The sequence below is a fragment of the Paenibacillus sp. FSL R7-0272 genome (genome assembly GCF_037969905.1).
GTDB classification, from domain to species: domain Bacteria; phylum Bacillota; class Bacilli; order Paenibacillales; family Paenibacillaceae; genus Paenibacillus; species Paenibacillus polysaccharolyticus.
Window position 1 is genome coordinate 2,535,305 of the sequence record NZ_CP150221.1, and the last position, 115,343, is coordinate 2,650,647.

Consider the following 115,343-nt stretch of genomic DNA (forward strand, 5'->3'; position numbering starts at 1 on the left):
GGTGCATTACATTCGAAATGAACGAAAATTCGATTCCATCGATGCTCTGATTGCTCAGATCCGTGAAGATGCACTGACCGCAGCTCGCTTACTGTCCTAAAAACTTTAATAAAATGGATGTTTACATTTACTTTGTCCGGGCAAGTATGGTATAATGTACTACGTTGTCGAATGAGGCAACATTAACCTTAGCTTGGTTACACGCTCTCACCGGCGGTGACGAGGCTAATGGCGATTATAATGAAGGAGGTGAATAGGATGGCATTGACTCAAGAACGTAAACAACAACTGATCGACGAGCACAAAACTCATGAGTCCGATACTGGATCACCTGAGGTGCAAGTTGCTATCCTTACGGAAAACATCAGAAGTTTGACAGACCACTTGCGTACGCATAAGAAAGACCACCACTCACGTCGTGGACTTTTGAAAATGGTAGGTCAACGTCGTAAGCTTTTGGCTTACGTGAAAAACAAAGATGTTAAACGTTACAGCGCACTGATCGAAAAACTCGGATTGCGTCGTTAATTATCGTACATGTTTTCAAAATCAACCTGGCTGTTATCCGCTTTTCTTTTGTCTAAAAGGACAAGCGGAGCTTACAGCCGGGTTGTTTTGTAGATGAACATGTTGCCATATATTTGTAGCTGAGGGCTCCGCAAGGAGCTTTTGTTTTGCAAGTCAGTCTCCGGCCTGTCCAACTATAGTTAATGAATGCTGGACAAGCAGGAAATACTGTGAATATGCAGAATCCATTGTGATAGGAACGAATTAAAGGAGGGATTTCATGGAACAGCGTGTTGAAATGCAGCTTGGTGGAAGAAAGCTTACGCTTGAAACCGGGCGTTTGGCCAAGCAGGCAAATGCTGCCGTAAAGGTAACATACGGGGATACCGTCGTATTGTGTACCGTGACAGCATCCAGTGAGCCGAAAGATTTGGACTTTTTCCCACTAACGGTGAACTATGAGGAAAGATTGTACGCTGTTGGTAAAATCCCAGGTGGATTTATCAAGCGTGAAGGTAGACCATCCGAGAAAGCAATTCTGGCAAGTCGTCTGACAGACCGTCCGATTCGTCCATTGTTCCCGGAAGGTTTCCGTAACGATGTACAAGTTCTGAATATTGTTATGAGCGTGGATCAGGATTGTGAACCACAAATCGCAGCAATGATTGGTACTTCAGCAGCACTGAGCATTTCCGATGTACCTTTCAGTGGGCCAATTGGCGGTGTGAAGGTGGGCCGTATTGATGGAGAGTTCATCATTAACCCAACAATTGCACAGCTTGAAGTCAGCGAACTTGAACTCGTGGTTGCAGGAACTAGAGATGCGATCATGATGGTTGAAGCCGAAGCGAACGAGTTACCAGAAGAAGTGATGCTTGAAGCAATCATGTTCGGACATGACGAGATCAAAAACATCGTAACGGTGATTGAGCAGCTTGTACAAGTAGCTGGTAAAGAAAAAATGGAAGTGAAACTGCATGCCGTTAATGCAGAAGTGAACAGCAGCGTGCGTGAGTTTGCAAGTGCACGTTTGGTGGAAGCTGTTAAAATTGCTGAGAAACATGCCCGTCAAGATGCGATTGATGTCGTGAATGACGAAACTGTTGCTCATTTTGAAGAGAAATACATTGAATCACCTGAATTGTTAAAAGATGTGAAAGAAGTGCTGCACGATATCGTCAAAGAAGAAGTGCGCCGTCTGATCACTCACGATAAAGTACGTCCGGATGGACGCGGCCTTGCTGAAATTCGTGCAATTGAATGTGATACTTCACTGCTTCCGCGTACACATGGTTCAGGTCTGTTCACACGTGGACAAACGCAAGCACTGAGCATCTGTACACTAGGTGCACTGGGTGACGTTCAAATTCTGGATGGCATCAGTTTGGAAGAAACGAAACGTTTCATGCATCACTATAACTTCCCGCCGTTCAGCGTAGGTGAAGCTCGTCCGCTTCGTGCGCCAGGACGTCGTGAAATCGGACATGGTGCCCTTGGTGAGCGTGCATTGTCTAAGGTTATTCCTTCTGAAACGGACTTCCCATACACGATTCGTTTGGTATCTGAAGTATTGGAATCCAACGGTTCTACGTCCCAAGCAAGTATCTGTGCAAGTACACTTGCCATGATGGACGCAGGTGTACCAATCAAAGCACCGGTAGCTGGTGTGGCGATGGGTCTGATCAAAGACGGAGACCATGTATCTATCCTGAGTGATATTCAAGGTATGGAAGATCATCTGGGCGATATGGACTTCAAAGTAGCAGGAACACCTGAAGGCGTAACAGCGATTCAAATGGATATTAAAATCGATGGAATCGATCGTCAAATCTTGTCCGAAGCGCTAGCTCAAGCCAAAGAGGGACGTATGCACATTTTGGGTAAAATGACCGAAGTGATGAAAACACCTCGTGAGCAATTGTCCCAATATGCGCCTAAAATTACGACTATGCATATCAATCCGGACAAAATCCGTGATGTCATCGGCGCTGGTGGTAAAATCATCAATAAAATCATCGAAGAAACCGGTGTTAAAATTGATATCGAGCAGGATGGACGTGTCTTTATCGCTTCTTCCAATCAGGAGATGAATGATAAAGCCAAAGCGATCATCGAAGGCATTGTACGCGAAGTACTTGTTGGCGAAATCTATGTCGGCAAAGTAAAACGCGTTGAGAAATTCGGTGCATTCGTTGAAGTGTTGCCAAACAAAGAAGGTCTGGTTCACATCTCCCAATTGTCTACTGAGCGTGTAGCGAAAGTAGAAGATGTTGTGGCGATTGGTGATTCTATTACTGTAAAAGTAACCGAGATTGACCCGCAAGGTCGAATCAACTTGTCCCGTAAAGCAGTACTAACAGCAGAAGCTCCTGCGCAATCCTAGGTTGCTGACGTTGGTTTGAATAACATAAGCATGATTGAATGAAGAGACAGAATGTGAATTTCTGGCTCTTTTTTTAACGTTTAAACAAAAATACGTTCCATTCATAAGATTGCAGTTTTTATTCATATTCCTGTCCTTGTCCTCATATGATGGGGACAAAGACGGCAGGAGGATGGAGCTGTGAGAAACCAATCCAAAAAACTGGCGGTTGTTCTTGCGGGTGTGGCGGCGGTCATGCTAATCGGACAAGTGGACAGTGTACGTACATACATTACGGAGATCCGTGATGGTCCGGGAACTCAGAATGCTTTTGACATGTTTAAGGAAGCGACCGGAGAAGAGTCATTGTTATCTGCGATCAAGGATAAGGCAGCTGAAACTCGAATTGCACCGGTGAATGCGAGAGTTGATCGAGTATGGAAAGCGATCCCGGGTTATAACGGCCTGGAGATCGACGTAGAAGCTACGTATCGCAAGGCGCTGGGTGGCACGCTGAATACCAAAATTCCATATGTCTATCGCCAGACCCAGCCGGAAATTCAGTTAAAAGACCTGGGGGCACATCCGATTTATCGAGGCAATGAGAGTAAACCCATGGTTTCTTTTATGATTAATGTCGCTTGGGGCAATGAATTCCTTGTTCCAATGTTGGACACGCTTGACGCGGAGAAGGTGAAGGCTACATTTTTTCTGGATGGAAGTTGGCTGAGCAAAAATGCAGAACTCGCCAAGGAAATTCAGAAGCGTGGACATGAGCTTTCCAACCATGCATATTCACATCCCGACATGAGTCGTTTGAGTGCAGAGCGAGCCCGATTAGAAATTAGCAAAACCCAGGATCTGTTGCAACAAACCCTTGGAGTGGAAAATCGTTGGTTCGCTCCGCCTTCAGGTGATTTTAATCAAAAAACGGTGGATATCGCGGCATCTATGGGGCTAAAAACCGTCTTGTGGACGGTAGATACGGTGGATTGGCGCAAACCCAGCCCAGACTCTGTCATAGCCAAAATTGCCAATAAAACCGAAGCGGGATCATTAATTCTTATGCATCCTACAGCTTCCTCGGCAGGAGCACTGAAAGGTATGATCGATTCCATCCATGCTAAAGGACTGTCGTTAGGAACTGTAAGTGAAACGTTGTCTTCTGAACGGGTGCAAGGCCATACGGTTGAGTGAACGCCGTTTTTTTGTTAATATCAAAAAGTTGGAACCAAATGTCGATTTCAATTTCATCATTATTGAAATCAGGGCAATTATAGAGATGTAGGAGGGCCAACCGTGAAAAAAATTCAGCTGGGCAATGGCCTCAGAGTTGTGATGGAACAAATCCCGACCTGTCGTTCCGTGTCATTTGGAATCTGGGTCAAAACAGGTTCGCGTAATGAGCGAACAGAAAATAACGGGGTATCCCATTTTATTGAACATATGCTTTTTAAGGGGACGGATCGGTTTGATGCGAAGGCGATTGCGGAGCAGTTTGATGCGATCGGCGGTAACGTAAATGCATTTACCTCCAAGGAATATACCTGCTATTACGCAAAAGTGTTGGATGAGCATCTTCCCATTGCGGTGGATGTGTTGTCCGATATGTTCTTTCGCTCCAAAATGGACGACGGTGAACTCGTCAAAGAGAAAAATGTGATTTTGGAAGAAATCTCAATGTACGAGGATACGCCTGACGACATGGTTCACGATTTGATGGCGCTCGCTGCATATGGAGAGCATCCGCTGGCATATCCAATCCTGGGAACTGAAGAACGTCTTAAAGCGATGGATTCCAGTCATTTACGTGCATATATGAAGGAGCATTACACCATCGAGAATACTGTGATCAGTATTGCGGGTAACATTGACGATAGCGTGATTGATCTGATGGAGAAACACTTTGGTGCGTTTGATGTTAACGGTGTAACCGAGGAAGTAAACATTCCGGCTTTTCAAAGCGGTCAGCTCTTCCACAAAAAGAAAACGGAACAGAATCATATCTGTATTTCGTTTCCAGGTTGCAAAATCGGAGACCCGCTACAATTTGCGATGGTTGTTCTTAACAATGCGATTGGCGGCGGTATGAGCTCCAGATTGTTCCAGGAAATCCGTGAAAAGCGCGGGCTCGCTTACTCCGTTTATTCTTATCATAGCTCTCATGCGGACAGCGGACTATTCACGATCTATGCGGGTACAGCGCCGAAACAGACCAAAGAAGTACTGGATCTAACCAAAGAAGTGTTACGTGATCTGGCCGTAAATGGATTATCCGAAGATGAACTGCGTAAAGGCAAGGAGCAGCTGAAAGGCAGTCTGATCCTGAGTCTGGAGAGCACGGGCAGCCGTATGAACCGACTGGGAAAAAATGAATTGATGCTTGGCAGACATCATACGCTTGACGAGATGATTGCCAAGATTGAGCAAGTCACGATGAAAGACATTGACGCTGTGCTTGATCTGATGTTTGCAGAGCCGTTTGCGCTCGCGATGGTAGGAGCATCAGACAAGACGATTGCTGGACTTAGAAGGGATGATTTGGTTGCATTACGTTCAAATAAAGAAATTACCGGGTAACGAAGATATTAAACTGCCGCAAAAGATGTCCGAGCTGGCTGCTGGCTTTGATGTGGTGGCGGCTTTGGAAGAAGAAGTTGTGCTAGAGCCGGGGCAGCGTACATTGATTCCGACTGGTCTTGCGATGGCGATGCCTGCTGGGCTGGAAGCTCAAATTCGTCCACGTAGCGGACTTGCTTTCAAACACGGGATTACTTGCCTGAATACACCCGGAACCATTGATGCGGATTATCGTGGTGAGGTGAAGGTGTTGCTCATTAATTTGGGTCAGGAGCCCTTTACGATTGTGCGTGGGGAACGGATTGCTCAAATCGTGTTTCAGACGGTGCCTGCCATCGAATTGACGGAAGTGGCTGAACTTTCGGAGACCGTGCGGGGCGAAGGCGGATTCGGGCACACAGGTAAATAACAATACCGATTTCTTTTTTACAAATATATAGTTGGATAACTATAATAATATCGTGTATCCCAGCCGTCCTTTACAGGGCGGCTTTTTATGTTGAACAAGGATTTCATTCTTTTATTGTTTCACCCCCCTGTAGGCCACTGCATACGATAAGGCATACATGTGGTGAAAGGAGTGACGTCCCGATGCTGACCGGAGTCCGGATAGTCGTTCTTGGCGGAGATGCAAGGCAACTTGAAGTCATTCAAAAATGCGCCGAGCTCGATGCGACGGTAAGTGTAGTAGGCTTCGATCAACTGGAGCAAGTGATTCCGGGCATTGAGCACCGCGAACTCAAGGATGAAGTATTTGCTTCTGCAGATGTACTGGTACTGCCTGTTGTGAGCTGTGATGATCAAGGAAAAGTGAGCTCTTCGTTTAGTAGTGAACCGATTGTTCTGAAAAAGGAACATATAGCCGCCCTGCCGGAGCATTGCACCGTATTTACTGGTATGGCAAAGCCGTTTTTGCGTGAACTTTGCGAGGAGAATGGCCTTCGGCTTGTGGAAGTGCTTGATCGTGATGATATCGCACTATACAACTCTATTCCGACAGCGGAGGGAGCCATCGCCATTGCAATTAAAGAAACGGATTTTACGATTCACGGGTCTGAATGCATCGTGCTTGGCATCGGTCGAACAGGGTTTACGCTAGCCAAAACATTGCAGGGACTTGGAGCTAATGTACGAGTAGGAATTCGGCGGAATGAGGATGTTGCTAGAGCAACAATCATGGGCTGGAAGCCTTTCATGACAACGGATTTGGCCGCTCAAACCGGGGAAGTTGACTTGCTTTTTAATACGATACCGACTATGATAATCACAGCACAAATCCTGTCCAGAATGCCTCAAAAAGCGGTTATTATTGACCTTGCATCCGCTCCTGGCGGCTGCGATTTCAGATATGCCGACAAACGTGGCATCAAGGCACTGCTCGCACCAGGCCTCCCCGGCATTGTTGCTCCCAAAACGGCTGGCGGCATTATTGCCGACGCGTTAATCCGTTTGCTTTTGGAAGAACAGAACGCACGGGAGGTTAAATCATGAACTGGCAGGGTAAAACGGTAGGTTACGCAATTACGGGGTCTCATTGTACGTTTGAAGAGGTTATGCCAGTCATTAGCCGCTTTGTATCCGAAGGCGCGAATGTCGTTCCGATTATTTCGAACTCGGTACTGACGACGGATACACGTTTCGGTACAGCGCAGAATTGGCAAAAACAATTGAAAGATATAACGGGTAATGATATCATCTCTACAATTGTTGAGGCGGAGCCTTTAGGGCCCTCTAAGCTGCTTGATGTGCTGGTCATTGCTCCATGTACGGGGAATACCACAAGCAAGCTGGCGAACGCGATGACGGATAGTCCGGTGCTTATGGCTGCAAAAGCGCAGATGCGTAATCAGCGTCCGCTTGTGCTGGCGATATCGACGAATGATGGACTTGGTTTGAATGCAGCAAATATAGCTAAATTATTAGTGGCCAAATATGTATATTTTGTACCGTTTGGTCAAGATGATCCAATGAAAAAACCAAACTCGTTAGTTGCCAAAATGGAACTTATCCCGGAGGCTTGCTGGAGTGCACTAGAAGGAAAGCAATTGCAACCGATGATTGTGGAGCGTGCTCCACAGGCTTAAGGATGGCATTAGGGCAATAACGGCAATGCGCTTGGAGAAATGAAGAAGGGTACGAGAGACAAAGAAAATCATGGGGGACGATAGCTGGTCTATACAGCTACCTCTAAACACGTTCCTGTTCATAAGGGCATTCCTGCTTGCATATGATCTTCATGCAGCAAGCAGGAGAGATGTATTTGATATACATGTCATACATGCCGTATACATTGCTGAGATTATCGCATCGGAACGCTCCCAAGGGTTATGCATTTGTTGATTTGACCCGTGTCCAGTCTTCTTGCGTACACAAATGGAGGAATAAAGATGCGTATTATGGTACAAAAATTTGGAGGTACATCGCTCTCTACAGTGCAAGCGAGAGAGCATGTGCTCCGGCATGTTAAACGTGAGCTCGAAGCGGGTTTTAACCTCGTTATTGTGGTTTCAGCTATGGGCCGCCGCGGTGAGCCGTATGCTACGGATACACTTTTGGACTGGGCTGCACAGAACGGAAATGCTCTATCTGCTCGGGAAAAAGATTTACTGCTGTGCTGTGGTGAAATTATTTCTGCAACAACGCTCAGCAGCTTGCTTGAACATGAAGGCATTCCAACTTCAGTGCTGACCGGCGCACAAGCGGGTTTTGTGACGGACGACAATTTCGGGAATGCCCGGATATTGGATGTCCGTCCTGTTCGTGTGCTGGAACAGCTTCAACTTGGTCGTGTTGTCATTGTAACTGGATTCCAGGGACAAACGGAAAAAGGCGATTTTACCACACTCGGACGCGGAGGCAGTGATACATCCGCTACAGCTCTGGGTGCAGCACTACGAGCTGAGATGGTGGACATCTACACGGACGTTAACGGGATATTAACGGCTGACCCTCGGATTGTTGAAGATGCTCGTCCACTAACCGTAGTAAGCTATGCAGAAATCTGTAACATGGCTCATCATGGGGCAAAGGTTATTCATCCGCGTGCCGTCGAGATTGCGATGCAATCGCAAATTCCTGTGCGGGTAAGATCTACTTTTGCCGATACAGAAGGTACGCTTGTTACCCATCCGGAAGGGTTTCAGGATGTACAGACAGGCATTATTGACCGCTATGTAACCGGTATTGCTTATGTGAGCAATGTTACGCAAATTACGGTGGATGTGCCTGGTGGGACGGATCGACTGCAATTAAAAGTTTTCAAAACGATGGCTGAAAATTCAATTAGCGTTGATTTTATTAATGTTACCCCCTCGGGAGTCGTCTATACCGTATTTGATAGTGATTCAGAGAAGGCTATACGCGTATTGCAGGAGATCGGTCTAAAGCCTCAAAGTCTGTCCGGCTGTGCCAAAGTATCTGTTATTGGCGGAGGAATTAACGGTGTGCCTGGAATTATGGCCCGCATTGTGGAGTCACTGACGCTCGCAGACATTCAGATTTTGCAATCAGCGGATTCCAACACGACGATCTGGGTGCTTGTCAAAAAAGAAGATATGGTTCAGGCCTTGAGGGCACTTCATACCTCATTCGAACTTCACTTGTAACTCACCCATGTTAGCGGACCCAGACTTGTTTTGAGGGAGGAATCGAATTGGACTTTGGAAGATTGATTACAGCAATGGTCACTCCGTTCAATGCACAAGGAGAGATACATTGGGAGGAAACGGCACGTCTCATCGATTATCTGATCGTTGATCAAAAGTCGGAGACTCTCGTGATTTCTGGTACAACAGGGGAGTCGCCAACACTTAGTGATACAGAGAAAGTTCAATTATTCGAATTTGCAGTGAAACATGCGGCTGGAAGGTGCAAGATTATAGCCGGGACGGGTAGCTACAATACAGCGCATTCTATCCATCTGACAGAGGAAGCTGAACGTGTCGGGGTAGACGGGGTATTATTAGTTGTACCGTACTACAACAAACCTAGCCAAGAAGGTATGTTTAGACATTTTGAAGCGATTGCTGCTGCAACGACGTTGCCAGTGATGCTGTACAATGTACCTGGACGTACTGTCGCAAACCTGTCTGCCGCAACCACATTGCGACTGGCACAAATCCCGAATATTGTGGCGACGAAGGAATGTGCATCCATGGAGCAGGTGACTTTAATAGCAGCGGGTGCGCCTGACCATTTCAGAGTCTATACAGGGGATGACGCAGCAGGTCTGCCTGCTATTGCAGTCGGTGCTCACGGTATTGTTAGCGTGGCGAGTCATGTCGTAGGTGCGGAGATGAAAAATATGATCGATGCCTTTTATGGCGGCGACCCTCTACAGGCGAGACGCATTCATCAGAAGCTCTTCCCGCTCTTCAAAGGGCTGTTTGAGTGCCCACAGCCTTTGCCTAATCCGGTAGCGGTAAAATATGCATTAACTTTACGTGGACTGAACGTAGGTTCAGTACGTCTGCCTTTGATTCCGCCTACTACGGAGGAGCAGGATTACATTAAAAATCTGCTTCAATTGTAAATAAAAGTTGGATTCTTTAGACGTTTATTAATGATAAGCATGAGCGCTTTGTTTAACGAAAGAACCGCACCTCTCAAGTTGAGGCAGCGGTTCTTTTTTTGACGAGCGATGTAAGGTTTCTTTTTTTGCAGGAAGGGAAACCTACAGGTTAACGAGAGAGTGACTTGTTTTTTCTGTTTTTAATCATGTATAATGATGTCAAGTGACTGGGTGCGGTATTTTTTTGAAATTGAAAGCGACATCGTTTCGTTGGTGTGGCTTTGCGGTGAAAAAGGAAGGAACGGCTAAGAGGGGAAATTCGGATCCAACCTGTTGGTGATGGGGTATAACTTCGAAGAACTTCTTCCAGATATCGTGAATAAAGGTGTTCTTTTGCATTCATCCCTAATTCTTAGGGGTGTGATGTTTGAACTACTTTTCTTAACTTACAATAAATAATAAGGTACGACGTCCAACTACCATAGGAGGTTCAGATTCATTTGTCTAAGAAAAATAATAATAACGAGAAGCTGATGATTTTTGCATTGGGCGGCGTAGGCGAGATTGGTAAAAATATGTATGTTATCCAATACGCGAACGACATTGTAGTCGTAGACGCTGGTCTTAAATTCCCTGAAGAAGATATGCTTGGTATTGATATTGTCATCCCTGACATTTCGTACTTGACTGAGAACCGTGATAAAGTACGCGGCATTATTTTAACTCACGGACATGAGGATCACATCGGCGGTTTGCCATATGTCCTCAAACACTTGAATGTTCCTGTTTACGGAACAAGACTTACACTTGGTCTTGTCGAGAACAAACTGAAAGAAGCTAATTTGCTTGGTGAGACGAAACGTATCCTCATCAACGCAGATTCAGAGCTCGAACTGGGAACAACGCTGAAAGCATCATTCTTTGCTACTAACCATAGTATTCCGGATTCCGTCGGGGTATGTGTAGAAACGCCGGAAGGCGCAGTTGTTCACACGGGAGACTTTAAATTTGATCATACGCCAGTGAATGGTCAGTATGCAGATCTTCAACGTATGGCACAGATCGGAACCAACGGCGTACTTGCGTTGCTCTCTGACAGTACCAATGCGGAGAAACCTGGATTCACTCCATCTGAGAAAAACGTAGGCATTGTGCTGGAAGATATTTTCCGCAAAGCTAGCCAACGTGTCGTTGTCGCAACGTTTGCTTCCAACGTGCACCGTATTCAACAGGTTATCAATGCAGCAGAGGTTACTGGACGAAAAGTTGCAGTGATCGGACGTAGCATGGTAAATGTGGTGGGGATTGCTTCGGATTTAGGTTATCTGGAAATTCCAGACGGAATGATCATTGAGCCGGAAGAAGTTGGCAAAATGGCTGCAGATCGTGTAGTTATCCTTTGCACAGGTAGCCAAGGTGAGCCAATGTCCGCATTGACACGTATGGCGCGTTCTACGCATCGTAAAGTGGACATCCTTCCTGGAGATACTGTTATCATTGCGGCAACACCAGTACCAGGAAACGAAAAGTATGTAGGCCGTACAATTGACGAACTGTTCCGTTTGGGAGCTAACGTACATTACAGCGGTGCTAACAGTGGCGTTCACGTATCTGGTCACGGAAGTCAGGAAGAATTGAAGCTTATGCTCAACCTGATGAAACCGAAATACTTCCTGCCAATTCACGGTGAATTCCGGATGCAACGTCGTCACGCGGTTCTCGCTGAATCTGTAGGCATCGACCCGGACAATATTTTCATTACGGATATCGGTGAAGTTGTCGAGATTCAAGGCGGAGCTGCACGTAAAGCAGGTAAAGTAACTGCAGGTAACGTGTTGATTGATGGTCTGGGTGTAGGTGATGTTGGTAACATCGTATTGCGTGATCGTAAGTTGCTGTCGCAGGATGGTATTCTGGTTGTCGTGGTAACACTCAGCAAGCAGGATGGTAAAATCGTCTCTGGTCCGGATATTATCTCCCGCGGATTCGTGTATGTACGTGAATCAGAAGGACTGCTGGATGAGGCTAATCGCATTGTAAGCAGTACTTTGCAGAAGCTGATGAGTGAAAATGTAAACGAGTGGGCATCACTTAAAACAAATGTTAAAGATGCTTTGGGACGTTTCCTGTATGAGCAAACGCGTCGTAGACCGATGATTTTGCCAATCATTATGGAAGTTTAAAATAAGTTTAATGAAAAACATATAATCAGGCACACAGTCGCCCCTTCTCTACGAGTAATATTGGACGGTTCCTCGTAGAGAAGGGGCTTTTTTGTGTTTTTAAAAGGGAGTATGAGAGGGGAGCAAAAATTTCAAAGACGGATTGATGGAAATGTTTGTTCAGGGAAAGTATAAGGTCGTTGACAGATTCCCCATACTAAGGAAAAGACAACAATTATATTTTTCAGGAGAAGGAGACAGCATTTTATGAATGAGCAGATGAATAACAACAAACGAATGCCAAAATCCAATCAGTCGGAGGCCGAAGCTCCAGATATTCCGGTGCAGGAGGAGAAGCAACTTTCTCCAGTCACAGAATCCATTCAGCAGTTCGGGCAAACACAGTCACCAGCCAGTGAATCTAATATTTTCTGTATGACCATTATCGGTCAGGTAGAGGGACATTTGATTTTACCCCCACAGAACAAAACAACCAAGTATGAGCATATTATCCCGCAGCTGGTAGCGGCAGAACAAAATCCGAAGATTGAAGGCATTTTGATTATTCTCAATACGGTAGGTGGCGATGTGGAGGCTGGACTTGCTATTGCTGAGATGATTGCCTCTTTGAGCAAACCAACGGTGACCGTTGTCATTGGAGGAGGGCATAGTATTGGTGTACCTATTGCAGTTGCTTCCACGTACTCGCTTATTGCGGGAAGTGCCACAATGACGATTCACCCGATACGTATGAACGGACTTGTCATAGGTGTACCCCAGACGTTTGAATACATGGAGAAGATGCAGGAACGTGTTGTACGGTTTGTAACTTCGCACTCTAACATTTCCGAAGACATGTTCAAAGAATTGATGTTCAAGACAGGAGAATTGAATCGGGATATTGGAACAGCGGTAGGAAGTGCGGACGCAGTGAAGTACGGTTTGATGGATGCTGTTGGTGGTATTGGTCAAGCCATTGCACAATTGAACAAGCTTATGGGAGATAAAAGACAGTCGATGCAGGCGGGAGGATACACGCAATGACAATGTATACTGTGATGCCTCCAGAGCAACTATGGTCAGGCATGTGGACAGAGGCGGGGGATACGAAAGAGATTCGAATGAATGGTTTATTAATGCAGGTCAGACCGGTAAACGACACCGAGGCTGTTATTGTGCGTTTACTTGACTGCCCACTTGAAGCGTATCTGGACCCGTCCAATCTGCCGGGCGCAACCGTTCCGCTTTCGGGTAACACAAGTCCAACATAACGCGACGAATTCAGACAAATGGTGCAGAAAAAGAACATATGTACGGAATATATTTGTATGGTATAATATTCTTCTGGGGGTGACCTGATTTTGGCCAGAAGAAAAAAGAGGAAAAAAAAGGGTGCCGGATTTAGTGGCGTCTTAAAATATGAAATTTATGGCATTGTGCTAATCACGCTGGCAGTTATAGCACTATCGGGTGAAGCTACAGTGGGACGCTCGCTTTCCAAGATGTTTGGACTGATGCTTGGCAAGTTTTATTTTGCGATTCCGCTTGTGGGCATATATTACGGTTTGATGGTGATGATTCATCGGAAGTGGCCGAGTGGCTGGACTACACGCAAGACTGGTTTGGTACTGCTCGTCTTTGCGTTAACCTTGATGAGCACCATATCCGCCATGCATCAGAAGCTGCTTCCGGTTGACGCACTTGAACCAGGTGCGGTGCTGACCCAGGTACATAATGATATGCAAATTGAACTATTGACACCTGCTGCCTCTGGAGAACGGGATTCCATGCTGGGTAAGGATATTAGCGGCGGGTATCTTGGTGCAGGACAGTTTGCTTTATTTTTGTGGTTATTTGGCAGTCTAGGCGCAAGATTGATCATGATCGTCATGTTTGTGATTAGCTTTATGCTTGTTACGGGATTGTCCTATGTTGATTTGATACGCATATTCCGAACAAAGATTTGGGATGCTGGCAGCTCGATGTACAAAAAGCTGGAATCCAGACCAGCAAAACGTTCCGCTTCCAGTGTGGCGGGGATTAAGAAAAACAACGCACGTAAACTCGCAACTGTACCCGTTGATGATGAGGAAGAGGATGACGAATATGATTCTCCCGACTCCCAAGAAGGACAGCTGCCCAAACGTAAGGCACCGATATTCTTCCAGTTGTTTGGAAAATGGGGGGCGGATCGTCAGTCGTCGACGAAGCAGGCTGATGAATCATCGCAAACAGATGTGCTTGAATCGGAACAGGTCGTTTATCGTGCTGGGCAGGAGTTGCCAACCGAGGCATGGTCTGGGGAGCCTGAGTCACTTGTGATCAAAGGTTCTGTTGTAGCAGCTGTTGGTGCAACAGCATCAGTAACGCAGACCAAGGCTGATTCGGCACCGATCATTCGTGACTTCTTTGAACATGTCAGATCAGATGGCTCTGACAAAGATGATGATCTGGATGATGCATATCCGTTCCCGGACGATCTGAATCATAACGACAGCACTCTGGATCAGGTAGACAAAGCGGATATTAAATTTACAGATGAACTGGTAGAAGCTGAGTGGACTGGTGCGCATGACGCAACAGACAAGCTTCAAGCCGATCTTGAGCAAGAGATAACGGATGGAGCAGACGGACCGAGTGAAACGCTGAACTCAGGAACGGAGCAGGATGGTGTGACAGGAGAGAATGCTCAACCGGTCGTACCGCCACCACCACCGCCGAAGCCATACAAGCTTCCTTCATTCCGTCTTTTGTCCAAGCCTAATAATAATGGAAAAGGCGCCGACCAGAAGGATTATATGCAGACAGCACGCAAGCTGGAAGCGACGCTAGAAAGTTTCGGTGTACGTGCCAAAGTTCTGGAGGTTGTCCGAGGTCCAGCGGTCACAAGGTATGAAATTCAGCCAGATATCGGGGTTAAGGTTAGCCGGATCGTCAGTCTTACCGATGATATCGCTCTAGCTCTGGCTGCGAAGGATATTCGGATGGAGGCACCAATTCCAGGTAAATCGGCAATTGGCATTGAAGTTCCGAATGGCGAGGTATCCGTTGTGACCATGCGTGAAGTGATGGAAACAGCCACGTTCCAGGATGCTGAATCCAAAGTAACGATCGCATTTGGACGTGATATATCAGGTCAGACGATCATTGGCAACTTGGCTCGTATGCCCCACTTGTTAGTGGCTGGTGCTACCGGATCAGGAAAGTCGGTATGTATCAACGGCATTATTACCAGCATTTTGTATAAAGCAAAGCCGGATGAGGTCAAGTTTCTAATGGTTGACCCCAAAATGGTTGAGTTGAATGTTTATAACGGAATTCCGCATCTGATGGCACCCGTTGTGACCGATCCGAAAAGAGCGTCGCTTGCGCTCAAAAAGATCGTAGTCGAGATGGAGAAAAGGTATGAGTTGTTCTCCAAATCAGGTACACGTAACGTTGAGGGATATAACAATCTGATGAAAGATAATCCGGCGGCGGTACTGCCTTACATTGTGGTTATTGTGGACGAGCTCGCTGATTTGATGATGGTAGCTGCTGGAGATGTAGAGGATGCGATTGCGCGTCTTGCGCAGATGGCTCGTGCAGCCGGCATTCACCTGATCATTGCGACGCAGCGTCCTTCCGTTGATGTTATTACAGGGGTAATCAAAGCCAATATTCCTTCACGGATTGCATTTGGCGTATCCTCACAAGTCGATTCACGGACGATCCTGGATATGGGCGGAGCGGAGAAACTGTTAGGTCGGGGCGATATGCTGTTCATGCCAATGGGTGCTTCCAAGCCAATTCGTGTTCAGGGTGCGTTTATGAGCGATGAGGAAGTTGAAAATATTGTGAATTATGTCCGAGGTCAAGGTGAAGCGCAGTATGATGAATCCCTTGTACCTGAGGTAGATGATTCCAATCAAGCAACGGAAGAAGTACAGGATGAGCTATACGAACAGGCTGTACAGATCATTCTGGAAGCGAAGCAGGCTTCGGTGTCACTCTTACAACGTCGAATGCGGGTAGGTTATACGCGTGCAGCGCGTTTGATTGACTCGATGGAAGCCAGAGGTGTGATTGGGCCATATGAAGGCAGCAAACCGCGCGAAGTCCTTGTTTCGCTGGAACAGTATCAACAGAACAAAATAAGCTCATAGCGAAGCATTAGAAAACCTTCAACCGTTATGGTTGAAGGTTTTTTGCTGTTTCACAGCTTTTGAGGTTTTGCCATTTGCTCCAGAGTTCGGATCGTTTGGTGCATAGGAAACAACACTGCTTGTCATAATAACGGTAGCGATTCTGTTAAATCCCACAAGAGAAAGGTAGAGCATAGTCTATGCGAAAAATGAACCTATGGCTTTTCACTGCTATTTTGCTGATAACCGCGCTTGGAATCCGTTATTTGCTTCCTGAGCATACAGCACCTCAAAGTGCTGCTCAGAACAACCCTCCAGTAGAGGAAAAAGCAGTGCCGACCTTCAGTAACAATACCGTGAAATATGGCAGTTACGGTCAGGATGTCTACGAGCTTCAGGGACGATTGAAGTATCTCGGTTTTTACAATGGCAAAATCGATAGTAATTTCGGCAGTAGCACGCTAAAATCAGTGAAATGGTTTCAATCTGAATTTGGCATGAAGGCAGATGGCGTGGTTGGAGCCAAAACGAAGCTAAAGCTGTATAACGCCAGCACCAAATGGTCCCCTACCGAGCCTCCTTTGCACAAAGAAGGAGCATCTGGCGGAGACACAGGCGGAGGTGGAGAACCTTCAAGTAATGAGAAGGACAATATGGGTTCTGCCAATGCGCTCGGACTCTCCGAGAACGAGCTTAAAATTATGGCGAATGCCGTATATGGCGAAGCGCGAGGAGAACCGTTTGAAGGTCAGGTAGCCGTAGCCGCTGTTATTCTGAATCGCGTAAACTCAACAAGTTTTCCATCTACGCCTTCTGGGGTCATCTTTCAACCGGGAGCCTTTACAGCCGTAGCAGATGGACAGATTTATCTGGAGCCCAATGCACAGGCGAAAAAAGCTGTAGAACAGGCATTGAACGGGTGGGACCCTTCCGGTGGATGTTTGTATTATTTTAACCCGAAGACAGCCACATCCAAATGGATATGGACTCGTCCGCAGGTGAAAACGATTGGGCAGCATATATTCTGCATGTAATCGGGCGGGAAGCAACCAGAAGGCATGACTTCGGTTGCTTCTTGGCTTTTGGATGGTTTAAAATGGTGGTTACGTTTAAGCTTGAGGAAATGTTATCTAAATGACGCCGTAAAGGGGTTTTGACATTTGAATACCGTAGCATTTGAACGAGGTAGCCGTAAACAGCTACGTATCCATGTGCTTCCAACCAAACGTTTCAAGACGTTCGCTATCTCACTGTATGCTGGAGTTCCGCTACGCGAGGACACCGTTACTCCCGTGGCACTGACACCGTTTGTTTTAAGAAGAGGGACGGAGTCGTATCCGGAAACAACGCAGTTTCGAGAGCAATTGGAGCACTTGTATGGAGCAGGATTTGGTTTTGACGTCTATAAACGCGGTGATTATCAGATTGTGCAGTTTCGTATGGACACCATTAATGATTCGTTTGTCGGAGGTGGGGAGCAGCAACTTCTGGATCGTTCGTTTGCGTTTCTTGGAGAAGTATTGACCAAGCCCGCGAGGGAAAATGGACACTTCAAAACGTCGTATGTACAGGCAGAACGCGAGACGGTTCGTAAAAAGCTGGAGTCGATTGTGAACGATAAAATGCGTTATGCAGCTGAACGGTGTATCGAAGAAATGTGCAAGCATGAACCTTACCGGCTTCATCCCTTGGGTGAACGAAAAGCACTGCCAGCCATTGAACCTCCTGAATTAACAGCTACTTATGAAAACTGGCTAAAAGAAGCCAGTATGGACTTGTATGTGGTCGGGGATACAACTCTGGAAGAAGTGGAGGAACTGGTAGAGCGTCATTTTAACCTTGAACGCAAGACTTCCTCTGACTATCAGGCTCAGAAGTCGGTGCGTGGGGATGAGGAGCCAAATACGGTCATTGAACGGCTGAACATTGGGCAGGGCAAGCTGAACCTGGGGCTTCGCACTTCCATTACCTATGCAGACGATAAATACGCATCAGCGCTAATGTATAACGGTATTCTGGGTGGATACCCGCATTCGAAGCTGTTTGTCAATGTTCGTGAAAAAGAAAGCCTCGCCTATTATGCTTCTTCCAGATACGACGGGCACAAAGGCATTGCTACTGTTCAATCCGGGATTGAAATTCCCAATTATGAAAAAGCAGTGACCATCATCAAGCAGCAACTTGAGGAAATGAAACTTGGCCATATCACAGATCTGGAGATGTCCCAGACGAAAGCGATGATCCGTAATCTGTTAAAAGAAATGCAGGATGCTGCTTTTGAGATGATTGCTTACGATTTTAACCGTCAGTTGTCTGGTAAGGAAAGAACGTCTGAAGAGCTACTTGCACAAATCGAGCAGATTACCAAGCAGGATGTTCGTGAGGCCGCAGAGCAGTTCCGTCTGGATACGATTTATTTCTTGCGGGACGAGAAGGAGGAATAGTCGTGGAGAGCATTCGGTATGAACATTTGCAGGAGACATTATATTACGAAGTAATGGCGAGTGGACTGCATGTCTATGTTTTGCCTAAACCGGGTTTTCAGAAAACATATGCCACCTTTGCGACCAAATACGGGTCAGTGGACAATCACTTTCAGGTGGAAGGGCAAGCCGAGGTAAAGGTGCCCGACGGTATTGCTCATTTTCTGGAACACAAAATGTTTGAGGAGCCAACGGGTGATATTTTTGCAACATTTGCTTCTCACGGTGCTTCTGCGAACGCTTTCACAAGTTTTGATCAGACCGTTTATTTGTTTTCGGCAACCGAAAATATGAACGAAAATATACAAACATTAGTTGATTTTGTGCAAAATCCGTACTTTACTGATCAGAACGTCAATAAGGAAAAAGGCATCATCGAACAAGAAATTAATATGTATGCCGATAATCCGGACTGGCGTGTTTATTTCGGGTTGATTGAAGCAATGTATCAAAAACATCCGGTGCATATTGATATTGCGGGCACGGTCCAATCCATTAACACGATCACCAAAGAAACGTTGTATACGTGTTATAACACATTTTATCACCCAAGTAACATGCTCTTGTTTGTTGTCGGCGGTGTTGATCCTGAGCAGGTCATTAGCATGGTTCGTTCCAATCAGGAGCAGAAAAATTTCGAGCCGCAGGGCCCGATTTACCGTTTCTTTGAACCAGAGCCAGAGCAGGTGGGGGAGGCCAGACGAGAGGTCAAATTATCCGTTTCTCTGCCGAAATGTTTGTTTGGATTCAAAGAAACGGATGTTGGACTTACAGGAGAGCCACTTTTGCGCCGGGACACGACCTCGCAGCTGATGATGGATCTGTTGTTTGGTTCCAGCACACGTCTGTTTCAGAAGCTTTATGATGAAGATCTGATCTCGGATAGTTTTGGACATGACTATATCAGTTCACCACAATATGCCTTCTCTGCAGTCGGTGGGGATACGAAAGACCCGGATCAATTGTTGAAACGGATACGCCAAGAAGTCGAAGCGATTATGCAAAAAGGATTCGATGCTTCCGATTTTGAACGTGCGCGCAAAAAGAAAATTGGCGGTTATTTGCGCATGCTCAATTCACCAGAAAACATTGCGAATGAATTCACACGGCAGCATTTCCGTGGCGGTGATTTTTTCAATATGATTTCATTGTATGAAACGATTACACTTCAAGATGTGAATCAAAGATTGAAAGAGCATATTCGTTGGGATCAGCTCGCTGTATCACTCGTTGTTAGTCCTTAACCATGGAGAGGGAAAGGGACAGCGATCGAAGGGTTCACCAGATTGAGAGTGAAAGTTATGGGGGGAACACATTGTGAAAGCTATAGGGGAAATGACTGTTCTGGTTACCGGGGCAAGCGGAGGCATAGGAGCTGCAATTGCAGAGCGGTTTGCCAGTGTAGGTATGAATGTTGTGTTGCACTACATGAAATCGCATGAAGCAGCCAATGAAGCGGCAAGACGTTGTATGGAGCGAGGAAATGGACGTATCATGACGGTTTCAGCTGATCTTCGCAGCAGGGAACAGATTCAGCGTATGCGGGAAAAATTGGCTGCTCACGAGTTGTTGCCGGATATTCTTGTGAATAACGCTGGTATATCTCACTATGGTTTGCTAGCGGATGTGACAGAGGAAATATGGGATGAAGTGATGGCAATTAATCTGAAAGGTACTTTTCTATGTACACAAGAGATGATGCCACATATGATCTCCCAAAGATACGGTAGAATTATTAATGTGTCATCCATATGGGGGCTATCTGGTGCATCTTGTGAGGTGTTGTATTCCACAACCAAGGGCGGGGTAAATGCCTTCACGAAGGCACTTGCTAAAGAGCTTGCTCCCTCCGGCGTTACGGTGAATGCCGTTGCTCCAGGGGCTGTTCAGACCACGATGTTAGACCATCTGGATCAGAGTGAGTTGAAGATGTTGGAAGAGGAGATTCCTGCGGGGCGACTGGCGCAGCCGGACGAAATTTCGTCACTGGTTTATTTTCTCGCGCTACCTGAGTCGGGATATATCAATGGACAGATTATCAGTCCGAATGGGGGCTGGCTGACTTAATGCCGTGTTCAAGTTGCAAGTCAGTGGATTGTGAACTTACAGCTTGATTTTAATTTTAAATGCTCGTATATAAAATGTCCCGAAAGCACATATTACAACTGTTGATTTTAAATCTCATGCGTCAGCCAAGGAGGATTTATCATGTCAACAGACAAAACAGTGGTTTCTAACTTCGACACATGGAAGAAGTTCCTGGGTGATCGCGTACTGCAAGCTGAGAGGATGGGGATGAGTGAAGAAACCATCAACAAACTGGCATACGAGATCGGCGACTTTCTGGATGAGAAAGTTGACCCGGCGAACCATTCCAACCGAGCATTGAAGGAACTATGGGATGTCGGCGATGCGGATGAGCGTCGTACGATTGCGTGCCTGATGGTCAAATTGGCCAAACAAAACGCATAAGACTAGAGATGAAGAGCTCCCGCAAGGGGGCTTTTCTCTAATGATTACAAACGGATTACAGAGCTGTTCTTGTAATTCATTTTCATTTTATATATCATTAACGTGACCCATTTTTAGAAGATGACCCGAAATAGCGTCCAATGGACACGTTCGGATGTTGTCGAATAATGTGGAATAATGCATTACGGGGTGTATACATGGAAACTAAACAATGGTATATGGAATATAAAATACATAAGAACAGACCTGGTCTTTTGGGGGATATCGCCTCCATGCTAGGGATGCTTGAAGTCAATATATTGACCATCAACGGTGTTGAAGGCAAAACACGGGGCATGTTGCTCGAGTCAGATGATGACGAAAAGATTCGTCTGCTGGGAGAGATGCTTGGTAAAGTCAACAGCATTACGGTATCTGCATTGCGTCAACCTAAATTGGTGGATATTCTGGCTGTACGTCACGGTAGGTACATTGACCGGGATTCAGATGATCGCAAGACATTTCGTTTTACTCGGGACGAACTTGGGTTACTCGTTGATTTTTTGGGTGAAGTATTTAAAAGAGAAGGCAATCAGGTCATCGGCTTGCGGGGTATGCCGCGAGTTGGTAAAACAGAGTCAATCATCGCAGGCAGTGTATGTGCCATGAAGCGTTGGACTTTTGTATCTTCTACCCTTCTTCGCCAAACGATACGTAGCCAGATGTCAGAAGACGAGTTAAACCCGAATAATGTATTTATTATCGATGGGATTGTCAGTACGATTCGCTCCAGTGAGCGGCACTATAATCTTTTGCAGGATATCATGTCGATGCCTAGTACGAAAGTGATTGAGCATCCGGATATTTTTGTGCAGGAATCCGAATATGATTATAATGATTTTGATATTATTATTGAATTGCGTAATAATCCTAACGAAGAAATTATTTATGATACGTTTACGGCAAGCTATACCGACGAACTGTAAAGCTCCGTACGGAATCATGGAATAGATCAGCAACAACTGAAGAGTTAAACATAAGGAGGAGATGGCATGTCTGAACTGGGTCAGCAGTTAAGAGAGGCCCGGCTGCAAAAAGGGATGAGTCTCGACGATGTACAGGAAATGACAAAAATTCGCAAGAGGTATTTGGAGGCTATAGAAGCAGGGGATTATAAAGTGTTACCCGGCAGCTTCTATGTGCGTGCATTTATAAAAACCTATGCGGAAACGGTGGGACTTAATGCCGATGAGCTGCTGGAAGGACACAAAAAGGACGTACCTGCGGAAACGGCGGAAGCAACGATGGAGCCGGTAATCCAGAAGCGCTCCAGCCGGCCGGCGGAGCGGAGCAACCGCTGGATGTCTGTTGCTCTGATGTGGACTTTCCCTATTCTGATTATCGTGCTCTTGTATCTGTATATGGCAAACAACAAGGGCGATGACACCAATCCACAAGGGCTGGATGATACAAAGATTACGGACAGTCAAAAACCTGCTAATGACAAACCTGATCAACCATCCGATAACGGGCAAACTGCAACTCCGCCTGCAACCGATTCGGGATCGAATGATGCCGGTAAAGGTGATGCTGGCGGAAACGGCGGCGGTAATGAAACGAATGGTCAGACCGACGGAGAAAATAAAGGTCAAACCGATGGACAAACCGATGGACAAACGGATGGCCAAACAGGTGAGACCCCAGAGGGAACACCACCAACCACACCTGGTTCTGTTACTGTTTCTGAAGATGGAAAATCAGGCAATATTACAAACTTCAAAGTTAGCGGAAGCACGGGTCAGCCTGTAACCGTGACGATCAAGGCGACAGGTCATAGTTGGCTTGAAGTGTATAAAGGTGAGAATTCAAGCGGTGAGAAACTCGAGTATGGCAATACTGCTGACGGTGACACGTTCACATTTACATTGGACAGCGCTGGCATGTACATTAAATCCGGTTATGCGGCGGCAACAACAATTGATGTTGGCGGTCAAGTCGTAACGGACGGCAAAGCAACCAACCGCATTCGTCTTAAACTGGATACAGATAGCGCGGCTACTTCCACGGGAACTGAAGGCATGACAGGCACAACGACCAGTGGTTCCTCGGAAGGCGGAAGCTCCAGCAGCGAATAACCTGGCTAACTGCAGGGGACAATAATCTTGTCTTCAATTGCAGTTAACTTATGGTGAAGTGAGGTGGAAGGCCGTGACAGTCAGCTGGATCGTAACCGGTTTAGGGATCATTGTCAGCCTCCTGGGTTATTACCTGACTCCAAATGCCTGGGGTTACGGAATATTGGGCTTTGGACTTGCGCATATCGTGCTCGGTGTGCTCGATATGTTCAGACAGCCTAACCGTAGCCGGTATTAAGGTAGCTCGACCAGCAAGCATTTTTGGTGACCGAATGGTACTCCAAAAATGCTTTTTTCTATGAGTAAACATGACTAAAATTAGACTTTTGCTTGAAGTTTACTCTATAATGTTACAGAACATATGATTAATTGAAAGGGTGACTTGGTTTGAGTTCAGAAAATTCATTTGATATTGTGTCCAAAATGGACTTGCAAGAATTGACCAATGCCGTTACGCAAACGGAAAAAGAAATTGGTGCTCGTTATGATTTCAAGGGCAGTAAAAGTAGCTTGAAACTGGATAAGGATGCTCTTACGATTGTGTCTGATGATGAGACCAAATTAAAAGCGGTTATTGAAGTTTTACAATCCAAAATGGCAAAGCGTGGGCTTCCGCTGAAAAATATGGATTACGGGAAAGTGGAGCCAGCTTCTTCCGGTACTGTTCGCCAGCGTTTGAATTTCAAGCAGGGCATTGATCAAGATGTGGCTAAAAAAATCAATATCCTCATCCGTGATTCCAAACTGAAGGTGAAGAGTCAGATTCAGGGAGACCAGCTTCGGGTGACAGGTAAGAGCAAAAATGATCTGCAAGCCGTTATGCAACTTCTTAATGGAGCTAACTTGCCACTGGATCTGCAATATACTAATTTTAAATAAAATTCTTGTACAGAAATGTCTTTTTGACACTGTATTGGTACGTATATTATACTGAATGTGCATTGCTGGCAGTCATGCATCAAGTCCAGTCTTCATCGTTAGCTGACTTTGTGAAAAGCAGTACACTTCTGGAAGTCACCGGAGCGTTTAAAAGCAGTTTTGCGTTTGAGCGGTAGACTTTATTTTTTGCGTTTCTACATAGGCTTTTATGTAAATATAAGTCGACGTTTCAATCGTTCATTTCTTGCTTCAGATGATGAATACGGAATGTAAGATGATTGTTTGAAGTAATGGAGGATACAAAGGGAGGGCGTCTTGTGAATTTACCCAACCGGATTACGCTTGCACGAATTTGCTTAATCCCTTTTTTGATGGTGTTTCTGCTCGTGGATTTTCCGTTTTATCCAGAGCCGTTACATCTCGGGAGCTTTACGCTTCCGTATAATCAGTTAATTGCTGCTTTTATTTTTATCGTTGCTGCAAGCACGGATGGAATAGACGGCTATCTTGCAAGGAAAAACAATATGGTCACCAATCTGGGCAAACTGCTTGATCCTCTGGCAGACAAGCTTCTGGTTACCGCTGTTTTGATTTCATTGGTTCAAATGGGTAAGCTGGATTCATGGATTGCAGTCGTTATTATCAGCCGTGAATTTGCCGTGACCGGCCTACGTCAGATTGCCTTGTTGGACGGTTCGGTTGTAGCTGCGAGTGCTTGGGGTAAACTGAAAACAGTAGTACAGATTGTAGCCATTGTTTTGCTACTGCTGAACAATTTCCCCTTCTCATACACGGGTATTCATGTCGATGAAATTGCGGTATATGTAGCGGCTTTGATCACCATCTGGTCTGGAATTGACTACTTTATCAAAAACAAAAACTTGCTTCATTTATCAAAAGCGTAATGATTTAAGCTGAATCGGGTAATGATGAAAGACTCATTGGGTCAAAGGGCAATAGGAACTCATCCTATTGCCCTTTGACTACTCCACATATGTACAGGAGGAAGCCAAAATGAAGGCAGAGATTATTGCAGTTGGGACAGAGTTACTACTGGGACAGATCGTAAATACCAATGCCAGATACCTTTCCCGTGAACTTGCTGCAATGGGGATTGACGTATATTTTCAAACGGTAGTTGGCGATAATCAGAATCGGCTTAGTGAAGCGATACGCATCGCGCAGGGCCGTGCAGACATTATTTTATTTTCTGGAGGCATCGGTCCAACGCAGGATGATTTGACTAAAGACGCACTGGCTGCAGTGTTGAATCGGAAGTTGCATATTGACCGTATGGCTATGGATAAAATTGAAGGTTTCTTCCGCGATCGGAATGTGGAAATGACGGAAAATAATCGGCGCCAAGCCATTGTGCTTGAGGGTGGAACCCCTCTGGCGAATGAAACCGGACTTGCTGCCGGAAACGCGATTGCGGATAACGATAAATATTATGTTGTTATGCCTGGGCCACCTAAAGAATTGATTCCAATGTTCGAGCAGGAGGTCAAACCTTGGTTGCTTCAGCATGCTCTTACAGAAGAAATGCCGATTTATTCACGAATGTTGAAATTCGCAGGCATTGGAGAATCTGCTCTGGAGGACCGTTTGCTTGACTTGATTGACGGACAGACAGACCCTACGATTGCTCCTTACGCGAGTGAGGGAGAAGTAACCGTACGTGTTTCTACCAAGGCTCCGAGCGAAGGAGAAGCCAAGCTAAAGCTGGATGCGATGGAAGTGCAGATTCGTGAGCGTTTATCTGAACATCTCTACGCTAACGAGGATGTGCCTATAGAGTACACGATTGTTACAATGATGTCTGATATGGGGCTGACTCTGAGCGCGGCTGAAAGCTGCACAGGAGGGCTTGTGATGCAGAGCTTAACTTCGGTGCCTGGAAGTGCCTCGATGTTAAAAGGTGGCATTGTATGCTACTCTAATGAGATCAAAGAAAAGCTGTTAAATGTGCCTCACAGTTACCTGGAGGGTGAAGATGCACCAGGTGCCGTTAGCCCAGAGGTGGCAAAAGTGCTTGCAGAGCAGATCCGTATGATCGGGGATGCTGATTTTGGATTGGCGATTACCGGAGTAGCCGGTCCGGGATATTCGGAACGTAAACCACCAGGCCTCGTGTTTATCGCTTTGGCTGAGCGTGGGAAGGATACGGAGATTCATGAACTCCGGATTAACGGTAACCGGGAAACGGTTCGCATTCGCTCGGCAAAGGCCATTCTGTATCGGTTATGGCAAAAGTTAGTCGCTATTGATTGATGATTACGCAGGCAGATTGCATTTGCATAATTGAGGAAGTATAATGATTGTAGACGGAAGAACCGTAAAATGTGGCTTTACAGCCTTGTTTACGGTTCTTTTTCTGTTTTTTCATCGATTTCTATGAGGAAGAGGCGCCTCGGCCTGAACAAAAAAACGAATGTATGTTCGAAAAAAAGCTTGGCAAACGAGTTAAAACAAGGTATCATTATATTATAAACAGTAAAGGGTGTGAGTTTATTGTCAGACCGTCGTGCCGCGCTTGATATGGCGCTCCGTCAAATAGAGAAGCAATTTGGTAAAGGTTCCATCATGAAATTGGGTGAGTCAACTCATATGAATGTGGAAATAATTCCCAGCGGATCTTTGGCTTTGGATATTGCATTAGGAACAGGCGGCTTGCCGAAAGGCCGTATTGTTGAAATATATGGACCTGAATCTTCAGGTAAAACAACTGTGGCATTGCATGCCATTGCTGAAGTCCAACGTGTAGGTGGACAAGCTGCGTTTATCGATGCTGAGCATGCGCTTGATCCGAATTATGCAAGCAAACTGGGCGTTAACATTGATGAATTGCTCTTGTCACAACCGGATACAGGTGAGCAAGGATTGGAAATCGCCGAGGCTCTTGTACGCAGTGGTGCAGTAGACATCATTGTTATTGACTCGGTAGCAGCGCTTGTACCAAAAGCGGAGATTGAAGGAGAGATGGGAGATTCTCACGTTGGTCTGCAGGCTCGTTTGATGTCTCAGGCACTCCGTAAATTGTCCGGTGCAATCAGTAAGTCTAAAACGATTGCCATCTTCATCAACCAGCTTCGTGAAAAAGTTGGTGTTATGTTTGGTAACCCGGAAACGACACCAGGTGGCCGCGCATTAAAGTTCTATTCCACGGTTCGTCTAGATGTACGCCGTATTGAGAGTATCAAATCGGGAAATGACATTACAGGTAACCGTACCCGTATTAAAGTTGTTAAAAATAAAGTGGCACCTCCGTTCAAACAAGCGGAAGTTGACATTATGTATGGTGAAGGTATTTCCAAAGAGGGAAGTATCATCGATATCGGTACAGAGCTGGATATCGTCAACAAAAGCGGTGCTTGGTATTCGTATGAAGGTGAACGTTTAGGGCAAGGCCGTGAGAACGCGAAGCAGTTTATGAAAGAACATAAAGAAATTGCTGATGTGATTGAGCAGAAAATTCGTGAAGCCAGCAATTTGACAACGGCTGTTCCTGCTCCATCGAGTGAAGAGCAAGAAAAAGAAGCGGCTGAAGAACAGGAATTATTCGAAATTAATGAGTAATCTTTCTCTACAGGGGAAGGCACTTTGTATTCTGACGTCCTAAAACCTGTAATAAGCGGGTGCTAATGCTTATGAAGCTAAATAGGATTGTTTCTCGCCAGCTAACAGCCTCTGTCCATTCCGGACAGGGGCTGTTAGCATCTATGCCATCTGTAACCTAAACAAAGGGGAGCGTGAAGATCATAGTGAAATATCGCCAAAAGGAGCAAGAATATAATGTGCATGATGATGACGAAGAATTGCAAGAAGCAGCAGAATTAAATGGGTTCTCCCAATTTCCAGACGATGAAGAACTTATCATCACCAGAGTAGAGCGGACGAAGAGTCGTGAAGCACGCTACCGGATTTCATTTGGTCACTATTCGCTTACGGTTCTGGAAGATGTGATGATTAAGTACAGGATGACACGTGGCAACATTTTTATGAAGAAAGATCTGGAGGAAATCATTATTGCGGATGAACGCCAGAGGACGTACGTGCAATCGTTACGTTTTTTGGAGTTTAAGCAGCGGACACGTCATGAATTGCGGCAAAAGTTAAAGCAAAAGGAGTTCGCGGCACCGATTATTGAAGAGGTCCTCGATCGGCTGGAGCAAGAAAAGCTTGTCGATGATGACCTGTTTGCCAAGGAATGGACAAGACAGCGTATGGAGGGACAGCGGAAGGGAAAACTGTGGATAAGGCAAGAATTGCGTCAAAAAGGAATTACAAATGAACTTATTGCGGAGGTACTGGATGATGTTAGTGCAGATGCAGAATTCGACACGGCATTAACAGCTGGCCGTAAGAAGTGGAAACAAGTTCGAGGAGACGTGCAGGAGAAGAAACGTAAAACGTTCCCGTACTTGATGCGACGCGGTTTTAGCATGGATCTGGTGCGCCGAGTCATGAATCGTTTAATGGAAGAGGATGGGGCAGAAGATGCCAAAGAGGATGAAGCATTGTTATGGGACTAGACGAGGAGACTAACAATACTGCATTCTCTTGACAATTTCTTTCGTCAAATACTAAAATGGACATGAGTCTGTAAGAAATGGACAACCCTTTTTCCTTCCAAAAAAGCGGTTTCGGTTTCTTCAGATTTAGTCCATTCCTGATTATGGGTTCACTGGAAACAGTGGATAGTACATGTAATCATGTACATGTGAAATGAAAATCGGCGGGGGATCGCCGTGAGTATTCGTTATTCCCAAACATATGTAAGGCATGAAAACAGAAAAGTTGACCCAAGGAGTGCCTTGGAGGAACCAACGAGGAGGTGAACAGTATGGATATTGCTATCACGATCATTCTCGTTGTGGCCGCGCTCGTTATTGGGTTCGGAGTCGGATATTTTATTCGCAAATCTCTTGCAGAGGCTAAAATCTCTAGTGCGGAACAAGCTGCCGTACAAATCGTGGAGAACGCGAAAAAAGAGGCAGAGGCACTGAAGAAAGAAACGGTGCTGGAAGCGAAGGATGAGATTCATCGCATTCGCGCCGAAGCTGAAAAGGACACTCGTGAACGTCGGAACGAAATTCAACGACAAGAGAGACGATTGTTGCAAAAAGAAGAGTCGCTGGATAAAAAATTGGAATCACTCGAACGTAAAGAAGAGCAAGTGGCTAACAAAGAGAAACGTATCGATGAAACACAGCAACAGATCGAAATGATCTACAAAAACCAGGTGACGGAGCTTGAACGAATCTCCAATCTCACGATGGAAGACGCACGCAGTATCATACTGTCCAACGTAGAACAGGAAGTTCGTCATGAGACGGCTCAAATGATCAAGGACATTGAACAGCAAGCGAAGGAAGAAGCGGACAAAAAGTCCCGCGAGATCATTACACTCGCCATCCAACGTTGTGCGGCTGACCATGTAGCGGAGACAACGGTATCCGTTGTAACGCTGCCTAATGAAGAAATGAAAGGCCGGATTATCGGTCGTGAAGGACGTAACATCCGTGCGCTTGAAACCCTTACCGGGATTGACCTCATTATCGATGATACGCCAGAAGCTGTTATTCTGTCGGGCTTTGACCCGATTCGCCGTGAGATCGCCCGGACGGCACTGGAAAAACTGGTGGCGGATGGACGGATTCACCCGGCACGTATTGAAGAAATGGTGGAGAAATCACGTAAAGAAGTGGATGAGCGTATCCGTGAATACGGTGAACAAGCTACCTTTGAAGTGGGCGTGCATGGTCTGCACCCAGATCTCATCAAAATTCTGGGCCGCCTGAAGTTCCGCACAAGTTACGGTCAGAACGTCCTGAAACATTCGATGGAAGTTGCTTATTTGGCAGGACTAATGGCTGGAGAACTTGGAGAAGACGTAACTTTGGCAAGACGTGCAGGTTTGTTGCATGACATCGGTAAAGCGCTGGATCACGAAGTGGAAGGATCACACGTTGAAATTGGCGTGGAGCTGGCGAAGAAATACAAGGAACACCCAGTGGTTATCAACAGTATCGCTTCCCATCACGGGGACTGCGAAGCAACTTCAGTTATTGCGATGCTGGTGGGTGCAGCTGATGCGCTGTCCGCAGCTCGTCCAGGTGCACGCCGCGAAACATTGGAGACATACATCAAACGACTAGAGAAGCTGGAAGAAATCTCGGAATCTTTCGAAGGTGTCGAGAAATCGTACGCCATCCAGGCTGGACGCGAAGTTCGCGTCATGGTGCAGCCTGAGAAGATCGATGATGCTGAAGCTTTCCGCCTCGCTCGTGACATCACGAAGATGATCGAGAATGAACTTGATTATCCAGGTCATATCAAAGTCACCGTGATCCGGGAAACCCGGGCGGTTGAATACGCAAAATAGAGTATTTTGGAAAAGTGGCCGCTTCAGTGGGCCACTTTTCCTGTTGATAAGCCATGTAGGAATTGAGGAGGCAACAAATCATGAAAGTTTTGTTTATTGGGGACATCGTAGGAAACGTAGGGCGCAAAGCGCTTAAGGAGAACTTACCATACCTGAAATCGAAATATAAACCCCATGTGATCATTGTCAATGGTGAGAATGCTGCAGCAGGACGCGGCATTACAGGTGCAATTGCCAATGAGTTTTTTAACTGGGGCGTGCATGGCATTACGCTTGGCAACCATACTTGGGACAATAAGGATATTTTTGATTTTATAGATGATGAACCACGTATGATCAGACCAGCGAACTTTCCACCAGGTACACCTGGACGTGGGTATACCGTAGTTAAGGGGGAAGGGAAAGAACTTGCGATCGTGAACCTGCAAGGCAGAACCTTCTTGCCTGCGATTGATTGCCCGTTTCGCGCAGCGGATGAGATTGTGGACGAGCTACGGAGAGACTATAAATGTATTCTTGTGGATATGCACGCGGAAGCAACGTCTGAGAAGATTGCGATGGGCTGGCATCTCGATGGACGCGCATCCTTCGTTGTAGGTACGCATACGCATGTACAAAGCAACGACGAACGTATTTTGCCTGGAGGTACGGCATATTTGACAGATGCGGGTATGGTAGGACCGCGTGACGGCATTCTGGGCATGGAGCGTGATGCGGTGCTACGTAAATTTTACACCCAGCTTCCAGTGAGATTTGTCGTAGATGACGGCAAATGGCATTTTCATGGCGTAATCGTGGATATTGACGAAGAAACTGGTGCGGCTACGCGGATTGAGAAAATACGTTTAATGGAAGATGAGTGGCGCATGGAATAAGGGTATTGTCCCATTTTGCCCGGAAACCCTGCTAAAAAGAAGGAATTTTTTTTCCTCCCGCGAATAACATCTAGTAAGTGGAAACAAACTTTCAACATTCCCAGGGAGGTACTTACCATGGATGTATTAAAAGTTTCAGCAAAGTCCAATCCTAACTCTGTAGCCGGCGCTCTTGCAGGAGTTCTTCGTGAACGTGGAAATGCTGAACTGCAGGCAATTGGAGCAGGAGCACTGAACCAAGCCATTAAAGCGGTAGCGATTGCCCGGGGATTTGTAGCACCAAGCGGAGTTGACCTGATTTGTATTCCAGCTTTTACAGACATTGTGATTGACGGTGAGGACCGAACGGCCATTAAGCTGATTGTGGAGCCCAGATAATACATGAGTTGAACGTACGCATGAGCCTGTTTACGAATAAAGTAGACAGGTTTTTTTGCGTTATTTTACAAAAGAATCGAGCGAAAATGGGTAATTATACTTTATGGGGAGGGTGGGCTATGTCGAGAACAGGCCAGCGTATCGCTGATTTTCATTGTGATGCATTGAGTAAACTGCTGATGAAACCTGAACTTTCTTTTGAGAAGGCTTCCGAACTGGATGTCAATCTGGAACGCATGCAAGAAGGTGGTGTTCAGCTGCAGGCATTAGCGATTTATTTACCCGAAGTGCTGGGCAGAGGCAAGTTTGAACATGTGATGGGACAGCTGGAGTTGTACCGCAAAAAGGTAGAGCATAGCGCACAGCGCTCTGGAGGGGTCAAGACACTGCTTTGGCGTGAACAGGTAGCAAACTTGCGAACGAAAGTGGAAACCGCTCCATGGGGCCTAATCACATTGGAGGGTGTCGATGGGCTGGAAGGAAACTTGTTTTATCTGGAATTGTGTTTTCAGATGGGGGTACGCGTCGTTGGTCTTACATGGAATCATGCGAATTGGGCTGCGGACGGCATTATGGAAAAGCGGGGGGCGGGTCTGACAGAGAAAGGCAAGGAACTGGTGCGTCTCTGTAATCAGATGGGGATGCTCTTGGATGTGTCTCATTTATCGGAAAAGGGGTTCTGGGAACTGGCCGATCTGAGCGAACGTCCTTTCATAGCCTCGCATTCTAACAGCTATAACGTATGTCCGCATATACGTAACTTGAAGGATGACCAGATTCAGGCCATAGTTGCGAGAGATGGACGTGTTGGCCTGACGTTTGTACCCTGGTTTGTCAAAGAAGCGGATGAAGTGCGAATAGAGGACTTGCTACCACACATCGAACAGATCTGTTCGCTAGGCGGGGCTCATCATCTGATGATGGGATCAGATTTTGACGGGATCTCAACCAAAATTCAGGATTTGGAGCATGCTGGATGTTATCCAAAGCTGACAGAAATACTGTTGAAGCATTATGACGAAGCACTAGTGCATGGTTGGTTATGGGGGAATGCAATACGTTATCTCGGGGAACACTTGCCAGAGGGTGGACTAGTGCATGCAAGTAAAAGAAAGAGGATGTAATAAATCTCACTTTTTTCAAAATAAGAGTCCCAAAATGGAAATGAATTAGCGAAAATAAGTGTATTTCATGAATTTTCATCAGTTTGTTTTCATTTCACAGTAAAAAGGAGTATAATACCACTTGGATTGTTAAGAGCCTGTCTAAAGGCCATAGATAAACAAGGAGTGAATTTACGATGAGTAAAACAGTACCTGTGGGCGTATCCGCCCGTCACATTCATGTATCCCAAGAGCACGTTGACATTTTGTTCGGCAAAGGTTATGAACTGACTGAATTTAAACCTTTGTCCCAGCCCGGACAATACGCTGCCAATGAAACCGTAGCGGTCATTGGTTCCAAAGGACAGTTTGATAAAGTGCGTATCCTCGGACCTGTTCGTCCAGAAACACAATTGGAAATCTCCATGACGGATTCTTTTGCGATCGGTGTAAAAGCACCTGTGCGTGAATCTGGTAGCATCGAAGGTACACCTGGAATCACAATCAAAGGTCCAGCTGGCGAAGTAACGATTGACAAAGGTGTTATCGTTGCGGCTCGTCACATCCACTTCCATACGTCCGATGCAGCAAAATGGGGCATTGAAGACAAACAAATGTTGAAAGTTCGCTTGGGTGGGGATCGTGGTCTGGTACTTGAAAATGTACTGGCTCGTGTATCTGATTCCTTTGCACTGGATATGCACATCGATACAGATGAAGCTAATGCAGCAGGCGCTCGCAATGGCGACACTGCTGAAATCATTGACTAATGATTTCACACGGTCTATAGCGTTGCAGTACAACGAAAAGGCCGGATATAAGTAAAAATGACCTGAGTACACTGGCAGAGGCGGTTCATCTTGAACTGTGCGTCAATGTGCTCAGGTTTTTTTGTGCAAGGCAGATCAGGACGGTAGAATGGAGTGAGCAGGACCATGTTTGCTTGTGGAACTACAGCCCAATTCATGTTATAATTTGCTGTAATGCTCTTTTGAAGCATGAGGAACCAAATGGTTGAATTTTGTGATGAAAAGAACGCTTTTTATGAATAGAGGCTGTAAGGAGTGACCGAAGGAAATGGCTAAAGACTCAAAAAAGGATTACTCCCAATATTTTGATTTCTCCGATGCCAAAGTAATTTCGCAAGATGAATTCAGCAAAAAGATTAGAATTCGCGGACGCGAGATTAATATCAAAGCGGAACCGAACCATCGCCAGGAGAAACAAAGGGGCAAGGAAGACATTCAGGTACTGTATGAGACGGCTGTTCCCGAAGAGTTGAAAACGATCGGAAAGGGCAAGCATTATATCGTATACACCTATGGATGTCAGATGAATGAACACGACTCCGAGACGATCAAAGGTTTGCTGGAGACGATGGGGTATCAAGCTACGGAAGATCGAAAAGCAGCGGATATCATTTTGCTTAACACGTGTGCGATTCGTGAAAATGCAGAAGACAAAGTATTTGGTGAACTGGGCCATCTGAAAACACTGAAGCTGGAAAACCCAGGCTTATTGCTTGGCGTTTGCGGGTGTATGTCTCAAGAAGAAGGTGTTGTTAACCGGATCATGCAGAAGCATGGTTTTGTCGACATGATCTTTGGTACCCACAATGTACACCGTCTGCCGCACCTGATTCAGGAAGCGCTCTTTAGCAAAGAGATGGTTGTGGAAGTGTGGTCCAAGGAAGGCGACATTATTGAGAACCTGCCGAAGAAAAGGGAAGGCATGCGCGGCTGGGTAAACATTATGTATGGTTGCGACAAGTTCTGTACATATTGCATCGTGCCGTTTACCCGGGGGAAAGAACGTAGTCGTCGTCCAGAGGACGTTATTGCAGAAGTAAGAGAACTGGCTAGACAGGGATTCAAGGAAATTACATTGCTAGGTCAGAATGTGAATGCGTATGGTAAGGATTTTACGGATCTGAAATACACCTTTGGTGACTTGATGGACGATATTCGTAAAATAGATATTCCACGCGTGCGTTTTACAACGAGCCATCCGCGTGACTTTGATGATCACTTGATCGAGGTGCTTGCCAAAGGTGGTAATCTGGTGGAGCACATCCACTTACCGGTGCAATCAGGCAGCACGGAAGTACTCAAACGTATGAGTCGTAAATATACGCGGGAACACTATTTGAATCTGGCGGCGAAGATCAAAACGGCCATTCCAGACGTCGTTCTGACGACGGATTTCATTGTCGGATTCCCTGGTGAAACGGACGAGCAGTTTGAGGATACACTCTCTCTGGTTCGTGAAGTTGGTTATGATTTTGCCTATACGTACATCTACTCTCCACGCGAAGGTACACCTGCAGCAGTGATGGAAGATAATGTGCCGATGGAAGTGAAAAAAGAACGTTTGAAACGCCTGAACGAAACGGTAAACGAGTACAGCCAGCGTAGCAACGAGCAGCAACGTGGCAAGATTGTTGAGGTACTTGTCGAAGGCGAGAGTAAACGTAATTCAACTGTTCTGGCTGGACGAACACGCAGTAACAAGCTGGTGCATTTTGAAGGCTCTAAGGAGCTGATTGGTACCTTTGTACAAGTGGAAATTACCGATCCGATGACGTTTTATATTCGCGGCAACTTGCTTACCGAGCCGGTAGCTGCGAATCAATAGCGGAGGGGAAGGAATCGATTCTGTAGAAGCGAAGCGTTCGCCTTTATCGCCGGATTTTCCCCTTGGAGAAGGGGATCGAAAAAAAATCCGGAGATAACAGCGATCGAAAGAACGATCCGAACCCGAAGTGGCCACCCAAGCCTTACTATTACAAAAAAACTCACCTAACAAGATGAGATTTACAGGTTCAATATAAGATTTGGACATTGGCTTGAGGTAGCGGAGGGGTAGGAATCGATTCTGTAGAAGCGAAGCGTTCGCCTTTATCGCCGGATTTTCCCCTTGGAGAAGGGGATCGAAAAAAAATCCGGAGATAACAGCGATCGAAAGAACGATCCGAACCCGAAGCGGCCACCCGAGCCTTACTATTACAAAAACTCACCTAACAAGATGAGATTTTCAGGTTCAATATAAGATTTGGACATTGGCTTGAGGTAGCGGAGGGGTAGGAATCGATTCTGTAGAAGCGAAGCGTTCGCCTTTATCGCCGGATTTTCTCCTTGGAGAAGGGGGCGAAAAAAATCCGGAGATAACAGCGATCGAAAGAACGATCCGTACCCGTAGCGTCCACCCAAGCCTTAGTACAAACACTGATGTTTAACCGCAGTCTCATCTTATATCATCTCATACGAATGGAGCGATCACAGTGGCGCAGGAAGAAGAAGTGCAGTACAACCATTACGGAATGCCAACCTACGATACGCGCAATTTGATCATACGCGACGACATTATGGGAAAGGCCAAAGAACTGGCAGATATGCTCGGAACGAGCGAAGAAGTAAGGCAGTTTCAACAGGCAGAAGCCAAAATCCGAGATCATGAGCGCATTCAGCAATTGATCGCAACGATTAAGAAAAAACAAAAAGAAATCGTTGCTTTCGAAAGCTTCAACAACAGTGCCATGGTTAGCAAAATTGAACAGGAAATTGATGACTTGCAAAACGAACTGGACAGCATTCCGCTAGTAACCGAATTCCAGCAGAGTCAAAGTGACATCAATTATCTGCTTCAACTAGTCATCTCGGTGATTCGGGATACAGTATCCGAGAAAGTCAATGTCGAAGCTGGAACGGATTCACCTCCGACCAGCTGCGGTTAAATGAACGGAAGGGTGCGGACGCAGTCCGCGCCTTTTTTGACATCATAGAGAGCGATGAACTCAGAATGAAGCAACAAAAAAGACATCTAGAGTGAGTTAAACAACGTATGGAATAGAAGGAGAAATGAAACATGAGTATTTTGGACAAAATGGTGGAAGACGGCGATGGCCGATTCTGGGGATTTCTCGGGTGCCGGTACATCAAGGGCAACAAACAAGAAGTCCAAATTGCGCTGACCGCAGGAGAGAATCATACCAACTCGATGGGCATAATTCATGGTGGTGTGTTGACCTCATTGATGGATCAGGCGATGGGTATGGTCGCGACAGCTGCCATGGAGGTGGATAGTTGTGTCACGACTAACCTTAATGTACATTTTCTGGCGCCGATGAGTCAGGGCGAATTAATTGTAACGTCAACCGTGTTGCATCAAGCTGGGCGTAGCATCACGACCCAATCTGAGGTTCGCGATTCCTCAGGAACGCTGGGATGTATGGCTACAGCGACGTTCCGTGTGGCGAAATCGAGAGCCTGATAACGGAAACTGGAATCCACAGTTGACAAAAATTATTATTATGTCATAATGAGATTATCAAAATGAATATAGTCGGTGGTGCCCATGAGCGAAAACAACAAACACGTTAACACTGAATCAGCAAACGATGAACTGGAAGCACGTAATTATAGTTCCAAAAAATATCGTACCCCCGACGGGGTTCCTGCAGATATCGTCATGTTCACCTTGACGAAGCGGGAGCGCAAAACGGTAACGAAAACCCTCCCGATTCGGGAGTTGAAGGTTATGTTAATTAAACGCAAGGGCTGGCCTTTTGCCGGAAGATGGGCATTGCCTGGTGGATTTTGCCAAGAAAATGAGTCCATTTACGGTGCGGCGAAGCGCGAACTGATGGAGGAGACCGGTGTAGACGGCGGACATCTCGAATATCTAAACGTTTATAGTCAGCCCGGACGTGATCCCAGAGGTTGGATTATCTCTCATGCCTTCTTTGCACTTGTAGAGGAATGGATGCTTGAACACAGGCAGGCAGCAGATGATGCGGAAGATGTAGGGTTGTTTACGATCCAGGAGGCACTGGAAGAACTGGAACTCGCCTTTGATCACAGAACGATCATCGAAGATGCATACAGACGAATTCAGCAACAGATGCTGGAGACAACGATTGCGAGACAGTTTCTGCCGCGTGATTTTACGTTAAGTGAATTATATCAGGTCATCCAGAGTGTTGTACCCGATTTCGAAGAGCCTAATTTTATTCGTAAAATAACATCTACACGCAGCCGTAAAGGGATTGTCGAGGAAGTGCGTGACGATGAGGGCAATCTGGTCAGCTCCAATCAGTACTCCCAGCGTCCGGCACAGCTGTATCGATTCACTGAACTAGTGCCGCGTTTATCGATCTATACGTAAAAAGCGTGTGATTCATTCAACCATATTCAAACCAAGGGAGTGTGGACGATGAAAGCATTGATTGTTATTGATTTTACACAAGATTTTGTTACGGGAGCATTGCCTGTGGGTCAGCCGGCCGTAGAGATTCAGGAAACGGTAGCGGCGATTACCAAGGCGTATCTCGATAATAAAGATGAAGTGATTATGGCAGTAGATTTACATGAAAAAAATGACCCTTATCATCCGGAAACCGTACTTTTCCCGCCTCATAACATCCGTGATACTGAGGGAAGACAGCTATATGGTCGTCTTGCCGAAGTAATGGAGAAGCATGCGAATGAAATTCGGTGGATGGATAAAACGAGATATAGCGCGTTCTGCGGAACAGACCTGGAACTGAAGCTGCGCGAACGAGGCATAACGGATATTGCGTTAATCGGGGTATGTACAGATATATGTGTATTACATACCGCTGTGGATGCCTATAACAAAGGATTCCATATTACGATCTATGAGGACGCTGTAGCCAGTTTTAACCCTGCAGGGCATGAATGGGCACTTGGGCACTTTCGTTCCAGCATGGGGGCACAGGTGGTTAAGGCAAGTGAAACGATTTTGGACTGATTCGCCACCGAACATTGCGGTGTAATCAGCTTTAAGCTCGTATTTTCAGGAATGATCTGAGAAACGAGCGGAAGTCAGAGAGGATGAGACAAATGCAGACAACAAGCCTGGCTTTACATACGGATAAATATCAGATCAACATGATGTATGCGCACTGGGTGAATGGTACACACAAACGGAAGGCGGTATTTGAAGCCTACTTCCGTAAGCTTCCTTTTGGCAACGGTTATGCCGTATTTGCCGGATTGGAGCGCATTGTGAATTATATTAGCCAGCTACGTTTCACCATGGAAGATATCAAGTTTTTATCCAAACAACCAGAGAATTATGATCCGGTCTTTCTGGAGGAATTGCTTCAGTTCTCTTTCCAGGGAACGATTCATTCCATGAAGGAGGGTGCAATTGTTTTTCCTGACGAACCGCTCATTCGGGTTGAAGGCTGTATTCTGGAAACGCAGTTGGTGGAAACGGCCATACTTAACTTCATGAATTATCAGACACTGATTGCAACGAAAGCATCTCGTATTAAGCAGGTGGCACAGCAAGATACATTGCTTGAGTTCGGAACACGCCGTGCACAAGAAGCAGATGCCGCAATTTGGGGGGCTCGTGCTTCATATGTAGCCGGTTTCCATGCGACATCCAATATGCTGGCTGGTGAACAGTTTGGCATTCCGACAGCAGGCACACACGCACATTCCTGGGTGCAGAGCTTTATGACGGAACAGGAGGCATTTGATGCGTATGCAAGAGTGCTACCGGATCAGGTGACGCTTCTCGTGGATACGTTTGATACGCTGAATAGCGGCGTGCCTCATGCGATCAAAACAGCCAAGTGGCTGGAGAGTCAAGGCAAAAAGATGAATGCTATTCGTCTGGATAGCGGCGACCTTGCCTATCTTTCGATTCAGGCCCGTCAGATGTTGGATGAAGCCGGACTGGACTATGTGAAAATCGTAGCTTCGAATGATCTCGATGAAAATACGATCTTTAACTTGAAAGCTCAAGGTGCACGGATCGACACATGGGGTGTCGGTACACAGTTGATTACAGCATCAGATCAGCCTTCTTTGGGTGGAGTCTACAAGCTGGTAGAGCGTGAGGTTAACGGTGAAATGTTGCCAACGCTTAAAATATCGGCCAATCCCGAGAAGGTGTCTACACCGGGTAAAAAAGAAGTCTTCCGCATCATTGATCCGAAGCATGGCAAAGCGATCGCGGATTATATCTGCTATCCAGATGAGGAGCAGCCGCTTCAGGGAGGACCGCTCAAGCTGTTCAACCCGCTACATCCTTATCTGAAAAAAACGGTGACCCGTTATGAAGCAGTTAACATGCTGGAGCCGATTTTTGTGAATGGACGTAAAGTGTATAACCTGCCTACGCTCGATGAAATACGCACGTATCATAAGGAGCAGTTGAACCTTTTCTGGCCGGAGTACCAACGGAAGCTGAACCCGGAGATTTACCGCGTGAACATCAGCCCGGCCGCATGGAATATGAAGCAAAAGTTGATTGCTGAGCATGTGAAATCAACGGAAGAGTAATATTTTATAGCTGTATGTTAGAATCTTGAAGGCATAACCGGTAGGTATTACTGGCTTATGCCTTTTTGATGTAATGAACCGGTGATGGTTTTTAATTAACATGTGTGCAGTTTCATAGAAGTGTGCTGAAGGAAGATATACACTCTCTGAATAAGCAATAATTGTGAAGCGACTTTGGTATAGCCATCTCATGCATTTGCATCACCTATTCCAAGGTTTGTCCCGAGTAATACCCTATCATTATTTCTCGGGAAAGCGCAGGAAACGCCAAATGCCGCCACATTTCGAAAGTTACTTCGTCATTAGGGGGGGGCTTAGAAGAACAGTTGAACAGGATTGAAAACCAACACTGTTTCAAACCGATGTCAGCAGGGGATGAAAGGTAGAGGAGGGCTGGCTGATGAGATATATGTTTGGACTAGTATGGGTTGCATTTATAGCTTATGCACTGTTTATGGCGCCGGGGAACTCCCCCGCGAATGATCCAATATTCAAAGAATTACTCACATTGCAGAGCAGGGAGCCATGGCTACTGACGGTGTTCTCATGGTTGGGCATTTTTCCGGCTGTGTATGCATGTATTCTACTTCGAAAATCAATGACAGCATCGAAGAGGCAGCGGATGCCAGCATGGCCGTTTGTCTTGTTTTCTTTTGGGCTTGGAGCATTTGCATTATTGCCCTATTTTGCGTTGATTTCACCATCCCCAACAGACGTACATGATCCGGATTCATCTGTTAAACAGTCGAAACGAGGTGTCTCGCGAGTGGCCTCGCATAAGCTGACCCATCTGATCCTGTTGTTGCTTACACTAGGGTCGGCACTTTATGCGTTGATCGAAGGCAATTCCGAACGCTTCGTGGACGCATTTTATCAATCCTCGTTTGTACATATCATGACGATTGATTTCATAGTACTGACGTTACTGTCTACGTATGCTATCTATCGCGATGCCAGAGTGAACGGAAGAACAACAAACTGGGCCTGGGCAGGATTACTGCCGCTTGCAGGACCATTATTATATCTGCTTTTGGAACGAAAATAAGGAGATGAGACCGATGAAAGAACAATTTCAGGCTTATGTGATACGTAAGGATGATCAGAAAGGGGTTACAGCCAAACTTGAGCAGTTGAAAAAAGAAGACCTTCCTAATGGGGATGTGACCGTACAGGTACACTATTCCAGTGTGAATTATAAGGACGGATTAGCATCTCTTGAAAAAGGAGGCGTCATACGGAATTATCCCATGGTACCTGGAATCGATATGGCCGGGACGGTAGATGAATCTGTGAGTGGACGTTTTGCACCTGGGGATCGGGTCATTAGTACGGGATTTGAACCCGGGGTCTCCCATTACGGGGGATATAGTGAATATGCTTGTCTTCGTAGTGAGTGGTTAGTGCCTCTCCCGCAAGGGCTGAGTGAAAAAGAAGCGATGGCTATTGGAACGGCAGGGTTTACTGCTGGACTCTCGGTAGACGCCTTGTTACAAGCGGGGGTAACGCCGGAAATGGGAAAAATACTAGTTACCGGCGCTACGGGGGGCGTTGGCAGTATGGCGATAGCTATCCTTGCGAAGCTTGGTTTTGAAGTGACGGCAAGCACAGGTAAAAAGCAGCAAGAAGAGGAACTGCTTCGCAATTTGGGGGCTTCCGAAGTCATTTCACGTGAAGAAGCGGATGCCCCAATCAAGGGAGCCATGGGCAAACAGCAATGGGCGGGCATCGTTGATCCAACTGCGGGGCCAGCACTGGCGGAGCGCTTGAAACAGGTACAATATGGTGGAGCTGTTGCTGTATCCGGGTTAACGGGGGGCAACGGATTTGAATCAACTGTTTTTCCATTTATTTTGCGTGGCATCCAGTTGATTGGTATTGATTCAGTGTATTGTCCCATGGAACGTCGAGAGCGCATCTGGAACAAGCTGGGCAGTGAATGGAAGCCAGATCGTGCACTTGCGCTGGGGGTTCAGGAGATTACGCTAGATCAGTTGCCGCATACAATAGAGAACATACTACAGGGCGGTGCAGTTGGGCGTACCGTTGTACGTGTCTCCTCTGAATCATGCTAACTTGGAATAAAATGTGTATCTCCTAGACATGCTAATCCTACCTGAGAGAGTCACAGGTACCGTGACTCATGGAAAGGAAGGATAGACATGCTGTTAAAGGAGAAAAATCCGAACCTGATGGGGCGGAATGTAAAACGATTTTTGATGTTAAGTGGCTTGGTAATCCTGAGTCTAATATCTCTCGCAGCTTGCACATCTTCATCTATTGAGCAGGAACGTAAGCTCTATACAAGGGAAGCAACAACGGAAGGGAATTTCAGAGCCAAGCAACAAGGTCACGGCTTAAACGGTACGTTAGCAAGAGAAATGACAACCGGTTTTGCTGCCAAACATATTAAGCTGATGAACAATATGTTCGAGGATGATGCTGATGGTGGCATGTCATATATGTATTTATTGAATGGTAGTGCAAGACATATCGTGAAAGTACACATTTATCGTGATGCGAAAATCCGTGCAGCAAGAATGGAAGAAATGTATGGGGAACCTAAAGAAAATGCCGTTCTCGAGAATGTAATGGGCAGAACGACGATTCGTAGCAAAGGGCATGTATCGTTGGTTTATACGGCTTCCGGCGGAGAGAAGGATGTGTATGCACAGGACGTCCTGCAAGTATTTGAAGATGTGCTGCAACAAAAAAAAGAGTAGTGACTTACAAACTGTCCAAGTGGAAAAACAAACCCGTCTGATGATTCAGACGGGTTTATATATTTCGCGCATGACATGGCGCAGTTCAGGCAAAATAATGCGTTCCATGGCAAGTTTAACGGCCCCGCGAGAGCCTGGCATTGAAAATACAGCTGTACGTCCGATAGTTCCGGCAACTGCCCGACTGAGAATAGCTGCTGAACCAATATCTTCGGTATAACTTAAGTAACGGAAGATTTCACCAAAACCGGGCAGTTCTTTGTCCAGAAGGGAAGATACAGCCTCGTATGTAGTATCTCTTGGAGCAATACCGGTACCTCCGCTTAACAGTACGGCTTCGATATCATCCCGTACAACAGCGTCTTGCAGAATCGTCTGAATCCGTTCTGTCTCGTCAGGTGTAATGATATACTCCACAACCTGATAGCCAGCTTGGTGCAACAACTCATGCATAAGTTGACCGCTCGTATCGGTTTCTTTGGTACGTGTGTCCGAAACGGTAACAACCATACAGGCCACCGTTTGTGGTGCTTCCTGACGGTGCTGTTCAACTGAATTGGTCATTGAAATCCTCCTCAAATAAACATGTCCTCATAGCATAGACTATTCATGTTAATCAGGCAATGAAGTTTTCTTCAACAGAACAGGCGTATTGCACAACAATTGAAGGATAGTGTACACTCGCTTAATAGAGTCAGACTAAGGATAGAGATGGGCAGAAAGGTGTGTAAATAATGAGTATCATCAATGAACAAAAACCAAGTATTCCTGTATATATTTTGTCCGGTTTTTTGGGCAGCGGTAAAACGACATTGCTTGTAAAGCTCATAGAACACTGGAAACAGCAACAACTGCGCCCAGCCGTGGTGATGAATGAACTGGGTGAAGTGAATCTGGATGGTCAGATCGTAGATGAGGAAGTGCCCATGACAGAAATGTTGGGCGGATGCATCTGTTGTACTGTACGAGGAGATCTCGGGCTGCAGCTGGCAGACCTCGTTCAAGAAGAGTCACCTGATGTTATTGTTATTGAGGCAACGGGCGCAGCGAATCCGATGGAAATTTTGGATGCGGTGACGGAAACATCTCTTTATATGCGTTTGGAGCTGAAAAGTTTGATCACCGTAGTGGATGCGGCTCATCTGTCAGGCCTGTATCAGGAGCAAAAAGGAAAAACCTTTAAATTAATGCAAGAACAAATTCGTTGTGCTTCGGTGTTGCTCTTGAATAAAACCGACCGAGTTCAAGAACAGCAACTGCAGGACTTGGAAGAGCTTTTGAATAAATGGAATGGCTTTGCCCCCGTGATTCCAACGGTCAAATGTGAAGTGTCTATGGAGCAATTGCTTCATAGTGGTGCCGACGTTCACATTCATCAATCCAATATAGCAGGCGATGCATCGAAAAATGCAGGAGAGACTCATGTGCATACAGATGCTTGCCGTACTCATGGATGCAATCATGGACATGATCACACGGATCAACGTGACAGCAACCATTCAAGCGACCATGGCGAGCATTCTGTCAAGCCACATACATCACATGAACATGTTATGGTATACACACATTATTTCAGTCAACCTGTGAATAGCGAAGCATTCGAACAATTTGTGGCTAGCTTGCCGCGTGACGTATATCGGGCAAAGGGAATCCTTTCGTTTAGCGATACCGCAAGCCGCTTCTGGTTCCAGTATGCCTATCGTGAATCAGATTACATGAAGATCACACCTCAAGGAGATGTGCCGAATGTAGCTGTCTTTATCGGCGAGCATTTTGATCAAACTGCCATCCGTGAACAATTACTGGAATTGGAAGCGGTAAAACAACACTAGGATAATGGTTCAAAGTTCCTCCCTGGTGGGTATTAAGAAGCATAGCAAACTTTGCCTGGGAGGTAACTTTAAATGACACAACAACAATACCAACAATGTATCGATGCTTGCCTGGAGTGTATGAATGCTTGCAACGTATGTTACATATCGAGTCTGAAAGAATATGATTTAGCGATGCTTCGTGACTGTATTCGTATGAACCGGGAATGTGCTGATATCTGTGCATTTGCAGCGCAAGCCATGACACGTGGAAGTGATTTCATCGGTGAAATCTGTGAATTGTGTGTCAAAGCATGTGAAGCCTGTGCAGCGGAATGTGGTAAACATGCACATGATCATTGTCAGGCCTGCGCTGAAGCTTGCCGTAGATGTGCTGAAGCTTGCCGTTTAATGTCTGCGGTTGCTTAAACTATCTATGTAATCATTTTAAAATAACAGGGTTGCTAATCCATACCAGGATATGTATAATGATCTGAAATGATCGAAACAGCAATATCCGTGATCGGGAGAGTAGCCCAGATTCAGGCCATGACAGCGAGCCGGGACAGGTGTAAGCCGGTATGTGATGAACTGTGTGAAGCGCACCCGTGAGATGGTTATCCGAAGCCATGTATAGGCTCCATTTGGAGTTCGTTGTATATGGATTTGAGGGTAATCCGGCATGCAACCGTTATTTGCACCGAGCGGATCGGTTACACCTTCTTGCAGCATGCTGCAATACAGGTTACCGTTCACTTAGAGTGGTACCGCGGGAACTGTTAACACAGCTCTCGTCTCTTATTTGAAGAGACGAGAGCTTTTTTGCGTTTATTTTAAGGCATATATCATGCAGAGAAGGAGTGTTAGATGTGTTATTGAAGCAGGCTGCAACCCAGATTGCCCCGTTAACCGGGCTCACACCAGAAGAAGTATTGAGATTATTGGAAGTCCCGCCGCAGGAGGAGATGGGGGATGCTGCATTTCCCTGTTTTACGTTAGCCAAGTCGCTAAGAAAGGCACCGGTCGTTATTGCTGGAGAAATTGCCGTTGCATTACAGACCGAGGGTATGGATGCTACAGCAGCAGGTCCTTATGTGAACATTCGTTTTGACCGGAATGTCTTGGCGCCCCAATTGCTCGAAGAAGTGGGTAGCGAGACATTTGGTAAACTGCAGCTCGGGCAAGGAGCGCGTGTTGTCATTGATATGTCCTCACCTAACATCGCGAAACCTTTTGGCATTGGGCATTTGCGTTCCACTGTCATTGGTGCAGCATTGTATCGTTTATATAACGAAGCGGGTTATACCTCGATAAGTGTGAATCACCTAGGGGACTGGGGGACGCAGTTTGGTAAGCAAATCACGGCATATAAGCGGTGGGGAAACGAAGAGATGTTACAAGCAGATCCAATTCGTAATTCTCTTGAACTATATGTTCGTTTTCATGATGAAGCAGAGAAAGATCCATCTCTGGAGACCGAAGCACGGGAATGGTTCCGTAAGCTGGAGCAGGGGGATGAAGAAGCGAAGCGTCTATGGACTTACTTCGTAAACGTGAGTATGCAGGAGTTTAACCGGATGTATGAACGCTTGAATGTGGATTTTGACCGTACGCTCGGTGAGAGCTTTTATAATGACAAGATGGGTGCAGTTGTGGAGGAACTTCGAGGCAAAGGACTGCTGGAGGAAAGTGACGGTGCGCTCGTTGTTCGGCTGGATGAAGAGAATATGCCACCATGTCTGATCATTAAAAAAGATGGAACGACGATCTACCCAACCCGGGATTTAGCAACAGCAATCTATCGTCATGATGTGATGCAGGCAGATAAGTTGTTGTACGTCGTTGGTGGAGAGCAGAGCCTTCACTTCCGTCAAGTATTTACGGTATTGTCCAAGATGGAGTATGACTGGGCAGATCATTGTGAGCATATTCCGTTTGGTCTGATGCGTTTCGAGGGACGGAAGATGTCCACACGCCGGGGGAAGGTTGTTTTTTTACAGGAAGTACTGGATGAAGCTGTCGCTCGTGCCTTGCAAATTATTCAGGAAAAAAATCCGAATCTGGAGCAGGCTGAACAGGTAGCCGAAGCCGTTGGTGTAGGGGCGATTATCTTTGGTGATCTGCGCAACAATCGCATGAATAACATTGATTTTTCGCTGGAGGATGCGGTAAGTTTTGAAGGAGAGACTGGCCCTTATGTGCAATATACTCATGCCCGAATTCAAAGTGTGCTTGCCAAAGCCGCTAATGTGTCACGTGATGAACAGGAAATGGATTCGGACACGGATCAGATGAATAACCCTCCTGTAGCAATTGTCGGCGATACCTCTTGGGCGTTGCTGAAATTGCTGAGTGACTATCCGTCTTATCTGGAAAAAGCTGTGCTTCGCAACGAACCATCCGTGATTGCTAAATACACGATAGACGTTGCTCAAGCCTTTAATCGGTTTTATCATGCTGAACGAATTGCGGATGCACCGTCAGGTGTCAAGGCTTTTCGGGTGAAACTGGCCGAGCACACCGCGAAACGTCTGGCGTACAACTTGTCTTTATTGGGCGTAGGCGCTCCCGAGCAGATGTGATCTAAGTTGAGATTACGAAAACAGGAGGGAATCGGAAGTTATGCGCTGGCTTTTCCGGCAACTTGAATGTTGTTTGCAGTTTCGTTACGATAGAGACATAATAAACAGCCAAGGTGCACGGATAGAAAGGAGCGCTCGCATATGCATAACACGGATTTCCAGAATGATTTCATGCTGGACAGCGAACACTCCAAGGAATTGTTTGCCTATTACGGCTTGGCCGTATATTATGGACAGGCGCTGGAACAGCAACTGGTTAATCTTATTTTGTTAACTAAAATGTCACAAGGCAAGGTAGTAACTGAAGAGGAACTGGAGGAGCTCTACGAACGGAAAATGAGTAGTTCACTGGGGCAACTTATTCATGAGGCACGGCATCATTTTACGTTTTCCGAAGAAGAAATAAGCAGTCTGAATGAATTATGGCAGCAACGAAATCGGATTGTGCATCATTATTTCAAAGAGCGCATTCATGAAACCTTCAGTCCGGAAGGTCGGACACGTATGATTAAGGAATTACAAGATTTTAAAGAACGTGCACAGGAACTGGAGCTCGTACTCCAGCAATATATAGGTGCCTGGATGGCAGCATTGGGACTAAAGGATGAGTCTGCGGCAGCATGGGTTGCTCTGGAACGAATGCATGCGGCGAGATTTCAGGAACGTGGGCCAGATGAGGAATCATGAGATCAGAGCTGGAGTACGCAAATCCCGTTCCTTGTCCGGGAAATAATGATGTATATGGGATATACAGTTAGAGGCTGGACTTAGAGGGCGAACTTAAAAGTGAAGAAACGGTCTTATATTCTAAGGTGAAGATATTGCCATAGAGGAATAATAAAACCCGTTCTGCCAGTAACCAGAAGGTTGCTGTACAGAACGGGTTTTATGTGTTGGTTTAATACTTGCCGGATGTCCTTGTTCACGAAATATGTTCTGCTAAATGATAGCGAAAGAGAAGAAAGTTACACATTTCCTCCGGCGAGTGATGGCGAAGATGTACTAAAAGCATCAGCTGAACGAGTCGAGCCATCGGCGATGGCTTCGCCTTGAGCCCCTTGTTGCAATTGATACATCTGATAGTACCGGCCTTTCAGCTCCATCAACTCATCATGCGCACCTTGCTCTACAATTTTTCCGCGATGCAGCACGAGAATCTGATCTGCAGAGCGAATGGTTGACAGACGATGGGCGATGATGAAAGTAGTACGTCCTTTTTTGAGGACTTCCAGCGCGTTCTGGATCAAAGCTTCCGTCTCTGTATCAATGTTGGCGGTGGCTTCGTCCAGAATCAGGATCGCGGGATCGAAGGCGAGTGCGCGTGCAAAAGAAATCAACTGCCGCTGGCCGGCAGACAGTGTGCTCCCTTTCTCAACTACCGGCTCGTCAAAGCCTTGCGGCAGATGCGCCAGAATACGTTCTGCACCTACATCACGCAGTGCCTGTTCAATGCGTGCCCGGGAGATCTTTTCATCACCCAGACTGACATTGGAAGCAATCGTGCCTGTGAAGAGATAAGGGTCTTGCAGTACGATCCCCATATGTTCCCGAATCCACTGCTTCGGCAATTCCTTAACGTTCTGTCCGTCAATCGTGATTTTGCCTTTTTGCGGATCATAGAACCGGAACAGCAAGTTAATGATCGAACTTTTACCGGAACCGGTGTGACCCACGAGTGCCACGGTCTGACCTTGCGAAGCTTTGAACGAGATATTGTTCAGCACATAATCTTTTTTATAAGCGAACGACACATCGTCAAAGACGACATTACCTTTGTACCTCGGCATCGAGCCGTCTGTAACGGGTTCTCCTTTTTCATCCATCAGCTCAAATACGCGGCCGGCAGAGACAAGAGAGGAGTCAAGGTTCGCAAGCTGGTTCACCATACCGATGATCGGCTGGAACAACCGCCCGAGAACATCAACAAAGGCATACAGTACACCCAGTGAAATAATACTTGTACCTGTGATCGCACCTGCTCCAAAGTACCACAGAACTACGGCAAAGGCGATATTCCGCAACACATTCACCAGGTTATGAGAGGTAAAGGCATTCAGATTGAGCATTTTGTTCTGATGTTTCATATAGTCTTCATTCAGTTCTTCGAATTCCTGGCGAGTTTGCTTCTGGCGACGGAACACACGAATGATGGACATGCCCTGAATGGACTCGTTAATGATTGCATTAATCTCACTCAGTCGCGAGCGAATGATTGTATTGTATCGGGTGGCGAATTTGCGATAGAGCACAATCCATGCAATGAGCATCGGTACAACGAATAGTGAAATCAGACCCAGACGTACATCGAGCAAGAACAGGGCGATATAAACTCCTGTTATCGTAATAATGCCTGAGAAAAAGTTGGACAGTACCGCCACAAACAGATCTTTTACGGCTTCGGTATCATTAGTGACCCGGGAAACGACCTTACCTGCGGGCAGGTTATCAAAAAAGTTCACGGGCAACCGCTGAATGTGCGCATACACATCGTTCCGCAGCCGTTGAATGACCTTGTTGGCAGAGGATTGCAGCCAGAAGGTTTTACCAAACTCCATAATAACCGAAATGACAAGGAAGATCAGATAATACACAATTAATTGATAGATGCTTGGCATCTCGGGTTTGTAAAAGGCAAATAGTTCACCGGCAGACAGCGGCACAGCCGCGTATTGCCCAGTAACTTCACCTGCGCGAGTTATGGTTAAGGTTCCGTTGGCATAGGAACGATCGCCGTCAGGAGCATTGACCGGCTCGCCGACGAAATAAAAGCTTTTGCCGGCTTGCAGTACGCGTACCTCGGTTCCTTTGGTTTCGTCTGGTGCAAACAAACCTTCACGTTTATAATTTTTCCCTTGATAAACGGCGGCTTCTTCCGAAGCTGCCGTCTCATAAAATGGCTGCTCAATGGCGAGCAGGTGATTATCAATCATGGATTTGGCGATAAAGGGTCCGGCGAGTTCAGCCGCAACTCCAATCGTCAGCATGATTAAGGCAGCGATGAATGTGCCTTTGGCTTTCAAGGCGTAATCCAGCAACCTTTTACCTGTATTGGACTTCAAATGAGTTACCTCCTACGTGGACAGATTGGACTCGACCTGTTGCCGTTCATATTGTTCACGGTACCAGCCATTCTTGGCGAGTAGTTCCTGATGAGTGCCTTCTTCCGTAATTTTACCGTGCTCCAGCACGATGATCCGATCTGCGTGTTCGATAGCTGACAAGCGATGTGTCGAGATCAGTGTTGTTTTGCCAGCGCGTTTGTTGCGAATATTTTCAATGATTTTAGCTTCTGTGCGAGCGTCAACAGCAGACAGGGCATCGTCAAGAATAAGGATATCCGGATCAGCGATAAAAGCCCGAGCCAGAGATACCCGTTGTTTCTGTCCACCAGACAAAGCGATACCTTTTTCACCTACAAGTGTATCGAGACCGTCAGACAACGTTCCGAGATCGCCGTCAAAAGCAGCGGTACGAATCGCTTCCATAATGACATCATCAGACGCGTTTGGCTTACCAAATTGAATGTTCTGACGAACGGATTTGGAGAACAATACTTGTTCCTGTGGTACGTATCCGATCCAGCTGTGCAGATCATCCTTCGCAATATCCTCGATGGAATGTCCTGAAATGCTGAGCGTACCTGATCCAGCAGGGTATTCGTGCAGCAATTGTTTGAGCAGGGTGGATTTACCACTTCCCGTGCGTCCTACCACGCCAAGTGTCTGTCCGCGTTGAATAGTAACATTGATATGACTGAGGTTATCCACGGTAGAGGTTGGATAGCGGAATGTCACATCTTTCATGACGATCTCATCCGGCTGCGTAATATGAACAGGATGTTCTTTGTCCTGAACAGCAGGCTCTACGGATAACGTTTCGTTCACCCGATCCAAAGAAGCACTGCCCCGTTGCATGAGGTTAATTAGTTCACCGATGGCAAACATCGGCCAGATCATCATCCCCAGGTACATGTTGAACGATACGAGGTCTCCCAGGGTGATTTCATTGTGGAATACAAGATAAATGCCGTAGGCCAATGCAATGACGTAACTCAGACCTACGAATAGTCGAATGGTTGGTTCGAATAAAGCATCCATCCGGGCAACCGCTAAGTTTTTGCGATATACATCTTCCGTGACATCAGCAAATCGTTTCTCGTCCAGACGTTCCTGAACGTACGCGCGTACAACACGGATGCCTGCAATGGACTCTAACACCTGATCGTTCATATCACCAAAGGCATCCTGTGCCAACGTATAACGTTGATGCACTGCTTTACCATAGATCATCATAGCGATGGCGATAAAAGGCAGGGGCAGAATTGCAGCCAAGGTCAGCTTCCAGCTGACGAGGAACCCCATGGCGAACAGTACAGTTAAGAGAAATGCTGTGGAGTCTGTTAACGTGAGCATACCGAAACCTGCGGTTGTAGCAATAGAACGAAGGTCATTGGTGGCGCGAGCCATGAGATCTCCGGTTCTGTTTTTTTCGAAAAAGGGTGGTGTCATTCGCAGCAAGTGATCCATGAAGCGGGAGCGTAGCAACCGTTCTACGAGATTGGCTCCGCCGAATAATTTGTGCATCCATATGTACGTAATCAGATAGATAATAATGACCGTCCCAAGAATAAGTGCGATGTAAAACGTTAATGAGGTGCTTGTGATAGAGCCGCGTACGATCTCGTCGATGGCGTTCCCCAGAAGGCGCGGAGGCAGCAATTCAGCAATCCCCACAAGAATGAGCAAAATGACACCAACCAGGTATCTTTTGCGTTCTAGCCTGAAGAACCAGGCCAGGTTTTTAAGTACAGAGAACAAGTGTTATCCCTTCCTTTCGATGTGCAAGAAGTGCAAAGTTTCGTTCAAAATGACAGCTAAAGCTTGGTAAGGCTCATTCAAGCGCAGTTCAATCCAATAAAAGCCCACAAAAAAAGACACACCGCACGCAGGCGGTATGTCTTATATCTTCATACGGCAGCATGACTCCAAGAGCAGAGCCGCCGCCGTACATAAGGTATTGTGAGCGAGCTTGACAGGGGTCTGATAAACAAGAGACACCTGAAGCGCTGTCTTATGAACGGAAAAGTGATTTCGGGGATACTCCGGTATTTAATTGTGTGTGAATGTGAACCAACTTATGTGTGTTAAACACCGTAATCACCCTTTCTTGTTAATGGAAATAAATGCAATGTAGACCTCGTATGTTTGCATCTTACCACCCGTTTTTACAATCTGTCAAACATTTTTCACAAGATCGTATGCCTGTGTATGATTTGCAGGGTTTGTGTTCAAGCCGCTCTAGCGATATGATGTAACATATATATACAAAAGGAGCTGACATCATATGAGTACCATACATGTATCCGACCAAGCTGCCCGCTGGTACAAAGAAGAATTGAATTTGAATGAAGGAGACAGCATTCGCTTTTTTGCTCGTTACAGCTCTGGCGGTGGTCTTCATCCGGGATTTTCTTTGGGAATCGCCGTTGAAAAACCGAGACATCCTGCGGATCAAACGGAAGTTTCCGGCATTCAATTTTTTATGGAAGATCACGATTACTGGTATCTGAAAGGGCATCAGTTGTATGTAGATGTTGTAGAGGATGGTCAGGATATTGAATATCGTTATACCGAAGTGTAATAAAACATTAGTCCATAAATGGAACGCGAGCACCGTCTTTTTTTAAAAGGAGGGATGAGGAGTGGATCTGCCGACACGGGATATTGGGCAATATATTGCGAAACGTGCAAATATTGTAGTCAAAGCAGCCATAATGGCTGCGAATGATCAAGGTGAGCTACTGCTCATCCAGCATGCCGAACAAGGGCATTGGCGAATACCTGTTGGAGAGATGCGCCCTGGAGAGACGATTGAAGGGGCAGCACTTCGTGAACTTTGGGAAGAAACCGGTTGGACAACGGAGTCGATGAGCTTTGAATCATTATACTCTGGACCGGAATTGCGACAAGTGCATGCGAACGGGGATGAGGAGTATTATGTTATCGCCTTGTTTAAGGCTCGAATTATTCTTGATCATCTTGTGGAAGCGCGAGTAAACAGCGATGCGGGATTAAAGTTTTTTGATCCGAATGCACTTCCGCCGATGAACAGTATTAGCCAAACGCTACTGGAACAGTCTGGCTTAAAGTAATACGTGCCACTAAAAGTACATGAACTCGAAAAAGACCTCGACTGCCACTATACAGTGAAAGTTGAGGTCTTTTGCATTTTTTCGTATATGTGTTCTCGGGATTATACCTGATCCAGCGGCTCATCATCCATTGCAAAATCAAAATCATCAATATCGAACACCTGCACAGGTGATTCGGACTCAATGATACGGGCGATTAACTCCACTTGATCGGTCAGGATTGGAATGCCCAGACGCTGAGAAGTGAGAATCAGTTCCGTCTCTATCGGATCAAAATATTCTCCATATTGTGCGGTATCCATGGCGTTAACAATCGTAATGGAGGCTTGATCACCAAATAGAATGGCGGGGCTTTTTGCCCATGGTACCGCCAGGGCGCGCTCAATCTTTTTCTTATTTAACGGCTCCTCAAAGTAGGAGATTAATTCATTGATCTTGGTTTTAACATGCTGATCATCTGTAGCATTATCCATCATGGGGTCAGCACTGCTCTGAAATTCATATAGTTCAAGGATGGTGGTGTAAGGAACGATATATTCCACAGGCGCCGGCGGCGCAAGCAATTGACCGTAAATAGCCACCATCACGGCTTCGGTAACAAAGGGACGTGACATGGTTCCTGAATCCTCCTGAGGACGATAAACGTCGTGAAGTGCTGAATGAGTTCATCTGACAAGGTGAGAAAGATGCCCATTCCCTGTTGCAAAATTCATGTATCGGTTTGCATGAATAGAAGTATAGCACAGAGCGGTGGGAAATACAGCCAGTTTGCAAAAGCATACACGATTACCGTACCGTACGGTTCAGGATTTACCTAAAAGCAGGGACAGGATGCCCGCTGCAATCAAAGGCCCGACAGGTACACCTTTGAACAAGGCAACGCCAAGAACTGTACCGATCAAGAGGCCTGCCACAACTGTTGGCTGTGTGCTCATCAGCGATGCGCCGCGACCGCCCAGATAAGCCACAAGCAAACCAACGCCAATAGCGAGAAGTGACTTCCAGTGCAGAAACGATTCACCTATGGTCTGCAAGCTCATTTTACCGCTGGCGAGAGGAGCCATGACACCGATTGTCAGAATAATAATACCCAGTGTGAGCCCGTATTTTTCTAGCCAGGGAAAGGCTTGATTGACATTGAGTACACGAAGCAGTAACAGGAATACCATCGCTACAGTTACAGGTGTGTTACTGCTGATGATGCCAAGTGCTGCGAACACGAGCAACAGGAGAGAGGTCATATCCATGGATTTCATTGCTCCTCAGACTGAGCATGATTTTTGCTGCCACGATGTTCTGAATTGTCAATGGTATGTTCTGTTTTGCTAATGATATGTTCAGCAATGTACCGTCCATGCCAGCGGCCTGACTCAATGAATACTTCATTGGCATTGCGCCCCGAAGCGATAACACCGCCCACATAAACGCCTGGTACACTACTTTCCATCGTTTGTGGATCGTACAGTGGCTTATCCATATCCTCAGACATCTCTGCTCCAATGGAAGCAAGCAATTGGCGGTCAGGTCGAAAGCCGGTCATGGCGAGCACGAAGTCGTTCTCAAGCTCGCTTTCTGAACCATCTGTATGCACAATTCGAATGGAATCATCCAGGATTTCATTGACACGGGAACCAAGATGAAGCGTAATGCGGTTTTTCTGTACCATACTTTCAAATAACGGGCGAACCCAAGGTTTAATATGCTCGGACAGACCTGTACCGCGGTATACCATATCAATATGAGCGCCAACCCGGACAAGCTCCATGGCGGCGTCAACCGCTGAGTTACTTCCACCAATGATAGCCACGCGTGTATTGGTATATGGGTGTGCCTCGCGGAAGTAATGCGTGACTTTATCCTTGTCTTCACCTGGAATGCCGAGGTAATTCGGGTGATCGAAATAGCCGGTAGCCACAACGACATGCCGCCCTTGATGTACGATGGTTTCTCCACGCCGATTAACCGTATGTACCTCGAAGGTGCCGTCTTCCTTACGCTGGATCTCACGGGCTTCCTCATAATTATGAATACGCAGGCCGAAATGTTCGGCTACTTTGCGATAATAGGCAAGTGCTTCATAACGAAACGGCTTGTCATTGGCCGAACTGAACGGCACGTTCCCGATCTCCAGCAACTCCGCCGTACTGAAAAATTGCATGTGAGTTGGGTAGAGATAGATGGATTGTACGATATTGTGTTTCTCAATAATGACAGCGGACAATCCTACCCGCTCGCATTCAATGGCAGCGGACAGACCGCATGGGCCTCCGCCAATAATAATGACATCTTCCATGTTCTTAATCCTCCTTCATTACAAGCAATATAATCCTACCGTAAATAACACTTCAATGCCAGTTCTACCAGGCAACACAATGTGATGAAAAATCAAAAAATAAATTGAATTGACTTCCAGATAAATAAAGACTAGTATAAAATTAGATACTCATCTAATTAAATGTGAGGTGTATGTTGATGCAGCTTGAGAAAATTGTGGCCTATCACAAAGCCTTGGCTGATCCTACCCGCCTTCGGATGCTTTTGCTGCTTTCCGAAGGAGAACTGCATGGTCAAGCGCTGGCGGAGCGCCTTAACTTGTCTCAGCCGACGGTGACTCATCATGCTGCCAAGCTGAGAGAAGCTGCGCTTATTCAAGAGCGACGGGAGAAAAATACGGTTTATTTTACCCTGAACCCTTCGTTCATTCGCGAACATGCCCAGGCTTCAGTTGATTTTATTTTCAAAAGAAAGGAGCAGTCTGATATGACAGATGTGAACGAAACACTGAAAGCGTCTATCATGAGAAACTTTTTTTCCAAGGATGGCCGGCTTCGCCAAATTCCTGCGCAGTACAAGAAAAAGCTGGTTGTGCTTGAATATCTGGTGGAACAATTAGAGTCTGGACGCAAGTACAGCGAGAAAGAAATCAACACGTTTATTCAGGAATATCATGAGGATTTTGCAACCCTTCGCCGGGAGTTTATCATGCATCAGTTCATGTACCGCGAAGACGGAGTGTATGAACTAAACCCTCGAGAAATGTGGACGAGATGGGATCAAGTGAAATAAAGAGAGAATAGCTACAAAAAACAATGGGCTTGACAAATGCACAACAGACTGTGTAACATGATGGCATATTCTACAAGGGAGGCGATGTTCATGACAAATCTAACGGCAGTATACGTGGAGTTGAATAGGAACAGCGTCTCCGGAACGGATCAAGGTACATCGATTTTGCTATAGCTGGATAGAAGTATCCAACTTTGGCGAGCGATGATAAGACCTTCATACAAAGTCACGGGTGACGTACCCGTGGCTTTTTTGTGTGCTGATATGGGGAGTTCCAGGGCTGGGATAACGGACGGAGTACAGGATGACCGTTATTCAACATGCTGTGGAGGCAACCTCATATTCGTATAACTATGGATTGCCGCGGGTGTGAACAACCTCGTGGTTTTTTTGTTTGGATCTGTAATCGGAGATGCAGGATGGTGTCGTGAAAAAAATGAATTTAAACACACTTCAACTGAATCATAAAAATCTGGGAGGAATTTTTATTTTAAATCAACGTATGGAAAATAAGGGCATCGAGAATTATGGCTGGTCTGCGGCATGGGAGAAACGATGGTCTGAGGAACAGTTGGGCTTGGAATCCAAACGGCCTGCCCGAATTATTGCAGATCATGGACATATGCAGCGTCTGATCACAGCGGATGGAGAATGTTGGGGTAAAGTGTCAGGAAAACTCCGTCATGACAGCTTGGAGACAGGGCTTGCACCTGCTGTTGGCGATTGGGTAGCTGTGGCAGGAGAACAGGGCGAGGAAGTGATTATTCATCATGTATTGCCACGTCAGAGTCGTGTATCCAGACAAGCCGCTGGCCCGGTAACGAAAGAACAATTGATTGCAGCGAACGTAGACGCCCTTCTGATCGTTGCGGCGCTTAATCATGATTTTAACCTCAGAAGACTTGAAAGATATGTGTTAATGGCTTGGAACGGGGGAGTAAGACCGGTTATTGTCCTGACTAAAAGTGATCTGTGTGATGATGTGCAGGGACGAATCCGTGAAGTGGAGGGTATTGCACCAGGCGTGGAGGTACTGGCAATTTCGGCAATCGAAGGACAAGGGAAGGAAATGCTGGAAACCTATCTGAAACCAGGTGCAACTGTAGCGCTCACAGGTTCCTCCGGAAGTGGTAAGTCCACACTGGTCAACTGGATGATGGGCAAGGATGTTCAGATTACACAATCCGTGCGTGAAGGGGACAGCCGTGGCAGACATACAACGACACATCGGGAGATGTTTGTATTACCACAGGGAGCTGTCTTGATCGATACGCCGGGCATGCGTGAACTTCATCTCTGGGACGAAGGAGAAGAAGGTCTTTCACAGGCATTTGGAGAGATTGAAGAGCTGTCTGGCGCGTGCAGATTTATGGATTGCAGTCATACGAAGGAAGAGGGCTGTGCAGTTAAAGAGGCCATTGCAAACGGTGAGCTGGATGAGAAGAGGCTGAATAACTTCCTCAAGATGCAGAAAGAAATGCAGTATCAGCGGCGCAAGGAGGAGGTGGCTTCGCGCAAAAGGACAGCTTCAAGCAAACCGGTAAAAACACGCAAAGCCAAGCATGCCCATCGGGCCAAAGATTGGGAACAGGACTGATATGAGGCGGGGCATCCGTATTTGTCTTGCATAGGATAAGGCAGGAGGGATGTCGTGATGCCGAATTACAGAATCATCGTGGACTTGTCCGACCATATGTTATATCTGCTAGATGGAGATCAAGTTGTGAAAGGTTATCCGGTAGCCACAGGTAAAATGCTGACCAGCACTCCAAGCGGAGAGTTCACCATTGTCAACAAACAAGAGAATCCTGGAGGGCCTTTCGGTGTACTCTGGATGGGCTTGTCCAAACCCCATTATGGTATTCATGGAACCAACGAACCATCGTCGATTGGCAAGTCCGTATCACATGGCTGCATTCGGATGTACAATTCAGACGTGCTGGATTTGTCCTCAAAGGTATCCGTGGGAACCCGAGTTACGATCCGGCCATAGGCCGGATATTCTTTTTTGAAAAGGGGGCGAAGCTATGCATATCAGGTTAGCACGTGAAGGGGATGCGAGGGGGATCGCATACGTACATACAGAGAGCTGGAAAACGACATACCGCGGAATTGTGCCAGATCACGTTTTGCATCTTTTGACTACAGAATCACGATTAGTTCAGTGGGAGCAGCAGTTACGCGCTAGCGAAAATGATCAGATTTTGATCGTCGCGGAGGATGAAGAGGGGGAAATTGTCGGTTTTGCCTGTGGAGGTAAGGAACGCGAAGGTAAATTACCCTATGATGGCGAGCTGTACGCCATTTATCTGCTCCAGTCTCATCAAAATTCTGGAATAGGCAGACAACTTGTGAAGCAGGTGGTTCAGCACCTCCAGACATGCAAGATTGATAATATGATGATTTGGGCTTTGGAGCAAAACCCGGCGTGTCGTTTTTACGAAAAAATGGGTGGTATACCTGTTCATACACAGTCGATTCGTATCGGGGATGAAGATCTGGAGGAAGTCGCGTATGGCTGGCCTGATCTAGCTTCTTTTGAGGCATAGTGCACACGTTGCTTTATTCATTTTGTGACAAAGCCCGATCCGCTTTCAGGTTGCATTATCCGTTTGCCTAACTTCGAACAAGGTTAATGAATGAGACATCGTTTTTTTTATGTACATTCTAATCTGAAGATCGGAGGCTTGTGTAATGACTTTAGTAGATAACCAACATAAATCGGCGACATGGACTAAACAGTTCATTTCAGGTAAATGGGTGGAAGGCTCAGGCGAGAAAACGATTGAAAACATGAATCCGTATACGGGTGAAGTGATCGCGACCTGGCGTTCTTCCAGTCCAGAGGATATAGATCAGGCTTATAAGTCTGCGCAAAAGAGTTCGGTGGAATGGAAAGCAACGTTGCCTTCCGTTAAGGAAGGGGTGCTTCGTAAGGTCTCATCTTTAATGGAAGAACGAAAAGATGAGATTATACAGCTACTCATTACGGAATCCGGTAGCACACGCATCAAAGCTGAAGCAGAATTTGCCGCAGCGAAACGTATTGTGGATGAATCGGCTTCATTTCCTTTTCGAATGAAAGGCGAACTGCTTCCGTCCAATACGCCGGGCAAAGAAAATCGGGTAGTCCGTGAGCCCAAAGGGGTTATCGGCGTTATTGGACCATGGAATTTTCCGCTACATCTATGTTTGCGTTCCGTCGCACCCGCAATCGCACTCGGCAACGGTGTGGTGATTAAACCCGCTTCGGATACACCGATTACAGCAGGATGGCTGATTGCGGATCTGTTTGAACAAGCGGGTCTGCCAGAGGGGGTATTAAATGTAGTCGCCGGAAGTGGCAGCGAGATTGGGGATTATTTTGTCACACATCCCATTCCTAAAGTCATTTCATTTACGGGTTCTACAGAAGTGGGTAGGGGCATTGGTAAACTCGCCGGTGAGCATCTCAAAGAAACTGCACTGGAACTCGGCGGCAACAATGCGATGATCGTTCTGGATGATGCGGATGTTGAGCATGCGGCTCAGGCTGCTGTATTCGGAAAGTTCCTGCATCAGGGTCAGATTTGCATGGCGCTAAACCGTATTATCGTACACGAAGATATTTACGATCGGTTTGTTCAATCCTTTGTTAACAAAACGAAAAATATACATGCCGGTGATCCGGCTGAAGAGAAAACACTGGTAGGTCCCCTAATCCGAAAGAAAGAAGTGGAACGGCTTCTAGAGCTCGTACAGCAGGCTAAAGAGGAAGGCGCGCAATTAGTGCTTGGCGGAACACATCAGGAAAGTGTGCTTATGCCAACCGTGCTTGCAGATGTCCAACGCGAGCAGGAGATTGTACAGCAGGAGCTGTTCGGACCAGTAGCTATCATTATGAAAGCTACAGATGAGCAGGATGCTATTGGGCTGGCTAATGATACTCCTTATGGTCTGAGTGGCTCTGTATTTACGGCCAATCTGGAGCGGGGGTACCGGGTGGCAGGGCAGATTGAATCGGGTATGGTACATGTCAACGATCAATCGGTGAATGATGAAGCACATGTCATGTTTGGCGGAGAGAAATCGTCCGGCATAGGTCGTTTTGGCGGAGACTGGGCGATTGATAAATTCACACGTACACGCTGGATCAGTCTACAACATCAATTTCGGGAGTATCCGGGCGTGAACTAAGTCGAATATGCATGAATAGAGAGAGGCAGTCCGTGGTTTATCCGAGTCGGTTCGCGATGAAGCGACAGGAGGTGCATGAAGCCCGTCTGAGCGATATTGGGACGGGCTTTTGCATCATTTTACAACGGGTGCAAATAACACTCTCAATTGAATGAAAAAGCTGTTTGGGCAACTTCTGATCTGGTTATTTATGGATACACGGAACGAAGTACTCCGTAAAAATCATGGCAAAGGGGCTTGGAACTTATGTCCATTGACCGCTTTATTTTAAGGAAAATAAATACCTGTCAGGAAGAACATACACGAGAAAATTTGGTTAGACTGTTTGTCATTCGAATACGAAAAGCTGAGTTTGCAGAAGAACATGATGCGGCTTACGTGTTGGAAAAGCTGAAATAAGAGGGTGCGGATATGCCCAAAACCACGTCAAAAAGGAAGCTTGTCCTTTATAGGGAAGCTTCCTTTTTCATGGTAACGCATAAACGAAGGTTACTGGACTCTTCTTCAATATAACGATAGAGCAAGAGAGTCATTTTCACTGCGGCTGTGAAGAATAGCTTCGCCGCCAACAATTTCAATACTAATCAAAGAGTGCAGACATTTTTGCAAAGCGCGTTTACCATTACTGATCTTATGCTCAAGAGCACTGCTAAGCAATCTTAATGTTTTTTGCACAGGTTGTTTGTTTTCTTGATTAAAATATACAGGGATTGATTTGTCTTGAAAAGTTATTAGAGTTCTCACTTGAAATCACCTCACGAGAGTTATTTCATACAGGTAATATTAAATACCAATGCTTAAAATTACCTTAAAATCAGCTTATGAAAACATAAAGGTGGATAAAGTTTGAAAAGTGTTCACAATTCAATTGTGGACGAAGGAATAAAAGTCCCGAATCCCTTCTTTCTTTTTCTATTAAATGGAAATCAAAGCGATAGTTTCGCATCGTTGCAATTTTTTTACCAAACAATGACACAAAAGTTCTGAGTCAAATGGACGATATTTTAATATAAACGTGGGTCATATGTAACAAAATTACAGCGAATACGTTGCAAACAAGGGTTTTATATAAGAAAATAGGATGGAATACCGTTTCACTCGCATTTTTTTGATTTAATCTGACATTAGGACAATTTACATATGAGACCTTGGGAGGGCTTCACATGATTCTAACCGTGTATTCCGGCCGGGAGGAAGGCGAATGGTTCGACATTGAGGTTCCGGATGAATGCACCATTGAACACCTGAAGACGTTGCTCGGTGTACGAATATTCGGACAGGCGCCGGGGGATGGCATTCAGTATATTTTGGAAGCTAAATTTCCTGAGGGACTATGGTTTACCCCCCAGAACGCCCAGCAGCTAATGGAGACGGGGCTACGTCAGGGAAGCTGTGTGCGTGTACAGCGGGCTTTTTCAACGACTTCTGAAGAGGCACCCATCTACGGGAGACGCTCATTATTTCAGCAGGAGAGCAACGAATGACGCTCTGTGGCGTATCATTCATTAATTGAACGACTAAAAGGAGGTCTTTTCTTCGTGAATGTGTTATATCAGCGTTCTCCGAGAATGACACCGGTTTTGAAGGAAGAGAGCCTCGAAATTCTCAGGCCGCCTGCAGAACCGAACAAACCTACATTTTCCATGATTTCAATTGTGGTTCCCGTGATGATGACGATGGTCAGCATCGGTTTCTACGTGTACATTAATATGACTGGCAAAATGAATAACAGCAATTATATGATGTTTCAAATGATGACGGTTATGATGATGCTTACATCGTACACCATTCCGTTCTTTGTATATCTCAGCAATAAAAAATCATATCGCAAAAAGATCGAGGAACGTAAAGCGATGTATCTTGCACAGCTGGATAAGCATCGTGAAGAATTGAAGGAAGCACAGGCGGAGCAAGTGAAGAGCCTGCATGAAATCCATGGTGATCCATCCGTTTGTCTGCAAATTGTCAAGAACCGAAACAGCTCGCTTTGGGAGCGTTCCCCGGAAGATGACGATTTTTTACAGGTACGTATCGGTACAGGAGAGATTCCGTTTCGCATCAAACTTCAGGTACCGCGTATCGATGGATATGAAAAGGATGAGTTGATTGAGGCCGCACATGGGCTCGCTGCGGAATTTCAGACCGTGCCCGATGCCACGATAACCCTGCCTCTATTCGAATCCAAGGTCATGGGTCTGGTCGGGGATCGGGAAGAAGTGATGGCTTCGCTACGTGTTATCGTCTCACAGCTTACGGTGAGGCACTCACCGGATGAACTGAAACTTGCTGCATTTTATGAAGAAAAGGATACCAAGGAGTGGGAATGGCTCCGCTGGTTGCCTCATATTTGGGATGAGGATCAAGGACAGCGATATATGGCCGACAGGCACAGCAGTGCGCATCAATTGGCGGACAGCTTGTTTTCCGTGTTGAACCGCCGCCGTAATAACAAGGAAGATCGCTACAAAAAAGCGGTGCAAACTCCTTGTTATGTTATCATTCTGTCGGATACGCAACTGATCGAAGAAGAACCTCTACTTCCATTACTGCTAGAGGCTGCGCAAGAGATTGATGTATGCACGATTGTGCTGGCGAACCGCAAACAATCCCTGCCTATGCACTGCCAGTTAATTATGGAGGCTTCCAAAGGCAAAGGAGTGTACATCAAAAAGACGGAAGATGCGGATGTCGTCTCGCAGATATATAAACCGGATGTGATCTCCAAGGAGACGGCAGAGGCGTTATCCCGTTATATGTCACCGATTCGTCTGAAGCGTTCCTCCGCTTCGGAGATCCCGCAAGTGTTGCCACTATTCGATATGCTCAGCACTTCACGTGTGGAGGATCTGGATGTTGTCTCCCGCTGGGGGCAAACCAGATATCCGGACACACTGCCTGTACCTATGGGGGTAAGAGCTGGTGGTAAAAAAATAGCTATTAATCTGCACGATAAAATCGAGCGGCAAGGGCATGGTCCCCATGGTTTGATTGCGGGTACAACAGGCTCAGGTAAAAGTGAGGTTATTCAGTCTATTGTTGCTTCGCTGGCAGCCGAGTTCCATCCACATGATCTTGCTTTCATGCTGATCGACTATAAGGGCGGAGGTATGTCTAATACCTTTGTCGATCTACCGCATGTTGTAGGTACCATTACGAATCTGGATGGTAATCTTATTGAACGTGCCAATGTTTCTCTTCGCGCTGAACTGGTGAGAAGACAGAAGATTTTAAATGATGCGGGCAACCTGCAACATATTGATGAGTACTACAAAATTTTGCGTTCAAGACACGAACAACCACTGCCGCATCTTGTAATAATCATAGATGAGTTTGCTCAACTGAAACGTGACCAGCCGGAATTTATGGATGAGTTGATCAGTATTGCGGCGATCGGCCGGACACTGGGTGTTCACTTAATTCTCGCAACCCAAAAACCTGCGGGAGTCGTGGATGATAAAATTTGGAGTAACTCTCGTTTCCGTATCTGTCTTCGTGTTCAGAGCGAGGGAGACAGCAGAGATATGATAAAAATTCCGAATGCTGCATGGATTACGAAGCCTGGCCGAGGTTATTTTCAGGTCGGCAGTGACGAAGTCTTTGAAGAAATGCAATTTGCCTGGAGCGGTGCACCTTATAATCAGCAGGAGGATTCAACAACGGTACTGCCTGTAATGGAAGTACGCCTGAACGGCAAACGTGAACCACTGCTGACAGGAGAGCGAAGAGCTGTTCTCAAGGGAGAGGATGTGCCGAAACAGCTGCAAGTGTTCATTGATTATGTGGCAAAGGCTGCTACAGAAGCCGGCATAGAACGTTTGCCTGGACCTTGGTTGCCTCCGCTGCCAGAGATACTCGAACTGGACGGTCTTCACGACTGGAAGCAGAAGGAGAAAAGAGAATCTCTGCTTGATGATGGGGCGAGTGGTCTCAAATCTTTGGTGGGTATGCTGGATGATCTTCCGAATCAGCGTCAGTTGCCGCTGGCATTGCCTGTGGATCAAGGACACCTTGTCGTATACGGCATGCCTGGACTTGGCAAAACGACTTTTGTTCAAACGTTATTGATGTCTCTTGCCCGTACGGAGCGCACAGAGCCGTGGAACGGATACATTATTGATATGGGACGTATGATGAAAGACTTCGCTGGGCTTCCGCAGATCGGTGGCGTGATGATGGCCGAGGAGGAAGACAGGATCAAGCGTTTGTTCCGTTACATTCTGAAAATCTCGGCGCAGCGCAAAGATATGATCTCGGAGGCTGGGGTTAAAACGATTTCTGCTTATCGTCGTACGGCTCATGCTACAGTTCCACAGATTATTGTGGTTATTGACGGATATATGTCTTTCCGTAATGCTTACCCGGATGAGAATGAATCGCTCGAGACCATTTTGCGAGAAGGCGGAAGTTTAGGTATTACCTTTGTGCTGACCGCGAATCGGGTCACTGATATTTTCGAAAAATTCAGAAGTAATATTCAAAATGCTGTTTCATTTGAGCTTTCTGATCCAAGTGATTATTATTATGCTGTAGGGCGGCCTTCCAAGGCGCCAAGCCAGCTGCCTCCTGGCCGAGGTCTAGTGAAGGGACAAGTCCCACCACTGATGTTCCAGGCTGCTCTGCCATCTTCAGGAGCGGACGAGGGTGAACGATCTGCCGCTTTACGCAGAGCAATTACGGAGATTCGTCAAGGCTGGACGGGTGAGGAAACGCCACAAATTGCGCCATTACCGGAAGAAATTAAGCTTAAAGATTTGCTTATTCGTACAGGTTCCTTCGGCAATGTAGGGGGAACTTCAACGGTAAATGTACCTGTAGGTCTGCTAACGGATGATTTGGAGCCGTTTGAACTTAACCTGCGTGAAGGGCCGCACTTTATGGTGACCAGTCCGATGGAAGGTGGTAAAACGACTTTCTTGCAAACCTGGATGTTATCACTGGCCTACCATGCTTCACCTGAGGATGTGCAAATATACACGGTAGATATGAGGTATGGGTCAGGTGGATTAGGTGAAATCAGCAGTTTGCCCCATGTCCGTGGACACGTATCGAGGGAAGAATTGCTTGCGCCTGTCATTCAGGAGTTGTACGATGAAGTTCTAAAACGTGGTGAAATTACCGGAGGACCCGAAATCGTACTTGTCGTGGATGATGCGGACACCTTGTCCAAACAGCTCACCGATTTTAATATCAAAGATCAACTCGGTGTTATTGTTCGTCAGGGCAGAGACAGAGGCATTCATGTGATTCTCTCAGGCGTTCCGGCGGATTTTCCGACGTTCGGTTCGGATTGGGTAAGTGATGTAAAAGCATCCCAAAGCGGATTGCTGTTCGGGACTTTGGACCCTAATGATCTCTCGTTCTTCCGTATACCTTATTCGGAATCCGGGGGTACCGCAGGTGGGCTGAAGGTACTGCCACCGGGTCAAGGTTATTATATAAAACGCAAATATTCCAGGGTTAAAGGTGCAGTTCCATGCGATAGCAGCTGGAAAATGAATAATTGGATTTCAGAAATTCGTGACCGATGGCATGTTGTAGTTTGAGGGGAGGTGGCTCATAATGTTGACGGTTCATGATTCTAAGCAAAAGGTAGTCACGTTACAGATTAAGGAACTATTTTTCCTGGCTGGTATTCTCGGTTCAGATCGATTGCTCGGCGTGGAAGACCCTTTCCGAGGTTATATGGCAGAAGATATTGCCATGGAATGGGAGCGTGTCAAAACCTCTTTGCTAGACAAAGGCTACTTGATTCAGGATCAAGATACCAATGAGCTGATCATGACACCAACCGTTTTTTCCAGAGTAGCCATTGCCGGATTATCCGACAGAGCGTGCTGGCTCCGTTATACGATTGACGGGAAGTCGCAGGAAAGTTATATACACTGCACGGATGAACGGGTCGTTGAAGTAGCCCGCGCTACGGATGTCCCCGATTCGTTCCGTCTAAGTGACTTGGGTAATGTTCGTGAAGCCATTGATGTTCTGATTGAACGGATGAGGTGGAGCGGCCATTCTCCAGTGGATAAACCGGCACTGATGTGTTCCAAGAAAAAGTTTTATGATGTCATGAACGGATTGAAGGGGTATGAAGTACAAACCGTGGCTGATGAGCTCTCACAGGAAACGAATGATCCTGAAGGTTCACTGGCATTAGCACGTTGTCTGGTAGGCAAGCAATCTGACGGAGAGCTCAGATTGCTTGTATGGGGACAGGAGGGCTGGCAGTCACAATCGGCGGCATTTACCGCGAGTGCAGCCTCCAACTGGTTATTCCGAATGAGCACGGCGGCTTCGGATGACTGGCTCGTTGCAGCGCTCACAACAAAAGAACAGTTTCACGAAATGCTGCTGGACTGGCTTAAACAGCCTGCAGGGGAAGAGGAAAGGTGATGGTAAATGCGCATTCGTGTGGAACCGGATGTGCTTCGGGCACTGAGCAGGCAGATTCAGTATGCAGCGGAGCAAATACAGCAAAAAATGACAGTGTTGGATCAGGCGATACATTCGCTGGATTGGGATATCGAGTCCCGTGCAGCGGTGATGAGCGAATGGAATCGTAGTAAACGGCAGGGTGAGGAAGCCCTTCGTCGTTTGATGGACTTAAGTGTACAGCTCGGGCGCAAGGCATTGTTATTCCAACAAGCAGACATGGAATATCGTTCCGTGCTGAGTCATGTCAATGTGGCCTATGGCAATGCGGTCAATATGCTGAATGTTCTTCAGAGTAGCCGCAGTGGCGATATCCTGCCTGCGCATGCTGCTGATGTAGCTGTTGTATCCGACCCGCTTTCCGCTATGGCGGCTGTGTATCGGATACAGGATAGTGCTCCACCTGATGGTTCTCCGGCAACCCTTGTTCAGGCTACACAGCCTGAGCCTGTTTCATGGAGATTCAGAGACCCTTCTTTTCGAGAAAGAAGAGGAACTGAACCTGTAGTTTCATAGCGGCCTACCAAATGTAGTACAACTGCACGTTAAATAAATTGTAAATAGTCTGTTAGTTGAAGTTTCATATGCTAAAAATGGGGTAAATAGGATTAGGTCCTTCGGCTTTTGTCCGAATGATCCTTGTATAGTACAATTTGAACAAACAAATTTAATTGCACACATCAAGGAGGAATTTAACAATGGCAGGACGTATTTTAGTTACCCCAGAACAACTGGATCAGGTTTCAAACCAATTCAAACAAAGTGGAGAACAAAGTCAACAAATCGTATCTTCATTGACTCAATCCATCACAAGCATGGAAGGACAATGGGAAGGTATGACGAAGCAACGTTTCTTCCAAGAGTTCCAGGAAGCTAGCAAACAAATGCAATCCTTCGTTCAAACGTTGAATAGCATTAGTGTAGAACTTTCAGCAATCGCGACTAAATTCCGCACAGCAGACCAATCCCGTTAATTTGCTCTTACATAGGTCCAGACGATTTGATTATATGCATCGTCCTGGTCATATGCGGGCATCAAGTTAAAGATTGCAAGATTACGGCAAAAACCGGGTGGATTACACCCGGTTTTTGCCGCAACTATGACACAAAAAACAGAGAGAGGGATGAGCATGTCTTTTCAACCGAATCCCGGCGATGAAGTGGTGATTAATGATATTGCCTATACGATTGGTCAGCATCCGGCTGCGCCGGGGCTTGCTTATGCCCAAGCGGGAAGACAAGGTATAGTTTATCAATTGATTCCCCGGACGGGTACCATTCATGGGGCCAAAGCACTAAAAGTATTTTTTCCAAAATTCCGTATCCCGGCAATGGTCTATCAGTCTGAGCATATGGAGCCATATAGTGAACTGCCAGGCTTGCGGGTGTGCAAGCGTGAAGTGCTCACTCCGGAAAGAAACGGAGCGCTTATTGGAGAACATCCCGATCTGTTATATGCAGTACTGATGCCATGGGTACAGGGTCTGACCTGGTTCGATGTGATCAGTGATCAAAAGCAGCTGACAGCGGAGGAAAGTCTGCAGCTGGCTAGAGCACTTGCAGGTACAGGTTCTGCAATGGAGCAACGTGGACTCGCACATTGTGATATGTCTGCTCCAAATGTAATGATTCCGTTTTTTTCCGAAGTGCAGAACTCGGCCCTGACTTCTGCAGTTGAACTGGTTGATGTGGAGCAGATGTACGGCTCCAAGATGGATCGACCAGATGCATTGCTTGCTGGTTCACCTGGTTACGCAGCCCATCGAACGGTGCACAGCGGCTTGTGGAGTTCTTATGCAGATCGATTTGCCGGAGCTGTTATTATCGCCGAGATGTTATGCTGGTCCGACCCCGCCATAGTAGAGAAAGCTTGGGGAGAGAGTTATTTTGATCAACATGAGATGCAGACTTCGAGCGAGCGTTATTTCGCGATGCGCGGTTCCCTTGAGAATCGCTGGGGCTCCAAATTATCAGATCTGTTTATCCGGGCATGGGAAAGTCATGATCTGAGCAGTTGTCCAACGTTTGGGGAATGGTACATTGCCCTTGCGTCTGTGGACACCGAGCAGGCTGAAGCCTTTCTGGCTGCTCTGGAAGCGCCGCAAGAGGATGTAACAGAATCTTCAGAAACTGATGTGGTCGCCACGCCAAAAGACTCTGAAACATCAACGAGTGTGAAACAAGATGCTAAAGCTGGAGATACATCGAATTCAAAACAATCTCCGGACCAGGAGGCCGTTGTAAACCGGCTGTTTTTACAAGCTAGAGCGCTGGAGGATGAAGACAAACCAGCAGCGGCCCTTGAGGTTTATCGGTCACTGTATCACTTCATTCCGGATAACAGTGCGATGCAGCTGGAAGTAGAGGCCGCGATCAAGGAACTGGATGCCAAAATCAACTCAAACACGGAGAGTACTGAGCCGGTAGTGATTCCATTCTACCGTTCCAGAAAATTCATGATCTCCTCGGCAGTGCTCATTGTACTGCTTGCCGGGGGTGTACCCACAGTTAAAATCCTTGCCGATCAGGCCGAGGTTAAACAGCAGGAGGCTGCTCGTATAGCCGCAGCAAAAGCGGCAGAAGATGCGGAAGCCGCCAAACTCAAACAGGCAGAAGCCGAAAAGCAAAAGGCTGCAGAAGCGGCAAAGCAGGAAGCTGATGCAAAGAAAAAGCTTGCTGAGGCTAAACAAAAGGAAGCGGAAACGAAGAAACAAGAGGAAGAACGTAAAGCCTTGCAGGCTAAATACGAGAAGCAGGCTAAATATGAAGCTTATCTGGCGAAGCAGGAGCAACAGAAAAAAGAAGCAGCACGTAAGGCACTGCAAGCAAAATACGACCAGCAAGCGAAGTATGAAGCTTATATAGCGTGGAAAAAAGAAAATGACGCCAGAATTGCAAAGGAGAAGGCTGCTGCCGAAGCCAAACGTAAGCAAGAGTTGGCTCAGAAAGAAGCTCTTAAGAAAAGACGGGCTCAAAATGTCGTGACACTGATTGCAAGCTATAACAAGGCGTACAATGCACAAATAGGAAGAAAAACGGACAGCGCTCTTTCGTATGCTCGCGATTTCAAAAACCTATATAATACGGACGCTTCGTATTTTAAAGGTGTAGGTAAAGTGGCGGCACGGATGAGTGCGATCAACAAATTTTTGAGTAATTCCAAGTACTCACTGCCAGACTTATAAATCTATATTAAATAATAGAGGTGACACACTCTAGATGAACTACACAATTCAAGCATCGCAACGTACACCTGCACTTATTATTTATTTAATTGATATTAGCGCCTCCATGAATATGGTTCTGGACAATCGTCGCCGGATTGACATCGTTTATGATGCTTTGTCTTTGGCGATCCGGCAGATGGTATTTCGTTCAACCAAAGGAAATCGGCTGACGCCGCGGTACCGAATTGCTATTTTGGCCTACAGTGACGATGTATATGATGTATTAAACGGGATTAAAGGAATCGATGAGGTTGCGGCTGTAGGTTCTTTGCCTGATTTGACGCCTCGACGTTTCTCGGACTCCGCAAAAGCATTTTTGCAGGCAGAGAAAATTTTGCAAGCAGAAATACCTAACATGCAGGACTGCCCTGCACCACTCGTATGTCATATGACCGATGGTGTTGCGACTGGAGAAGACCCGGAGCCGATCGCCAAGCGCATTATGGGCATGAGTGTGCCGGATGGCAATGTTTTGGTTGAAAATATATTTATAAGTGATCATCTGCTGGAAGCTCCGATTGCAGAGCCTAGACGCTGGAAGGGGATCTCACCAGAGACAAACCTGCAAGACGAGCATGGGGAGAAGTTGCGTAATATGTCATCCGTGCTGCCTGAAAGCTATCGCGAAATGTTGGTGGAGGCAGATTATTTGCTAGCACCAGGCGCACTCATGATGTTGCCTGGTACTTGTGCAGAACTGGTATCCATTGGATTCCAGATGTCTGCTGCAACACCTGTAAGATAGGAGGGGAATCATGCGAGCAATGCGTATGGCAACATTGTCTGCCAGTGATCGAGGGGGACATGCGAAGCAGCAACAGGATAATTTTCGCTATGTAAGCATTCAGACTGGGGAACAGCCGTTAACTCGTTACCAAGGCAAGCTGAAATGCAGATACGGATATGGACGTGCAGCCGAAACCGTGAACCAGGGTGACGCAGGGCAAGACTTTGTTGCGATTCGCATGCAAGGTAATGTCTGTCATTTTGTATTGTGTGATGGAGTTGGCATGAGTTATCTGGGTGATTTTGCTGCGCGTTTTCTCGGTAGTGCGCTACTGGAATGGCTGGAAACGACGTCATCATTAACCGCTGAAGGGGTCGAACAGTTTCTGCAAAGTCTAACGGGTTCCGCATCTGAACAGTTAGAACAACTACAGCCCTTGGATACCTCGCCTCTTCTGCTACGGGAGGTATTGATGGAAAAGCGAAGCCAAGGAAGTCAGGCCATGTATGTATGCGGACGCATTGAACTCACATCTGGAAGACGGAAGAGCCGAGTATGGCTGGCATGGCAAGGAGATTCCAGAATCCGGCTCTGGCGTAATGGACAGGAGCAGTCGGAACAATTCCAAACACATTGCAAGACCAATGAGCGTTGGTCTACACGAGAAGGCTCCATAGGGGGGAGACCCCATGTTTTCGAAATGAAAGGTGCAGGAAGTGAATCATTTCGCCTTCAACTGTATACAGACGGACTGAATGATCTCGATGCCATTGGTACATACATCCCGGATGAGCATATTCAAGTGTTGCTGGATGCCGCCCATACCGGCGGACTTGAGGATGATGCCGCTTTCATTGAACTGGAGTGGTGAACACGCCCTGTAACGAGGATCGTTTTCTGAGATAGATCTACGTGTGGCTGGTGCAGATCGTCAGTGTATGTAACTGCCTGAAAAATGAAAAAAGTTACGAGTGTTGATTTAAAAGCTGCTCGTTTTGGGTAATCTTGTGAAGAATTGATTGAAATAAAATCAGATTAAATCTTTACATAATTTCCAAGACGAAGGAGTGGTTGGGCTATGACACAACACAGCAGCAGATCACCATTTCAAGGTAAGGTGGCTATCATTACAGGAGCTGGCTCGGGAATCGGCAAGGCCACGGCACTCAAGCTGGCGAATGAAGGGGCGCATGTAGCGTTGTTCGATCTGGTGAATGATCGGATTTCAAAGACAGAAGCGGAGATTAATGCGAACCATGAAGGGGCTGCACGAGCATTCGATGTGGACATTTCCGATCCGGCGCGGGTTGAAAAGGCTGTACTGGAAACGGTGGAATTGTTTGGAGGACTGGATATCGTTTTTGCTAATGCGGGCATTAACGGGGTGTCTGCTCCAATCGAAGAAATTCAGGTACAGGACTGGCAACAGATTATTACGACGAACCTGAACGGCACATTTTTCACCGTAAAATATGCTCTCCCACATCTGAAAAAACGCGGAGGCGGTAGCATTATTATTACGAGCTCGATCAATGGGAATCAGCGTTTCTCCAGTTTCGGTATGTCGGCGTACAGTACGTCAAAGGCAGGACAGGTTGCTTTTGCCAAGATGGCGGCTTTGGAGCTGGCGAAATTCAAGATCAGAGTCAACGTAATCTGTCCAGGTGCGATTGCTACCAATATTGATCAAAGTACGATCAAAACAGATGACCTTCAGGACATTATCATCCCGATGGAATTCCCGGAAGGACAGCAGCCACTCGCGGATGGACCAGGACAGCCCGAGCACGTTGCGGATCTGGTTAGCTTCCTCGCTTCCGGCGCATCCAAACATATTACTGGAGCCGAGATTGTGATCGATGGTGCGGAGTCTCTGCTGAGCTGATCAGGTAAACGATGGGGAAGTAACTGGATAAGACAGTAACCGTTATTCGTAGATGATTAGCCCACAAGCTGAATGTTAGATAATTGAATGAGTTTGGGTAATATCCATAAGTTATGGATGTCATATAGTCGTTCCTTCGGGACGGCTTTTTTTGTTATAATGCTAACATTCGAATACTGAGCTTATAGAATGATATCGAAACGGTAAGATATGCATTAGGAGCGATGATATGTACACTGATTTACCAATACAAGCGATTATTCCGGAGGTACAGCAGCTGTTCCGTGACCAGGATACGGGTGTTTTGATTGCTGAACCGGGGGCCGGAAAAACAACGGTTGTGCCGCTGGCGATGCTTGAACAGCCTTGGCTGGATGGCAAAAAAATCATTATGCTGGAGCCGCGGAGACTCGCTGCTCGTTCAGCCGCGTCGAGAATGGCAGCAACGCTGGGTGAAAAGGCAGGACAAACGGTCGGATACCGCGTACGAATGGATACCCGGGTAAGCCCGGCTACACGAATCGAAGTGGTCACTGAGGGTGTATTAACACGTATGCTACAGCAGGATCAGGGACTTGAAGATACGGCAATGATCATTTTTGACGAGTTTCATGAACGACATCTTCACGGGGATCTGGGGCTCGCTTTGGCGCTGGAATCGCGGGCCATGTTGCGTCCGGATCTGAAGCTGCTGGTCATGTCGGCAACGCTTGACCCGGAACCGGTCTGTCGTATGCTGGGCGAAGATACACAAGTTGTGCATTGTAAAGGCCGTACGTTTCCGGTGGAAACGAAATATGCCGGGAAACCTGCTGCAGTTGAAATCGAGAGCTGGACGGCTCGTACCATTATTCGGGCATTGAGTGAAGAACAAGGGGACGTTTTGGTTTTTCTTCCCGGAGCGAGAGAGATTCATCGTACGGAAAGGGAACTGTTGCAAGCATCTCTTCCTCCGCAGGTCCTTGTACATACGCTGTATGGCAGTATGTCTGCCGAGAAGCAGGATGAAGCAATCCGGCCTGCGGCGGGTGGCTGGCGCAAGGTTGTGCTGTCCACTTCCATTGCGGAGTCGAGTCTGACTCTTCCGGGTGTAAAAGTGGTCGTGGATGCAGGACTCAGCCGGGCGTCGGCTTTCTCGCCAAGAACAGGCATGAGCCGGCTTGTCACACAGCCGGTCTCCAAGGCGTCCGCTGACCAGCGACGCGGACGTGCGGGGCGTATTGCCCCGGGGGTGTGTTACCGGCTATGGAGCGAGGAGGCTCATAGCGCGTTGCCTGAAGCAACACGCCCGGAGATCACCTCCGCGGATCTTGCGCCGCTGGCGCTGGAGCTTGCCGCGTGGGGGGTCCAGTCCCCAGCTGAGCTTAGCTGGCTGGACACCCCGCCTGATGCGGCTTACGCTCAGGCACAGGCGCTGCTGCGCCAGCTGGGCGGCCTGGACGACGCAGGCCGCCTCACGCCCTTTGGGCGGCGGATGAACACGCTTGGCGTTCATCCGCGGCTGGCCAGCATGTTGCTCCGCGCGGCGGAGCTTGGGCTGGCCAGCTACGCCAGCACGCTGGCGGCGCTGCTGCAGGAGCCGGCAGGCCTCCGCAGCAGCAGCGGAAGTGCTGGCGGCGCGGGCACGGACTTGCGCCCGCGCGTAGAAGCGCTGCTGGCCGCAGGCAGCAGCGGGGGGCCGCCAGCGGCGGCGGCTGGCGCAGACGGCGCTGCCGTGCGGCGCATGTTGCAGGAGAGCCGCCAGCTATGCTCGGCGCTCGGCAACGCGGCGGCCGATCCGGTGCGGCCGGATGAGGACAGCTGCGGGTTGCTGCTGTCCTTTGCGTATCCGGACCGGATCGGGCAGCGCCGCGAGGATGGCCGCTATCTGCTGAGCAGCGGCCGTGGGGTACGGCTCGCGGGGGCAGAGTCGCTGAGCCGTTCCGCCTATCTGGTCGCAGCCGAGGCCGACGACCAGGGGGCAGATGCGCGTATCTTGCTGGCTGCGCCAGTGCAGGAGCAGGCGATGCTGCGTGCCGCGCAGCATCTATTGCACGAGGAGGTGCTGGTGGCTTGGGATCGCACGACTAGAAGTGTGCGGGCACATAAGCGGCAGCGCATCGGAGCAATAATGATCAAGGAAAGCATGATTGCACAGCCACCGGAAGATCAGGTGCTGGAAGCACTATTGTCGGGGATACGACTGGAAGGGTTGGACATCCTGCCGTGGAGTAAAACATCGCGCCAACTTGCGGAGCGCATGCGTTTTCTGCATCTGCACATGCCAGACTGGCCTGATCTGATCGAGAATCATCTGACGGATGAGCTGCAGGAACAGCTTGCACCATATCTGGCAGGAATGCGGTCGGCCGCTGATCTGAAGAAACTGTCCATGCATGATGTACTTTTAGGCGGACTTAGCTGGGCGCAGCGGCAGCAGCTGGATGAAGAGGCGCCTACCCACATTCAGGTTCCGAGTGGTTCCCGGATTCCCGTGGATTACAGCAATCCGGAAGATCCGATCCTGGCTGTTCGATTACAAGAGATGTTTGGACAGCAAGAGACCCCTCACATCGGGGGCGGTCGCGTTCCGGTCACGTTGCATCTGTTATCTCCCGCGCAACGCCCTGTACAGGTTACAAGAGATTTGGCGAACTTCTGGCGTGAGACTTATTTTGAAGTGAAGAAAGATTTAAAAGGGCGATATCCGAAACATTACTGGCCGGATAATCCGCTTGAAGCGATCGCAACGAATCGTGCGAAACCGCGAACAACCTGATAATCAGGTTGTTCATAATCTACAGAAGTCAAACTGAACATGTCTATACCTACAGTCTGATGACAGAATAACCCTACGGAACGCTGTATTTTCGCTTTGTCTTGTATGCCCTCTTGCAAATCCAGTAGGCCCGGAGAAATATATGCGTCAGACGGAATCCGCAGTATCGCTGTTTTTCAATTTTTCTCTGAACGATCTCGTCATTTTTTGGGCTCTGCGGGATTCGGCCTTTTGGCTCAAATTAGTATTCATCCATATGATCAATGGCCTAAAAACGTTTGAAAGAGAGAATGACGGGTAATAACATAGCGAACCACTCAAATCCATGAGGAGGTATTCACTATGAAGAAGAAAATCGTAGGTGTGTTTAATACAGAGCGTGAGGCATCCGATGCTATTGAAAGTTTGAAAGCCGAAGGATTTACATCTGACGAGATATCTGTCGTAACGCAGGACAGAGATGAGCTGAAGGCTATTCGGGAAGAGACAGGCACAAAAGCGCCAGAGGGTGTAGCAGCAGGTGCAGCCACAGGTGGTGTGCTTGGAGGTGTAGCAGGTTTGCTTGCTGGCATTGGTGCACTGGCTATTCCGGGGATCGGCCCGATTCTGGCTGCAGGACCTATTGCCGCAGCATTTACAGGTGCAGCTGTAGGTGCAGGAGCCGGAGGATTGGTTGGTGGGCTTGTAGGACTGGGTATTCCAGAAGAGGATGCGAGACAATATGAGGAGTATGTGCAGCATGGTAAAATTTTGTTGCTCGTAGACTCATCGGATCGGGATAGCGCGGTATACGATGTGTTTAACCTTAACCGTCAGACTCATTCCAACATCGATCCTGTGCATGGTGAGGATGTGAATACTACTGATGCCCGTCCAGATCTTGATATGGAAGAACGCCGGATGGAAGCGCAGACCAAAGCTGCTCGTTTCGGCAACAACACCTTTTTGTAAAGACTGAACGCCACAGAACACATGCGGGCTCATTTGGGTTAGAGACTTGAAATAGCAATGATGCATGTGAACGATAAAACAGACTGAAGCCGGTCTCCGCTGAGGAGAGCGGTTTTTGTCCTCATAGGGGATTCGGCTATGTCAGGCAGGGAATAACAATACATACAGCAACACCGCAAGCGCGAGGCCAATCACAAGCAACAGGAGACTGAGAAAGGTGATAAGTCCGGTAGTGGCTTGGAAGGTCTGCTCATTAATCTGTGTGCGTTTACGGTGGTAAGCAATGGCTGAACAACCAATGACGGCAATGCCGCCAAAGAGAGAAGTGATTCCCGTGATGATGGCAGCAAGATGGGCAATGCGGTCATAGGTGGTTGAATGAAAACCGAAACCGGCGGCAAGGAAACCGATCCCGGCCATTGCAATGCCTGTGCGCACCCAGGCGAGAAATGTACGTTCGTTAGCCAAGTGTTGTTGAACCGTTTTGGATTCAGGGATTCTGGATGATTTGTCAGACATTCGTTTTACATACCTCCAATGGATGTTTATCGTTTTTTATTTGATATTGCAAGAATTAAGAAAGGTAGGTTGAGTGATTTGCCTCGCAAAGAACGAATTACTGAAATCGAAACATTACGAGGCCTGGCCTTTGCAGCGGTTGTACTACAGCATTCAATTGCTCATTATTCGTTGGTTCCGCAGGCTGGACTTCAGGATGGCGTCGTGCTGGCCTTGCTACTGATGTTAGCGAAGTTTGCTGTGCCACTTTTTATATTTATAACCGGGATGGTGCTGTTCTACAATACAGGTGATAAGCTCCATTACGGCCAGTTTATGCGAAAAAGAGTCATGGATGTCATCTTGCCCTATGTGGTCTGGTCTCTCATTTATTTTATACTTGCCCCGCGTAACTGGGCAACATTCGGCTGGCAGGACATTCCGGACCTCGCTCTGAAGCTCGTGACGGGTAAGACGGCTTCACATTTCTGGTACATCATTATGCTCATTCAGTTTTACGTGTTTTTCCCGTTGTTTCTGCGTGGTATTCGGTACGTGGTTCATCGTTACCAAGCCAAGGGGCGAATGCTCGCACTGCTGGGTTCAGGCGTCTTATTTCTGGTTCTATCCGATCAATTAAGGAATATTGCCGGATGGATGGAGCGGATGCAAATCCCCGTGCTGACAGATGCTTTTACAACCTATGCAGACCGTAATTTCATCTATTTCTTTTTTTATTTTGTACTTGGTGCTGCGGCAGGACTTTCGGTACAGCGCTGGAAAGAATGGATTAATCGGTTGCGCTGGGTCTACTGGTTGGTGTTTATAATCTTGGGTCTACGGTTTATGTATCTATTAATGCTGGAGTTTCAGAAACCCGAAGGAATTCAAATCCGTTTTTATACCGTCAGCCTGATCAGGCCGGATATGATTTTGTTCCTGATTGCTTCCATCATGGTCATGTACCAATTAGCCAGTAAGCTTCATCACCATCGCGTTCTTTACTGGCTGGGATGGATTGGCGGTATGTCGTATGGAGGATATCTGATGCACATGCTGGTGCTGCGTTACAGTTACATTCCAGACGAATGGTTGTACGTGGCGTGGGGCTGGAATCCTGCGATACGCACGATTGTCACTTGGATTGTAGCACTGACCGCATCTTGTGTGCTGACCTGGCTGATCTCGCGTTTTAAATGGGGAAAATGGATCGTAGGCGTTGTACCGAAACACACCCAAGCCAATAAAACACCTGTTCCGGTCCAAAAATGATTATTTCATCATATGAAAAATTCACAATAATAAAAGCTGTGCTTTCTTACATCAGCCCTCCTATATCCAATCTCTTGATCCTGCTTACTCTCCATAACAACACGTTACAAGAGTGGAATCAGGATCAAGATGGCAGGATCAGAACATATGTTTTATAATGAGAGATAGACAGGTTCTGACAGGAGGGAAAGCGCATGGCTTTTATGATTGCACAGCGGGCATTTATCAAAGTTTATCTGATCACGATGGTGGAGCAACATAGAGGTTATGGTTACGAGATGCTGGAAGCGATGAAGCAGGAATTCAAAGATTACGGATATGTACCACCCCAAAGTGAAGTATATCGGGCATTACATGAGCTGGTGCAACAGGGCATCTTTTATCGAACCAAAAAATTAAAGGGAAACGACCCCAAAGTTGATTTCCAGGAAATTGTTCTTTATCACTTCACTGATGATGGGGCGGCCAAAGCAGAGTTGTACAAGAAACAGGTGAAAGCCGATCTGGATCGTTGTCTTGGCATTTTGCACAAGGCAGAAGCGGATAATTACGGTACGAAAGGAAGATGAGCATGAACAGACCTCTGCAGTGGGGTGTACTGGGTACTTCAACGATTGCCAAAAATGCTATTATTCCTGCAATTCAGCAGTCTGAGCGTGGTGAAGTACTGGCGATTGCCAGCCGCTCCAAAGAAAAGGCTGAAGCTCTGGCCGAAGAGATGGACATTGTCAGATCCTATGGCAGTTATGAGGAACTTATTGCTGATCCGGATATCCAGGCCGTCTATATCCCGTTGCCAAATCATCTGCATCGAGAGTGGACGATTAAAGCTGCCGAGGCAGGAAAGCATGTGCTTTGTGAAAAACCTGCCGCGCTGAATGCCAAAGAATCCATAGAGATGATTAAGACATGTGAACGTCATGGGGTGTTGTTCTCAGAAGCTATCATGTATCGATATCATCCGAAGCACAGACGGGTGCAGGAGATTATCGAGAGTGGCGAGATTGGAACGGTCAGAGCGATTCATGGTAATTTTACATGTAATACCGCAGATGACAAAGATAATGTGAGATTCAAGAAACATATGGGTGGCGGTTCTATTTTTGACCTCGGTGTATATCCCATTTCTGCTGCCCGGATGTATCTGGGACAAGAGCCGGAGGCCGTTACGGTTCATGCCTTATTTTCAGAGGAACATGATGGTGTGGATATGATGGCTTCAGGTCTGATTGAGTTTCCTAACGCAGTGGCTCTGACCTTTGATTGCGGCATGTGGGCGTCAGGACGGGCTGAGATGGAGATTCTCGGGACGGAAGGACGTATTGAGCTGCCTAAAGTGTTCGGCTGGGAGAATAGCGATATTCCGCCTCAGATCATCATTCATACGGATTCCGTCAGCCGGGAGGAACGAGTGTCGGTATCCAACTCCTATGTGCTTCAGGTCGAAACATTTGCAACGGCAGCTCTTGAGGGAGAGGCGCTACCTTTCGGTCCGGACAACACCATTTTGAACATGCGTGTGATTGATGCCTGTTTGGAATCCGCGCGCAAGCGTCAGCGGGTGCTGGTGGAACGTAGTCCGATTTAAACAACTGCTACAGCTGTAGTGCAATGACCTCCGGACTTTAACCTTTAGGCTGTAAATTTTAAAATCAGGGATGATACAGGACTCCATCGATGACGATGAGAGTCTTTTTTGTGTGGTTATGCAAGGGCCATTCAGGATGGAGAGTTAAGCCTAATATTTGTTTAGATATTCAACGTTAAAAACATCCTTAAGGAACAACGTTAAAAATACTTTCACGTTTGTATTGATTTTTGCATAAACTTCGTTAAAATAATATTAACATGAAAAATATTTTAACGTTGAGGAGTGGAACAGTGATGAACGAGGGTGCTGTGGCGGGGAAACAAGGTTTGGGAGAATTAATTCGAATCAGGCCATATATGCAATTTATGTTGAGTAAGATGGTGTCCCGCTTTGGGGATTCCATCGATTCGATTGCATATAGCTGGATGGTGTATATTTTAACCGGCTCCAAGGTACTGATGGGCACACTTCTAGCCGTTAACTTTTTACCGAATATTCTGTTTGGGCTGTTCGCCGGGGCATTGGTGGATCGATTATCTCCGAAAAAAGTCATCGTCATGACGAATACCGGACGCGGAGTGATGGTTGGACTTACAGCACTTTTATTCGCCCTGGGGCAACTTGAAGTGTGGCATTTATTTGTATTCACGGTTCTAAACTCCTTGCTGGAATGTTTCACGTCACCTGCCGAGGTGTCCAGTGTTCCCAGGTTATTGCCTCAGTCCATGTTGCTTTCTGGTAACGCGATGACCTCTTCAGCGACTCGATTGGCTGAACTGGCGGGGCTAGCCGCGGCAGGCGCTTTAATTGCAACTGTGGGTATCGCGTGGACTATCTGGATTGACGCCGCGTTGTTTGCACTAAGCGCAATCTTGATGAGCCGGGTGGACTATCCAGAATGGATGTCACCACGAGCAGTGTCATCTGGCGCCAAGAGTCTGATCTCCGAGATGGCGGAAGCTTTTCATTTTCTACGTAAACATGCCTTGTTATTTGTCTCTTCCGTGTTATTCGCTTGGGTTAACTTCTGCCTGATGCCATTTAATGTGCTACGTACACCTTACGTGATGGAAACACTGCAAGCAGGTGCTTGGGGATTAAGTCTGCTTAGTGGGCTTTTAGTTGGAGGGATCGTGCTTGGGGGTCTGTGGATGTCACAACAAGGGACGCGTTACCGTAAAAGCGTGCTGGTTATCTCCGGCATTGTTATGCTTGGTTGCGGATACGCCATGACTGCACTTCCGGCTTATATGACGTCATTCCAGCTTCCAACGGCAGGTGTGTTCTGTCTGCTTATGGGTTTAGGTATACCGCTTGCTACAACGCCGCTCGTTTCATATCTGATGGAAGTAACCCCAGGTCATATGCTCGGAAGAGTGTCTGCGCTGCAAAGTATGCTGGTCCTAAGTGTTTCACCACTCGGTAGCCTTCTGTCCGGTGTTCTGGCCGATTGGTTTTCAATGCCGATCCTGTTCATTGTATTTGGCTTATTACTGGGGTTGTCTGCGATATTACTTCTTACCAGCAAAAGTTTTCGGCGGGAGATGTAAGTGTACGTCCTTTTGACCGAAGTCCTGTCTGAACGGTATAATATAGGGAACGAAGGGCAGGCAGGTACCCCGGAAATGAGGACTCGGATATGCAGCAACATAAAGTGCTCTCAACAATTGAAGAGATCAAAATATATTCTGATCCATACCGGATACAGATTATGAATATGTTTAACCGCCAGGGCAGACCTTCCACCGTGAAGGAAATTGCAGATCTGATGGGAGAAGTGCCTGCGAAGGTGCATTATCATGTGAAAAAACTGGAGAAAATCGGTCTTCTAACCATGGTATCCACTCGGGAAATCAACGGCATTATCGCAAAATATTACGAGCCCTTCTCGGGTGAAATCCACCTTCGTCACAAGGATGAAGAGGATGAAAATTCGCCGCTGAAGCAGGTTTTTCGCTCCGAAACGCTAAAGTTGCTGAACGAAATGTTCGAACAGAGCCGCCAGCGTTTTATGAATCATGCAGAGCATGATCGTCAGGAGAAACGTTTTATCTCAGACATGACGCTCTACGCTACGGCGGATGAAGTAGAAGAGCTATATCAGCAGATTGTGGAGCTGTGCAAACCGTATTTAACCAAGGATGAACAGAAATCAGACCATCAGGTTTTTCAGCTGTTCACGGCGCTGTCCAAAGAGGCACAGGTTGCGTCGCATTCTGATTCTGGAATTAAGAAGAAAAAGGCAGTTTCGGCTGGGCAAAAAAAAGAAAAAGAAAAAGAGTCTGCTTCCAATGCATCTACAAAGGCACCCTCAAAGGCATCGAAAACATCCGAAACATCAAGTACGGCGAAAAAATCGAAACCTGCTGCCAAACGGAAAGCCTCAGAACCTAAGGCCTTTGATTCTACAGATGAATAGCTGATCAAGATCGAAATGAAATATGATAGTTCTTTCTAGTGTAAGGCGCAGGACGAACCAAATGTAGACGTATGATAGTCGATTCATTCATTTTAGGAAGAGAGAACAATCGGGTAGCATGGAGTTACAGCAAAAAAGCCGCCAATGGCGGCTTTTTATTATCATAATGCGATAGGGCTGATTCCATCCGAGTCGATGTTACTTTACATGTTCTCGTCGTAATCCTTCACCTCTCGTTTGGCGGCCATCGCGGGGGAATTGGATGTACCATAGTCCTCTACGGCTTCCCATGCTTCTGCATGGTCAAACTTGCCCGCGTTACGCTGTCTCACTTCCCCGGCACCACTCGGTGGCATCGTCATGACCTCCTCCTCAACAGGACGATCATTACTTACGTCCCGGTTCGGAGTATCATCGATGCAATACGCGGTATAAGGTATAGCTTGCAAACGTTCAAAAGGGATCTCTTTGCCACATGTAACACAGGTTCCATATGTACCCTCATTCATACGTTCGAGGGCTTCATTGACCTGATTAAACTCTTCGGTTAGTGTATCGTCGATTGCGAGGTCACGACTGCGTTCAAACGTTTCTGTTCCCGCATCTGCCGGGTGATTATCGTAAGAGGAGAGTTCGCCTGTAGAATCTTTTAACGACTCTGCTGGTGCGCCATCCTCCATACTGGATTCAAAATGACGTTGCAGATCCTCACGCTGCTCCAGCAGGGCTTGCTGCAATTCTTTACGTTGATCTTGGGTTAATGTACTCATAAGGACATGCTCCTTTCCCGCTTGAGGGGGTGTAGTGACTTCTTACCCGAAAAGCAAGTGAGGCAATCATTTTGCACGGGAGAGGGCGGTTTCGTTTTATATCTGATGCATTATGTGTTATAAAAAATAGAGAGAGAAATTGCCGTGTGTTCTTTTCGAATGAATGGAACCGCTGCTCGGCTATAATGGAGGGTTGTCAAGATGGATGAACATATGAAACGAAGATTGGACAAACAGAGACAATTGTTCAAACAACTGGGTGTACAGCTGGATGCTTTATCAATTCATGAGAAACAGTTCAATTATAAACTTCGTGGTTATGACCCGGACGAGGTAGATGCGTACCTGGATCTGGTGATTAAGGATTACGAGCGCTTTTATGCGAATATTGCGGATTTAATGGATAAATGGCAGGAACAACAGTTGACCATTCGTGACCTCAAAAATTCGGTCAAACCTGTCGAAGACCCGAATAAGATTGATCGCAAACAACTGGATGACATCGTGAAGCAACTGGAGTATACTGTGCGACAACTCAAAGTCAGAGCACGTCCTGAAAAGGATCTGTTTATGGAATAAGGCTGGAACATCCGGGATTATATTAAAAAAGGTGGTTAATCATGAGTACTCATTTTTCGGTCAGTGTGCATTGTTTGTTGTTACTGTCTCTCAGCGCGCCTGAACGAATCACGTCTGCTGAAATTGCGGGCAGCGTAAATACCAATCCTGTCGTTGTCAGACGTATACTGGGAGGGCTGAAAAAGGCAGGATTAGTCAATTCTTCACCAGGCACTCGAGGGTTTTATTTGGCAAAGCCAGCGAGTGAAATTACACTTGCCATGGTTTATGAGGCAGCCAAGGATGAAGGACCATTGTTCCCGATTCATGGCAATTGTAATCCCAATTGTGAAGTAGGCCTTCAAATCGATGGACTGCTGACCAATCTGTATCAGATTGCTGAATCTAAAGTGGAGCAGTTCTTTGCAACGATCACGCTTGAAGATATGGAGCGTACCAGTACCGAGCGGATCCAGGCTTCACAATTAGAGGCGAACCAGAAGTCGAACTAAGGGAAGGCGGTAATCACATGAGAATCATTGTTATCTCCGACACGCATCTACCAAAAAAAGCAAAAACGTTACCAGCACCATTGGTTGACGCATTGACTAGTGCAGATCTCATTCTCCATGCAGGGGACTGGTCAGACTGGAGTGTGTATGAATTGCTAAGCCATTACGCTCCGGTCGAAGGTGTAGCTGGTAACACGGACCCATCCGAGATTGGAGAGAAGCTGGGATTCTCGCGAATTGTTGAAGCGGAAGGATTACGGCTTGGACTTGTGCATGGTCATCGTGGATCAAACGGAACAGAGCAGAACGCCATTCAGACCTTTGCTGGAGAGCAACTGGATGCGGTAGTCTATGGACATTCCCATATTCCGGTGATGCATACCGTAGATGGTTTACTTGTATTTAATCCGGGTTCACCCACGGACCGCCGGTTTCAGAAGCGATTTTCGTTTGGAATCATGACGGCAGAAGATGGGAAATTGCAGGCCGAGCATGTTTTTTTTGATCGTGAATAGATCGTGTTTTTGTGGACAAGTTGGCTTGGCTAACGATAGAACAACATTCTATATAAAAGGTGTCTCTGAACAGAAGTCATTTCTGATTTAGAGACGCTTTTTTTTGTTTTTGGAAGATGATTTTGGCTTGAAACGTTATCTCTGAATGGGGAATATGTGCGGTTTGTTATCTGTCATTCATCTGTTTACGTTATGCTCTATGGCGGTGATCGAGAGAGTGATACAATGCGTTTACGACACAAAATGAATGCGTTTACATAAAGGGGAGGTTCAAGAACATGAAACTGTCCATATTCACTGTTGCTGTCCCTGACCTGGATGCTAACGAGCTGGCTTCCGCAGCGGCGGCAGCGGGCATCGCTGGAATCGAGTGGAGATATCGCGGCATACCGGAGGATGCGTCGGCTGAACAACCTTCGTTCTGGCGGAACAATCGTTGCTCCATCGATCCGGACAGATGGCAGGAACAAGTTCCTGTTTTTCGGGAAGCAGCTGAAGCTCATGACAGAAAGTCTATCGCTCTTGTGCCATATCTCAATTGTGGAGACATGGTTGCAACCGAGCAAGCATTCCAGGCCGCATCTACACTTGGCGCTTCGATGATGCGTGTGGGTGTTCCGGGTTATGACCGGAGTACAGCTTATCCCGAGTTATACGGGAAGGCCGTTCGTTATCTAAACGAAGTTCAGGATATAGCGAAACAGTATAACGTTAAGGCTGTTATTGAAACGCATCATCAAACGATTGCGCCAACGGCTTCTCTAGCCTATCGTCTTGTACAATCTCTTGACCCGGAGCATGTCGGGGTACTCTATGATCCGGGCAACATGGTGCATGAAGGGTATGAAAACCATCGCATGGGACTTGAACTGCTTGGTCCGTATCTCGCCCATGTGCATGTGAAAAATGCAGGGTGGTACAAGAAGGAAGTCGCGAATATATCTGATCAGAAGGCGTTGACTCCGAGAAGTGACTCTGAACAATCGCTAAGCACGTTGTGGGAATGCCACTGGGCTCCGCTGACGGAAGGTATGGTGGACTGGGTGCAGATGGTACGTGATCTGAGAGCAGTTGGCTATGACGGTTATTATGGCATCGAAGATTTTAGCGGAACTTTGGATTCCAGAGCGATGTTACAGCATTTTGCAGACGTTTTTGCTGAAATTGAGCGTCGCGTAAACGAGGAGGAGCAAGCATGAGTATCGTTCGAGTAGCGGTCATTGGAATTGGAAATATGGGGGCATCACATGCCAGAACATTGGTGGCTGGAGAAGTACCGGGTGCAGAATTAGTAGCTGTATGTGATGTGAGAAAAGAGATGGAGAGCTGGGTAACGAGTAACCTTCCGTCTACCGTAACGTATTGGCAGGATGCTGAGCAGATGATGTCTTCGGGAACAATTGATGCCGTCATTGTTGCCACGCCACACTACGATCATCCCGAACAAGCGATCCAGGCATTCCGGCATGGCCTGCATGTGATGATCGAAAAACCAGCAGGTGTGTATACAAAACAGGTACGGGAGATGAACGAAGCTGCTGCGGCAAGCGGTAAAGTGTTCTCCATCATGTACAATCAGCGGACCAATCCGCTGTACATTAAGCTGCGTGACCTGATTGCCTCAGGTGAGCTTGGTGAGGTGCGGCGTACCAACTGGATTATTACGAACTGGTATCGTTCTCAGAGTTACTATGATTCCGGCGGCTGGCGTGCAACATGGGCAGGCGAAGGAGGCGGTGTGTTGATTAACCAAGACCCGCATCAGCTGGACTTGTGGCAATGGACGATTGGCATGATGCCTGTTCGTATGCGTGCCTTCTGCGCCTTCGGTAAATACCGGAACATTGAAGTGGAAGATGACGTGACCGCTTATGTCGAATATGAAAATGGAGCGACGGGGGTGTTTGTAACCACCACGGGTGAAGCACCAGGAACGAACCGCTTTGAGGTTAGCGGCGACCGCGGTAAAATCGTCATCGAAGACGGACAACTCACCTTCTGGCGCTTGCGCGAATCGGAGCCAGAGTTCAATCAACGTTTTACCGGCGGATTCGGACAGCCGGAATGCTGGAAATGCGACGTGCCGATTACAGGCATTGAGACAGGTCATCCAGGGTTAATCCGCAACTGGGTTGATGCGATTCGCACAGGTGCCCCGCTGATCGCTCCTGGGCAGGATGGCATTCACGGCTTAACGTTATCCAACGCGATGCTGCTGTCCACTTGGACGGATAACTGGGTTGATCTGCCGATCAATGAAGACTTGTTCTATGAGCACTTGCAGGAACGGATTGCCAATTCAACAACGAAGAAAGACAAAGCATATGCGGGCGGTCAGCCCGCCGATCTGAGTCAGACCTTTAAATGATGATGTAGATAAGTTCAACTGAGGATTTACACGGAACACTCCGATGACCTCTGAACCTCAAACTTGATCTATATGTGTTTTTGAATATAACTTTTAAAAAGGATGGGATAACATGGCTAAAGACGGAATGTTCTATGCACCCAAAAGTGTGACAAAAGAAGTTGTGTGTCAACCGGGAGAGTTCACAATCGCAGCTGTAGCATTAGATCACGGACATATCTATGGTATGGTTGGCGGTTTGCTGGATGCTGGAGCTACGCTCAAATGGGTATATGACCCGGACCCGGCGAAGGTGGAGGCATTCCGTAAACAATTCCCTCAGGCACAGGTCGCCACATCCGAAGCGGAAGTACTCGCGGATGAAGAGGTATTACTGGTAGCAAGCGCAGCTATAACATCAGATCGCGCACCACTCGGCATGAGAGTGATGGCGGCTGGCAAAGATTATTTTACGGACAAAGCCCCATTCACCACGATGGAGCAATTAGACTTGGCGCGTGAAGAAGTGAAGCGTACGGGCAAAAAATACATGGTGTATTACAGTGAACGCTTGCACGTGGAAAGTGCCATCTATGCGGGACAGCTCATTGAACAAGGAGCCATCGGCAAAGTAGTTCAAGTTATGGGTACAGGACCACACCGCTTGAACGCGGGCGGAAGACCAGATTGGTTCTTCAACCATCAGCAATACGGCGGCATTCTCTGTGACATTGGTAGTCACCAGATTGAACAGTTCTTGACCTTTGCGTCGTGCAGTGATGCACAGGTAGCATTCAGTCGGGTCAACAATTTCAATCACCCACAGTTCCCTGAACTGGAGGATTTCGGTGAAGCTTCCCTGATCGGTGATAACGGAGCATCCGGCTACTTCCGCGTAGACTGGTTCACACCGGACGGCCTCGGCACTTGGGGCGATGGCCGTACCGTTATTCTCGGTACAGACGGTTACATCGAGCTGCGCAAGTACATCGACATTGCACGCGAGCCGGAAGGGGATCAGGTGTATCTGGTTAACCATGAGGGTGAGTTCAGATACAACGTCAAAGGCAAAGTCGGTTATCCATTTTTCGGTCAGCTCATCCGCGATTGTCTGGATCGTACCGAGACTGCTATGACACAGGAGCATGCATTCAAGGCAGCAGAGCTGTGCCTGATCGCCCAACATAAAGCCATGAGCGAACGCGTAGTGTGGAGTGTCGGTGGCAAGTAAGGTTTAGGAGTTGGGAGTAAGATTTTAGGTATGAGGCAGTAAGCCTTTAATATAAGTCAGAGCAGTCCCATTGTAACTGTAGGTATGCTTGTTAGTTCGTACTAACAAACGACGCGCGGTTGAGGGACTGCTTTTCTCTATTGACGACTTCGCAGATGGAACAAATTGGGTTATATTAGATGTAGTACGCATATGAGTTTGAAATGAGAGGTATATACGAAGTTCGTAGATATATCGGACTTAGCTAAATGTCTGGGACACTGTGAATGCAATAACACTTCTATAAACTCAACAATCGTAAAAAACACAATTATATGCAATTCGAAGTGGTTGATCTCCTCGTATAACAATATATTAATACATCAACACCTTCGGCCCTCAGTTCGCGAGGAGTAGTAGCAAGGGAGTGGAATCAGCGGCCACATCCTCATCGATTAACCGCTTCGCGGTCGGTTGCTGGCGTTGATTTAAGTAGGTGCGTAGTCGTGAATACAAAAACGTTATACTACAGAATCAAATGAAAAGAGAGCCGTTTGGCTCTCAATTAGAATTTATATTTAATTCATTATGTAATTGAAGAGCATCTTTAAAACCTTGCAAGTAGATTTCACGTTCTAGGATTGTTTGAACTGAGAGGTCTGCATCATCGTAAAGAAATAGAGTTTTATGCATATCTTGAGGTAGAAGTTCATGTAACTGTTTGAAGTAAAGATTTCGATCAGATGAGAATTGATTATAAATAGTGTTGTTCTTGAGAAGGTCGCTATATAAGGCTTCAATCCGATTACGTATCAACGAATCAAGTAAGACTTCTAAGGAATTGTACATAAATGATCACCTTTCGTCATGTTTTATTTTGCAAACAAAAGTTTAACTTATTAAATATTATTTTATCATAACGAAATAAATAGTCAAGACATATAAAAGATATTTTTGATTAATAAAATATATTTTCATATAATTAAAGAAAAATTTAATTCAGATATGAAGGAGTACCAGATGATAAGTTATAAACCATTTCAAAAATTATTGATTGACAGGGAGATTAAGAAACAAGATTTATTGAAAATGACGGGGATTTCTTCGGCAACGATGGCAAAGCTGAACACGAATGAGTATGTATCTTTAGAAGTCATTGATAAGTTATGTACGGCATTGGAATGCCAGCCTGGAGATCTTTTGGAACATCTAACAGACCAATGAAAGAATAGAATATAAGAGGATGTTGGTTAACTCGAAGATGTGATTCCGTCGTATAACATAATATTCAAGCAGCGGCTCCAATGGAGCCTTGGTCTGCTGGATGAATTTTGTGGAAGCATTTCAGCAGACACATCCAACTTCGTTGGACGTCGTGAATACAGGAACGTTATCTGAAATCAAATTAAAGGAGAAATAAAATGGGAAAAAAATTAACTATATTTCTTGTGGACGGTTCGGAAACAGGACCTCGAACAATCGAAATCGGTAATTGGTCAGGAAAGGCTGTATATTCTCAACGTTCTTCTTTACCCAAAATTATAGAGCGCTCTGAATTTGATAGACCAGGAGTATATATTTTAAAGTCCTTACCAAACAGTGAAAACTATAATGAACGCATATACATAGGGGAAGCAGAGAATCTCAAAAAAAGATTAAAACAACATTTAGCGGATTCAGATAAGGACTTCATTGAGATTGTAGCTTTTATAAGCAAAGACGAAATGCTCACTAAGTCTCATATAAAGTATTTAGAATCTCGAATTATCTCTTTATCTAAAGAAGCAAAAACAGCCGAGATTGATAATTCGGTTCAGCCTGAACTATCAACTCTCCCGGAAGCTGATATTTCGGATATGGAGTATTTTCTAGAACAAATGAAATTAATTTTTCCAGTAGTTAATTTTATGTTCTTGGTTCCTTCTACCCTCAAACAATCAAGTGAGACTGTAATTGCTCCAGTACAAGTCAATAGCGATATTGTATACACGCTTAAAAGTAAAAGAGCTTCTGCTAAATTGATTGAAACTGAAAAGGGCTATGTAGTTCTGTCTGGATCTCAAAGTTGTAAACAAACGTCAAGTTCAATCTCTGAAGGATGGATCAAGCAGAGAAATAAGTTGATAGAAACCGGAGTCCTAATCGATAGTGGAGAATTTTATATATTCAAAGAGAATGCGATTTTTTCTAGTATTAGTGCAGCGACTGCTGTAGTCCTAGGACGTCAAGCAGCTGGACCAGTAGAGTGGGTAGATGCTAACGGAAGGACATTTAAGCAGAACCAAGAAAAGAAATTTGAAAGCGAAAACAGTGAAGGTTAATTTGACATCTCATAACAATATACTCACGCTGCGGGCATACGCCCTTGATCCGGCATTCGCCGGACACCCGACATGTGTCGGGTCGTGAATACAGGAAGGTTATAAGAAATTGGCGCAAGATATTAAGAACCGGGGTGATACCTATGAAGTTCATATTGATATTTGGCCCACAGGCCGTTGGAAAGATGACGGTTGGTCATGAATTAACGAAAATAACGGAATTGAAATTGTTTCACAATCACATGTCGATCGAGCTATTTCATCCCTTTTTTGGTTTTGGTAGTGAAACTTGGAGGTTATCAAGTATCGTAAGAAGAGAGCTTTTTGAATCGTTCGCAAGCAGCAACCAGTATGGACTTATTTTTACTTACCTTTGGGGGTTTGATCTTCAGAAGGACTGGGAATTCGTCAAGCAAACATGTAACTTGTTTGAATCGAAAGGGGCAGAAATTTATTTTGTTGAATTAGAGTCAGATATAGAAGAACGATTAAAACGAAATAAAACGGCGTTTAGACTTGATCAAAAACCAACAAAAAGAAATATTGAATATTCTGAAATGGACTTAATCAAAACGATGGAAGAACATCGACTCAATTCTAAAGAGGGAGAAATTACTAGAGAGAACTATTTGAGAATCAATAATACAAATTTAAGTGCAGATGAAGTCGCAAGATTAATTAAAGATGAATTTAATTTATAGTACGTGTGAGTAATTCAAGAAGACAGCAACATCCGATAACATAATATTCACGCTGTGGACATTCGTTCTTGGTCCGGCGTTGCTAGACACCCAGCATGCGCTGGGTCGTGAATACGGGAACGTTATACAAAACCTGTGCAAGTGATAATACAAGAAATTTTGGCTAGTGGGGGATTAGAAATGAATAAAATGGTTGAGTATGGTTTTTTATGTGGCAGTAAGGATGAAAAGGTGCTTATGAGTGCTCTTTACAGTTTTTTAGAACCATTAAATAGAACTTTCTCAAAAACGAGGAACAAAAGCTTGTTAGATTCGAGGCTTCCATATGTTTATAAATATTATTATTGGAATTTGAACAAAGAAAAACAAGTATATATAGAAGTTTATCCCAACAAAGATTTAGAAGGGAAATATAAGTTTTCGAACGAGGACGTTGGCTGGATACTCTTTGCTAATATTATAGATCAAACACCACCTTACCATGTAACAATCGAAGAGCAAGAAAGGTATCTCCATGATATTTTAGCCTCATCGAATTTTGAGTATTTAAAGTTATATGAGTACAAAAATGGTGAGGAGAGATTGTAAAGGAATGAATATTTAATGATTTTAGTTTTGGAAGGCGGCGGATATGAAGGAGCTGATTTTAGTCAAGGAGTTAGGCAGCCTGTCGATAATAAACAGGTACAGATATTTCTCGAACTCAAAAATCAAAAATTTAATCCAGAGGTGATTAGAGATAAAGAATGTTACTTAGAGGTGAATATTGAGGGTGTGAGAAATAGCCTGAATAGAATTCTAAAGATTTATACAGAAAGAGCAAGCAAGGAAGAACAAGATATAATTATATGCCAAGCAATGAATGAAGTTTTTGAAGGATATGAAGGTGCCTATATCACTAAAGAACATATTCAAAAATTGTCTTCAAAATAGCAGAAGATTTTGTGAATTGGAAATATAGAATTGACACGGAATTATCTATTGATTTAGAAAAATGAGTTTCTAGATCAACTGAAAGTAATAGGAAGGCGAATAAACAATAAAGAACCCCAAGCCGCTTATTCAGAGAAGAATGAATCTTCGTATAATATAATATTTACGCTGTGGGCATGCGCCCTTGAATCGGCATTCGCCGGACACCCAGCGTTCGCTGGGTCGTTAATGCACAAACATTATCTGAAATCTGCAATTAGGAAAAGTACAAACTAGGAATAATACAAACATTGAAAGGAGGAATACCTATGAAGTCAAGATTGATACTGATAGATGGAATGCCGGGCTCCGGTAAGTCAACGATTGGGAAAGTAATAGGTTCAAAGTTGAATAAAATGAATATTCAAAATAGATTTTATCACGAATTGGAAGAGAACCACCCATTGCGAATATACGATAAGACGTTTACTTCCTTTACTATTCAAGATGAAGCGGAGTGGTTTACTACAAAAGTTGAACAGCTATTCACTGATTTTGTCAATGAAAGAGTCGGGCGAGACGAAGTTACAATTATGGAAAGTTACGTTTTTCAGAATACGCTTGGTTTTGCCTTTAATATGCAAATGGACAAACAAAGAATATTAGATTTGACCAAGAAAGTACAACTTATTTTAAGTCGTCTCGACCCGATCCTCATTTATTTTTATCAAACTCATGTAGAACAACATTGGAAATGGATATGTAGTGTTCGTGGACCTGAGTTCACACAAGATCGTTGTGGACTTTACACGGATAATGATTTTATTGAAGCGGGACATTTTTGGACGAAAAACCAAGATTTCATTTTCAATATCGTTCAAGAATGGGAGATACCAAAACTGATCATAAAAAACGAAAAGTACAATTGGGAAGACAATGAGAATAAAGTGAATCATTTTTTGGAGGGATTTGAAGAAGACACTGACATCCGATAATTTAAGCAGACAACCCCGGAGTACATGAATACAGGAATGTTTAACTAAAATCGATAGGAAGAGGAATGAAAATGGATAACCAAATAACAATCAGGCACCTTTCAAATCATGAAGAAGTATCTTTATTAAATTTTGAATTTTCAAAAAGATATCCATGGTACACCTCGAATGACTATTTCTATAAGTGCTTGGAAGAAAATATAGAAGGCAAGAGAGTGACTTTAATGGCCTACTATGGAGATACATTGGCTGGGTGTTGCCACTTAATGTTTACTTCGGATTATCCGTATTTTAAAACAGGTAATATCCCAGAAATAAATGACTTGAATGTTTTTCCAGAGTTCAGGAGGAAGGGGATCGCAAGTACAATGTTCGATGAACTCGAAAGAATAGCATCCAAGAGATCCAGATTCATTGGCTTAGGAGTAGGGCTCTATAAAGATTACGGTAATGCTCAAATGATGTACAACAAACGCGGGTATTACATGGATGGTCAAGGAATCGTCTATAACAATATTGAAGCAAAACCCGGAGAGCAAGTGATGGTAGACGATGATCTGCTGATGTATCTAATTAAACCATTGGATAATGAGCTGTGAATGTAGATTAAAGAAGTGTCGAGATCAATTAACATTCTATTCAAGCTTTGGGCATACGCTGAGGCCGTGAGTACAGGAACGTTAAGTGAAATCACCAAAAGGAGTGAGCTTTTGATTCTGGAGTACTTAAAAAAGTATGCTAAAAAAGCATATGGAGAAGTTCATTCGATAACGACTTCCCCCGGTTTTTTATTTGCTAATGATCCCAAGTTAAGAGAGAAAGAACTCTATCATAACTACTTCTACATCCATGGATTTAACCGATTGATTAAGCATAATCGAATATCATCAGAGAAATTAATCGAAACCTTTTCTTATCTAGAGGAAGAGATTGAGCAGTATCTTAAAACGTATTATAAGAGTAAAGACTTTATTTTGTATTTGAAAGCGGATTCCTTAGTACCTGCATTTACAGTGACATTGCTTTCTTATTATGAAGACGAGGGTTTGAAGGAAAGTTGCTCCTTGCCTGAACTAATTGATTGGTATAAAGAAAATGCTTGTTTTGATGGATTGAAAATCATAGAGAATGAAACAAGTGAAGACCATCTAGAAGTACAGTCTGAAGATATCTTTCCTGTTGTCGCAAAGACATATATAAAGATCATAAGGACCTAGTCGGGTCGTGAATACGGTAAGGTTATGTGAAATAGACTCAGAATTTATATGATATGGGGGATTGTCATGAAAATTGTTTTTAAAAATTTTGACGATTCGTATTATGAACAAGTTTGTGATTTTTTGATTGAACTATCAAAAAACGATCGTAAACATATCAATTGGAATTGGGCAAGGTGGGAATGGATGTTTTTTCATCCTGAATTTAATCGTGACTTAAAAAATAAAATTGGTTTATGGTATCATTCTGATGAGTTAGTAGCTATAGCAACGTATGACCATTATTTCGGTGAAGCTTTTTTTGCTACTAAACAGGGATTTGAAGAGTTAGAAAAAGATATATTAGAATATGCTATTGCTACTTTCAGTAATGAAAGTGGCCTTGGGATTGCGGTGAATGATAAAGATATCCATACTGTAGATTTACTGCGTAGTTATCATTTTGTTACGCATGATCAGACGGAAAACATACTTGAGCTTGCACTAGAGAATGTTAGCCTTGAAGGTACAATTTCTGAAGGCATAACCCTAAAAAACATTGATATAAAGAATGACTTATATAAACTTCATCATATGTTATGGCAAGCATTTGATAACGAAGGGCCTGTACCCGTTGATGAAGTTACGATGAATAAGCAAAAAGAAATGTTATCCGCAACCCATTTGAACCCGCTTCTACATGTTGTGGCTGAAAATAAATATGGGGAATATGTTGCATACTGTGGCTTATGGTATAGTCCGAAAACAGATTATGTTTATGTTGAACCTGTATGTACGGTTCCTGAGTATCGTCATAAAGGTCTAGGCCAAGCAGTGGTTATGGAAGCTTTAAAAAGAGGCCGTTCCTTAGGTGCTAAAAAAGCATATGTTATTTCTGATAGTCATTTTTATAAGTCATTAGGATTTCAGCAACATTCACATTATACATTCTATTGGCAAAACATCTGATATTTCGATCATCGTTAAGTGATAGTTGTTGAGTCGCTGTCGATCCATAGTCCGAGTTGAAGCATAGATGAGGTTTCAAAGAAGCTTATTCAGTAGCAGGGAAGCATATTCGGTCGGACAACCTTGCACTGTTTAATCGCGGATCTCTCTATTCACTTAAGGCAGTGAAAATTCGTGAATACAGGAACAAAATAAAGAAATATAACTGGTGAATAGGAGGTAATAAAATGGGATTTCCAACACATATCGTATCAGCGGGTGGAATAGTAGAGGATGGAAACGGAAATATACTTTTGGTAAAAGCTCATGATGATGGATGGGTATATCCTGGTGGGATTACTGAAGTTGGGGAAAATCTAATTGATGGTGTGATCCGTGAAATCAAGGAGGAAAGTGGAATTGATGTTACAGTAAGCCATTTAGTTAACATTGTATCAAGCACGGGAATACATAAGTGGTATGACGGAGTAACTGATGTTCCAACGAAGGTTATGTTTGATTTTGTATGTAAAGTTGAGGGAGGAGAGTTAAGTACTTCTGAAGAAACAAGTGATTGCCGCTGGGTTGCAAAGGACAAGGTTCTGGATTTTATTACTCTCCCAGCCATTCGAACTCGTTACGAAGCTTATTTAAATTTTAGTGACTCGGTGAATTATATTGAGTATATTACTCCGACCACGACAGAATGTAATGTAAAAGTTCAAAGGTATTTATAATTTTTATTAAGGAGGATAAATGAATACAGAACTTAGAGACACAATGCAGAATACAATTGACCGTTTCGTATCGCCTAATGCAGAAATATTGAGTATTAAAGATCAGGATCTTGCTTACGGCACCTCAGCTGTAGAACTTAAAAGACATGAAATATTACTTAGAAATGATACTCGTGATTGGAGTATTAATCTTATTTCAAAGAGAGCGTCACTCATTGAAAGGCGTACATTAAATTATCTAAATGATCAATCAGCAAATGTTCCATTTAGTTTTACATTAAATATGACAAGTAACAGCCGAGAATATCTTTGCATGCAGGATGTAGATTATGAAACGGATTACAATAATTTAGATATCGAACTGCTTCAAAAAAATGAACAAGCTGCTCTGGCAGATATACATGCGTTCAACTTTGAAAAATATTATAAATTGCAATGGCTTCCATTGCTTGATTCAAGATATATTAAATCAATACTGAACGAGAAATGGGGACCGACTTGGAATAATGCAAAATCAGATCCGGATTTTATAAGTCATTTTGGTGATCTTATTCCAGAGATTGATAAGGTTGCAGAGCATATAGTTAAGGACATGGATAAAGTTCTCAGAGATGAAAGCTCCCATACCCTTGTACATAACGATCTACACCCCGGCAATACATTAGTTCACAAAAACCGAAATGTATATTTCATTGATTGGGAAGAAGCACATTATGGTTCCTTATACATTGATGTAGCGCTTAGGTATAGAGAGTTTTCTCAAGCCGAGAACTATAGAATGTTGATGAATTCGAGAGGATTAAATCTATCGGCGGGTAAATTTAAACTGAATTATACAATTACGTCCAGATACTTGGGATTACGATATATGTCATGGTTTTTATCCACGTGGAAAGATGATAAGAGATGGCTGGACGAATTAAACAAGTATATAAATATGACTGTATCCTAGATAAGATATGAAACTACTTTAGTGATGGAATATAACGTAATATTTATGTTACGCACATTCGCCCTTGGTCTGGTATGTACACGAAGGTGATTTAGGCATTAAGAACAGAGAGGCATTTGCAAGAAAGGACGTTTATGTGCCTTACAGCAGTGAAGGCGATGTGAAGTACGAACATCATCTATATGTCTGCAATAGAGAAAGTGAGGAACTACAAAGACATAGGTGAATTCAGAGACAATCGCAAAGCCTATACTGAAGGAAAAAAAATTTGATACGAGGATAATGAAAGAGTACAAAGATGTTTTGTAACGTATTTCAGGTTATACATATCAGATAAATCCTTATTAAGGGCGGGGATTCCAATGAGTAGCGTGTTACTGACCTCTGGTGGGTTTAATACGGAAGATATTAAAAATCAATTTCTGGATTTTATTGATAGAGATATTTCTCAATTAAAGGTCACTATTATTACAACAGGATCCCCTATGAAAGAAAAAAATAGATATGCACAAAGGGCAATGCAAGATTTCGAAGACATGGGGTTTCAGCATAAGGTGTAACCGACAAGCTTATCTTTCCTCACTATGATCGAGAGGACATATTTAGAGATAGTACGAATAGAACGATTGAAGAGAGAATCTTAGAATTTGAATCTAATGAGAGTTGTAAAGTGAAAAGGCTTAGAGATGATGAATATATTTCGATTGTAAAGAATCAAACACAGTAGAAGTCGTAAATGCTGAAGCCCTTAAGCCAGAAGGCTAAGTAAATACGTAGATGTTAGACGAGATCGTGATATAGAAAGGAAGAGATTTGATGGAAAAGCGTCTTAAAGAACTATTTACTAAGGAAGTACTTCATGAAGCAGCTCAAAAGTTTAATATTATTCAATCCAGTCTTAAAGACTTGCAAGGGTTTCAGAACTTTGTTTATTTTGGGAAGTCAAATGATGAAAGTATTGTCCTTCGGATAACACATAAATCTCATCGAACCGAAGAAGAGATTTTATCTGAAATTGATTTTATAAATCACTTGTCTTCTCATCATGTATCTGTTTCCAAAGCTATAACATCTATTCATGGGAAATTTGTAGAGGAAATCAGTGATGGGGAATTTTATGCAACATCTTTTGAGTTTTCTAGTGGAAGAAAGGCTAAAATCGCTGAAGAGAGCGATCTGTTCTATCAAAGAATCGGTAGTTATGCAGGAAGAGTACATAGTCTTTCAAAGACGTCAAATCTGATACATAATTTAAATAGGAGACAATGGCATGAAAAAGAGTTTTTGATCCATATGAAAGATTATTTACCTGCAGAACTTTCTTATGTAATGGAAAAGTACGAAATTTTGAAGAGAAAGCTTAGTCAGCTTCCAAAGAATACGGATTCGTATGGAATGATTCATGGGGATTTAAATCATGGGAATTACTTAAATGTAGACGACGAAGTTGTATTTATTGATTTTGATGAAGCCGAATACAGCTGGTTTGTGAGTGATATTGCTATCCCGTTATTCTATGAAATTCCAATCCCTTGGGTAGTCGATGGAAAGCAAAGGTTAGAGATAACCAAGAGGTATTATTATAATTTTATGGATGGTTATGTTAAAGAAAATACAATAGATCATACATGGTTAAAATTAATCCCTGATTTTATTAATCTTAGACAGTTTGGCGTAGTTTCCGCGATTTATAGAAGTTATAATTTTGATAACTATAACAACTGGAGTGATTGGGACAAGGAAGCGTTGAAATTCTATCTGAATAATATCGAGCATGATATCCCGTATATTGATATGGATTTTAGCAGGTAGTTTAATGTGGCATGGACTAAGCTTGTATTATAAATGCAGGACGTTTACTGAAGAAATCAACACTTAGAATGAATGAAGAGAAGAGGATCAAATGATGAGCTATAAATCCATTTTAATAGATCAAATATCGGCATGTTATAACGATAAAAGCTGGTTTATTCCGCTGGAGGACATACTGAAAGATGTAACAATGGAAGAAGCATTGACTGAGGATGATAATAAACAAACCATTTGGTCCATCGTGAATCACCTTATTTATTGGAATGAAAAATGGCTTGAGCGTTATAAGGCTGGAGAATTTGTATTAAATCATGGAATCAACAATGATGAAACTTTTGTTTTGAATGAAGATCAATTGAATGATGCTGGCTGGAAGGAAACATTAAATAGACTTGAGCATGTTTTTATCAGTTGGAGAGTAGTTTTAGAAGAAACAGATGAATCTAAACTTACGAAGCAACTTCCAGAATATTTTAATGCTCCTTGGTGGGGAGTTGTTTCTAATCTAAGTATTCATAGTGCATATCATATTGGACAAATTATGTTATTAAAGAAACAAATTCGAGCTAGATAATAGTTTAGTCAGTTCGGAGGGAATAGAGAACGATTTCAAATAAGGAGTTGATTATTTTGGACATCGAATCAGCTATATCTCTCGCGTTACAAGCTCATAAAGGGCAGTTTGATAAAGGTGGGCACCCGTATATTTTACATCCGTTAGCTGTTATGCACAGAGTGGAAAGCATAGAAGAGAAGATCGTGGCTGTTCTCCATGATGTCATTGAAGATTCAGAAGTCACAATTGAAGAGTTAAGAGGTTTGGGATTTTCGGAAGAAATTTTAACAGCCATTCAGTTGTTGACGAGATCTACAGAGGATAGTTACGAAGAATTTATTGATAAGACGATAATGAATCGAACTGCAAGAAATGTAAAAATCGCTGATATTAAAGAGAATATGAATATATCAAGAATAAAGAATCCGACGGAGGAAGACTATAATAGACTTGAGAAATATAGAAAGGCGTTGGAAAGATTAGAGCGTGAATAACATGTGAAAGAAACTAAAAAGAGGTACGTTATGTCCCAGACGATGACAATTCCTAGAATACAGATAAAATTCCAAAGTGCTGTGTGGACAGCAGTAGTCTTAAGACAGAAGGATATAAATATCAAAGTAAAAGAAGAGCTGGGTCATCTACTGTTAGTAGATGCTAAGGACTGTCCTGAAATGTTTTTATTAGCCAGTTTATTTCAGCACGCCATGCATACTCACGACATTATTTATTTTGCGAGAGAAGATGATTCAAGTTGTGATCTCTTGGTATTTAACGGTGCGATAACTCCAATAAATCAAAAAGATTTAAAAAATCTAAAAACAGTGATAAAGCATACACAGCCAGGAACTTATACAATTCCGTTGATAGATTCTCACGATGAATCAATGTGGAAGACTTGGCAACATTGGAAATACGATGAACAATTGAGAGTTATGGCGAACAAAGATTTAGCCATCATTAATGCATCTCAGCTGGGATACGAACTATTGATTCATCAATGTGCATACTTAGCAAGCTCGTATTCAGGGCATTCACATTTTGATCAGTATTCAACCAAGAAATCTATAGAACTGATTATACGTAATATGAAGCGAAATAATTAAATGAGGTATGTTATATGAGTGAACCAGTGTAGTTTTTTTTATAATGATGATCTTATAGGAGTGTGGTCATCTGAAGCGTTTTTCTATGATGCATTTGAAGATACACAGTTAGAATTTCATGCGGATGGCACGGGATGTCATGCCTATTTAAGACCTCATGGTCAAGAGATTACCTTATTCCGATGGACGTTAATTAAGGATCGGATTGAATTCGAGGAATATTTCAAGGTATCCATTGAAGTGAGTGAGGTTACGGGCGAAACAATTTACTCCACAGATCGATTTGAACATAAATATTCAGCAAGGTTCTTTAAAGCGAAGGGATTAAATGTAGCTAATGAAGAGATTAATGTGATCGTATTTTATTCCCCTTTGATTGAAGGGATCAATTCACAATCATTTGGAAAGATTTCAAAAGCATTGGATAGATCACTTATTGATGCAGCGATGAGATATGAGCAGGACATCTAATAGATCATGAAAGCTGGGCTGCTCAGAGTAATCTGTACAAATACTCAATGATTGGAGTCCAGGATGAGTAAATTAATTCCTATATTGATAGGTGTCCTTCTACTTATAACAGGTTGCAGTACTACACATAAGATCCATACCGATTCAACCAAAGAATTAACAAAAGAGCTGAAGGAAATTTTTCCGTCGATTGAAAAAGTCCATTTTACGTTTACCCGTCCGAATCTCTCTTGCAGAATAGACATGAGCGAAGAACCGAGTAAAGAAGAACTGGAAGCAATTCTTACAGTAATCAAGAGATTTATTACAGTGGATAACATGAATGAGATTGCTCGTAGCGTTAAATGGGGACTGGAAATATCCAAAATTTATCTTGATATGAATACGGATGAGGATACGAAAACCATTGAACATGCTTATTATGCGAGATATTTCAAAACATCCAACGCTAGCGACTATTCTGAAACAAACATTGAGGGTTATAGAATTTGGTATGAAATAAATGAGAAATAGTGGCGACTGTACCTATTAAATTCTCAGATTAGCAATTAAACGCTACCCTAACCATTGAGAGTCTTATAAAGAATAGGAGTGCAATGAGTTGATTACTTTTAAGGGAGTTTTAGAACGTGTTACTTTCAAAACGTTTGGCACTATAATGGATCAATAGTTCTTTTAGAATGAAATAGCCCAGTCACTGGACTATTTTTTATTATTTATGGATTCAAAAATGGAACAAGTTGGGTTATATTAATTACAGTTGGGATTAGGAGGGAGAAAATTAGTATAAAAAATGTGACATTTTTAGCTCGAATTCAATTTTACATGAGTATAAGGAGAGAAAATGAAGAAAAATATTGGAATCATTGTATTAACGGTTGGTCTGATTATAAGTTTGTTTTATAACTTTCAATTGAAAGGATATAAGGAATTTCAAGAGAGAGATTACAATCTAAAATTAAATCACGGTTTTCAAATTGGAATAAAAGAATCCATTAACAATCTGGATGTTATCATAAAAACGTTGAAGGATGAATCTCCAAAGGAACAGGTTATTCAATCATTAGCAGAATTATTAGTTTCATTAAAAGTAGGCGAAGAAGCCTTTACCTTTCTAAATACGGATTTTCAGGAAGATGGACAAGCATCAAGTTACCTTATTTATAATACCTTCAGAGATTTTTATGTATATGCAAAAGTAGAATTAATGGGTGACATCGCTTCAAATCGGCTCTCACTTGATCCAGATTCCAGGAATCAATTGGCTAATGATATAGGTATTCTCAAAAAGGATCTGGAGTATATAGATAGTCAATTCAACGAGGAGGTTCTGAAAGATCAGAGCCCTAAGTGGATTGAGGATAAATGGAAAGAGTTAGTTACAGAGCTTCTAAACCAACATCCTGATTTCAAATTATATGAGAGAATGAAAATGAAATATAATTTGTAAACTGAGGAGCGAATGAATGGCATTTTGTATTGATTTTAAATTAATTTGTGTCAATGACGGTACTGCAACGTATGCTTACGGAGACTGCTCTGAGAATCTTGAAGGCCGGTTTGAATTAAATATAGAACGCCTGCTCACAGGCGAAATGAGCATGGATACAGATATGAGAGAAGTTGTTAAGGTAACCAAGCCGTGTTTAAGTGATGGAGAACATCAACATAAAGCAAACCGGGCATTCAGTAAGATCTATAAACATTATAAAGTTACGGCTTCGTATCTAAAAGAAGGAGGGTACTATGCCTGATTTTACTATATAAGATGGAGTCATTGAAGCTAGCCGTTAGGATCATGGCTGCTTCTTTTTTTATTTTTCCACTTCGCAAATGGAACATTGTGGGTTATATTGGATATGATTTGATCCTGAAGTAAATGATTGGAGCGGTGTTAAATATGGACTTAGATGAAAAGATACGTTTTCCGATTGGACACTTTGAGCCCCGATTTGAATTTACTGATGAGAATCGAAAACACATATTGGATCAAATTCCCGAGATTGCAAAGACCTTGAGGGAGATCACACAAGATCTTAATGATGAGCAACTTCGTACTCCTTATCTTACAGGCGGCTGGACGATCATCCAGATTGTACACCATCTTGCAGACAATGATATGAACGCGTACATAAGGTTCAAAAGAGCATTAACTGAAGAGGAACCACTAGCAAGCTCGTATCGCGAGGATTTATGGGCAGCGTTACAGGAGTATAAAGATTTGCCAATGGAAGATTCAATCATGTTGCTTGAAATACTGCACAAACGATTTCTCACACTACTACGTGGTTTACAACCTGAGCAATTCAAGCGGAAGCTTCGAACAGAGGTATTAGGTACCATTTCGCTGGATGTTGCCATTCAACGATTGGTCTGGCATGGACAGCATCATATTGCTCAGATTAAATCTTTAAAAAGTGTCACAAAAATAGGAGTGTTTAACCAAGAAGAAATTTACCCTTATTGTCCCATGAAAATAAGAGTCATTGAAGTTGGGGGAGTAAGCAAACCGCAGCTTAAAGATAAATTACAGCAGTGTTCAATTCGAATGAATGAATACGGAAATAAACTGTTTGATGATGAGAAATTTGTCATTTCTCCCACCAAGAGGCGGCTAGAGACGGTCGAGTTATCAGTTAGAAATCTAGGATTTTTGGATGGAGCTACGGCCTTACAACTCTTTCAAATGGCGGATACTCTTGGTTTGCAGTTATGTCCTATTGATTTGGGTCCCTTTCTTAGAACTCAGTATTTGGATCAACCTGAGACATGTACATCAAGCACTGAAAAAGGAAACCAAGCACCATCAGGTTCTATTACAATAGCTTCTAAACCTCTTACTGAGGATGATTATTTTCCAAAAGGCTTTTATCTCAGAAATATAGAAGAACAGTTGTGGTTAAGAGGTTACATTGCGGATGATCTGCATGTGTGGAACCCTCATGACCGTTTTATCTTTTGCAGAACTTGACTGTGTTTGATAGGAGACTTGCATATGTACCATTACCGAAAGGGGCAAACGAAAGATCTTACCCACATTATTGAACTCTCTATACTTTGGCAGAAAGAATACATTACAGTAGGCTATGAGAATGTGGCCTGGACCCCAGAAAAATTAGAAAAGAAGCTGAATGATTACTTTTATATTGTGGAGTTACAGGGTGTGGTTATCGGTTATGCCTTCGGAGAGATTAGGTGTGGAAACGCAGAGCCGGTCATTCCTCAAGCTGATGGTTATTTGGAAATTCATGAAGTGTATATCCATCCTGAACATAGGAGTAAAGGGGTCGGCAAAGAACTTGTTAGGTGTTTAATCGAGAAGGCAAGTGAGCACCAGATTGAGAGGACTCTGGTTGGATCGTCCAATCGAAAATGGAAAGATACGGCGTCATTTTATGAAGAATTGGGTTTCCATATGTGGTATATCCAAATGTATAAGTAGGTGAGGACAACATGATCCCAACAATTTACGTAATTTCAGGACCCGCTGGGGTAGGAAAATCGACAACATCGCAACAGCTTGTTAAGACATTGAGCAAAAGTGCGTATATTTCGGGAGACGCTATCAGTCATATTCCAGTGAATGGACGAGGTAAACCATGGTTATGCAAAGACACGTTTGATCTGACATGGAAAAATATATTGAGCTTAACCCGGAATCTGTTAGAACAGAATTATGATATTGTCATTGACTACGTTACTTTCCCTTCAGAAATAGAATGGCTTGTGCAGCAGTTAACGGATTTTCAATTCAGGATCGTCTATGTTGTCTTGTTGGTAGATCGAAGTACCTTGATCGCCAGGGATCAATTGAGACCCTCAGAAGCACAGATGGGTGAGCGCAGTTTGGATTTACTAGAGGAATTTGAAACATGCTCAGAATTAAAAGAACAATATAAACTCTATACGCAGCTGTACAGGCGAGAACAAGTATCTGAAATTGTTGAGGAGTTACGAAACAATCTGAGGTTTATCTGGAAAGGAGGTCACTCGAGTTGAAGGCACTACCCAAAATTTTTTCGTTCATTCTCATTATTGTTGGAATCAGTATAGTGACACTTACCAAAACGATTGAACAGGTCATACCAAAATTGGGATATGCCGCGTTTCAGTCCGCAGGAGCAGGAAGTTACAGCCCGATTAACTATGAGATGAATTTGGACTTGAACTACTTGGTGGGAGGCATCTGCATCTTGGTGGGAGCAATGTACTTCATTCGTCACATCGCTTTCTTTCAACATTCGATCACCGAAATGAAAAAGAGAAACAAAGAGTTTGAGGATAAATATAAATAATATCGGGTAATTGTACGCTGAAGTTAATTATATTAATTTTCAGGTGGGTGATCGGTATGGATGATCAAAATCTCTTGGATTTTTATTTACATATGAGGGAGAAGGAAGCCTATCAGTGGAATCTCTCGCCTGCGAGTTTGTATTTGGAATTGGAAACCAGAGACTTTCTAGCAAAATACTTTGACGTGTTCAGTGGCATGAATACGCTTAACGTTGGCATTGGAGTAGGAGAATGGGACGATTATATCGGTTACTTGTTGAACGGTGCGGGTTGTTTAACAAGTATTGATATTAACAAGGATATATGTGAAATATTCAAATACCGACAAAAAAAGGAGGGCCATCCCAATGCTTCTACTGTTATATGTGAGGACTTCTTAGCATGCGAATTGCCTCAAACTTATGATCTGGTCACCATGATTGGCTCTGCTCTTCAAGAGACCGGCAAATACCGCAAAGGTTTGCAGAAAATATCAGAGGTGTTAAAACCGGATGCTCAATTCATGTATATGGATTTTAATAGATACCACAAAAAAGAAAATCTATTCGAACTCTTAAATCAATTGAAGTTTGAGCTAATACATATCGAAGAATATAATCGATTTTCAAATGTCAGTTTTTATTGCATGAAGATCAAAAAGGCGGGGGTTTTATGAATCGAACTCTCATGATGTTAGGCATTGATAGTGGATGCCCTTTGGAATGCGTATTGGTTCATGCTGTAAAATATTTATAAATTCTTATTTTAGCAAAGGGAGATATCATAATGGATAGAGGCAAAATTATTTTTTTGAATGGTGTAACGAGTTCGGGGAAAACGTCTATAGTCGAGGCGATGCAGTCATATGACGATCCGTTCTTTTATGTTGTGGCGAACGATTTATTTGAGAATACAATCGGAGATAAACATCTACAGACCGATTACTGGAAATACCTAAGCGAAGCCATCATCATGATGTATCACACAGCAAAGGTATTCTCAGACCATGGCAAGCATGTGCTGATCGATGGGATTTTGGTGGAGAGACCGGAGCTTGCACCGCATTATGAACAAGTGAAAAAGATATTTGAAGGATATCCACTAGAGATTGTGGAGCTACATTGCCCTCTCGATATCTGTCGTCAGCGTAACCTTGAACGGGGAGACCGCAGAGAAGACCAGTCTGAAGAGCAACATCGTATGATGGCGTCCGACATTCAGTATACGTACTCGGTTGATACGAGTCAGCATACACCTGAAGAATGCGCCGAGATGATTACCAACACGTTATTCAAAAGTGAATAAGGTTTCTTCTGTGGCATGAAACGAGGAGAATAAAAATGAAGCTGGGACGTCTAAAGCAAGATGGTCCAGCTTCTTGACTATTTCAGCACAATAGCAGGAAGAAGGAGCAAACAGATATGCAGTTTGGGAAACATAAAGAGCACTCAAATCAAGAAAGAATACTTCTTCAATTCATAACTTTGCGCTGGGAGAAGGAAGTGAGAGGGGCCCCTTTTTCCACTGCACGAAATGATATGGAGAAAGCCTTCCGTTTATCGGATACGCTGTTCAGTTACGACACGTCCTATGGTCTGCCTTACCACCGAATGCTCATTTTGCAGAACAAGAACGGTTTTGAGAAGATTCAAGATAGAAGTGTCATTCTGAAACCTACTGCAAAGAATTTCAAATTGGGTTGTGTTTTGATTGATAGTAAGGAGCCCGAATCTGAAACTTCCGAATATGATGTAACCTTCACCTACTTCCCAGAGTGTGGGAAACCAATCCGATATGACAAGCGATATCAGCCTTTGACAGAGCGGGCATTTGGATTGACTTCAAACGAATATGGAAGAGTGGTGTACAACGGAAGGCATATCTATCAGGATACCGGAGAATGGTACTACGAGTTAAATATATTGAATATGTTACTTACCGAGCAGAAAGACCCGGATGTGTTGATTGATCAGGAGCCGCTGAACGTATACAACCAGATTGAGATTTTATATTAATGTAATTTAGATACGAATGATTGATATAAAATGAGCGTTAGGAGTGGGACACATAATGATGAATCCTCAAGAGATTTTACCGTTAGTCAAACGTATAGAAGCGAATCATATTGCATATTCACTGGGTGGAAGTGCGATGTTGTGTTTTCTTGGCTTGGTTGATTCCGTGAACGATTGGGATCTGATGGTCGATTGTCCAAAACTCAAATTTATAGAAGCGATTGCTGGATATGAGTGGATCGAGAAGGAGAGCGGCGACAAACCTTTTTCAAGTGAATATAGAATGGAGGTTGAGTCGTTAAACGTGGACGTCATTGGCGGATTTGCTTTTGATGTAGATGGAAGACGACTGGAGTTACCTATATCGCCTATTCGAAATGTAAAATGGCACGGAATGCATGTTTCAAGTCCTGAAGTGTGGTACGTCGCTTATCAGATGATGGGTAGACATGAGAAAGCGGATTTGATTTTAGATTATTTGCAAACAAGCAATGAGTATGTGAATCAGGATCTGATTAAGAGCTTGTTAGCGAACGACATTTTAACGTATGGGATTAGAAAAGGATTGAACACACTGCTTGAGACTTAACTTCATCGAACAGAGGTGTATCAAATGCTATATCATTTCAATGAAGAATCTGATATTCATATCTTTATACCAAGAGCGAAGCAGAATCGGCACCGCTTCAATCATGCAAGAGAATCGTAACCAAAGAAATCATACAGATATAGAGATTGAGAGGGTGAATCATCTTCTACAAAGAGAAGGGGGAAGTTTGGTGTGAATAAAGAAACGGAACAACTGCTTTTAGCTTTTGAAGAATGGACGCTATTTGTCAAAACGTTGAGTCGTCTCGAAGAAAAGACCTGGAATTCCAGTCTAGAAAAAGGAAAGTGGACGATCAAATCCATCGTAAGCCATATGATGTTATGGGATCGATATTTTTACAAGGAAGCGATTGAGAAGATTGCCCTGAATCAGCAGATTACGTTGAAGCTTCTGGATTTTGATGAGTTTAATCGCAAAGCTGTGGAGTACGGGAACCGCACAGAGCCGTCCGAAATTGTCGACAAGGCTATCACTTACCGTCACAAAATTATGAATGATATTCGAGGGTTATCGGAGGAACAGCTTTATCAACGATATGTGGATCCAGAGAACAAAGATAATGTATTTTACATTCCCCAATACCTTAAAGATTTTATATGGCATGACCAGCATCATATGGAGCCGTTAAAACAATATCTGGCCGGGGAGGGATTGTTGTGAGTATTCATACGATTACATTGGCTCAGGAAAATCTGATTGGTTCATTTACGGATGAGGTAACGCCGATTCTAAAGATCAAGTCAGGTGATTCCATACGTTTTCAAACGCTGGACGCAGGTTGGGGCACGGGAGTAAGTTATGCGAAACGAATCAAACCTTTTCCACGACAAGGTGAAAAAGATGGAGGGCACGCCTTAATCGGCCCAATCTATATTGAAGAGGCGAAGCAGGGAAAGACAATCGAGATCATTTTCAATGAGATTATACCAGGCAGTTACGGGTTTACTTCCGCAGGTGGATATCCCAACTGGCAGAATCAGAAATTGCATCTAACAGAGGTCGAAGAACTGTCTCTAAATTGGACACTTGATCGACAAGCGATGAGTGGCTCTTGTGAGGTACGGGGCAAGTCATACAGCGTATCCTTAAATCCATTCATGGGTGTCGTCGGCATGCCGCCAGAATCAGGAGGGATTCATACGACATGGCCGCCGCGATATTGTGGAGGCAACATCGACTGCAAGGAACTAGTACAGGGAAGTAAGTTATATCTGCCTGTTCCTGTAGATGGGGGTTATCTGGCGATTGGTGATGGTCATGCACGGCAAGGCGATGGGGAAGTCAGCTGTCAGGCGATTGAATGTGCCATGGAGCTTGTAGATATTACAGTGAATGTCATAGATGATATAAAGCTGACCAATCCACGTGCGCATACGCCTTCTGGATGGATTACCTTTGGTTTTGATGAGGACTTGAATGAAGCAACGGTTCAAGCGTTGGATGGCATGTTAGGCCTGATGGGCGAGTTATATGGCCTGGACCGGGTAGAAGCGATTGCGCTGGGAAGTTCGGTGATTGATCTGCGTATCACGCAAATTGTGAATGGTGTGAAAGGCGTGCATGCCTTTCTGCCCCACGATGCTTTTAAGTGATTTGAAACGGTTATGCTGCTTATACAAATTGAATAGATGATTTACATAATCACGGAGTGGACACATCTTTAATTCAGTATTATCAATGAACCGGAGGTTGATGTGATGAGAGACAAGCCACAGCTTGTTTTAGATATTGCAGGTGTGTTGTTAAGTAATATGTCGTTAATGTGCTGGAAAGAAATGATTCAGGAAACGCACCTGTCAGCAGATCAATTAAAAATGCATTTTGGGAGCATTAAGAAACAGCTTTGGACTGGGAAAATGAAGGAAGAAGAGTTTTGGATTTCCTTAGGCGAAATGTTTCCTGAATTACCGATCGGCCGAGCAAGAGACATCCTATTTGATTCAATCGTTCCGTTACCTGCTGCTGGGTACCTTGAGCGCTGGAGTAAGTCCGCCGATATTCATCTACTTAGCAATCATTGCAGCGAATGGATACAACCGAATCTGGATAGCTTAAGCCATTATGCAAAAAGTGTAACGATCTCGAATCAAGTAGGTTTATGCAAACCGGAGATTGAAATATATCAACTGGTTGAAACGCATCTGGCAGGTGGAGTAGACGTACTGTTTATTGATGACCAAGAGAAAAATTTGCATTCGGCTAAACACCTCGGATGGAAGACATTGTTGGCGGATGAAGAGGGGAAATGGACTCAAGAAGTAGAATCATTCATAAATTTTCAAATTTAAATTCGTATTTCATATATTACTGAAGCCCTCTACGTTGTCATTTAGTCTGATGTTAGAGGGTTTTGAAGATTTATCCCCTTTAAGTGTTATGTTTTCCTTAAATTGTACGGAATGAATTAGGAGGGATCAAAATATTCTAAATAATAACAGAATATGTATTGACCCAAGGCTTTTTATGATACTATAATGAAATGGGTTTCATGAAATCCGTTTCATTAACTCCTAACAATTTCGTAAGCGCTTTCTGTTGAAGGGGGTTGGCAGGTTTTCAAGTTCCCATCCGTGACAGCCTTGTGATGAATTAAGTCACTCGAGGAAGTCATCCAAGTATGATGCAAGCTTGATTCATCTTTATCTAACTTTGAGGGGGAGCGTGTGAAAGATGAAGTTTGTGAGAAAGAAGAGGTTCAGCCTGTTGGTGATTTTCACCTTACTGGTAACCATTATTGCTGGTTGCAGTGGTGGAAGTACACCATCTGATACAGCGACCCAGCCACCGGCGGATAAAAACAAAGAAGCGGCAGTCGAACCTGTACAGGAAAAACAGGAGCCTAAGGTGGATTTGAACGGCAGAGCTGTTCGCATATCGAACTGGTGGGATGCATCTCCCAAAGGAGATTCGGAGGCAGATGAGCGCGCTCGTGAACGAATCAAAAATGTAGAAGAGAAATACAACGTTAAAATTTCTTACTTGAATACAGATTACGGAGCAACATCCGAGAAAATTTCTTCATCCGTGATGGCGAATGAACCATTTGCAGAGATTGTGCGTGTGCCTGACGGTAATATTTGGGGTCTTATGCAGGGCGGATTCCTTACACCACTGGACGAATATCTGAAGGATACGCAGATCAAGCCGGATGTCATCGATTCGATGCGATTTGGCAGTGATAAAGTATATGGACTGACGGGTTGGTATACCCCGAATGACAGCGGAATGTTTTACAATAAACGAATATTTAAGGAAGCTGGTTTGAAAGATCCGCAGCAATTGATGGAAGAGGATAACTGGAACTGGGATACGATGCTGGATGCTGCCAAGAAGCTAACCGTAGATAAAAACGGTGACGGCAAGATGGATCAGTATGGTCTGTCGGGTGCGTACTACGTACTTCACGAGATGCTGATTGGAAGCAACGGCGGCAAGATGTATGACGAGGCAACGCAAAAGGCAGCGTTTGATTCACCTGAATCCTTGGAAGCGCTTAACTTTTTGTATAGTCTGTACAACGACCACAAAGTTGTGAAGGCCAATGCCGGTAATGATTGGGAAGACCCATCCAAATTTTTCTCAGAAGGCAATATTGCGATGTACCCTGGCGGATTATGGGAAGTCGAAGGCCGTATTCTGGATAAGTTAAAGGACGACTGGGGTTATGTTTACATGCCTAAAGGTCCAAAAGCAAAAACGTATCTGGATACAGTCAACAGTACAGAAAGTTTCGTTATTCCCAAAGGCGTTAAGGATGCCGATATCATCGTGAAAATTTGGGAAGAGCTTCAGGACTTTGACAACTGGCAGGATAATCACCGTCTGTGGTTAGAAAACATTTTGCCTGACGAAGCTTCGATCGCTAATGCCATGAATGACAACGGACAGGTTGAACGTGTATACGGTGCTCGTGCTGGAGGATTAGGTGTTAAGGAAGCTCTCGGCAGTGTAACCGAAAAGTTTGTGAAAGGTGAAGTGACTCCATCTACAGGTGTTGCTCAGGTCATCGGACCTGCACAGGCAGGAATTCAGAAAGTACTGAAGGGCGAAAAAAGCAAGTGAAGTAAAATCATTTACTTAAGGGAGGCAACCCATGTTGAAAAAATTGATTTCTAACCAAATCATGTTCATCGTTTTGTTTGCCGCTTTGATTATGCTTTTGTCTGCATGTAGTGGTTCTAATGATAAACCAGCCGAGCCTGTTGCGACTAAACCAGCTGAGACGGAGACTAACACCACACCTGCCAAGGAAGAAGAGAAGGAAGAGGCTGTGCCAGCTCCTGATTTGAACGGACGGGTCATTCGCATATCTCACTGGTGGGATGCCACTCCCAAAGGAGATTCAGAGTCAGATGAACTGGCGCGTGAGCGGATCAAAATGGTAGAAGAAAAATATAACGTGAAAATCAAGTATTTAAATACAGAATACTGGTCTACATCTGAAAAACTGTCTTCCTCCGTGCTCGCGAACGAGCCTTTTGCGGAAATTGTCCGCATTCCTGATGGTTTCATCTGGGGACTTATGCATGGTGGATTCCTGACCCCGCTGGATGATTATCTCAAAGACACTCGGGTCGAGAAGGATGTTGTGGACTCGATGCGCTTTGGCGGTGACAAGGTGTATGGTCTCGAAAGCTGGTATTCACCAAATGACAGCGGTCTGTTCTATAACAAACGAATTTTCAAGGAAGCGGGCTTGAAAGACCCACAGCAGTTAATGGATGAGGATAACTGGAACTGGAATACGATGCTGGATGCAGCCAAAAAGCTAACCGTTGACCGCAATGGTGACGGTAAGATGGATCAATACGGTCTGGCTGGAGCGCATTACGTACTTTCGGAGATGCTGATCGCGAGCAACGGTGGCAAACTGTACGATGAGCAGACAGGCAAAGTGACGTTTAATTCTCCCGAAGCGATGGAAGCGCTTAACTTCCTGCATAGCCTGTACACCGAGCATAAAGTGATCAAAGCCAACGGAGGCAACGACTGGGAAGATCCAGCCAAATATTTCGGAGAAGGCACGATTGCAATGTATCCTGGTGGACTCTGGGAGGTTGAAGGCCGGATTGTAGATAAGCTGAAGGATGAGTGGGGATATGTTTATATGCCTAAGGGTCCTAAAGCGAACTCTTACTATGAACCATTCGGTCAGACGGCAGCTTATGTTATTCCGAAAGGTGTTAAGGATGCAGATGTGATCGTGAAGATCTGGGAAGATCTGCAAGACTTTGATAACTGGCAGGATAACCGCAGACTGTCTCTTGAAAATATTTTACCGGATGAAACTTCAATCGCGAATGCGATGAATGATGATGGCAAGGTACAACGTTTGTTTGGCGGACGCTTCGGCGGTCTGGGCATCAAAGAGCAATTGGACAGCGTAACCGAGAAATTTGTGAAAGGTGAAATTACACCTTCCACAGGTATTGCACAAGTCATTGCACCTGCTCAGGCTGCGGCGAAAAAAGTACTAAGCGGAGAGCAAGACAAGAAAAAATAATGGATATAAGTTGACGGCCTCATATCTGTTCTCGGTTAGCCGGGAAACAAATTTGCAGGCCGTCCATCTGATTACGTTTACGAGAGTCAGTTAAAGGAGGGGCATTGGGTGAAATTCACATTATCCCGAGTGACGATTGTCGTCGTCATGGTCATGCTCGTCGTGGTGTACGCGATATTTAATTCCGGTGCGAGCGGTAATTCCAAATCCGGAAATCGAACATCAGATCCGAGCCGTGTGATGCCGATATCGGAGTCTGCTGCGGAGGGAAGCTATGATTATTATCTGCAGCAACACCAGAACGAGAAGCGGCCTTCCAAAGAAATTGTCATTCAGGGAGCAGATTATACAGCTGCTGAAGGAATGAAACCAGAGATGATCACAGAGCTCGGCGGCGAAACGGGCAAGTTCATACGAACAGAGGAAAGTGGTTCCGTGCAATGGGACGTGGATGTTCCGGAATCCGGGATGTATCGCATGACGTTGCGTTATTACCCGATTCAAGGAAAGAGTTCTGCCATCGAACGCGAGTTATGGATTGATGGAGAGATCCCTTTCAACAGTGCACGCAACATGAGCTTTCATCGGGTTTGGGTCAATGAAAAATCCGAAATTGAGCAAGACAATAGAGGCAATGACCTGCGTCCGCGTCAGATTGAAGCACCGATGTGGCAGGAGTCCATCCTGAGAGATAAAGAAGGCTATTATGAAGAGCCGTACCAATTTTATTTTTCAGCAGGGAAACACTCCATAAAGCTTGTATCAACGCGGGAACCTATGGTTATTGATTCGATCAAGCTACATCATTACGAAGAACCGCCTTCCTATGCGGAGCTCGAGCAGCAGTACGAATCGAAGGGATACGCGGAAACAAGCGGGCACTTGATCAAAGTTCAAGGGGAACAGGCCGCATACAAATCGTCACCGACATTGTATCCGATTACAGATCGATCTAGCACATCAACGGAACCGTATGATGTTTCCAAAATCAGAATGAACACCATTGGTGGGAACAACTGGCGTGTGCCGGGGCAATGGATTGCATGGGAAATGGATGTGCCGGAGGATGGCTTATATAAAATTGCGATCAAAGGCAGACAGGAGTTGCTGAGAGGCATTTATTCCACACGCTCGCTACAGATTGATAACCAAACGCCATTCAAAGAAATGATGCAGATTCCATTCTTCTATGATTCGGATTGGCAGATGCATGTGCTTGGGAGCGAGGAAGAGCCGTATTTATTTTATTTAACCAAAGGAAAACATGATTTGCGGCTTGAGGTCAGTCTAGGTGCCATTGCGCCTTTGATCCGTCAGGTTGAAGCCAGCGTGCTTGAGATCAATGCAATGTACCGGAAAATTCTGATGATCACAGGCAATGTGCCAGACCCGTATCGCGATTATCAATTAGAGAAGCAGATTCCAGATATGGTGGAAGTATTTCATAAGCAAAGTGATATCTTGAATGCGGTTTCTGAAGAATTAATTCGTCTAACAGGTGAAAAGAGTGATAAAACCGCGATTTTGAATAAAACCGCTTATCAACTGGCTGATCTGGCCGACAAACCGGAAACGGTTCAGAAACGGTTGTCTCAATTCAAAATCAACGTCGGGAGTGTCGGTTCTTGGCTTCTGGAAGTTCGGGAGCAACCGCTGGAAATTGACTATCTGCTCTTAGCTTCTCCTGATGAGAAGTTGCCAAACGCAAATGATTCGGCCTTCCGCAAAGCAGGGCATGAGGTTTCGTCTTTCTTCCATTCTTTCTTCGAAGATTACGACACCATCGGTAGCACAGCGGATGAAGATAA

The 115,343-nt window shown here is 45.0% G+C and carries 118 protein-coding genes and 2 pseudogenes (2 of these 120 running past the window's edge); 110 read left to right on the forward strand and 10 right to left on the reverse strand.

The features are described from left to right. The 41 genes from MKY23_RS11280 to MKY23_RS11480 all read left to right on the forward strand — a co-directional run. Positions 1-100: the final stretch of a bifunctional riboflavin kinase/FAD synthetase gene (locus MKY23_RS11280; RefSeq protein WP_244159422.1), read on the forward strand. 827 nt of this gene lie to the left of the window's left edge; only the last 100 of its 927 coding nucleotides appear in the window; the start codon falls outside the window, past its left edge; the stop codon is at positions 98-100. A gap of 158 nt (positions 101-258) precedes the next feature. Beyond that, the gene (gene rpsO / locus MKY23_RS11285; RefSeq protein WP_056700672.1) at positions 259-528 is read left to right on the forward strand and encodes a 30S ribosomal protein S15; all 270 of its coding nucleotides are present in this window, start codon (positions 259-261) and stop codon (positions 526-528) included. Between the two features lie 259 nt (positions 529-787). Continuing rightward, positions 788-2,890 carry a polyribonucleotide nucleotidyltransferase gene (pnp, locus tag MKY23_RS11290; RefSeq protein WP_090923827.1) on the forward strand — a complete coding sequence of 701 codons (2,103 nt, stop codon included), beginning with the start codon at positions 788-790 and terminating at the stop codon, positions 2,888-2,890. A gap of 180 nt (positions 2,891-3,070) precedes the next feature. Further along, positions 3,071-4,066, forward strand: coding sequence for a polysaccharide deacetylase family protein (locus MKY23_RS11295; RefSeq protein ID WP_186811705.1), 996 nt, complete (start codon positions 3,071-3,073; stop codon positions 4,064-4,066). Between the two features lie 102 nt (positions 4,067-4,168). Further along, the gene (locus MKY23_RS11300; RefSeq protein ID WP_090923826.1) at positions 4,169-5,449 is read left to right on the forward strand and encodes a pitrilysin family protein; all 1,281 of its coding nucleotides are present in this window, start codon (positions 4,169-4,171) and stop codon (positions 5,447-5,449) included. Beyond that, positions 5,406-5,858, forward strand: coding sequence for a dUTP diphosphatase (dut, locus tag MKY23_RS11305; protein ID WP_186811704.1), 453 nt, complete (start codon positions 5,406-5,408; stop codon positions 5,856-5,858). The genes MKY23_RS11300 and dut overlap by 44 nt, the downstream gene beginning before the upstream one ends. 182 nt (positions 5,859-6,040) lie before the next feature. Beyond that, positions 6,041-6,940: a dipicolinate synthase subunit DpsA gene (gene dpsA, locus MKY23_RS11310; RefSeq protein WP_339838043.1), complete on the forward strand. Its 900-nt coding sequence runs from the start codon at positions 6,041-6,043 to the stop codon at positions 6,938-6,940. Beyond that, entirely contained in the window at positions 6,937-7,533 is a 597-nt protein-coding gene (locus tag MKY23_RS11315) for a dipicolinate synthase subunit B (protein ID WP_123064494.1), read from the forward strand. The genes dpsA and MKY23_RS11315 overlap by 4 nt, the downstream gene beginning before the upstream one ends. 303 nt (positions 7,534-7,836) lie before the next feature. Further along, positions 7,837-9,054, forward strand: coding sequence for an aspartate kinase (gene dapG / locus MKY23_RS11320; RefSeq protein WP_090923822.1), 1,218 nt, complete (start codon positions 7,837-7,839; stop codon positions 9,052-9,054). A gap of 47 nt (positions 9,055-9,101) precedes the next feature. After that, a complete protein-coding gene (gene dapA, locus MKY23_RS11325; protein ID WP_339838048.1) occupies positions 9,102-9,980 on the forward strand; it encodes a 4-hydroxy-tetrahydrodipicolinate synthase in 879 nt (292 codons plus the stop codon). A gap of 479 nt (positions 9,981-10,459) precedes the next feature. Then, positions 10,460-12,142, forward strand: coding sequence for a ribonuclease J (locus MKY23_RS11330; protein WP_090923820.1), 1,683 nt, complete (start codon positions 10,460-10,462; stop codon positions 12,140-12,142). 258 nt (positions 12,143-12,400) lie between these two features. Further along, on the forward strand, positions 12,401-13,165 hold the full coding sequence (locus MKY23_RS11335) for an ATP-dependent Clp protease proteolytic subunit (protein ID WP_339839376.1): 765 nt from the start codon (positions 12,401-12,403) through the stop codon (positions 13,163-13,165). Further along, entirely contained in the window at positions 13,162-13,392 is a 231-nt protein-coding gene (locus tag MKY23_RS11340; protein WP_090923819.1) for a YlzJ-like family protein, read from the forward strand. The genes MKY23_RS11335 and MKY23_RS11340 overlap by 4 nt, the downstream gene beginning before the upstream one ends. Positions 13,393-13,482: 90 nt before the next feature. After that, a complete protein-coding gene (locus tag MKY23_RS11345) occupies positions 13,483-16,266 on the forward strand; it encodes a DNA translocase FtsK (protein WP_339838051.1) in 2,784 nt (927 codons plus the stop codon). A gap of 179 nt (positions 16,267-16,445) precedes the next feature. Next, positions 16,446-17,279 carry a spore cortex-lytic enzyme gene (sleB, locus tag MKY23_RS11350; protein WP_090923817.1) on the forward strand — a complete coding sequence of 278 codons (834 nt, stop codon included), beginning with the start codon at positions 16,446-16,448 and terminating at the stop codon, positions 17,277-17,279. A 126-nt stretch (positions 17,280-17,405) separates the two neighbouring features. Beyond that, entirely contained in the window at positions 17,406-18,689 is a 1,284-nt protein-coding gene (locus MKY23_RS11355; RefSeq protein WP_221790523.1) for a pitrilysin family protein, read from the forward strand. Between the two features lie 2 nt (positions 18,690-18,691). Further along, positions 18,692-19,972: a pitrilysin family protein gene (locus MKY23_RS11360; protein ID WP_339838053.1), complete on the forward strand. Its 1,281-nt coding sequence runs from the start codon at positions 18,692-18,694 to the stop codon at positions 19,970-19,972. Between the two features lie 91 nt (positions 19,973-20,063). Further along, positions 20,064-20,795: a 3-oxoacyl-ACP reductase FabG gene (gene fabG, locus MKY23_RS11365; protein ID WP_090923945.1), complete on the forward strand. Its 732-nt coding sequence runs from the start codon at positions 20,064-20,066 to the stop codon at positions 20,793-20,795. Between the two features lie 141 nt (positions 20,796-20,936). Next, positions 20,937-21,200 carry a DUF3243 domain-containing protein gene (locus MKY23_RS11370; protein ID WP_090923814.1) on the forward strand — a complete coding sequence of 88 codons (264 nt, stop codon included), beginning with the start codon at positions 20,937-20,939 and terminating at the stop codon, positions 21,198-21,200. Positions 21,201-21,397: 197 nt separating this feature from the next. Continuing rightward, complete coding sequence (locus tag MKY23_RS11375) at positions 21,398-22,165, forward strand: DUF3388 domain-containing protein (protein ID WP_090923944.1); 768 nt, start codon at positions 21,398-21,400, stop codon at positions 22,163-22,165. Positions 22,166-22,231: 66 nt separating this feature from the next. Beyond that, on the forward strand, positions 22,232-23,314 hold the full coding sequence (locus tag MKY23_RS11380) for a RodZ family helix-turn-helix domain-containing protein (protein WP_154886337.1): 1,083 nt from the start codon (positions 22,232-22,234) through the stop codon (positions 23,312-23,314). A gap of 73 nt (positions 23,315-23,387) precedes the next feature. After that, positions 23,388-23,552, forward strand: coding sequence for a hypothetical protein (locus MKY23_RS11385; RefSeq protein ID WP_167375816.1), 165 nt, complete (start codon positions 23,388-23,390; stop codon positions 23,550-23,552). Positions 23,553-23,701: 149 nt separating this feature from the next. Continuing rightward, positions 23,702-24,193, forward strand: coding sequence for a YajQ family cyclic di-GMP-binding protein (locus MKY23_RS11390; protein ID WP_090923812.1), 492 nt, complete (start codon positions 23,702-23,704; stop codon positions 24,191-24,193). A gap of 317 nt (positions 24,194-24,510) precedes the next feature. Beyond that, on the forward strand, positions 24,511-25,098 hold the full coding sequence (pgsA, locus tag MKY23_RS11395) for a CDP-diacylglycerol--glycerol-3-phosphate 3-phosphatidyltransferase (protein ID WP_090923811.1): 588 nt from the start codon (positions 24,511-24,513) through the stop codon (positions 25,096-25,098). A 109-nt stretch (positions 25,099-25,207) separates the two neighbouring features. Continuing rightward, positions 25,208-26,464 (forward strand): competence/damage-inducible protein A, encoded by a 1,257-nt coding sequence (locus MKY23_RS11400; protein ID WP_154983872.1) that lies wholly within the window; start codon positions 25,208-25,210, stop codon positions 26,462-26,464. Between the two features lie 240 nt (positions 26,465-26,704). Then, on the forward strand, positions 26,705-27,769 hold the full coding sequence (gene recA / locus MKY23_RS11405) for a recombinase RecA (protein WP_336122386.1): 1,065 nt from the start codon (positions 26,705-26,707) through the stop codon (positions 27,767-27,769). Positions 27,770-27,987: 218 nt separating this feature from the next. Beyond that, positions 27,988-28,725 carry a RecX family transcriptional regulator gene (locus MKY23_RS11410; protein ID WP_336122813.1) on the forward strand — a complete coding sequence of 246 codons (738 nt, stop codon included), beginning with the start codon at positions 27,988-27,990 and terminating at the stop codon, positions 28,723-28,725. Positions 28,726-29,036: 311 nt separating this feature from the next. Next, a complete protein-coding gene (gene rny / locus MKY23_RS11415; RefSeq protein WP_090923808.1) occupies positions 29,037-30,578 on the forward strand; it encodes a ribonuclease Y in 1,542 nt (513 codons plus the stop codon). Between the two features lie 80 nt (positions 30,579-30,658). Then, on the forward strand, positions 30,659-31,453 hold the full coding sequence (locus tag MKY23_RS11420; protein WP_090923807.1) for a TIGR00282 family metallophosphoesterase: 795 nt from the start codon (positions 30,659-30,661) through the stop codon (positions 31,451-31,453). A 117-nt stretch (positions 31,454-31,570) separates the two neighbouring features. Beyond that, complete coding sequence (locus tag MKY23_RS11425; RefSeq protein ID WP_007430104.1) at positions 31,571-31,831, forward strand: stage V sporulation protein S; 261 nt, start codon at positions 31,571-31,573, stop codon at positions 31,829-31,831. 119 nt (positions 31,832-31,950) lie between these two features. Next, the gene (locus MKY23_RS11430; RefSeq protein ID WP_221790514.1) at positions 31,951-32,955 is read left to right on the forward strand and encodes a dipeptidase; all 1,005 of its coding nucleotides are present in this window, start codon (positions 31,951-31,953) and stop codon (positions 32,953-32,955) included. A gap of 176 nt (positions 32,956-33,131) precedes the next feature. After that, complete coding sequence (locus MKY23_RS11435) at positions 33,132-33,704, forward strand: phosphate propanoyltransferase (RefSeq protein ID WP_090923805.1); 573 nt, start codon at positions 33,132-33,134, stop codon at positions 33,702-33,704. Positions 33,705-34,011: 307 nt separating this feature from the next. Beyond that, positions 34,012-35,568, forward strand: a complete 1,557-nt coding sequence (gene miaB / locus MKY23_RS11440) for a tRNA (N6-isopentenyl adenosine(37)-C2)-methylthiotransferase MiaB (RefSeq protein WP_090923804.1) — start codon at positions 34,012-34,014, stop codon at positions 35,566-35,568. A 685-nt stretch (positions 35,569-36,253) separates the two neighbouring features. Next, positions 36,254-36,667 (forward strand): YlbF family regulator, encoded by a 414-nt coding sequence (locus tag MKY23_RS11445; RefSeq protein WP_090921137.1) that lies wholly within the window; start codon positions 36,254-36,256, stop codon positions 36,665-36,667. 131 nt (positions 36,668-36,798) lie between these two features. Further along, positions 36,799-37,203, forward strand: coding sequence for a PaaI family thioesterase (locus MKY23_RS11450; protein WP_090921104.1), 405 nt, complete (start codon positions 36,799-36,801; stop codon positions 37,201-37,203). Between the two features lie 84 nt (positions 37,204-37,287). Further along, entirely contained in the window at positions 37,288-38,097 is an 810-nt protein-coding gene (locus MKY23_RS11455) for an NUDIX domain-containing protein (RefSeq protein WP_090921102.1), read from the forward strand. 48 nt (positions 38,098-38,145) lie between these two features. Continuing rightward, positions 38,146-38,703 (forward strand): isochorismatase family cysteine hydrolase, encoded by a 558-nt coding sequence (locus MKY23_RS11460; RefSeq protein WP_090921100.1) that lies wholly within the window; start codon positions 38,146-38,148, stop codon positions 38,701-38,703. Positions 38,704-38,795: 92 nt separating this feature from the next. Next, complete coding sequence (locus MKY23_RS11465) at positions 38,796-40,250, forward strand: nicotinate phosphoribosyltransferase (protein ID WP_221791122.1); 1,455 nt, start codon at positions 38,796-38,798, stop codon at positions 40,248-40,250. 400 nt (positions 40,251-40,650) lie between these two features. Next, positions 40,651-41,295, forward strand: a complete 645-nt coding sequence (locus MKY23_RS11470; RefSeq protein WP_221791120.1) for a hypothetical protein — start codon at positions 40,651-40,653, stop codon at positions 41,293-41,295. 13 nt (positions 41,296-41,308) lie between these two features. Then, positions 41,309-42,322, forward strand: coding sequence for an oxidoreductase (locus tag MKY23_RS11475; RefSeq protein WP_221791118.1), 1,014 nt, complete (start codon positions 41,309-41,311; stop codon positions 42,320-42,322). An 87-nt stretch (positions 42,323-42,409) separates the two neighbouring features. Then, positions 42,410-42,970 (forward strand): hypothetical protein, encoded by a 561-nt coding sequence (locus tag MKY23_RS11480; protein ID WP_221791116.1) that lies wholly within the window; start codon positions 42,410-42,412, stop codon positions 42,968-42,970. A 45-nt stretch (positions 42,971-43,015) separates the two neighbouring features. Here the strand turns inward: MKY23_RS11480 and MKY23_RS11485 are convergent, their stop codons facing one another. Continuing rightward, positions 43,016-43,540: a molybdenum cofactor biosynthesis protein B gene (locus MKY23_RS11485; RefSeq protein WP_090921135.1), complete on the reverse strand. Its 525-nt coding sequence runs from the start codon at positions 43,538-43,540 to the stop codon at positions 43,016-43,018. A gap of 164 nt (positions 43,541-43,704) precedes the next feature. On the opposite strand from MKY23_RS11485, the gene MKY23_RS11490 reads away from it, so the two are divergent. The 4 genes from MKY23_RS11490 to MKY23_RS11505 all read left to right on the forward strand — a co-directional run bounded on the left by MKY23_RS11490 (position 43,705) and on the right by MKY23_RS11505 (position 48,050). Next, positions 43,705-44,802, forward strand: coding sequence for a GTP-binding protein (locus tag MKY23_RS11490; RefSeq protein WP_339838068.1), 1,098 nt, complete (start codon positions 43,705-43,707; stop codon positions 44,800-44,802). A gap of 72 nt (positions 44,803-44,874) precedes the next feature. Beyond that, the gene (locus tag MKY23_RS11495; RefSeq protein WP_253495400.1) at positions 44,875-45,210 is read left to right on the forward strand and encodes a four-helix bundle copper-binding protein; all 336 of its coding nucleotides are present in this window, start codon (positions 44,875-44,877) and stop codon (positions 45,208-45,210) included. Between the two features lie 440 nt (positions 45,211-45,650). Beyond that, positions 45,651-47,363 carry an arginine--tRNA ligase gene (gene argS, locus MKY23_RS11500; protein ID WP_339838077.1) on the forward strand — a complete coding sequence of 571 codons (1,713 nt, stop codon included), beginning with the start codon at positions 45,651-45,653 and terminating at the stop codon, positions 47,361-47,363. 141 nt (positions 47,364-47,504) lie between these two features. Continuing rightward, positions 47,505-48,050 (forward strand): hypothetical protein, encoded by a 546-nt coding sequence (locus tag MKY23_RS11505; protein WP_154886325.1) that lies wholly within the window; start codon positions 47,505-47,507, stop codon positions 48,048-48,050. 278 nt (positions 48,051-48,328) lie between these two features. Here the strand turns inward: MKY23_RS11505 and MKY23_RS11510 are convergent, their stop codons facing one another. Both MKY23_RS11510 and MKY23_RS11515 read right to left on the reverse strand, forming a co-directional pair. Then, the gene (locus MKY23_RS11510; protein ID WP_339838080.1) at positions 48,329-50,422 is read right to left on the reverse strand and encodes an ABC transporter ATP-binding protein; all 2,094 of its coding nucleotides are present in this window, start codon (positions 50,420-50,422) and stop codon (positions 48,329-48,331) included. A 12-nt stretch (positions 50,423-50,434) separates the two neighbouring features. Next, positions 50,435-52,180: an ABC transporter transmembrane domain-containing protein gene (locus MKY23_RS11515; RefSeq protein WP_221791106.1), complete on the reverse strand. Its 1,746-nt coding sequence runs from the start codon at positions 52,178-52,180 to the stop codon at positions 50,435-50,437. Positions 52,181-52,706: 526 nt separating this feature from the next. On the opposite strand from MKY23_RS11515, the gene MKY23_RS11520 reads away from it, so the two are divergent. Continuing rightward, complete coding sequence (locus tag MKY23_RS11520; RefSeq protein WP_339838087.1) at positions 52,707-53,003, forward strand: HesB/YadR/YfhF family protein; 297 nt, start codon at positions 52,707-52,709, stop codon at positions 53,001-53,003. Positions 53,004-53,064: 61 nt separating this feature from the next. After that, entirely contained in the window at positions 53,065-53,514 is a 450-nt protein-coding gene (locus MKY23_RS11525) for an NUDIX domain-containing protein (RefSeq protein WP_090921078.1), read from the forward strand. A 101-nt stretch (positions 53,515-53,615) separates the two neighbouring features. On the opposite strand, the gene MKY23_RS11530 is transcribed toward MKY23_RS11525, so the two are convergent. The 3 genes from MKY23_RS11530 to MKY23_RS11540 form a co-directional block, all read right to left on the reverse strand. Next, positions 53,616-54,128, reverse strand: coding sequence for an ADP-heptose synthase (locus MKY23_RS11530; RefSeq protein WP_090921076.1), 513 nt, complete (start codon positions 54,126-54,128; stop codon positions 53,616-53,618). Between the two features lie 189 nt (positions 54,129-54,317). After that, entirely contained in the window at positions 54,318-54,761 is a 444-nt protein-coding gene (locus tag MKY23_RS11535) for a DUF441 domain-containing protein (protein WP_090921075.1), read from the reverse strand. 5 nt (positions 54,762-54,766) lie between these two features. Continuing rightward, positions 54,767-55,807, reverse strand: coding sequence for a YpdA family putative bacillithiol disulfide reductase (locus MKY23_RS11540; protein ID WP_253495392.1), 1,041 nt, complete (start codon positions 55,805-55,807; stop codon positions 54,767-54,769). A gap of 179 nt (positions 55,808-55,986) precedes the next feature. Here MKY23_RS11540 and MKY23_RS11545 point away from each other — a divergent pair, with 179 nt between their 5' ends. The 5 genes from MKY23_RS11545 (at position 55,987) to MKY23_RS11565 (ending at position 60,756) form a co-directional block, all read left to right on the forward strand. Next, positions 55,987-56,580, forward strand: coding sequence for a metalloregulator ArsR/SmtB family transcription factor (locus MKY23_RS11545; RefSeq protein WP_090921073.1), 594 nt, complete (start codon positions 55,987-55,989; stop codon positions 56,578-56,580). 436 nt (positions 56,581-57,016) lie between these two features. Then, positions 57,017-58,177: a ribosome small subunit-dependent GTPase A gene (gene rsgA / locus MKY23_RS11550; RefSeq protein ID WP_339839381.1), complete on the forward strand. Its 1,161-nt coding sequence runs from the start codon at positions 57,017-57,019 to the stop codon at positions 58,175-58,177. Between the two features lie 57 nt (positions 58,178-58,234). Continuing rightward, on the forward strand, positions 58,235-58,573 hold the full coding sequence (locus MKY23_RS11555; protein ID WP_090921069.1) for a L,D-transpeptidase: 339 nt from the start codon (positions 58,235-58,237) through the stop codon (positions 58,571-58,573). A gap of 34 nt (positions 58,574-58,607) precedes the next feature. Continuing rightward, complete coding sequence (locus tag MKY23_RS11560) at positions 58,608-59,129, forward strand: GNAT family N-acetyltransferase (RefSeq protein ID WP_339838095.1); 522 nt, start codon at positions 58,608-58,610, stop codon at positions 59,127-59,129. Between the two features lie 145 nt (positions 59,130-59,274). Beyond that, complete coding sequence (locus MKY23_RS11565) at positions 59,275-60,756, forward strand: aldehyde dehydrogenase family protein (protein WP_339838097.1); 1,482 nt, start codon at positions 59,275-59,277, stop codon at positions 60,754-60,756. A 504-nt stretch (positions 60,757-61,260) separates the two neighbouring features. Here MKY23_RS11565 and MKY23_RS11570 read toward each other — a convergent pair. Further along, positions 61,261-61,500: a hypothetical protein gene (locus MKY23_RS11570; protein WP_090921063.1), complete on the reverse strand. Its 240-nt coding sequence runs from the start codon at positions 61,498-61,500 to the stop codon at positions 61,261-61,263. 419 nt (positions 61,501-61,919) lie between these two features. Between MKY23_RS11570 and MKY23_RS11575 the strand changes: the two genes are divergently transcribed. The 11 genes from MKY23_RS11575 (at position 61,920) to MKY23_RS11625 (ending at position 76,733) form a co-directional block, all read left to right on the forward strand. After that, positions 61,920-62,240, forward strand: a complete 321-nt coding sequence (locus tag MKY23_RS11575; protein ID WP_090921061.1) for a hypothetical protein — start codon at positions 61,920-61,922, stop codon at positions 62,238-62,240. A gap of 54 nt (positions 62,241-62,294) precedes the next feature. Next, entirely contained in the window at positions 62,295-66,299 is a 4,005-nt protein-coding gene (gene essC / locus MKY23_RS11580) for a type VII secretion protein EssC (RefSeq protein ID WP_339838102.1), read from the forward strand. Positions 66,300-66,315: 16 nt separating this feature from the next. Continuing rightward, complete coding sequence (locus MKY23_RS11585) at positions 66,316-67,146, forward strand: hypothetical protein (RefSeq protein WP_090921057.1); 831 nt, start codon at positions 66,316-66,318, stop codon at positions 67,144-67,146. A 6-nt stretch (positions 67,147-67,152) separates the two neighbouring features. Further along, the gene (locus tag MKY23_RS11590) at positions 67,153-67,701 is read left to right on the forward strand and encodes a WXG100 family type VII secretion target (RefSeq protein WP_154958917.1); all 549 of its coding nucleotides are present in this window, start codon (positions 67,153-67,155) and stop codon (positions 67,699-67,701) included. Positions 67,702-67,883: 182 nt separating this feature from the next. Continuing rightward, positions 67,884-68,159, forward strand: a complete 276-nt coding sequence (locus MKY23_RS11595; RefSeq protein ID WP_090921054.1) for a WXG100 family type VII secretion target — start codon at positions 67,884-67,886, stop codon at positions 68,157-68,159. Between the two features lie 156 nt (positions 68,160-68,315). Beyond that, positions 68,316-70,370, forward strand: coding sequence for a hypothetical protein (locus MKY23_RS11600; RefSeq protein WP_154886317.1), 2,055 nt, complete (start codon positions 68,316-68,318; stop codon positions 70,368-70,370). 34 nt (positions 70,371-70,404) lie between these two features. Beyond that, positions 70,405-71,157, forward strand: a complete 753-nt coding sequence (locus MKY23_RS11605) for a vWA domain-containing protein (RefSeq protein ID WP_090921050.1) — start codon at positions 70,405-70,407, stop codon at positions 71,155-71,157. 10 nt (positions 71,158-71,167) lie between these two features. Continuing rightward, the gene (locus MKY23_RS11610; RefSeq protein WP_154886316.1) at positions 71,168-72,010 is read left to right on the forward strand and encodes a protein phosphatase 2C domain-containing protein; all 843 of its coding nucleotides are present in this window, start codon (positions 71,168-71,170) and stop codon (positions 72,008-72,010) included. A gap of 207 nt (positions 72,011-72,217) precedes the next feature. After that, the gene (locus MKY23_RS11615; RefSeq protein ID WP_090921046.1) at positions 72,218-73,024 is read left to right on the forward strand and encodes an SDR family NAD(P)-dependent oxidoreductase; all 807 of its coding nucleotides are present in this window, start codon (positions 72,218-72,220) and stop codon (positions 73,022-73,024) included. A 229-nt stretch (positions 73,025-73,253) separates the two neighbouring features. Continuing rightward, positions 73,254-75,782, forward strand: coding sequence for an ATP-dependent helicase HrpB (gene hrpB / locus MKY23_RS11620; RefSeq protein WP_339838111.1), 2,529 nt, complete (start codon positions 73,254-73,256; stop codon positions 75,780-75,782). Positions 75,783-76,124: 342 nt separating this feature from the next. Then, complete coding sequence (locus MKY23_RS11625) at positions 76,125-76,733, forward strand: general stress protein (RefSeq protein WP_154983857.1); 609 nt, start codon at positions 76,125-76,127, stop codon at positions 76,731-76,733. Positions 76,734-76,874: 141 nt separating this feature from the next. Here the strand turns inward: MKY23_RS11625 and MKY23_RS11630 are convergent, their stop codons facing one another. Beyond that, a complete protein-coding gene (locus MKY23_RS11630; RefSeq protein WP_090921040.1) occupies positions 76,875-77,252 on the reverse strand; it encodes a DUF202 domain-containing protein in 378 nt (125 codons plus the stop codon). A 69-nt stretch (positions 77,253-77,321) separates the two neighbouring features. Between MKY23_RS11630 and MKY23_RS11635 the strand changes: the two genes are divergently transcribed. From MKY23_RS11635 to MKY23_RS11655, 5 genes are all read left to right on the forward strand, one after another. Beyond that, positions 77,322-78,503 carry an acyltransferase gene (locus MKY23_RS11635; RefSeq protein WP_339838116.1) on the forward strand — a complete coding sequence of 394 codons (1,182 nt, stop codon included), beginning with the start codon at positions 77,322-77,324 and terminating at the stop codon, positions 78,501-78,503. Between the two features lie 194 nt (positions 78,504-78,697). Next, on the forward strand, positions 78,698-79,072 hold the full coding sequence (locus MKY23_RS11640; RefSeq protein ID WP_090921036.1) for a helix-turn-helix transcriptional regulator: 375 nt from the start codon (positions 78,698-78,700) through the stop codon (positions 79,070-79,072). 2 nt (positions 79,073-79,074) lie between these two features. Beyond that, positions 79,075-80,091 carry a Gfo/Idh/MocA family oxidoreductase gene (locus tag MKY23_RS11645; RefSeq protein ID WP_339838119.1) on the forward strand — a complete coding sequence of 339 codons (1,017 nt, stop codon included), beginning with the start codon at positions 79,075-79,077 and terminating at the stop codon, positions 80,089-80,091. A 296-nt stretch (positions 80,092-80,387) separates the two neighbouring features. Beyond that, positions 80,388-81,644 carry an MFS transporter gene (locus tag MKY23_RS11650; protein ID WP_336122816.1) on the forward strand — a complete coding sequence of 419 codons (1,257 nt, stop codon included), beginning with the start codon at positions 80,388-80,390 and terminating at the stop codon, positions 81,642-81,644. An 89-nt stretch (positions 81,645-81,733) separates the two neighbouring features. After that, on the forward strand, positions 81,734-82,513 hold the full coding sequence (locus MKY23_RS11655) for a helix-turn-helix domain-containing protein (protein WP_339838122.1): 780 nt from the start codon (positions 81,734-81,736) through the stop codon (positions 82,511-82,513). 203 nt (positions 82,514-82,716) lie between these two features. On the opposite strand, the gene MKY23_RS11660 is transcribed toward MKY23_RS11655, so the two are convergent. Continuing rightward, complete coding sequence (locus tag MKY23_RS11660; RefSeq protein ID WP_154886310.1) at positions 82,717-83,283, reverse strand: TraR/DksA C4-type zinc finger protein; 567 nt, start codon at positions 83,281-83,283, stop codon at positions 82,717-82,719. Positions 83,284-83,484: 201 nt separating this feature from the next. Here MKY23_RS11660 and MKY23_RS11665 point away from each other — a divergent pair, with 201 nt between their 5' ends. From MKY23_RS11665 to MKY23_RS11690, 6 genes are all read left to right on the forward strand, one after another. Then, positions 83,485-83,862 (forward strand): DivIVA domain-containing protein, encoded by a 378-nt coding sequence (locus tag MKY23_RS11665; RefSeq protein WP_154886309.1) that lies wholly within the window; start codon positions 83,485-83,487, stop codon positions 83,860-83,862. Between the two features lie 41 nt (positions 83,863-83,903). Continuing rightward, the gene (locus tag MKY23_RS11670; protein WP_154886308.1) at positions 83,904-84,353 is read left to right on the forward strand and encodes an Rrf2 family transcriptional regulator; all 450 of its coding nucleotides are present in this window, start codon (positions 83,904-83,906) and stop codon (positions 84,351-84,353) included. A gap of 17 nt (positions 84,354-84,370) precedes the next feature. Then, entirely contained in the window at positions 84,371-84,868 is a 498-nt protein-coding gene (locus MKY23_RS11675) for a metallophosphoesterase (protein ID WP_339838126.1), read from the forward strand. Positions 84,869-85,146: 278 nt separating this feature from the next. Continuing rightward, complete coding sequence (locus MKY23_RS11680; RefSeq protein ID WP_339838129.1) at positions 85,147-86,067, forward strand: sugar phosphate isomerase/epimerase family protein; 921 nt, start codon at positions 85,147-85,149, stop codon at positions 86,065-86,067. Further along, positions 86,064-87,236 (forward strand): Gfo/Idh/MocA family oxidoreductase, encoded by a 1,173-nt coding sequence (locus MKY23_RS11685; protein WP_221791083.1) that lies wholly within the window; start codon positions 86,064-86,066, stop codon positions 87,234-87,236. The genes MKY23_RS11680 and MKY23_RS11685 overlap by 4 nt, the downstream gene beginning before the upstream one ends. A 112-nt stretch (positions 87,237-87,348) precedes the next feature. Continuing rightward, positions 87,349-88,446, forward strand: a complete 1,098-nt coding sequence (locus MKY23_RS11690; protein ID WP_339838132.1) for a Gfo/Idh/MocA family oxidoreductase — start codon at positions 87,349-87,351, stop codon at positions 88,444-88,446. A gap of 540 nt (positions 88,447-88,986) precedes the next feature. Here MKY23_RS11690 and MKY23_RS11695 read toward each other — a convergent pair. Further along, positions 88,987-89,274, reverse strand: coding sequence for a hypothetical protein (locus MKY23_RS11695; protein WP_079696379.1), 288 nt, complete (start codon positions 89,272-89,274; stop codon positions 88,987-88,989). Positions 89,275-89,445: 171 nt separating this feature from the next. Between MKY23_RS11695 and MKY23_RS11700 the strand changes: the two genes are divergently transcribed. The 36 genes and pseudogenes from MKY23_RS11700 to MKY23_RS11875 all read left to right on the forward strand — a co-directional run. Further along, entirely contained in the window at positions 89,446-89,649 is a 204-nt protein-coding gene (locus tag MKY23_RS11700) for a helix-turn-helix transcriptional regulator (RefSeq protein ID WP_024629424.1), read from the forward strand. Between the two features lie 197 nt (positions 89,650-89,846). After that, entirely contained in the window at positions 89,847-90,746 is a 900-nt protein-coding gene (locus tag MKY23_RS11705; protein ID WP_154886304.1) for a GIY-YIG nuclease family protein, read from the forward strand. 143 nt (positions 90,747-90,889) lie between these two features. Then, a complete protein-coding gene (locus MKY23_RS11710; protein ID WP_154886303.1) occupies positions 90,890-91,447 on the forward strand; it encodes a shikimate kinase in 558 nt (185 codons plus the stop codon). Positions 91,448-91,627: 180 nt separating this feature from the next. After that, positions 91,628-92,035 carry a hypothetical protein gene (locus MKY23_RS11715; RefSeq protein ID WP_090921001.1) on the forward strand — a complete coding sequence of 136 codons (408 nt, stop codon included), beginning with the start codon at positions 91,628-91,630 and terminating at the stop codon, positions 92,033-92,035. Between the two features lie 15 nt (positions 92,036-92,050). After that, positions 92,051-92,380 (forward strand): hypothetical protein, encoded by a 330-nt coding sequence (locus MKY23_RS11720; protein ID WP_336122420.1) that lies wholly within the window; start codon positions 92,051-92,053, stop codon positions 92,378-92,380. A 308-nt stretch (positions 92,381-92,688) separates the two neighbouring features. After that, positions 92,689-93,354: a hypothetical protein gene (locus tag MKY23_RS11725; RefSeq protein WP_336122421.1), complete on the forward strand. Its 666-nt coding sequence runs from the start codon at positions 92,689-92,691 to the stop codon at positions 93,352-93,354. 65 nt (positions 93,355-93,419) lie between these two features. Further along, positions 93,420-93,953, forward strand: a complete 534-nt coding sequence (locus MKY23_RS11730) for a GNAT family N-acetyltransferase (protein WP_339838145.1) — start codon at positions 93,420-93,422, stop codon at positions 93,951-93,953. 66 nt (positions 93,954-94,019) lie between these two features. Next, positions 94,020-94,571: a hypothetical protein gene (locus MKY23_RS11735; RefSeq protein WP_339838148.1), complete on the forward strand. Its 552-nt coding sequence runs from the start codon at positions 94,020-94,022 to the stop codon at positions 94,569-94,571. 66 nt (positions 94,572-94,637) lie between these two features. Beyond that, complete coding sequence (locus MKY23_RS11740; RefSeq protein ID WP_339838151.1) at positions 94,638-95,519, forward strand: GNAT family N-acetyltransferase; 882 nt, start codon at positions 94,638-94,640, stop codon at positions 95,517-95,519. A 227-nt stretch (positions 95,520-95,746) separates the two neighbouring features. After that, positions 95,747-96,235 carry an NUDIX hydrolase gene (locus MKY23_RS11745; protein ID WP_090920989.1) on the forward strand — a complete coding sequence of 163 codons (489 nt, stop codon included), beginning with the start codon at positions 95,747-95,749 and terminating at the stop codon, positions 96,233-96,235. 19 nt (positions 96,236-96,254) lie between these two features. Further along, the gene (locus tag MKY23_RS11750; RefSeq protein ID WP_339838156.1) at positions 96,255-97,187 is read left to right on the forward strand and encodes an aminoglycoside phosphotransferase family protein; all 933 of its coding nucleotides are present in this window, start codon (positions 96,255-96,257) and stop codon (positions 97,185-97,187) included. A 100-nt stretch (positions 97,188-97,287) separates the two neighbouring features. Beyond that, a pseudogene (locus MKY23_RS11755) lies at positions 97,288-97,407 on the forward strand (GrpB family protein); the annotation flags it as partial. A 142-nt stretch (positions 97,408-97,549) separates the two neighbouring features. Continuing rightward, entirely contained in the window at positions 97,550-97,747 is a 198-nt protein-coding gene (locus tag MKY23_RS11760) for a hypothetical protein (RefSeq protein ID WP_339838159.1), read from the forward strand. A gap of 256 nt (positions 97,748-98,003) precedes the next feature. Next, a complete protein-coding gene (locus MKY23_RS11765; RefSeq protein WP_339838162.1) occupies positions 98,004-98,999 on the forward strand; it encodes a phosphotransferase in 996 nt (331 codons plus the stop codon). Between the two features lie 91 nt (positions 99,000-99,090). After that, complete coding sequence (locus MKY23_RS11770) at positions 99,091-99,573, forward strand: DinB family protein (protein ID WP_339838165.1); 483 nt, start codon at positions 99,091-99,093, stop codon at positions 99,571-99,573. A 56-nt stretch (positions 99,574-99,629) separates the two neighbouring features. Beyond that, entirely contained in the window at positions 99,630-100,049 is a 420-nt protein-coding gene (locus MKY23_RS11775; RefSeq protein WP_339838168.1) for a GTP pyrophosphokinase, read from the forward strand. A 30-nt stretch (positions 100,050-100,079) separates the two neighbouring features. Beyond that, positions 100,080-100,661: a hypothetical protein gene (locus tag MKY23_RS11780; protein WP_339838171.1), complete on the forward strand. Its 582-nt coding sequence runs from the start codon at positions 100,080-100,082 to the stop codon at positions 100,659-100,661. 60 nt (positions 100,662-100,721) lie between these two features. After that, positions 100,722-101,132, forward strand: a complete 411-nt coding sequence (locus tag MKY23_RS11785; RefSeq protein WP_339838174.1) for a hypothetical protein — start codon at positions 100,722-100,724, stop codon at positions 101,130-101,132. Positions 101,133-101,195: 63 nt separating this feature from the next. After that, entirely contained in the window at positions 101,196-101,645 is a 450-nt protein-coding gene (locus tag MKY23_RS11790) for a hypothetical protein (RefSeq protein ID WP_339838177.1), read from the forward strand. A 331-nt stretch (positions 101,646-101,976) separates the two neighbouring features. Beyond that, positions 101,977-102,582, forward strand: coding sequence for an oxidoreductase (locus MKY23_RS11795; protein WP_336122426.1), 606 nt, complete (start codon positions 101,977-101,979; stop codon positions 102,580-102,582). 16 nt (positions 102,583-102,598) lie between these two features. Further along, positions 102,599-102,886 carry a hypothetical protein gene (locus MKY23_RS11800; protein WP_154958883.1) on the forward strand — a complete coding sequence of 96 codons (288 nt, stop codon included), beginning with the start codon at positions 102,599-102,601 and terminating at the stop codon, positions 102,884-102,886. Between the two features lie 146 nt (positions 102,887-103,032). Next, positions 103,033-103,539 (forward strand): annotated as a pseudogene (locus MKY23_RS11805) (YfiT family bacillithiol transferase); the annotation flags it as partial. A 63-nt stretch (positions 103,540-103,602) separates the two neighbouring features. Next, positions 103,603-104,103: a helicase gene (locus MKY23_RS11810; RefSeq protein WP_339839384.1), complete on the forward strand. Its 501-nt coding sequence runs from the start codon at positions 103,603-103,605 to the stop codon at positions 104,101-104,103. A gap of 24 nt (positions 104,104-104,127) precedes the next feature. After that, entirely contained in the window at positions 104,128-104,574 is a 447-nt protein-coding gene (locus MKY23_RS11815; RefSeq protein WP_339838180.1) for a GNAT family N-acetyltransferase, read from the forward strand. Positions 104,575-104,585: 11 nt separating this feature from the next. Then, positions 104,586-105,131, forward strand: a complete 546-nt coding sequence (locus MKY23_RS11820) for an AAA family ATPase (RefSeq protein WP_154983829.1) — start codon at positions 104,586-104,588, stop codon at positions 105,129-105,131. After that, entirely contained in the window at positions 105,128-105,427 is a 300-nt protein-coding gene (locus MKY23_RS11825) for a hypothetical protein (protein WP_154886289.1), read from the forward strand. Before MKY23_RS11820 ends, MKY23_RS11825 begins: the two co-directional genes overlap by 4 nt. Before the next feature lie 56 nt (positions 105,428-105,483). After that, the gene (locus MKY23_RS11830) at positions 105,484-106,083 is read left to right on the forward strand and encodes a methyltransferase domain-containing protein (RefSeq protein WP_339838185.1); all 600 of its coding nucleotides are present in this window, start codon (positions 105,484-105,486) and stop codon (positions 106,081-106,083) included. Positions 106,084-106,193: 110 nt separating this feature from the next. Beyond that, positions 106,194-106,712 (forward strand): AAA family ATPase, encoded by a 519-nt coding sequence (locus tag MKY23_RS11835; RefSeq protein ID WP_339838188.1) that lies wholly within the window; start codon positions 106,194-106,196, stop codon positions 106,710-106,712. 233 nt (positions 106,713-106,945) lie between these two features. Continuing rightward, positions 106,946-107,422: a hypothetical protein gene (locus MKY23_RS11840; protein ID WP_339838191.1), complete on the forward strand. Its 477-nt coding sequence runs from the start codon at positions 106,946-106,948 to the stop codon at positions 107,420-107,422. A gap of 55 nt (positions 107,423-107,477) precedes the next feature. Next, a complete protein-coding gene (locus MKY23_RS11845) occupies positions 107,478-108,011 on the forward strand; it encodes a hypothetical protein (protein ID WP_339838194.1) in 534 nt (177 codons plus the stop codon). 192 nt (positions 108,012-108,203) lie between these two features. Further along, positions 108,204-108,692 carry a DinB family protein gene (locus tag MKY23_RS11850; RefSeq protein ID WP_339838197.1) on the forward strand — a complete coding sequence of 163 codons (489 nt, stop codon included), beginning with the start codon at positions 108,204-108,206 and terminating at the stop codon, positions 108,690-108,692. Next, positions 108,689-109,624 carry an acetamidase/formamidase family protein gene (locus tag MKY23_RS11855; RefSeq protein WP_339838200.1) on the forward strand — a complete coding sequence of 312 codons (936 nt, stop codon included), beginning with the start codon at positions 108,689-108,691 and terminating at the stop codon, positions 109,622-109,624. Before MKY23_RS11850 ends, MKY23_RS11855 begins: the two co-directional genes overlap by 4 nt. 105 nt (positions 109,625-109,729) lie before the next feature. After that, complete coding sequence (locus tag MKY23_RS11860; RefSeq protein ID WP_339838203.1) at positions 109,730-110,320, forward strand: HAD-IA family hydrolase; 591 nt, start codon at positions 109,730-109,732, stop codon at positions 110,318-110,320. A 382-nt stretch (positions 110,321-110,702) separates the two neighbouring features. After that, positions 110,703-112,094: an extracellular solute-binding protein gene (locus tag MKY23_RS11865; protein WP_090920937.1), complete on the forward strand. Its 1,392-nt coding sequence runs from the start codon at positions 110,703-110,705 to the stop codon at positions 112,092-112,094. Positions 112,095-112,125: 31 nt separating this feature from the next. Beyond that, positions 112,126-113,535 carry an extracellular solute-binding protein gene (locus MKY23_RS11870; RefSeq protein WP_339838206.1) on the forward strand — a complete coding sequence of 470 codons (1,410 nt, stop codon included), beginning with the start codon at positions 112,126-112,128 and terminating at the stop codon, positions 113,533-113,535. A gap of 108 nt (positions 113,536-113,643) precedes the next feature. Further along, on the forward strand, positions 113,644-115,343 hold the 5' portion of the coding sequence (locus MKY23_RS11875) for an extracellular solute-binding protein (RefSeq protein WP_339838209.1). 1,213 nt of this gene lie beyond the right edge of the window; the window shows 1,700 of its 2,913 coding nt (coding positions 1-1,700); its start codon is at positions 113,644-113,646; its stop codon lies beyond the right edge, outside the window.

What these genes read in the sequence shown, in the direction of transcription:
- MKY23_RS11625 (WP_154983857.1), top strand. Translation starts at nt 76,125, where the DNA reads ATGAAGAAGAAAATCGTAGGTGTGTTTAATACAGAGCGTGAGGCATCC.
- MKY23_RS11400 (WP_154983872.1), top strand. Translation starts at nt 25,208, where the DNA reads ATGAAGGCAGAGATTATTGCAGTTGGGACAGAGTTACTACTGGGACAG.
- MKY23_RS11725 (WP_336122421.1), top strand. Translation starts at nt 92,689, where the DNA reads ATGAAGTCAAGATTGATACTGATAGATGGAATGCCGGGCTCCGGTAAG.
- MKY23_RS11540 (WP_253495392.1), bottom strand. Translation starts at nt 55,807, where the DNA reads ATGGAAGATGTCATTATTATTGGCGGAGGCCCATGCGGTCTGTCCGCT.
- MKY23_RS11495 (WP_253495400.1), top strand. Translation starts at nt 44,875, where the DNA reads ATGACACAACAACAATACCAACAATGTATCGATGCTTGCCTGGAGTGT.
- MKY23_RS11520 (WP_339838087.1), top strand. Translation starts at nt 52,707, where the DNA reads ATGAGTACCATACATGTATCCGACCAAGCTGCCCGCTGGTACAAAGAA.
- MKY23_RS11730 (WP_339838145.1), top strand. Translation starts at nt 93,420, where the DNA reads ATGAAAATGGATAACCAAATAACAATCAGGCACCTTTCAAATCATGAA.
- MKY23_RS11370 (WP_090923814.1), top strand. Translation starts at nt 20,937, where the DNA reads ATGTCAACAGACAAAACAGTGGTTTCTAACTTCGACACATGGAAGAAG.
- MKY23_RS11555 (WP_090921069.1), top strand. Translation starts at nt 58,235, where the DNA reads ATGCCGAATTACAGAATCATCGTGGACTTGTCCGACCATATGTTATAT.
- rsgA (WP_339839381.1), top strand. Translation starts at nt 57,017, where the DNA reads ATGAATTTAAACACACTTCAACTGAATCATAAAAATCTGGGAGGAATT.
- MKY23_RS11465 (WP_221791122.1), top strand. Translation starts at nt 38,796, where the DNA reads ATGCAGACAACAAGCCTGGCTTTACATACGGATAAATATCAGATCAAC.
- MKY23_RS11445 (WP_090921137.1), top strand. Translation starts at nt 36,254, where the DNA reads ATGCCAACCTACGATACGCGCAATTTGATCATACGCGACGACATTATG.
- MKY23_RS11315 (WP_123064494.1), top strand. Translation starts at nt 6,937, where the DNA reads ATGAACTGGCAGGGTAAAACGGTAGGTTACGCAATTACGGGGTCTCAT.
- MKY23_RS11455 (WP_090921102.1), top strand. Translation starts at nt 37,288, where the DNA reads ATGAGCGAAAACAACAAACACGTTAACACTGAATCAGCAAACGATGAA.
- miaB (WP_090923804.1), top strand. Translation starts at nt 34,012, where the DNA reads ATGGCTAAAGACTCAAAAAAGGATTACTCCCAATATTTTGATTTCTCC.
- MKY23_RS11710 (WP_154886303.1), top strand. Translation starts at nt 90,890, where the DNA reads ATGAAGTTCATATTGATATTTGGCCCACAGGCCGTTGGAAAGATGACG.
- rny (WP_090923808.1), top strand. Translation starts at nt 29,037, where the DNA reads ATGGATATTGCTATCACGATCATTCTCGTTGTGGCCGCGCTCGTTATT.
- MKY23_RS11660 (WP_154886310.1), bottom strand. Translation starts at nt 83,283, where the DNA reads ATGAGTACATTAACCCAAGATCAACGTAAAGAATTGCAGCAAGCCCTG.
- MKY23_RS11815 (WP_339838180.1), top strand. Translation starts at nt 104,128, where the DNA reads ATGTACCATTACCGAAAGGGGCAAACGAAAGATCTTACCCACATTATT.
- MKY23_RS11765 (WP_339838162.1), top strand. Translation starts at nt 98,004, where the DNA reads ATGGAAAAGCGTCTTAAAGAACTATTTACTAAGGAAGTACTTCATGAA.
- MKY23_RS11700 (WP_024629424.1), top strand. Translation starts at nt 89,446, where the DNA reads ATGATAAGTTATAAACCATTTCAAAAATTATTGATTGACAGGGAGATT.
- MKY23_RS11605 (WP_090921050.1), top strand. Translation starts at nt 70,405, where the DNA reads ATGAACTACACAATTCAAGCATCGCAACGTACACCTGCACTTATTATT.
- MKY23_RS11640 (WP_090921036.1), top strand. Translation starts at nt 78,698, where the DNA reads ATGGCTTTTATGATTGCACAGCGGGCATTTATCAAAGTTTATCTGATC.
- MKY23_RS11560 (WP_339838095.1), top strand. Translation starts at nt 58,608, where the DNA reads ATGCATATCAGGTTAGCACGTGAAGGGGATGCGAGGGGGATCGCATAC.
- rpsO (WP_056700672.1), top strand. Translation starts at nt 259, where the DNA reads ATGGCATTGACTCAAGAACGTAAACAACAACTGATCGACGAGCACAAA.
- MKY23_RS11715 (WP_090921001.1), top strand. Translation starts at nt 91,628, where the DNA reads ATGAATAAAATGGTTGAGTATGGTTTTTTATGTGGCAGTAAGGATGAA.
- MKY23_RS11770 (WP_339838165.1), top strand. Translation starts at nt 99,091, where the DNA reads ATGATGAGCTATAAATCCATTTTAATAGATCAAATATCGGCATGTTAT.
- MKY23_RS11865 (WP_090920937.1), top strand. Translation starts at nt 110,703, where the DNA reads ATGAAGTTTGTGAGAAAGAAGAGGTTCAGCCTGTTGGTGATTTTCACC.
- sleB (WP_090923817.1), top strand. Translation starts at nt 16,446, where the DNA reads ATGCGAAAAATGAACCTATGGCTTTTCACTGCTATTTTGCTGATAACC.
- MKY23_RS11420 (WP_090923807.1), top strand. Translation starts at nt 30,659, where the DNA reads ATGAAAGTTTTGTTTATTGGGGACATCGTAGGAAACGTAGGGCGCAAA.
- dut (WP_186811704.1), top strand. Translation starts at nt 5,406, where the DNA reads ATGATTTGGTTGCATTACGTTCAAATAAAGAAATTACCGGGTAACGAA.
- MKY23_RS11860 (WP_339838203.1), top strand. Translation starts at nt 109,730, where the DNA reads ATGAGAGACAAGCCACAGCTTGTTTTAGATATTGCAGGTGTGTTGTTA.
- MKY23_RS11480 (WP_221791116.1), top strand. Translation starts at nt 42,410, where the DNA reads ATGCTGTTAAAGGAGAAAAATCCGAACCTGATGGGGCGGAATGTAAAA.
- MKY23_RS11870 (WP_339838206.1), top strand. Translation starts at nt 112,126, where the DNA reads ATGTTGAAAAAATTGATTTCTAACCAAATCATGTTCATCGTTTTGTTT.
- MKY23_RS11645 (WP_339838119.1), top strand. Translation starts at nt 79,075, where the DNA reads ATGAACAGACCTCTGCAGTGGGGTGTACTGGGTACTTCAACGATTGCC.
- dpsA (WP_339838043.1), top strand. Translation starts at nt 6,041, where the DNA reads ATGCTGACCGGAGTCCGGATAGTCGTTCTTGGCGGAGATGCAAGGCAA.
- MKY23_RS11750 (WP_339838156.1), top strand. Translation starts at nt 96,255, where the DNA reads ATGAATACAGAACTTAGAGACACAATGCAGAATACAATTGACCGTTTC.
- MKY23_RS11790 (WP_339838177.1), top strand. Translation starts at nt 101,196, where the DNA reads ATGAGTAAATTAATTCCTATATTGATAGGTGTCCTTCTACTTATAACA.
- MKY23_RS11720 (WP_336122420.1), top strand. Translation starts at nt 92,051, where the DNA reads ATGATTTTAGTTTTGGAAGGCGGCGGATATGAAGGAGCTGATTTTAGT.
- MKY23_RS11335 (WP_339839376.1), top strand. Translation starts at nt 12,401, where the DNA reads ATGAATAACAACAAACGAATGCCAAAATCCAATCAGTCGGAGGCCGAA.
- MKY23_RS11695 (WP_079696379.1), bottom strand. Translation starts at nt 89,274, where the DNA reads ATGTACAATTCCTTAGAAGTCTTACTTGATTCGTTGATACGTAATCGG.
- MKY23_RS11505 (WP_154886325.1), top strand. Translation starts at nt 47,505, where the DNA reads ATGCATAACACGGATTTCCAGAATGATTTCATGCTGGACAGCGAACAC.
- MKY23_RS11670 (WP_154886308.1), top strand. Translation starts at nt 83,904, where the DNA reads ATGAGTACTCATTTTTCGGTCAGTGTGCATTGTTTGTTGTTACTGTCT.
- MKY23_RS11435 (WP_090923805.1), top strand. Translation starts at nt 33,132, where the DNA reads ATGAGTAAAACAGTACCTGTGGGCGTATCCGCCCGTCACATTCATGTA.
- MKY23_RS11585 (WP_090921057.1), top strand. Translation starts at nt 66,316, where the DNA reads ATGTTGACGGTTCATGATTCTAAGCAAAAGGTAGTCACGTTACAGATT.
- MKY23_RS11600 (WP_154886317.1), top strand. Translation starts at nt 68,316, where the DNA reads ATGTCTTTTCAACCGAATCCCGGCGATGAAGTGGTGATTAATGATATT.
- MKY23_RS11690 (WP_339838132.1), top strand. Translation starts at nt 87,349, where the DNA reads ATGGCTAAAGACGGAATGTTCTATGCACCCAAAAGTGTGACAAAAGAA.
- MKY23_RS11830 (WP_339838185.1), top strand. Translation starts at nt 105,484, where the DNA reads ATGGATGATCAAAATCTCTTGGATTTTTATTTACATATGAGGGAGAAG.
- MKY23_RS11685 (WP_221791083.1), top strand. Translation starts at nt 86,064, where the DNA reads ATGAGTATCGTTCGAGTAGCGGTCATTGGAATTGGAAATATGGGGGCA.
- MKY23_RS11565 (WP_339838097.1), top strand. Translation starts at nt 59,275, where the DNA reads ATGACTTTAGTAGATAACCAACATAAATCGGCGACATGGACTAAACAG.
- MKY23_RS11425 (WP_007430104.1), top strand. Translation starts at nt 31,571, where the DNA reads ATGGATGTATTAAAAGTTTCAGCAAAGTCCAATCCTAACTCTGTAGCC.
- MKY23_RS11630 (WP_090921040.1), bottom strand. Translation starts at nt 77,252, where the DNA reads ATGTCTGACAAATCATCCAGAATCCCTGAATCCAAAACGGTTCAACAA.
- MKY23_RS11680 (WP_339838129.1), top strand. Translation starts at nt 85,147, where the DNA reads ATGAAACTGTCCATATTCACTGTTGCTGTCCCTGACCTGGATGCTAAC.
- MKY23_RS11475 (WP_221791118.1), top strand. Translation starts at nt 41,309, where the DNA reads ATGAAAGAACAATTTCAGGCTTATGTGATACGTAAGGATGATCAGAAA.
- MKY23_RS11610 (WP_154886316.1), top strand. Translation starts at nt 71,168, where the DNA reads ATGCGAGCAATGCGTATGGCAACATTGTCTGCCAGTGATCGAGGGGGA.
- MKY23_RS11745 (WP_090920989.1), top strand. Translation starts at nt 95,747, where the DNA reads ATGGGATTTCCAACACATATCGTATCAGCGGGTGGAATAGTAGAGGAT.
- MKY23_RS11675 (WP_339838126.1), top strand. Translation starts at nt 84,371, where the DNA reads ATGAGAATCATTGTTATCTCCGACACGCATCTACCAAAAAAAGCAAAA.
- MKY23_RS11430 (WP_221790514.1), top strand. Translation starts at nt 31,951, where the DNA reads ATGTCGAGAACAGGCCAGCGTATCGCTGATTTTCATTGTGATGCATTG.
- MKY23_RS11740 (WP_339838151.1), top strand. Translation starts at nt 94,638, where the DNA reads ATGAAAATTGTTTTTAAAAATTTTGACGATTCGTATTATGAACAAGTT.
- MKY23_RS11835 (WP_339838188.1), top strand. Translation starts at nt 106,194, where the DNA reads ATGGATAGAGGCAAAATTATTTTTTTGAATGGTGTAACGAGTTCGGGG.
- fabG (WP_090923945.1), top strand. Translation starts at nt 20,064, where the DNA reads ATGACTGTTCTGGTTACCGGGGCAAGCGGAGGCATAGGAGCTGCAATT.
- MKY23_RS11650 (WP_336122816.1), top strand. Translation starts at nt 80,388, where the DNA reads ATGAACGAGGGTGCTGTGGCGGGGAAACAAGGTTTGGGAGAATTAATT.
- MKY23_RS11380 (WP_154886337.1), top strand. Translation starts at nt 22,232, where the DNA reads ATGTCTGAACTGGGTCAGCAGTTAAGAGAGGCCCGGCTGCAAAAAGGG.
- MKY23_RS11595 (WP_090921054.1), top strand. Translation starts at nt 67,884, where the DNA reads ATGGCAGGACGTATTTTAGTTACCCCAGAACAACTGGATCAGGTTTCA.
- MKY23_RS11655 (WP_339838122.1), top strand. Translation starts at nt 81,734, where the DNA reads ATGCAGCAACATAAAGTGCTCTCAACAATTGAAGAGATCAAAATATAT.
- MKY23_RS11845 (WP_339838194.1), top strand. Translation starts at nt 107,478, where the DNA reads ATGATGAATCCTCAAGAGATTTTACCGTTAGTCAAACGTATAGAAGCG.
- hrpB (WP_339838111.1), top strand. Translation starts at nt 73,254, where the DNA reads ATGTACACTGATTTACCAATACAAGCGATTATTCCGGAGGTACAGCAG.
- MKY23_RS11810 (WP_339839384.1), top strand. Translation starts at nt 103,603, where the DNA reads ATGAAAATAAGAGTCATTGAAGTTGGGGGAGTAAGCAAACCGCAGCTT.
- MKY23_RS11800 (WP_154958883.1), top strand. Translation starts at nt 102,599, where the DNA reads ATGGCATTTTGTATTGATTTTAAATTAATTTGTGTCAATGACGGTACT.
- MKY23_RS11795 (WP_336122426.1), top strand. Translation starts at nt 101,977, where the DNA reads ATGAAGAAAAATATTGGAATCATTGTATTAACGGTTGGTCTGATTATA.
- MKY23_RS11545 (WP_090921073.1), top strand. Translation starts at nt 55,987, where the DNA reads ATGCAGCTTGAGAAAATTGTGGCCTATCACAAAGCCTTGGCTGATCCT.
- MKY23_RS11705 (WP_154886304.1), top strand. Translation starts at nt 89,847, where the DNA reads ATGGGAAAAAAATTAACTATATTTCTTGTGGACGGTTCGGAAACAGGA.
- MKY23_RS11470 (WP_221791120.1), top strand. Translation starts at nt 40,651, where the DNA reads ATGAGATATATGTTTGGACTAGTATGGGTTGCATTTATAGCTTATGCA.
- MKY23_RS11530 (WP_090921076.1), bottom strand. Translation starts at nt 54,128, where the DNA reads ATGTCACGTCCCTTTGTTACCGAAGCCGTGATGGTGGCTATTTACGGT.
- MKY23_RS11535 (WP_090921075.1), bottom strand. Translation starts at nt 54,761, where the DNA reads ATGGATATGACCTCTCTCCTGTTGCTCGTGTTCGCAGCACTTGGCATC.
- MKY23_RS11450 (WP_090921104.1), top strand. Translation starts at nt 36,799, where the DNA reads ATGAGTATTTTGGACAAAATGGTGGAAGACGGCGATGGCCGATTCTGG.
- pnp (WP_090923827.1), top strand. Translation starts at nt 788, where the DNA reads ATGGAACAGCGTGTTGAAATGCAGCTTGGTGGAAGAAAGCTTACGCTT.
- MKY23_RS11375 (WP_090923944.1), top strand. Translation starts at nt 21,398, where the DNA reads ATGGAAACTAAACAATGGTATATGGAATATAAAATACATAAGAACAGA.
- MKY23_RS11490 (WP_339838068.1), top strand. Translation starts at nt 43,705, where the DNA reads ATGAGTATCATCAATGAACAAAAACCAAGTATTCCTGTATATATTTTG.
- MKY23_RS11575 (WP_090921061.1), top strand. Translation starts at nt 61,920, where the DNA reads ATGATTCTAACCGTGTATTCCGGCCGGGAGGAAGGCGAATGGTTCGAC.
- dapG (WP_090923822.1), top strand. Translation starts at nt 7,837, where the DNA reads ATGCGTATTATGGTACAAAAATTTGGAGGTACATCGCTCTCTACAGTG.
- MKY23_RS11590 (WP_154958917.1), top strand. Translation starts at nt 67,153, where the DNA reads ATGCGCATTCGTGTGGAACCGGATGTGCTTCGGGCACTGAGCAGGCAG.
- MKY23_RS11760 (WP_339838159.1), top strand. Translation starts at nt 97,550, where the DNA reads ATGAGTAGCGTGTTACTGACCTCTGGTGGGTTTAATACGGAAGATATT.
- MKY23_RS11460 (WP_090921100.1), top strand. Translation starts at nt 38,146, where the DNA reads ATGAAAGCATTGATTGTTATTGATTTTACACAAGATTTTGTTACGGGA.
- MKY23_RS11665 (WP_154886309.1), top strand. Translation starts at nt 83,485, where the DNA reads ATGGATGAACATATGAAACGAAGATTGGACAAACAGAGACAATTGTTC.
- MKY23_RS11340 (WP_090923819.1), top strand. Translation starts at nt 13,162, where the DNA reads ATGACAATGTATACTGTGATGCCTCCAGAGCAACTATGGTCAGGCATG.
- MKY23_RS11820 (WP_154983829.1), top strand. Translation starts at nt 104,586, where the DNA reads ATGATCCCAACAATTTACGTAATTTCAGGACCCGCTGGGGTAGGAAAA.
- MKY23_RS11615 (WP_090921046.1), top strand. Translation starts at nt 72,218, where the DNA reads ATGACACAACACAGCAGCAGATCACCATTTCAAGGTAAGGTGGCTATC.
- MKY23_RS11780 (WP_339838171.1), top strand. Translation starts at nt 100,080, where the DNA reads ATGTCCCAGACGATGACAATTCCTAGAATACAGATAAAATTCCAAAGT.
- MKY23_RS11840 (WP_339838191.1), top strand. Translation starts at nt 106,946, where the DNA reads ATGGAGAAAGCCTTCCGTTTATCGGATACGCTGTTCAGTTACGACACG.